This is a genomic window from Tenacibaculum sp. SSH1-16, assembly GCF_040104435.1.
Classification (GTDB): Bacteria; Bacteroidota; Bacteroidia; order Flavobacteriales; family Flavobacteriaceae; genus Polaribacter; species Polaribacter mesophilus.
Map to the genome: position 1 here is coordinate 1 of NZ_JBECOV010000003.1, position 115,343 is coordinate 115,343.

Genomic DNA, 115,343 nt, shown 5'->3' on the forward strand with positions numbered 1-115,343 from the left:
TACTTGTTCGTACTCACTTATCAAAAATTGATACTTCTGTAAATAGCTTCGAACTAGAGTTAAATCATCTGTATTTATACGCATAACAAAATATAAGATTTTGTCAACGAATTAGTTAACCTTTACAGGAATGACAGGAAATATCATAGTAGGGAGGTCATTGAACCTAAACTTAACTCGAAACGAGCTAAAGTACTATTAAACTTGATATGTATAGTGGAAAAGCCTTTTCGTGCATAGTGGAAAAGACATTTAGTGCCTAATAGAAGTGGTATTTAGTGCCTACTAAAAATGTTTTTATTCCTAATTATGACTATTTGAAGAATTCTTTCGAATTTTTTCAATTATGACTATTTGAATAATTCTTTCGAATTCTCCCAATGCACATCCATTTCAGCGAGGGTCATGTCAGAAAGTTGCTTGCCTTCTTTTTTGGCAGCTTCTTCTAAAAACTGAAAGCGATTGATGAATTTTTTATTGGTTTTTTCCAGTGCATTTTCGGGGTTTACCCCAATAAAACGCGCGTAGTTAATCATGGAGAACAACACGTCTCCAAACTCTTTTTCTATTTTCTCTTGATTGTTGTTTTTAATTTCGTCGTTCAATTCAGAAAGCTCTTCTTGAACCTTTTCCCACACTTGATGTGGTTCTTCCCAATCAAAACCAACACCTGCAACTTTATCTTGAATACGATTGGCTTTTACTACTGCAGGTAAACTTTTAGGAACACCTTCTAAAACGGATTTATTCCCTTCTTTTAGTTTGAGTTTTTCCCAGTTTTTCTTAACATCTTCTTCGTTTTCAACAACCACATCACCATAAATATGTGGATGACGGTCGATAAGTTTGTCTGAGATGGCGTTGGCAACATCAGCAATATCGAAAGCTTGTTTTTCGCTACCTATTTTAGCATAAAAGACGATGTGCAAAAGCACATCGCCTAATTCTTTTTTTATTTCTTGTAAATCGTTGTCTAAAATAGCATCTGCTAATTCGTAAGTTTCTTCAATAGTTAAATGACGCAGACTTTGTAAGGTTTGTTTTTTATCCCATGGGCACTTCTCACGAAGATCGTCCATGATGTCTAACAATCGATTAAAGGCTGCTAACTGTTGCTTACGAGTATTCACGATTTAAGCTTCTTCTGTAGTTGTTTCTTCAGCTTCAGTTAACGTACTAAAATCAAATTCAGCTTTCGCTAAAATGTTGTACCACTGAATTACTTTTTTAATGTTTGAAGCGTATACACGTTCTTCATCAAACCCAGGTAAAACTTCTCCGAAGTACTCCGTTAATTTATTAGCACTTTCTTTGTGAGAAATTGCATCTTTACCATCTTCTTTATCAGCAATATTTTTAAATACTTGCGCTAAAGGCACTTCTTCTTCGTACGTATAAATAGCAATGTTTTCTAATAAGCTTACGTTATGAGTTGCAGTAATAGGAAAACGTTTACCGTCAACAATAGATTTTACGATAACTCCTGTTTTAGTTTGTGATAAAATCTCATACAAACCTGGCTTACCTGTTACAGCTATAATTTTGTTAAATTCCATGTCTTAATGTTTTTAGTGTATAACTATTATCTCTTAGCATTAGGAAAACGCATGCGATATCCAGCGTTTACTTTCCCCTTAGAAATATTGTCTAATTTCTTTTTAATTAATCGTTTCTTTAGTGAAGAAAGTTTGTCGGTAAACAAAACTCCTTCAATATGATCGTATTCATGTTGAAAAACACGTGCAGGTAATCCGCTTAACGTTTCTGTGTGTTTTTCAAAATTTTCATCTTGGTATTCAATAGTAACTTTTTCTTGGCGAAAAACATCTTCATTAACAGTAGGTATACTTAAACATCCTTCGTTAAAAGCCCATTCCTCACCTTCTTCTTTAATGATTTTAGCATTGATAAATACGCGATTAAAGTTTTTGAAAACTTCTTTTTCCTCTTCACTTAAATCGTCATCTTCTGCAAAAGGAGAGGCATCAATAACAAACAAACGGATGTCTTTTCCTATTTGAGGAGCTGCTAAACCAAGTCCGTTAGCATTGTACATAGTTTCTCTCATATCGGCAATTAATTTGTCTAACTGCGGATAGTCTTTATCGATTTCTTTTCCTACTTTACGTAAAACGGGATCTCCGTATGCTACAATGGGTAAAATCATTTACTTTTTAATTTTTAGGAACGCAAAAATACAAAGAATGCTTTGGGTAGAAAATTATTTGTTATATAAATACGATTGTAAGATGATTGTCGCACTTATTTCGTCTACCAAAGCTTTGTTTTGACGTTGTTTTTTCTTCAAACCGCTATCAATCATAGTTTGAAAAGCCATTTTAGAGGTAAAACGCTCGTCTATACGTTTTATAGGTATAGAAGGAATAGCTTTTTCAAGTTTTTCGAGAAAAGGAAGAATAAGAACTTCACTTTCACTATCAGAATTATCCATTTGCTTTGGTTTTCCTACTAAAAAAAGTTCAACATTTTCTTTTTGAGTATACTCTTTTAAAAATGTGATAAGTTCAGAGGTGTTTACAGTTGTTAAACCCGAAGCAATAATTTGAAGCTCATCGGTTACCGCAATTCCTGTTCTTTTTTTTCCAAAATCTATGGCTACTATTCTGCCCATTCTATAAGTTTTTGCAAAGGTAGCTAAATTAAACAAGGAAGAAATATCTGTTTAAAAAATGTATCTTCGCAGTATATTATGGAAAGCAATTTTATTTTTGCTGAAAATATTTTAGAAAAATGACAGAATTACAATCAATTATAGAAAAAGCGTGGGATAACCGCGAGTTATTACAAGAAGAAACTACGATTAATGCTATTAGAAAAGTAGTAGATTTATTAGATGCAGGAGATTTACGCGTTGCGGAACCAACGGACAATGGATGGCAGGTAAATGAATGGGTAAAGAAAGCAGTAGTATTATACTTCCCAATTCAAAAAATGGAAACGTTTGAGGCAGGTATTTTTGAGTATCACGATAAAATTCCATTAAAAAGAGGTTATGAAGCAAAAGGAATTCGTGTAGTACCAAATGCTGTAGCTCGTCACGGAGCCTATATTTCAGCAGGAACTATTTTAATGCCTAGTTATGTGAATATAGGAGCGTATGTTGATGAAGGTACGATGGTCGATACTTGGGCGACTGTAGGTTCTTGTGCACAAATTGGTAAAAACGTACACTTATCTGGTGGAGTAGGAATTGGAGGGGTTTTAGAGCCTTTACAAGCAGCACCAGTAATTATTGAAGATGGAGCTTTTATCGGTTCTCGTTGTATTGTTGTTGAGGGGGTTAGAGTAGAGAAGGAGGCTGTTTTAGGTGCGAATGTAGTATTAACAATGAGTACTAAAATTATTGATGTAACAGGTGATGAGCCAGTTGAAATGAAAGGAGTAGTACCTGCACGTTCTGTAGTAATTCCTGGAAGTTACACGAAGAAGTTTGCTGCCGGTGAATATCAAGTTCCTTGTGCTTTAATCATTGGTAAACGTAAAGAGAGTACAAACAAGAAAACTTCGTTAAATGATGCTCTTAGAGAGTATGATGTAGCGGTTTAAGAAAGCATAAATAGTATAAAAAAGGGAAGATTTTAAATCTTCCCTTTTTTATTGTTTTCATATAATTTTCTAAGTTTTGCATATTTCATATAAGAAAAAAAGGCTTGCATCATAGAAAATGTAATTCCGTCTAATCCATGAAAAATACCTTTCTTAAGAATATAACAGCGTAAAAAAGACCACAGTCCATGCCCTATAGGGGTAAAGAAGTTTACTTTTTTGTTTTGTTCAAAATATTCTTCCGATTGCCAAGTAGTATATAAGTTATATTTTCCTATAATTTGATGAAAATCCTTCCAACCATAGTGTAATAAATGAAGTTTGGTTGTTTTTAAATTGGTGGCTTGTATGCTTTGATGAACTTTGGTGGTTGCAGGTTTAGCGGTTTGCTTGTTAAAAAACCTACAAGTATACGATGGGTACCATCCTGCAAAATCAATAGGTTGATCTTTTAAAAAGTTTTTACGTCTAAAATTATAAGCATCGTAAGGTTCATTTAAATACTTTCCGCTCTTAATAAATTCAAAGCTATCTTCATCAAGGCGTTCATCAGCATCTAAGTTTAGAATCCAATCATTCTTACAAAATTGAAGCCCATGTACTCTTTGAGGGCCATCTCCTAAGAATTTTTGTAAATGAACTTTTGCTCCCATAGATTCTGCTATTTCAACAGTCTTATCAGAACTAAAAGAATCAATTATAATTACTTCGTCACATACGCTATTTAAAGATATAATACAATCTTTAATGTTTGCTTCTTCATTAAAAGTAATTACGAGACCACTTATATTCATGTGTAAATATTATTGTAGATTTGTGCGGTCAAAAATACAATTATTAAATGATTTCAAAAATTATACATTTCTGTTGGTATGGAAAAGGGGAGTACAATGAAACAATAAAAAAATGTATTGCTTCTTGGGAGGAAAAACTACCTGATTATAGCATAAAGAAGTGGGATGAAACCAATACACCTTTTGATAAGTTACCTTTTTTAAAACTATTGTATAAACAAAAAAAGTGGTCGTTTATTACAGATTATGTTCGGTTGTATTCTATATATAAAGAAGGGGGGATTTATGTAGATACAGATATAGAAATGGTTGCTACTTTTGACCATTTATTAAATGAAAAGGCGTTTGTTGGTTTTCAAGGAACATTAGAGTCTGAAAAGTATCCATTAAATTCTGCCGTTATTGGAGGAGAAAAAGGCAATGGTTTCATTTTAGATTGTATTAAAGCAACAGAAGAAAAACAACGCTTATATTTTAATGCAATGGGCGGTCCACCAATAGTATCGAAAGTATTGGTGAGTTACGGATTGAAAGAGTATAAAAAGCAGCATTTAAATGATGTTTTATTGTTGCCAACAGAATACTTTTTTCCTTTTGCGTGGAATGAAAAGTTTACACAAGAATGTATTAAACCAGAAACAGTATGTATTCACTGGTGGGAAGATTCTTGGGGAAATAAACAAAAAGGCTTTTCATATTTAGTTGATAGCCTTAAAAGAAAAGCAGTTAAATTACCCTTATTAATTAAGAATAGAATTAAATTCTTAATCAATAAGAATAATTTTTATCATATTAATTCTTTGTAAAATCAGTACAACGATCAATTAGGTGCTGAGTGTATTGTAGATGATTTGTAGGGTTAGGAATTGGATTTTCCCAATTTATTTCATCAAGTTTAATTAAGTTTAAGTTTTTTAACGAACTTAAATCAAGCTCAGAGTCTAGATTAACCATGTTAAAGTGCTGTACAATTCCATCCAATCTTGACAAGTCAGAAGAATTATTTAACCCTCCCATGATAAAAATAACAGGAGTTCCCATTGCTAAACAAGGCAGCGCACAGTGAATTCTAGAGGTTATTACCAGCTTTGCTGAGGCAAATGTTTTTAACAAGCGCTCCGCTTCTTTAAACCTATCTTCAGAAGTAGTTCCTTTTTCTTTATAAAATGCAGTTTCAAACTTAGCATTGTTAACTATTTCTTCAGGAAATATAGATTTTAAATACTCTTTATGATCTTGAAGCTTAGGTAATTTAAACTTAATTAAATCACGGTAATAGTGTCTAGGAATTCTCTCATAATAAGATTTTTTATCTAAGTTAAAAAGGACATCGAAAAATACAATATCATCTGTTTTAGGAGCCTCAATCTTAGGAAGAGTCGTAGTTAAACAAGAAGAATAATACGAGTCAACACCATATTTTTTTAAAATATTTACAGTATAAAAGTCTCTACATCCAATAGGTTCATACTGTTTTAAATAAGTGATGTTTTCTTGTCTACTTAATAAAGTATCTGCTATATGTGCATTTAAATGAAAAGAAACAAATAAGGGATCAATATTAGGAGATATAGGCCAATTTTTGGTTTTATACATAAACCAGCCATTCATAATTAATTTACAAGGTTCAATATTTTTATCGTTCAAATATTCTCTATTCAGAAGTAAGTCAATATTCGAAAAGTATTGCTTGGCAGCGATACTTTGAACATAATCTCCAATATTAAAATAACCTCCTGTGGCTTTATAATCTAAAAGTGCATTTTTACTCATAAAGCAAAAATATCTTTTTTTATTGATGTAGTGTAATAGTTTAAAGTATAAATTTGTACGATGATTATAGAAATAAAGAACCACTTACTTAATGGAAAAACGATTCTTTATCCAACTGATACAGTTTGGGGATTGGGTTGTGATGCAACTAACCAAGAAGCTGTTAAGAAAATCTATCAATTAAAAAATAGAGAAGAATCGAAGAGTCTAATTATTTTGGTAGACTCTATTGAAATGTTGCAAAACCATGTAGGTAATATTCCTGAAAAAGCTTTGGAAATTTTAAAGACATCAGTAAAACCTACTACTATTATTTACAATAACCCAAAAGGATTAGCAGCTAACACCATTGCTGTAGACAATACAATTGCGATTCGTATTCCAAAGGATGAGTTTTGTATTCAGCTAATTAAAGAGTTTGGAAAACCTATTGTTTCTACTTCTGCAAACGTAAGTGGAGAGCCCACTCCAAAATCATTTTCAGAAATAAGCGAAGCAATTTTAAAGAATGTAGATTATGTGGTAGATTTGCATCAAGAGAAAGTAGCAGAGAAGTCTTCAACTATTTTAAAAATTGAAGGTGACGATGTTATTGTGATTAGAGAATAGTTTGTATGCAAAAACAATATTTTAAGGAAGCAATTTCTGCAGAAATATTTCAATATATATCCCAAGCCGCTAAAGAATTACAACTAGAGAGTTATGTAATCGGTGGCTTTGTACGTGACTTTATCTTACAACGTGGTACAGCCAAAGATGTTGATGTGGTTGCAGTTGGAAGTGGAATAGATTTAGCACAAAAAGTAGCTGAATTACTACCCAATAAGCCAAAAGTCCAGGTATTTAAGACTTACGGAACAGCTATGTTGCGTTTTCAAGATATTGAAATAGAATTTGTTGGGGCTAGAAAAGAATCATATTCGGAAGAAAGTAGAAACCCTAAAGTTTCTGAAGGAACCTTAGAAGACGATCAAAATAGGAGAGATTTTACAATTAATGCTTTAGCATTAAGTTTAAATGAAGATGATTTCGGATTGTTACTTGATCCTTTCGGAGGAATGGCTGATCTGGAAGCTAAAATAATTAGAACTCCCTTAGATCCAGATATTACCTATTCTGACGATCCGCTACGAATGATGCGTGCCATTCGTTTTGCTACCCAATTAAATTTTGAAATAGAAGAACAATCATTAAATGCAATAACAAAAAATGCTTCGAGAATTGAAATTATTACTCGTGAGCGCATTGTGGTTGAACTGAATAAAATTTTGGAAGCTCCGGTGCCATCAACTGGATTCTTATTACTTGAAAAAACAGGCTTATTAGATCGAATTATTCCTGAATTAACTGCTTTAAAAGGGGTAGAAGAGGTAGAGGGACAAAAGCACAAAGATAATTTTTACCACACCTTAGAAGTAGTTGATAATATTGCTGAGAATACGGAGGATGTTTGGCTTCGTTGGGCAGCATTGTTGCACGACATAGGTAAAGCGCCAACGAAACGTTATCACAAAAAAATAGGTTGGACGTTCCACTCTCATGAATTTGTGGGATCGAAGATGGTATACAAGTTATTTAAACGTTTAAAAATGCCATTGAATAATAAGATGAAATTTGTTCAAAAGATGGTGATGTTGAGCTCTCGTCCGATTGTTTTAGCGAGTGAAGTGACAGACTCTGCTGTACGTCGTTTAATTTTCGATGCAGGAGATGATGTAGAGTCTTTAATGACCTTATGCGAAGCAGATATTACAACGAAAAACCCAAAGAAATTTAAACGTTATCACAAGAATTTTGAGATTGTTCGTCAAAAAATTAAAGAAGTTGAAGAACGTGATAGAGTGCGTAACTTTCAACCTCCAATTACTGGAGAAGAAATAATGGAAGCTTTCAATTTGCAGCCTTGTAGAGAAATAGGTAAGATAAAAGAAGCGATTAAAGAAGCCATTTTAGATGGCAAAATACCTAATGAACACGAGGCTTCTTACCAGTTTATGTTGGAAAAAGGAGCACAGTTAGGATTAAAAACAAATCAATAATAAAAAAGAGAAGCAATTTTGCTTCTCTTTTTTTTATTATCCTAACGATTGCATGGATACGAGTTTGAAATATTCTCCATTTCTATCGAGTAATTCTTCGTGTTTTCCTTGCTCTACTATTTTTCCTTTTCTAAGAACAACGATATTGTCAGCCTTTTGAATGGTTGATAGTCTATGAGCAATAACTAAAGAGGTACGGTGTTCCATCATTTTATCCAAGGCTTGTTGAACTAACTGTTCGCTTTCAGTATCTAAAGCAGAGGTGGCTTCATCTAAAATCATAATTGGAGGGTTTTTTAATACAGCTCTAGCAATACTTAAACGTTGTTTTTGTCCACCAGAAAGCATGTTTCCTCCATCACCAATATTAGTATCATACTTGCTCGGTAAATTTTTTATAAACTCATGAGCATTCGCTACGTTTGAAGCTTTAATCACTTCCTCTTCAGTAGTGTTTTCTTTGCCTAAAAGAATATTATTTTTAACGGAGTCATTAAAAAGGATTGAGTCTTGTGTTACCATTCCCATTAAATCACGTAGAGATTCTTTTTTTATATTTTTTATGTTAATTCCGTCAATAAGAATTTCTCCAGAATCAACGTCGTAAAAGCGAGTGATTAAATTAGCTAATGTCGATTTTCCACTTCCTGATTGGCCAACAAGTGCAACGGTTTTTCCCTTAGGAATTTTCAAGGAGAAGTTTTGTAAAACGTAATCATCTTGATATTTAAAAGAAATATTTTTAAACTCTATTTCAGTATCAAAAGATGTTTTATCAATAGCATTAACTGTATCCTCAATAGGGTTTTTGGTTTCTAAAATCTCAAAAATTCTATCAGCAGAAGCACTTCCTTGCTGAATTCCATACATAGCTGTTGAAATAGCTTTAGCAGGGTTTAGAATTAAATAAAATAAACCTATATAACCAAAAAATTCTTGAGGCTGTAAAGTGCTATTGTTTGCAAGAACAAGTTTTCCTCCAAACCAAAGAATAGCAACAATAGTTACTGTACCTAGAAATTCACTTAAAGGTGAAGCTATCATTTGTCGGTGTTTCAGGCTTGTCATTAAGCCAAAAAGATTATTAATAGATTTTCCTACTTTAGAATTAATAGCTCTTTCAGCAGTAAAACTTTTTATTATTTTTAATCCTCCTAAGGCTTCGTCAACAATGGATAAAAAATACCCGTTTTCCTTCTGAAAATTAGAAGATGATGCTTTTAGTTTTTTACTAGCTGTAGAAATAATAAAACCAGAAATTGGTAATAGTAGAAATACAAAAAGTGTAAGCTTAACACTAATAGCAAACATGGAAATTAAAGTAAAAACAATAGTTAATGGCTCTCTAACAATAGTTTCAAAAGAAGAAAGATAGGTAAATTGTATTGTGTGAACATCTGATGTAATTCTTGCTATAGCATCTCCTTTTCTTTTTTCTGAAAAAAATGAAATTGGTAGTGAAATATACTTAGCAAACATAGAAGATTGAATATCTTTTATCGTATTTGTTTGTAAAAAAACCAACGTATAAGAAGCAAGATATCTAAAAAGGTTTTTAAAGAAAAACAAGAATAAAGTTGTTAAACTAACAAAAAGCAATGCCTTTTCTGAACCGCCACTCTCAATCATTTGAGATATTTTATAATTAAGGCTACCTTGCACATAATCATATATAGAGGTTATTCCACTATAACTAGGTTGGCTTGTTACGATTTCTTCTTTACCAAATAAAATTCCTAAAACAGGAATAAAAGCTAATACTGATAGGACATTAAATACAGCATATAGCACATTAAAAAATATGTTTAAAAAAGCATATTTTTTATACGGTTTGGCAAAGTTTACTATTTTTTTAAAACTACTCACTAGAAATTTAGTTGTTTAATAATTCGTTGTATTTTGGTGTTTAGCTCTTCTTCTACTGCCTTAGCATTGGAAATATCATTTAATTTACTGTTAACGCTAAAGTAGAATTTAATCTTTGGTTCAGTACCACTTGGGCGAGCGGCAATTTTTGTTCCGTCTTGGGTTTGATAGATTAATACATTTGATTTAGGAATATCAATTACAGTTTCTTCACCAGTTAGTAAGTTTTTTCTTATTGAAGATTGATAATCATACAAATATTCAACTTTAGTACCATCTATTTCAATTAATGGATTGTTGCGTAAATCAATCATCATTTGTTTGATTTGTTGCGCACCATCCATTCCCTTTTTTACTAAAGAAATCAAATGTTCTTTGTATAAATGATGACGTGTGTATAAGTTTAATAATTCTTTATAAAAAGAACTATTATTAGCTTTTGCATTAGCTGCAATTTCACAAGCAAGTAGGGCAGAGGTAACTGCATCTTTATCACGAACAAAATCACCTACCATATAGCCAAAACTCTCTTCGCCACCACCAATAAAATTAAGCTCTGGGTAATCTTTGATCATTTTAGCAATCCATTTGAAACCTGTTAAACCAACTTTAGTTTCAACTCCATAAGAATCGGCAATTTCATTGACCAAATTAGTAGAAACTATCGTAGAACCTACGAATTGCTTTCCGTTTAGTTTTCCTTGTTTTTTCCAATCGTTGATTAAGAAATCGGTCATCATACTCATGGTTTGATTTCCGTTTAACAAGGTCATGTTTCCATCTATATCTCTTACTGCTATTCCAATTCTATCTGAATCTGGATCAGTTCCTAAAACAATATCGGCGTCAATTTTATTAGCCAAATCTACGGCCATTTTAAGAGCTGCTGGTTCTTCAGGATTTGGAGATTCAACCGTAGAAAAATCACCATCAGGAATGGCTTGTTCTTCAACAATATGAACCTGTGTATATCCCGCACGTTTTAAAACTTCAGGAATTAATTTGATTGAAGTTCCGTGTAACGAAGTAAATACAATTTTTAAATCTTCACGTCCTTTTATATCAAAAGTACCATTGGCCAAGGAAGCTTTCCAAAAAGCTTCATCTATTTCACTTCCTATAGAAGTAATTAATTCTTCTTTCGTATTGAAATTGATTTCAGAAAAAGCTAACGAATTTACTTCATTAATGATTTCTGTATCTTGTGGAGGTACTATTTGTCCGCCATCATTCCAATATACTTTATATCCGTTATATTCTGGTGGGTTATGAGAAGCTGTTAAAACAATTCCAGCATCACATCCTAAGTAATTTACAGCGAAAGACAATTCTGGGGTGGGACGCATATCTTCAAATAAAAATACTTGAATGTTATTTGCTGATAACACATTAGCAACCACCTTTGCTAACCATTCACTATCATGACGGCAATCATAACCGATAGCTACTTTTAACGCTTTATTAGGGTATGTTTTATGTAAGTAATTACTTAACCCTTGGGTAGCCTTTCCTAAAGTATATTTATTAATTCGGTTAGTACCTGCGCCTACAACTCCACGCATTCCACCCGTTCCGAATTCTAGGTTTTTATAAAAACGATCAGCTAAATCCTCAGCACTAGAGCTGATTAATTGCTTAATTTCTTGTTGTGTTTCTGAATCGAAAGTGTCAGAAAGCCATTGTTTAGCGTTGTTTAAAATCTCTTTCATGTGTAAAATTTAAAAACATACAAAGATACGGGTTTAAAAGTTCAGTTTTTCTTTGATTGTATAATGTTTTTGTTGCGGATTACTCTTAATAATCAGCTCGCCTAAAAAGCCTGCTAAAAATAAAAGTGTACCTAAAACCATAGAGGTTAAGGCAATGTAAAACCAAGGGTTACTGGTAACAAGTATTGTTTTGGTACCTGTAGAGAGATGGTAAATTTTCATCGCTCCAATATAAAAGGCTGAAAGGAAACCAAAGATGAACATTAACGTTCCCCACAAGCCAAAAAAGTGCATAGGACGTTTTCCAAATTTAGATAAAAATGAAATGGTAATTAAGTCTAAAAATCCATTTACAAAGCGATCCATACCAAATTTTGTCTCTCCATATTTTCTAGCTTGATGCTGTACTATCTTTTCATCAATACGGTTGAATCCTTCATTTTTAGCTAGCACAGGAATGTATCTGTGCATTTCACCACTTACTTTTACAGCTTTCACTACTTCATTTTTATAAGCTTTTAGTCCGCAGTTAAAATCATGTAATTTTAACCCTGATGTTTTACGTGCTGCCCAATTGAATAGCTTAGATGGAATATTTTTAGTGACTACATTGTCATAGCGTTTTCTCTTCCATCCAGAAATTAAATCAAAATTATCTTCAGTGATTAAACGGTATAGTTCAGGAATTTCATCCGGACTGTCTTGTAAATCGGCATCCATGGTAATTACAACGTGCCCTTGTACTAAGCCAAAACCAGCGTCTAAGGCTTGGGATTTTCCATAATTTTTCTGGAATCGTAAGCCTTTTACTTCTTGGTGTTGTTGCGATAACTCATGTATTATTTTCCAAGAATTATCAGTACTACCATCGTCAATAAAGATAAGTTCATATAAAAATTGATTGGATTGCATAACTTTTGCAATCCAATCATATAATTCTGGTAAAGATTCTTCTTCGTTAAGAAGTGGTATTACTACCGATATATCCATATATTTTATTCATGTTAAAAAAGGTAAAGTTACGAAGTATTACTTTTATGTAAAACTTTTACTACTTTAAACTATTTTTAATATTGATTTTCTTCTGTTTTTTTCATGATAGCTCCTCCTATGGCAGAAATAATAAATCCAAAAAAAGCTGAAATAACTAAAGCTAAAGGTGCTGTGATTACAGGGCTATTAAACTTTTCAGCCATGGCTTCAGAAGCTTCTACTTGTTCGTCTGTCATACCAGCATCTATCCAACCTTGTTTTTGGATTTCCATCATTTGTGCTTGAAAGTCAGGTTCTATAATATTGGTGAATATTAATGTATAGATAGTTGAAATTACAGCACTAATTACTGCTATACCAACACCAACTTTTAAAGCTTGACCAAAAGTTAAAAAACCATTGTTATCAGTTTTAAACTTTTTGATGCCTAAAATGATAAGAGCAATCATTGCTAAAAAACTGATTATTCCATTTAACCATCCAAATTTAATTAAGGTTCCAGTAGCATAAAATGCTAAATGAATAAAAACTCCGATAATTCCTAAATATAAACCATAGTTTAAAATGATGTTTTTGCTGTTTGTTTGATTTTCCATTGTGTGAATTTAGTTAGTGATACAAATATATTCTTTTTTAATATTACGTTTATTTAATACTGGTAAAAGCAAAAAATAAAAACAACAAACTATTAGTATTCAAAAACTTAGAAATGTTACAGTTTTTTTATTGAAATTTTGTTGTTTTTTACGAAAAAATGGTTGTAAATTTGCATCGGCAAGTCCTACACAACCAGCTCCCTTTGAATCCCCCAGGGCGGGAACGCAGCAAGGGTATTAGGTCGTAGCGGTGTGATGTAGGTAGCTTGCCTTTTTTTGTATCCAATAGTTTCGTTTATTCCTCCTCTTCTTCGTTTTTCATTTTCTTATCACTTCTAGGGTGATGATCTTCTACTACTTTTTTGAGAAAACTAGTGTCTAAATGCACATAAATCTCTGTAGTTGTAATGCTTTCATGTCCTAATAATTGTTGAATAACACGTAAATCAGCTCCATTCTTAAGTAAATAGGTGGCAAAAGAATGCCTTAATGTATGCGGACCAATACTTTTTTGAAGATTGATTTTTTGGGCTAACTCTTTTAGAATTATAAAAATCATTTGTCTAGTTAAACGTTTTCCTCTTCTATTTAAGAAAACAGTGTCTTCATCTTCTTTTTTTGGAGTAATTTGAGATCTGATTTCATTAATATAAAAGCTAAGTCTATGAATTGTTGTAATGTGTATTGGAACAAAACGATATTTACTTCCTTTTCCTAGTATGCGTATATATCCTTCGTCGAAGAATAAATCGGATAATTGTAAATTAATCAATTCACTCACACGAAGACCACAACTATAAATAGTTTCAATAATAGTCTTGTTGCGTTCTCCTTGTGGATGACTTAAATCGATGGCAGCTATTAATTTATCTATATCTTCTTTTTCTAAAGTATCTGGTAATTTTTTAATAATGTTAGGGCTTTCTACTAAATCAGTTGGGTTGTCTTCTCGATAATCTTCAAATACCAAAAAATCAAAAAAGCTACGTAAACCTGAAATTAATCTAGCTTGACTACGAGCATTGATACTTTTACTAGTTTCATAGATGAATTGCTGAATAGTTCCTGCAGTTATATGAATTGGAGAAGGGGAGTTTTCTAGATTATCAACAAATAAAAAAAGCTTATTTACATCTCTTTTGTAACTATCTATAGAGTTTTTTGAAAGTCCTCTTTCAATTTTTAAAAAGTTAGTATAATCAGATATAGCTTGTTCCCAGTTCATTATAAAAAGAGGTGTTTTTTTTAGAAAAAGACATTGTTAAAAATAAAAATAAAATTATTTTTGCAGCACAAACTTAAAATTATAAATTTAAAAATTATGAAAAAATTATTAGTAGTAATTGCTATGGTAGCTGCTAGTTTTACAGCTAATGCACAAGAAGCTAATGGACAAACAGCAAAAGGGAAATGGTTAGTAGAAGGTAACACAGGGTTTGGAGCTGCTCATGAAGCTGCTACAGGATTCCAATTATCTAATAGAGATACACCATCTGGATCAACTACAACTTGGGGTATTGGAGCAGAAGCAGGTTATTTTATTATGAATGATTTAGCAATTAAATTAGGATTAGGGTACAACGATAGAGGTAATGACGATGCTTTTTCTTACAAGATTGGAGCAAAATATTATATTTCTAGTATGATTCCAGTACAAATTGATTACTCAGGAGCTTCTTATGATGCTTATGATGCGTCATATTTAGGATTTCAAGCAGGTTATGCTATTTTCTTAGGAGATATGGTAAGTATAGAGCCAGGTTTAAGATATAACTTAGGTTTAGGTGATACAGAAGATATTAACACATTCCAATTTAATGTAGGGTTTGCTTTACATTTCTAAATAAAACTTATAGAATATATTAATGAAAAGGGGGTAATTGTACTCCCTTTTTTTATGCTAAAAGAATATTTTTTTTAGTTAACTTTTTTGTTTTTAGTGCTTTAAGTAAGAGGGGCTATTTTAACCTCTTTTTTATTAAAAAAAGAGCAATTAGATTCTTAATTAAATGTATATTTGCCGGCTCAAAACAAAACTTATAAAACAAAAATTATGAAAAAATTTTTAGTAGTTGCTATGATGGCTTTCGGTTTAGCTGTTAATGCACAAGAAACAGAATTAAACGTTGGTGGAACTATTGGTTTACCTGTTGGAGATGCTGATAAAGCTAATGTAACTGGAGCAATTGAAGCTAACTATTTATTCAAGCTTAATGATAAGTTTAAGGTTGGACCATCTGTATCTTATTTGCATTTTCAACAAGAAATAGCTGATGTAGCTTTTATTCCAGTAGCTGTAGCAGGTCGTTATAGTTTTGCTGATAAATTTTCAGTAGGTACTGATTTAGGGTATGGTATTGGTGTAAGACCTTCAGCAAATAAAGAAAGTGGTTTTTACTACCGTGCTTTAGTTGGTTACCAAGTAACTGAAAAAATTAATTTACATGTAGATTATACAGGTGTTTCAGGTGATGACCTTTTAGGTAACCCAGCTACAATTGGAATTGGAGGAACTTATTCTTTCTCTTTATAGTAACAGACTTTACAATAAGAAAAAAGGAAGCAAATTTGCTTCCTTTTTTTATGCTTAAAAGTTAAAAAGAGTATTTTTACCTTAGAAAATATTAAGAATGAAAAAAGTAATCATAATTAATGGGCCTAATTTGAATTTATTAGGGAAGCGTGAACCAACTATTTATGGAGCAAGCACTTTTGAGGACTATTTGAAAGAATTAAAAAATAAATATGTAGATATTCAGTTAGAATATTTTCAGTCAAATATTGAAGGAGAAATAATAGATAAACTGCATGAAGTTGGTTTTGATTATAATGGTATTATTCTAAATGCAGCAGCGTATACCCATACTTCTGTTGGTATTGGTGACGCTGTAAAAGGTATAGAAACTCCTGTGGTTGAAGTGCATATATCTAATATACATGCTCGTGAAGAGTTTCGTCATGTAAGTTATATAGCTCCAAATGCAAAAGGAGTTATTTTTGGTTTTGGCTTGAAAGGGTATGAATTAGCGCTTCAAAGTTTTTTGTAAATACCAATAACGTATTCCTAAAAATACAAATAAAGGAATCATAGGGTAGGTATATAACTGTACTTTAGTTAACCATACAAATGGTATAATTATTAAAAAAAATAATAGAACTAGACAGTATTTATAAACCCAAATAGGAGGTTCTTTTTTTAACAAGAAAAAAGCTATGATAAGATTTGGAGCAAACGCCCATAAAAAGTTAAAGTTATTTGGAGCTGTGGAGTGATTGGTAAAGAACCATAAGAACACAATTAACAATCCTAAAGTTCCTGTGGTGAAAAATAAAACAAAATCAAGCCATTTACTTCTTTTAGAGTTTTTAATGTCTTTATAAGTAATAAATAATCCCAGTAGAGAGAATAATAAAATAATTAAAAACGGACTAAAAGCATCACTTTTTGATTCTTTCTCTTTAAAATCGAGCAAGATATTAGTTTTTTGTACTAAGGCTTCTTCTTTTTCACCTTTAATTATTTTAGATGTTTTTAAAGCTTCAAAAACATAATCGGGCAGATATAAATATTCTAAAGGTGTTGCAGTTTTATCTAATTTACTTCCCAGTGCAATATTAATTCCTAAACTACCCCAAGTATTTGGATTGATTTCTTTGTTCATTAATTGTCTTAGAGATTGTTTTTTAGTAACAAAATCATCCTTAAAAACTAAATTATCACTTGTGATTTTTTGAATTATATCACGAGGTCTAGTAGCGCAGTTATCAAAAAAAGGGTCGTAAAAATAGCTTGCATTTTCAGGTAGAGAATTTGTTTCTAAAAACTGAAAGAACTCATTTCTTTGTTGCTGTGTTAAATTTAAAACTTGCTCTTTAACCCAACGTTTGTCTTGTTGAGCACTTTTTAAAGATAAATGAAACGGATAACGAGCTAATTTATATTTCATATATCCTTTAGTAAAGTTTACATAAAAGTTAGGGTCGTCAAAATCAAAAATACCATAGTTGTAGAGTAAATCTAACTGTAAAACAGGATCTTTCACACGGATAGCTGTGTGTCCAAATTTCTCATATAAAGCTTCTCCAGGACCAGAAGTAATGATACTGATTTGAGAAAACTTAGATAAACCTAAAGTATTAACTCTTTGAGAAAAACCTAGGTTAATAACTGCTAAAAAAAGTAAAAGAAATACATGTTTTTTTATCATCATAAGGATATGAGAAGGTTATTGTTGGTGTTTATACAAATATCATAAATCTGATTAATATAACTGAGGATTTTTTAGGTTATTGTTTAAGGTTTAATTCCAAGAGTTTCATGAATAAATTTTGAAATACGTTGCTCTAGCCACTTGTTTTCTGTATTAGAAAAAGAAGATATAAAACCAACATGACCTCCATAATTTGGTGTGGATAAATAAAAGTTTTTCATGTTTTTAGCTTCTTTTATTGGGTAACACTCTTTTGATAAAAAACTATCATCTAAAGCATTTATGAGTAGGGTAGGTACTTTTATTTCAGGAATGAAAGGTTTTGCACTTGCTTTTTCCCAATAATCCTCTGAACTTTTAAATCCAAAAACAGGAACTGTATATTGTTTTTCTAAATGTCTGAATTTATTTGCTTTGAATAAAAGTTCTTTATCAAGCTGAAAATCAGGAAACTTTTCGGCTTTTTGTAACAGTTTCAACTTCATGGTACGTAAAAACTCATTTAGGTAAATTTTGTTTTTTAGTTTGTTTAATTCGGCTTGAGATGATGTTAAATCCACAGGGACAGATACAGCTATTCCTCCTTTTATTTCGGAAGGAATATTGTTATACTCTCCTAAAAACTTCAGTGTTAGGTTACCTCCTAAGCTAAAACCAATAATTATAATATTTTCGTAATTATAATTGCTGTTTAAATGTTTAATAATAAACTCAACATCATCAGTTTTTCCACTATGGTAAGTTTCTAAAAGTAAATTATCTTCTCCGCTACAACCTCTTAAGTTCATGCAAACTGTATCGAAACCAATATTGTTTAAATGATTAGATGTTCTGATCATATAGTTTGATTGAGAACTTCCTTCTAGTCCGTGAATTAATAGCACAAGTGATTTAGATTCTACTATGGAAAAATCTAAATCAATAAAATCAGCATCCCACGTTGTGACTCTTTTTCGGTTATATTCAATAGTGTCTTTCATGAATAAAGGTCGGTAAACAGTGTTGAAATGAGCACTTTTAAAAGGTAAACTAGGAGAAAATGTATCTGAAATGATTGGCATAATACTATTTTATAGCTTTTTAAACAAAGATGACAAAAAATAGCTAAAATGTAAAAACCATTGAATGATTTCTTATTTTAGCTGTAAATTATGAATACTATGAATATTAAAAAATATATCCCTAATTTATTAACTTTAGGAAACCTGTTATGTGGTACTATTGCTACTATTTTTGCTATAAAAGGTGATTTTTTTGCTACAGCAATTTTGGTAATGCTAGGGATACTTTTTGATTTTTTTGATGGATTTGCCGCTCGTATGTTAAAGGTACAGGGTGAATTAGGAAAACAGTTAGATAGTTTAGCAGATATGGTAACGAGTGGGGTAGTACCGGGAATTGTAATGATGCAAATGTTGGTGAATGCTTTAGACATAGATGCTGTTGGATATTTTGGAGTTGATGAATACGGAGCAACAGGTAGTAACTTACCATATTTAGGATTATTGTTAACACTGGGAGCTGGATATCGTTTAGCGAAGTTTAATATTGATGAGCGTCAATCTGATAGTTTTATAGGTGTGCCGACACCAGCAATGAGTTTATTTGTGATTTCATTGCCATTAATAGCTCAATTTGATAAAGAATCGTTTTTAATAGGTTTTATTGAAAATCAATATTTTTTGATATTAATCACAATATTATTTACGTATCTAATGAATGCTGAAATTCCTTTATTTTCTCTGAAATTTAAGAACTTTTATTTTAAAGATAATGTGATTAAGTATGTGTTTTTAGCTTTGTCGGTTATATTAATTGTAACGCTAAAAATAGTAGCAATTCCAATGATTATTCTTTCTTATGTAATACTATCTATAGTAAATAATTCAGACAAAAAGCTTTCTTTAAAATAGAATTAGTTACCCTTTTAAATAAAACAAAAAAGCACGTTATAAATCAACGTGCTTTTTTGTTTTTGAAAGTTGTTTTAGGTGTCTTTTTAAGTTTTAAAAATATTACTTATAAAATGGTAATTGTCTAAAGATATTTTATCTTCAACAAAGACTTTACTTATAAGTTTGTTTTTTGAAAATTCTCCTTTTTTATACACATCCCAGCTTTCGTTATTTCTATTGGTTAATATAATTTTATCAGCGTTTATTTCAAAGTTGCACCAATCATTATAATTAGCTATTTTTTTATAGCCATGATCAGAAACTTTAATGTTTCCTTTCACCTCTAAGCCTTTTATATCAATAGAAAGATTACAGAAATCAACAAAGCTCATGTTATCGGCAAGTACTACAAGAAATGAATTAACATTTCCTTTTTTTTTATATAGTTTAAAACCTTCTTTTAAATTATGAGTGCGGTATGCTTCTGAGAAAGAAGAGAAGATATCTTCTTCTTTTGCGTTTTTAATTATAAAATGATTTTGTGTTACAGCTTGATTATCAAACTTCTTCTTTTTAAGCTCAAAATCCTTTCCAAGATATACTCTACGAACAGTTTCGTCTTCAGCCAGTTCTTCAGGAGTTCCTTCTTTTAAAATACCTCCATTATACATTAAGTAAGTTCTATCTGTGATTGCCAATGTTGCTTGTACATCATGATCGGTAATTAAAATACCAATATTTTTATTTTTCAGCTGTGCTACAATTCCTTGAATATCTTCCACCGCAATAGGATCTACACCAGCAAAAGGCTCATCTAATAAAATGAATTTAGGGTCAGAAGCTAAACAACGTGCTATTTCTGTTCTACGACGCTCGCCACCAGATAACAAATCACCACGGTTTTTACGTACATGTCCTAAACTAAATTCATCAATTAGTTCTTCTAAGCGTTGTTTTCTTTCAGCTTTAGTTCTGTCAGTAAATTCAAGAACAGACATAATATTATCTTCCACTGAAAGTTTTCTAAAAACAGAAGCTTCTTGTGCTAAATAACCAATTCCTTTTTGAGAACGTTTGTACATAGCATCGGTAGTAATTTCTTCATCATCTAAAAAAATATGACCATCATTAGGTTTAATCATTCCTACTATCATATAAAAAGAGGTTGTTTTACCAGCTCCGTTAGGACCTAATAACCCAATAATTTCACCTTGCTCAACCTCTAAAGAAATTCCTTTAACTACTTTTCTACTACCGTATACCTTTTGTATGTTGTCTGCTCTTAACTTCATTTATTTTTGTTGAAAATAGAATTGATTAAAGAATAAAAGTAACAAAACTGTTTCTTAAAAACTTCTTAAATCAATTTATACATAAATTAAGCTTCGTTTTCTAAAGCTTCCCAAAACTCTACAGCTCTTCTTAAATGAGGAATAACAATAGTACCGCCTACTAATGTAGCAATGCTCATGGTTTCCATCATTTCCTCTCTTGTTACACCATTTTTATATGCTGTTTCTAAATGGTAAGCAATACAGTCATCACAACGTAATACAGCAGAAGCTACTAAGCCTAAAAGTTCTTTTGTTTTTACGGGAAGATGTCCTTCTGTGTATGCGTTAGTATCTAAATTAAAAATACGTTTGATTACTTTATTGTCTGAAGCTAAAATCTTTTCGTTCATTTTAGCACGATAGTCGTTAAACTCTTGGATTTTTTGTGACATTTTTTTGTTGTTTTTTTATGACAAATTTTGATACATATATACTCATCTCATATAAGATCATAATAGGAACTGATACTATTATTTGGCTAGCCACATCTGGAGGTGTAATAATTGCAGATAATACCAACACCACTACTAAGGCGTGCTTACGATATTTTCTTAAAAAATCTGGTGTAATCAATCCTATCTTAGAAAGAAAGAAAATAACTACAGGAAGTTCAAAAAATATAGCTACGCCTAATAATGTGTTAGTAATAAGACCAATATAGGCTTCTAATTTAAAATTATTTTGTATGGCGTCTGATATTTCAAAATTATAAAAGAAGTATACAGACATAGGTAAAATAACATAATAGCTAAACAAAATACCTAGAAAGAATAGAAAAGAAGAAGTAAAAATAAATCCTTTTGATTTTTTCTTTTCACTTTCGTGTAAACCAGGAGCTATAAATCGCCAAAATTCCCATAAAATATAAGGAAAAGCAACTACAAAACCTAAAATTAGAGAAGACCAAATCCCTGTCATTAATTGTTGAGTAGGATTTAAAGCTTGTAGTGTTTGTTTGAATTTTATTGTACAAAAGCTACTGTCAATTCCAATAGAAGAAAATACTTTACAAAAGAATTGATAGGTTGCAAAATCGGGTTTTAGATGAGCTAAAAGTATCTCGTTAAAAACAAAATTAATGTTTGCAAAAATTACAATTGCAACAATAAAAATAGCTACAAAACTTCTTACTAAATGCCATCTTAGCTCTTCAAGATGGTCTAAAAAAGACATTTCTTTTTCTGCCATCTTAAAATATTCCTTCTTTAATTAAATCGTGTAAGTGAACTACACCTACATAATTGTTATTAATGTCAGTAACTAAAATTTGAGTGATATTATTGTTTTCTAACGTGTCTAGAGCTTCAACAGCCATAGCATCTGCATCAATTGTTTTTGGTGATGTACTCATAATATCAGCAGCAGTAAGCTCATCTATTTTAGTTGTTTTACTTAGCATTCTACGAATATCCCCATCGGTAATAATTCCCGTAATTATACCATTATCATCAACAACAGCAGTTACACCTAAGCGTTTTTCAGAAATTTCTACAATTACTTGGGTAACTTTGTCGATACTTTTCACCTTAGGTAATTCGTTATTTTTAATAAGGTCAGAAACTCTTAAGTATAACCGCTTGCCTAAAGCACCTCCAGGATGATATTTTGCAAAATCACTACTTGAAAAACCTCTTAATTCTAATAAGCATACAGCTAAAGCATCTCCTAAAACTAACTGAGCTGTTGTGCTAGTTGTTGGAGCTAAGTTATTAGGACAAGCTTCTTTTTCAACAAAAGAATTTAAAAGGAAGTCAGCATTTTTTCCTAAGAAAGAGTCAGGATTCCCTGTTATAGCGATAATTTTGTTGTTATAGTTTTTAATTAAAGGTACTAAGACTTTTATCTCAGGAGTATTTCCACTTTTAGAAATACAAATAACTACATCGTTATCCTGTACGTTACCTAAATCACCATGTATAGCATCAGCAGCGTGCATAAAAACAGCAGGTGTACCTGTTGAGTTAAAAGTAGCGACCATTTTAGTTGCAATATTGGCACTTTTTCCAATACCAGTTACAATAACACGACCTTTTGAATTAAATATAAAATTAACAGCGTCCGTAAACGAGCTATTTAATAAATTTGCTAAATTAGCAATAGCATTACTTTCTAAAAGGATAGTTTCTTTTGCGGTTGAGAGAATAGCGTTTGCGTCTTTCAAGTTAAAAAAGTTTTAAATATATTTTAAAGTGTAAAAATAGGAATAATTTGAGAAGAAAATCTTTTTTAATAAAAAGAAAGTTTACGTTATGTATTGTTGGGAATTTTTGTAAATTAGTTCTCGTTTTTAATTTTTGATATTAGAAGATGAATAAAGAGCAGACGGATTTATATGGATCATTAAAAAAAATCTTCGGATTTAACCAGTTTAAAGGGCTACAAGAAGATGTAGTTAACAGTGTGTTAGAGAATAAAAACACATTTGTCATTATGCCAACTGGGGGTGGTAAGTCGCTATGTTATCAATTACCTGCCTTAATGAAGGAAGGTACAGCAATTGTGGTATCGCCATTAATTGCTTTAATGAAAAACCAAGTAGATGCCATTAGGGGTATTTCTGAAAATCATGGAATAGCCCATGTGTTAAATTCTTCGTTGAACAAATCGGAGATTGCACAAGTAAAATCAGATATTGAATCGGGAATTACCAAGTTATTGTACGTAGCTCCTGAATCTTTAATTAAAGAAGAGTACGCTGAGTTTTTAAGAAGACAAAAAATATCATTTGTAGCTATTGATGAAGCACACTGTATATCTGAATGGGGACATGACTTTAGACCTGAGTATAGAAATCTGAGAAATATTATTAAACAGATTGATAATGTACCAATTATTGGTTTAACTGCAACTGCAACAGAGAAAGTACAAGAAGACATTCTTAAAACTCTTGGAATGTCAGATGCAAATGTGTTTAAAGCATCTTTCAACAGATCAAATTTATTCTACGAAGTTAGACCAAAGACTAAAGATGTAGAAAAGGACATTATTCGCTTTATAAAACAACGACTAGGAAAATCAGGAATTATTTACTGTTTGAGTCGTAAAAAAGTGGAAGAAATAGCGCAAATTTTACAAGTTAACGGAATTAATGCTGTTCCTTACCATGCAGGTTTAGACGCAAAAACACGTGTAAAGCATCAAGACATGTTCTTAATGGAAGATTGTGATGTTGTAGTAGCTACGATTGCTTTTGGTATGGGAATTGATAAGCCAGATGTTCGTTTTGTAATACACCACGACATTCCTAAAAGTTTAGAGAGTTATTATCAAGAAACTGGTAGAGCAGGACGTGATGGAGGAGAAGGTTATTGTTTAACTTTTTATTCGTACAAGGATATCGAAAAGCTTGAGAAGTTTATGGCGAACAAGCCTGTTGCCGAACAAGAAGTTGGACATGCTCTATTACAAGAAGTTGTAGGGTACGCTGAAACATCAATGAACAGACGTAAGTATTTACTACATTATTTTGGAGAAGAATTTGATGAAGTAAATGGAGAAGGCGCTGATATGGATGATAATATGCGAAATCCTAAGAAGAAGCACGAAGCTAAAGATGAAGTAGTAACTTTATTATCTGTTATTAGAGATACTAGTGAAATGTATAAACCAAAAGAAATTGTAAACACAATTATTGGTAAAGAAAATGCATTGTTAAAATCTCATAAAACAAACGATCAATCTTTTTTTGGTATTGGTAAAGCTAAAGATAATCATTACTGGATGGCTTTAATTCGTCAAGTTCTAGTTGCAGATTTAATCAAGAAAGAAATAGAACAGTATGGAGTTCTAAAATTAACAAAAGAAGGTAAAGAGTTTATAAAAAATCCATCATCATTTATGATGACAGAAAATCACGTTTATAAAACAGCAGATGATGGGACTATTATAACCAATGAAAAATCAGCAGGAGGAGTAGATGATAAATTGGTAGTAATGCTAAAAGATTTAAGAAAGAAAGTAGGAAAACGTTTAGGAGTTCCTCCTTTTGCGGTTTTTCAAGACCCATCTTTAGATGATATGGCATTAAAATACCCTGTAACATTAGATGAACTTGCAAAGGTTCATGGTGTTGGTGAGGGGAAAGCTAAAAAATATGGTAAAGATTTCGTTGCGCTTATTTCAAAATATGTGGAAGACAACGATATTATGCGTCCTGATGATTTAATAGTTAAAAGTACTGGAGTTAATTCTGGATTAAAGTTATACATCATTCAAAATACAGATAGAAAATTGCCTTTAGAAGATATTGCTAAGTCTAAAGGTTTAGAAATGTCTGAATTAATAAAGGAGATGGAAGCTATTGTGTTTTCGGGAACTAAACTTAATATTGATTATGCAGTAGATGACTTACTTGATGAGGATCAGCAGGAAGAAATTCATGATTATTTTATGGAAGCTGAGACAGATAAAATTCAAGAAGCCTTGGATGAGTTTGATGGAGATTATGATGATGATGAATTACGATTAATGCGTATTAAATTTACCAGTGAAATAGCTAACTAAAAAACTTAACAATATGCAAGCAAGTACTTACTTACATTTTAACGGAAACTGCAAAGAAGCAATGACTTTTTATGCGGATGTTTTAGGTGGTGAAATGACAATGTTGATGCAATTTAAAGATGCTCCAGAAGAAGTTTGTAAAAACATTCCTGAAGAAGTAATGGAATTAACAATGCATTGTACTGTAGAAGCAGGAGGTTTCTCTATTATGGGGTCTGATTTTTTAAATGAAAAAGAAGCGTTTACAAAAGGAAATAACTTTGCAGTAAGTATAAATACTGAAGACGAAGATGAAGCAGTTGCTATTTTTAATGGACTTTCTTCTGACGGGGCTTTTGTTATGATGCCTTTTGAAGAAGCTTTTTGGGGAGGTAAGTTTGGAATGTTAAAAGATAAGTATGGTGTAAATTGGATGGTGTCTTTAGAAGAACAAATAGCGTAATGAACCCTAAAGTAACACAATATATATTAGATAAAAATAATTGGACGCAAGAGTTAAATCTCTTGCGTTCTGTTTTTATGGATCTTCCTGTTCAAGAAACTATTAAATGGGGAGCACCTGTTTATGTGCATAAAGGAAAAAATATAGTAGGATTATCTGCTTTTAAAAACTATTGTGGATTATGGTTTTTTCAGGGGAGTTTTTTAGTTGATAAAGAAAAAGTATTGGTAAATGTTCAAGAAGGAAAAACACAAGCAATGCGTCAATGGCGATTTAATGAATTGGGTGAGATTGATACCATACTTATTAAACAATATGTATTAGAAGCTATTAAAAACTCTGAAGAAGGAAGAGAATTAAAAGCTAAAAAGAATACTAAACCCATAATTATCCCTAAAGAATTACAGTTAGAATTGGATAAAAACGATAGGTTAAAGGAAACTTTTAACGAGTTTACTTTGAGTAAGCAAAGAGAGTTTACCAATTATATTTCTGAAGCAAAAAGAGTAGCGACCAAAGAAAAACGACTTGAAAAAATAATTCCGATGATACTAAACGGTATAGGACTGTATGATAAGTATAAAAATTGTTAGTTAATTGTAATCTTATCAATTGTAGCAGTTGAGTCACAACGTATAACATATAAGTCAATGTGACTTAAGCTATCTTTTCCAGTTATAAAGTACTCTGCACAAGGTTTTAAACGAGGTTTGCTTTTTCCAAAATCTACATCTCCATTATTTAAAATAGTAGAAATGGTAGTAGTATCAATCTTTGAAGTAGCTAATATTTGCTGAGCGTTATCAGAAAACAAACGCTTTTTTATTCTAATAGTCTTTAAAGTACGAGCATCCATTCCATAATCGAAAGAAACATCTTTACCTTTCCAAATAAAAAGAACGACTAAACTACCTAAGGCAATCCCTATTAAATAATAACCAACACGTTTTAACCACTGCATAATTTAAAAATTGAAGTGCAAAAGTAAGTAAAATTGAACTATAAAATCAATAAATTAATATCTCTATAAGGAAGGTCAAACCAGTCAGCTACAGTTTTATTAGTTAAGATTCCATGGTAAAAATACATGCCATTACGTAAACTTTTATCAAACCGAGCAGCATTTTCAAAACCTCCTTCTTCAGCTATTTCTAGGAGGTAAGGAGTGAAAATATTACTAATAGATACAGAAGCTGTTCTAGAATATCTAGAAGGAATATTAGGCACACAATAATGTATTACCCCATGGTTAGAAAAAGTAGGTTTACTATGTGTGGTAACCTGAGAAGTCTCAAAACAGCCACCTCTATCAATACTTACATCAACAATAACAGCACCATCTTTCATTTGTTCAATCATTTCTTCAGTAACAACCACAGGAGAGCGGTCTTTTCCTCTAATAGCTCCTATAGCTACATCACAGCGCATTAAAGCTTTTTGTAGGGTTTTAGGCTGAATTGTTGACGTATAAATAGGTGCTTGTACACATGATTGTAAATTGCGAAGTTTTGTTATTGAGTTGTCAAAAACTTTAACTCTTGCACCCAGTCCAATTGCTGTTTTGGCTGCAAATTCTCCAACAGTTCCTGCACCTAAAATAACTACATCAGTTGGAGGAACTCCTCCTATATTTCCTAGTAATAAACCATTTCCTCCATTAGAAGCAGTCATAAGCTCAGCTGCAATGTGCATAGAGGCAATTCCGGCAATTTCACTTAGTGATTTTACTATAGGAAATACACCGTGTTCATCTTTAATATAGTCAAAAGCAATTGCTGTTACTCTTTTTTTAGCAAGAGCTTCAAAGTATTTTTTGTTTTGTGTTTTTAATTGTAGAGCAGAAATTAAAACCGTTTGAGGGTTTAACATCTGAATTTCTTCTAAAGACGGTGGTTCTACTTTTAGTACAATATTACAAGCAAAAGCTTCTTTGATATCGTAGGATATTTTTGCACCAGCATCAGAATATTCTTGGTCACTATAATTAGCTCCTTCACCAGCACCAGTTTCAATTACAATTCTATGTCCGTGAGCTACTAATGCAGCAACAGCATCAGGAGATAAACTAATTCTTTTTTCTTCAAAATGAGTTTCTTTTGGTAACCCTATAAATAAATCTCCTTTCTGCTTTTTAATTTCAAGCATTTCGGTTTGTGGCATTAACTGCTCTTTGGTAAAAGGTGAAATAGAACCCATCTAAATTTAGTTAGTTTTTAATTGAATGTTTCGTTGCCCGTTTTCTAGCAAGCTAATTGATATTGAAACAGTATCTAAAGGTAGTAAATTTTTAACATTTTCAGGCCATTCAACTAAACACCAGTTATTGCTGTATAAATAGTCTTCAACCCCCATATCATAAGCTTCTTCTTCGTATTCAATACGGTAAAAATCAAAATGATATACTGTTTCGTTTGAGTTTGTTTTATACTCGTTGACCAAAGAAAAAGTAGGAGAATGGGCAATGTCTTCTACATCCAAAACTTTACATATTTCTTTAATTAATGTCGTTTTACCAACTCCCATTTCTCCATAAAAAAGTAATATTTTATGTTGGGAAGTAGCAATGATTTCTTTAGCTACAGCTGTCAACTCGCTAAGTGAATAATTTCTGTTCATAAGTAGCAAAAATAATGAAGTAATGTTTGTTAATAAAATTTACTTTTTCACTATTTTGGATTATAAACAGCACAAGGAATAATCATTTCTTCGAGTGAAACTCCTCCATGTTGATAAGTATTTTTATAATACTTTACAAAGTGATTATAATTGTTTGGATAAGCAAAAAACAGATCTTCTTTTGTAAATATAAAAGGGCTATTAATAGCTATTGAGGGTAAGAAAATATCTTTTGGGTTTTTAACCGCATATACATCTTTATCTTCATAGCTCAAACTTCTACCAGTTTTATATCGTAAGTTGGAACTAATGTTTTTATCACCAATAACTTTAGTAGGGTGCTTACAGTTTATGGTACCGTGATCGGTTGTAATTATTAGTTTTTGCCCTAATTTTTGTGCTTTTTGAATAATCTCGTAAAGAGGTGAGTTTTTAAACCAACTTACTGTTAAAGAACGATAGGCTTTATCGTCACCAGCAAGTTCTTTAATAACTTCCATTTCAGTTTTGGCATGCGAAAGCATATCAACAAAGTTATAAACTACAGTAGTAAGATCATTTTGTCGTGTTCCATTGTAGCTGTCAGCTAAGTCTTTCCCACTTTTTAAAGAAACTATTTTGTAATATTCATGTGTAATATTTAGACCTAAACGTTTTATTTGTTCATCTAAAAAATTAGCCTCAAATAAATTTTTTCCCCCATCATCAGTATCATTTTTCCAATAGTTTGGATGTCTTTTTTCCATTTCAGAAGGCATTAACCCAGAAAATATAGCATTACGTGCATATTGAGTCGCTGTGGGTAATATACTATAATAAGAGTATTCTTCTTCTTTCTTGAAATAATTATTAATAAAAGGTTCTAAAACTCTGTATTGGTCATAACGGAGGTTATCAATCACTACCCATAAAACTCCCTGGCTTTTGGATAAATTAGGAACTATATAATCTTTAAATAAAGTGTGCGAAAATGTGGGTTTATCATCTCCTGTTAACCAATGTTGGTAATGCTTTTTAATGAACTTGAAAAATTGAGAATTAGCCTCTGATTTTTGAGACTCCAAAATTTCTAACATTCCCGTGTCGTTGATGTTTTCCAACTCAAGTTCCCAGTGAACTAATTTTTTATAAAGTTCAGCCCATTCCTCATAAGAATTGACCATAGCTAAATCCATCGAAATTTTTCTAAACTCTTGTTGGTAACTTGATGTTGTTTTTTCAGAAACTAAGCGAGAGTGGTCTAAATTCTTTTTTAAACTCAATAGTATTTGGTTAGGATTTACTGGCTTGATTAAGTAGTCAGCAATTTTTGAACCAATGGCTTCCTCCATAAGGTACTCTTCTTCACTTTTAGTGATCATAACAATAGGAAGGTTTGTATTCTTCTGTTTGATTTCTGAAAGTGCTTCTAATCCAGTAATACCTGGCATGTTTTCATCTAAAAAAACAATATCAAAATTATTTTCACTAACCAAGTCAATAGCGTCTGTACCATTGGTGCAGGTTGTAACTTTATAATCTTTTTTTTCTAAAAAAAGTATATGTGGTTTTAATAAATCTATTTCATCATCTACCCAAAGAATATGTATGTTTCTCATCATAATTTTCAATTTATTTACTACCTAAATAACGCCTAAAAGCTGTTTTGTTGTGTTTTTAAAAGCTAAAAATACGTTAATTAAACGCTGGTTAATTTGGTTTTGTAGATAAATTATGATTTTTTTGTTTAAAATTCAAGGATTTATATATTTTGAAGAAATCAAAAACCAACAAATTAAAGATAATTAACGATCCTATTTATGGATTTATCTCCATACCAAATTCTCTAATATTTGATATTATCGAGCACAAATATTTTCAAAGGCTACGTAGAGTTACACAAATGGGCTTGTCAAACTTGGTTTATCCTGGAGCTAACCACACACGTTTTCATCACGCAATAGGCTGCATGCATTTAATGCAAAAAGCGGTACATGTATTGCGAATGAAGAACGTTGAAATTTCAGAAGAAGAAGCAAATGCTTTATATATAGCTATTTTGTTACATGATATAGGTCATGGAGCATACTCACATGCCTTAGAGCATAGTATTGTGAATGGAATAACTCACGAAGAAATTTCATTAAAATTTATGAAAGTCTTGAATGATGAGTTTGATGGGAAATTAAGTTTAGCTATTCAAGTATTTGAAGGGAAACACCAACGTAAGTTTTTATACCAATTAATATCAAGTCAATTAGATATTGACAGATTGGATTATTTAAAAAGAGATAGTTTTTTTACCGGAGTAGCAGAAGGAAACATTTCATCAGATCGTTTAATAGCAATGATGAATGTGGTAGATAACGAATTGGTTATTGAGCAAAAAGGAATTTATTCGGTAGAAAAATTTGTTATTGCGCGACGCCTAATGTATTGGCAAGTTTATTTACATAAAACAGGTTTAGTAGCTGAAAACCTTTTGGTAAGCATATTAAAGAGAGCAAAGGAGTTAGCAACAAAAGGAGTAGAGTTACCTTCTAGTAGAGCACTCAAGTACTTCTTGTATAATCCGATAAATAAAGAAAATTTCTCAAATGCAACATTAGAAATATTTTCAGAGTTAGACGATTATGATGTTTTATCAGCAATAAAAGAATGGAAGAATCATGAAGACTTTATATTATCTACATTAGCAACAAAAATTATAGACAGAAGTTTGTTAAAGATTGAAATTCAGGAAAAACCATTTACTGAGGAGTATATTGAAAAGAGGCGTAGAAAGCTCAGAAAATTTGTAGACTTAAGTGAACAAGAGCTCGAATATTTTGTTTTTTCAAATGAAATAAAACATCAAGCATATAATACAAAGAAACCAATTAAAATTTATACAAAAAAAGGGAAGTTAAAAGACATAGCAAAGGCTTCTGATCAGCTAAACCTTAAAGCATTAACAAAACCTGTTGTAAAATATTACCTGTGCTATCCTAAGAAAATAAAGTAGGTGAATACTTAGAAACAAACTCTAATCAAGAAGTATTTGAACAAAAATAATTACTTTTGCAGATAATGAAATTTACAGCAAAACAAATAGCCGATATTTTAGAAGGAGAGATTGATGGAAATCCAGGAGCTGAAGTATCCACACTTTCTAAGATAGAAGAAGGCAAGCAAGGTTCTTTAACCTTTTTATCAAACCCAAAATATAACTCATACATATATACAACCAAAGCATCGGTAGCTATTGTAAATAAAAGTTTTATTCCTGAAAAGGAAATAGAAACTACTTTGATTAAAGTAGAAGATGCGTATAAAGCATTTTCAAAACTTTTGGAGTTTTACAATGAGGTAAAGAATAATAAGCAAGGAAGAGAAAATCCTCATTTTATTGCTGAATCAGCTACTATTGGAGATAACGAGTACATTGGAGCTTATGCTTATGTTGGAGAAAATGTGGTTTTAGGTAATAATGTTAAAATTTATCCTAATTCTTATATAGGCGATAATGTTACTATTGGCGATAATACAGTTGTTTTTGCAGGAGTAAAAATTTACTCTGAAACCGTTGTAGGTGATAATTGTAAGATACATTCAGGAACAGTTATTGGAGCAGATGGTTTTGGATTTGTACCAGATGAAAATGGAGAATATAAAGCAATTCCACAAATAGGAAACGTTATTATAGAAGATAATGTAGATGTGGGGTCTAATTCAACTATTGATAGAGCTACTCTTGGATCTACAATAATTAGAAAAGGAGTAAAATTAGATAACCAAATTCAGATAGCTCATAATGTAGAGATTGGTAAAAATACCGTGATAGCTTCTCAAACAGGGATTGCAGGATCAACTAAAATAGGAGAAAACTGTATGATTGGAGGTCAAGTAGGTATTGTTGGTCATATCACTATTGGAAACAATGTGAAGATCCAAGCCCAATCAGGGATAGGAAAAAGTTTAAAAGATGAAGAAGTAGTACAAGGTTCTCCAGCATTTGGATATTCAGACTACAGTAAGTCATATGTACACTTTAAAAACTTACCAAAATTAGCAACTACAATACATAAAATAGAAAAAGAGTTGAATGCTCAAAAAATAAAAAATGAGTAAGAAACAAAAAACAATACAAAACGAAGTTACATTATCAGGTGTTGGATTGCACACTGGTAATGAAGTTACAATGGTTTTTAAACCAGCTCCAGAAAATCATGGATTTGCTTTTAAGCGAGTAGATTTAGAAGGGGAACCCGTGATAGAAGCAAAAGCTGATTATGTAACAAATACACAAAGAGGAACAAACCTTGAAAAAAATGGCGTTCAAATACAAACATCTGAACACGTTTTAGCTGCAGCAGTTGGATTAGATATTGATAATTTATTGATAGAGATTAATGCTTCTGAACCTCCAATTATGGATGGATCTTCTAAGTTCTTTATTGAAGCTCTAGAAAAAGCAGGAATTGTTGAACAAGAAGCTGAAATAGAGGAGTATGTAGTAAAAGAAATTATTTCATACAAAGATGAAGTAACTGGAAGTGAAATTATTTTAATGCCATCAGATGAGTACCAAGTAACTACTATGGTAGATTTTGGGACTAAAATATTAGGTACTCAAAATGCCACATTAAATACAATTTCAGACTTTAAAGAAGAAATATCAGCAGCAAGAACATTTAGTTTCTTACACGAAATTGAAATGTTGTTAGAAAATGATTTAATTAAAGGTGGAGACTTGAATAACGCTATTGTCTATGTCGACAAAGAGTTGTCTGACAGTACAATGGAAAAGTTAAAAAAAGCCTTTAATAAAGACAACATAACAGTAAAGCCTAACGGAGTTTTAGACAACTTAACATTACATTGGGCTAATGAAGCTGCACGTCATAAGCTGTTAGATGTTATTGGTGATTTAGCTTTAGCAGGTGTTAGAATTAAAGGAAAAGTAATAGCCAACAAGCCAGGGCATTCTGTAAACACTGCTTTTGCTAAGAAATTAGCTAAAATCATAAAAAAGGAAAAAAGAAACAATGTTCCTTCCTATGATTTAAACCAACCACCATTAATGGATATCCATAAAATAATGGATATTTTACCTCACAGACCACCATTTTTATTGATTGATAGAATTATTGAATTATCAGACAAGCATGTGGTAGGTATGAAAAATGTAACAATGAATGAAAATTTTTTTGTTGGACATTTCCCTGGAGCACCAGTTATGCCAGGAGTTCTTCAAGTGGAGGCTATGGCACAATGTGGAGGAGTTTTAGTATTAAATACAGTTCCTGACCCAGAAAACTATTTAACATACTTCATGAAAATGGATAATGTTAAATTCAAGCAAAAAGTATTACCAGGAGATACATTAATATTTAAAAGTGAATTAATAACTCCAATAAGAAGAGGTATTGCTCATATGCAAGCTTATGCATACGCTAATGGAAAATTAGTATGTGAAGCAGAGCTTATGGCACAAATTTCAAAAGTAAAATAATATGAATCAACCACTTGCGTACGTTCACCCTCAAGCAAAAATAGCTAGGAATGTAGTTATTGAACCTTTTACAACTATTCATGCAAATGTAGAAATTGGATCAGGAACATGGATAGGTTCTAATGTAACTATCATGGAAGGTGCACGCATCGGTAAAAATTGTCGAATTTTTCCAGGAGCTGTAATTTCAGCAATCCCTCAAGATTTAAAGTATAATGATGAGGATACGACTGTAGAAATAGGAGATAATGTAACCATAAGAGAGTGTGTAACCATTAATAGAGGAACACTTGATAGAATGAGAACAGTTATTGGTGATAACTGTTTAATAATGGCTTACTGTCATATTGCGCACGATTGTAAAGTGGGAGATAATTGTATCTTTTCAAATAATTCAACATTAGCAGGACACGTAACTGTTGGTGATAATGTAGTGTTAGCAGGTATGGTGGCAGTACATCAATTTGCTTCTGTAGGTAATCATGCCTTTGTAACAGGTGGATCCTTGGTACGTAAAGATGTTCCTCCTTATGTAAAAGCAGCAAGAGAACCTTTATCATACGTGGGGATCAATTCTGTAGGATTAAGAAGAAGAGGATTTAGCACTGAAAAAATAAGAGAAATTCAAGACGTTTATCGTATATTGTTTCAAAAAAATTATAATAATACTCAAGCTATAGATATTATAGAGGCTGAAATGGAAGCAACTTCAGAAAGAGATGAGATTATTCAGTTTATCAAAGATTCGCATCGTGGAATCATGAAAGGATATTTTAAAGCAAATTAATTATTAAAATTGCACTTAAAGAGCAATACTATAAAGATCAAAATAAATGGCATCAACATCAGATATTAAAAAAGGTTTATGTATAAAGTATAATCACGACATATTCAAAATTATTGAGTTTTTACATGTAAAGCCAGGAAAAGGACCTGCTTTTGTTCGTACGAAACTTAAAAGCGTTACCTCCGGAAAAGTAATTGATAATACCTTTTCTGCAGGACATAAAATTGATGACGTTCGTGTAGAAACACATAAGTTTCAGTATTTATACCCTGAAGGAGATCTATATCACTTCATGAATACGGAAGATTATAACCAAATTACACTTCAAAAATCAGTATTAGATGCTCCAGATTTAATGAAAGAAGGAGAAGTTGTTACTGTTTTGATTAATACTGAAGATGGAATGCCGTTATCAGTAGAAATGCCTTCTCATGTTATTTTAGAGGTAACTCATACTGAACCAGGTGTAAAAGGTAATACTGCAACAAATGCTACAAAACCAGCAACTGTTGAAACAGGAGCAAGAATTAATGTTCCTTTATTTATAAATGAAGGAGACAAAATAAAAATAGATACAGAAAAAGGAGCTTACACAGAGCGTATCAAAGAATAAATATACTATTATTATTCCCGCTTTGGCGGGAATTTCTTTTTAAAGATGAAATTTAAACAGCCTCAAACCTTAGAGCAGATTGCTACTTTACTAAATGTAAAGTTTGTAGGAAAAAATAGTTTTCCTATAACAGGAATTAATGAAATTCATGTAGTAGAAAAAGGAGATATAGTCTTCGTAGATCATCCAAAATACTACGATAAAGCATTAAATTCAGCTGCTACAACAATACTAATAAATAAAAAAGTAGATTGCCCTGAAGGTAAATCATTATTAATCTCTGAAGATCCTTTTAGAGATTTTAATAAAATAACAAAATATTTCAACCCTTTTATAGCTTCAAAAAGTAGTATTGCTGAATCTGCTATTATAGGAGAAAAAACTGTTATACAACCAAACGTTTTCATAGGAGAAAACGTAAAAATTGGAAAAAATTGTTTAATACATGCAAATGTGTCAATTAACAATAACTGTATAATAGGAGATAATGTAACAATCCATGCCAATACAGTTTTAGGAGCAGATGCATTCTATTATAAAAACAGACCAGAAGGTTTTGATAAACTAATTTCTGGAGGTAGAGTAGTACTTGAAGATAATGTAGATTTAGGAGCTTCTTGTACAATTGATAGAGGTGTAACCGGAGATACTTTAATAGGTGCTGGATCAAAAATAGATAATCAAGTTCATATAGGTCATGATACAGTAATAGGTAAAAAGTGTTTAATAGCAGCTCAAACAGGTATTGCAGGATGTACTGTTATTGAAGATGAAGTAACTATTTGGGGACAAGTAGGAATTGTTAGTGGCTTAACTATAGAAAAAGGAACCGTTTTAATGGCACAAACAGGTGTGATGAAATCTTTAAAAAAGGGAGTCTATTTTGGTACACCTCAAAAAGAATACCGTCAAAAAATGCGTGAAGTAATTTATTTAAAAAACGAAACTAATAAACAAAAAAAGTAACGTAAAATTAATTGTGAAAACACAATTAAAAAGTTATTTTTGTCTGTCTTAAAAAAATAATAAAAAGCAAACCAATGAGTGTTTTAGTAAATAAAGATTCAAAAATTATAGTTCAAGGTTTTACAGGTAGCGAAGGAACTTTCCACGCTGGCCAAATGATCGATTACGGAACAAACGTAGTTGGAGGTGTAACACCAGGTAAAGGAGGTCAAGAGCATTTAGGAAAGCCAGTTTTTAATACAGTTGATGAGGCTGTACAAAAAGCAGGAGCTGATACCTCTATTATTTTTGTACCACCAGCATTTGCTGCTGATGCTATTATGGAAGCTGCTGAAGCAGGAATTAAAGTAATTATTTGTATTACCGAAGGAATTCCTACTGCAGACATGGTAAAAGTAAAAGCTTACATTGATAAGTTAGATTGTACTTTAGTAGGACCTAACTGTCCAGGAGTAATTACTCCGGAAGAAGCTAAAGTAGGAATTATGCCAGGATTTATCTTCAAAAAAGGTAAAGTAGGTATTGTTTCTAAATCAGGAACTTTAACGTATGAAGCTGCTGATCAAGTTGTAAAACAGGGTTACGGAATTACTACAGCTATTGGTATTGGTGGAGATCCAATTATTGGAACTACTACTAAAGAAGCTGTTGAGTTATTAATGAATGATGATGAAACTGAAGCAATTGTAATGATTGGTGAAATTGGAGGTAATTTAGAAGCGGAAGCTGCTCGATGGATTAAGGCTGATGGAAATCGTAAACCAGTTGTTGGTTTTATTGCAGGTCAAACTGCTCCAGCTGGTAGAACAATGGGACATGCAGGTGCTATTGTTGGTGGTGCAGATGATACAGCACAAGCTAAAATGAAGATTTTAGCTGAAAATGGAGTACACGTTGTAGAGTCTCCTGCTAAAATTGGAGAAATGGTAGCTAAGGTTTTAGCTTAATAAACATATACATATTAGAATAGATTCCCGTTTATAACGGGAATTTATTTTTATATTTGACCCTATTAAAACAACTAATAAATGAAACTTTTAGAAAATAAAACAGCAATTATTACAGGAGCTACTAGAGGAATTGGTAGAGGAATTGCATTAGAGTTTGCAAACCAAGGGTGTAATGTTGCATTTACTTATAGTTCTTCTGTGGAAGCAGCAACTGCTTTAGAAAATGAATTAAAAGAATTAGGGGTAAACGCTAAAGGATATCAATCTAATGCGGCAGAGTTTGATGCAGCTCAAGAGTTGGCAAAAAATGTTTTAGCAGAATTCGGAACTATTGATGTATTAGTAAACAACGCAGGTATTACAAAAGATAATTTATTAATGCGTATTTCTGAAGAAGATTTTGATAAAGTAATCGAAGTAAATTTAAAATCAGTTTTCAATTTAACCAAAGCAGTGATTCGTCCGATGATGAAGCAACGTGCAGGCTCAATTATCAATATGAGTTCTGTAGTTGGATTAAAAGGAAATGCAGGTCAAGCAAATTATGCAGCTTCAAAAGCAGGAATTTTAGGATTTTCAAAATCAGTAGCTTTAGAGTTAGGTTCTCGTAATATTCGTAGTAACGTTGTAGCTCCCGGTTTTATTGAAACTGAAATGACTGCAAAATTAGATGAAAAAGTAGTTGAAGGTTGGAGAAATGAAATTCCTTTAAAAAGAGGTGGTACTCCAGAAGATATTGCAAACGCTTGTGTATTCTTAGCATCTGATATGAGTTCATATATTACTGGTCAAACATTATCAGTTGACGGAGGAATGTTAACATAAGATTTGACTTAAATATAAAAAGTAAAAAAGCCTGTATTATTTTTATAATACAGGCTTTTTCTATTTTAATGGGTTGATTTGCTTGTAAGCGGGCAAGCACGAGGGATTTGCCTTGGGGGACAATTTCTATAAACTCAACTTAAAGAGGATATAAGTTTTAGGGGGAGTTTATTTTTTAATGACTCATAAAATTCAAACGATTTGTTGGGGGATACAAATACTGAGGGGTTATTTGAATTTTACAATTCATTAAATTCTTTTGGGATTATAAGGGAATCATTTATGCGATCATTTTTTTTTGTAATCTTCAAAGGTTCCATCATCGTATAGAACTAAAATATTTTTAATTTCTCTAAAAGCGGCTGATTCTTTTGGTTTCATAGTACTCTCTGAGAATTTCGTATTTGATTTTTTTTCGGGTTCTTGGTCAAATACTACATTTTCAGTAAACAGAGAAGGAGCTTCATTTTTCTCTATATTTATCTCTTTCTCTTGATTTTTTACATTTGGAGGAAAACTGCCTTTACCATACACTAACCAATTTAGATCAACTTCATCAAAAGCCGTTTCAACTTTTATAATAAAATCTAAGCTCGGTTTATTTCTTCCTGATAATAGGTGAGAAATGCTAGATCTTGGAACATCAATTTTATCAGCAAAGCTTGACGCTGATAAATTGTAATAGTCTAATATCTGTTTTAATCTTTCAATCATTTGTTTACTTATGTAAACATTAGGAATTGTTTACGATTGTAAATATATATTGTTTTATAAATGTAGACAAGAAAAATTTAATATTTCTTCAAAATAATTCAAAACAAGGCGATTAAATACTTTAACAAATAACATTTAAATTACTGTAAAACAATGTTTTAAGGGTTAGGTATAGAGAAAATTTATTCTTTTGTTAAATATCTTTATTTACATTTGTAATTAAACTAATTATTTGTTTTGTTAAGTTTATAAATGTAAAAATCTCTTTTTTTTAATAAATATAATGTGTTTAAATAACCATTTACCCTTATTTAACTGACTTAAACATCAAATAAGCAACTTTAAGGTTAATAATAATGACTCTTCAGAAGTAATAGTTTAAATAAATATAAATAAGGCTATAACCTTTATAATACTTCAATAAGTACTTTAAATTACTTATGAGTTTAATTATATCCTTTCAAAGTGCTTATATAAATTTATTATGTACTTAGAAATAGAAGTTAAATAAGAAGAATATTACAAATGTTACCATAATTAGATAGTTAACAAGTGTAAACTATATGTTTTGTTGTTTACTTTTGTAAAAAAAGAAAGCACCCTGTTTACAGAGTGCTTTTTGTAGTTGAGAATGTAGTATTGTATTCTACTTATTTTTTATTTTCTATCCATTTTCTTGCATTAACAAAAGCTTCTAACCAAGGTGAAACTTCATCTTTTCTGTCTTGTGGATAGTTAGCCCAGTTCCATTGGAAAGTAGAACGTTCAATATGTGGCATAGTTACTAAATGACGACCAGTCTTATCACATAGCATTGCTGTGTTATAATCTGAACCGTTTGGATTGTTAGGATATCCTTCATATGCATACTTAACAACAATATTATAATTATCTTCAGTTTCAGGTAAATTGAACTTTCCTTCTCCGTGAGAAATCCAAACTCCTAATTCTGTTCCAGCCAAACTAGATAACATTACTGAATTATTTTCCTGAACTTTTACAGATGTAAATGAACTTTCGTGCTTTTTAGAATCGTTGTGTAACATCTTACCGTGTTCGTTATGTTCTGGATTGATTAATTCTAACTCCATAAACAATTGACACCCGTTACAAATACCAACAGAAAGTGTATCTTCTCTGTTAAAGAAGTTTTTCAAAGCAGTGTTCGCTTTTTCATTATATAAAAATGCTCCAGCCCATCCTTTAGCAGAACCCAAAACATCTGAATTAGAAAAACCTCCAACAGCTCCAATAAATTGAATATCTTCTAAAGTTTCACGACCAGAAATTAAATCAGTCATGTGAACATCCTTCACATCAAAACCAGCTAAATACATAGCATTTGCCATTTCACGTTCAGAGTTTGAACCCTTTTCACGAATGATAGCTGCTTTAGGTCTGTTAGTTATAGTACCCACAGTATCAGCAAGCTTTCCTGTAAAATGCGTTGGGAATGTATATTGTAAAGGTTGATTTTTATAATTATCAAAACGATTTTTAGCTAAACCATTAGCCGTTTGTTTTTGATCTAATAAATAAGAAGTCTTATACCAAGTATCTCTTAATTCAGCAATTGATAAAGCAAAAATATCAGAACCATTTTTAATATTTAATCGATCAGATTCAATTACCGAACCAATTTTAAAGAACTCGATGTTATTATCAGCTAAAGTTTGTTCTATAGAAGCGTCAGTTGCTTGGAAAACAATTCCTGAGTTTTCAGCAAATAACAACTTGATACTGTCAGCTTCATTTAAAGTTGATAAATCTAAGTTCGCACCTATGTTTACATCTGCAAAACACAATTCTAATAAAGTAGTAATCAATCCCCCAGATGCAACATCGTGACCTGCAACAATTTTTCCTTCCTTAATTAAATTCTGTAAAACATTAAATGTTGATTTAAAGAACTCATTATTAGTAATCGTAGGAGCAGAGTTTCCTAATTTGTTTAGTATCTGCGCAAATGAACTTCCTCCTAATTTAAAATCATCTTGCGATAAATTGATGTAATAGATATCTCCTTTGTTTGGTTGTAAAACAGGTTCTACTACTTTAGTAATATCATTACAGTTAGCCGCAGCTGAAATAACAACAGTTCCTGGAGAAATTACTTCTTCATTAGGATATTTTTGTTTCATTGATAAAGAATCTTTTCCTGTTGGAACATTGATTCCTAAATCGATTGAAAAATCCGAAATAGCCTTCACAGCTTTGTATAAGCGAGCATCTTCACCTTCATTTTTACAAGGCCACATCCAGTTTGCTGATAATGAAACCGATTGTAAACCATCTTTTAAAGGTGCCCAAACAATATTCGTTAATGCTTCAGCAATTGAGTTTTTACTTCCAGCTACAGGATCAATCAATCCAGAAATAGGAGAGTGCCCAATCGTAGTAGCAATACCTTCTTTACCTTTATAATCTAGCGCCATTACACCGACATTGTTCAATGGAATTTGTAAAGAACCAACACATTGTTGCTTCGCTACTTTTCCTCCAACACAACGGTCAACCTTATTCGTCAACCAATCTTTACAGGCAACAGCTTCTAATTGTAAAACTTGTTCTAAGTAGTTAGTGAAGTTTTCTTTAGAATAGTCAACATCAGCATAATTACGATCAACTGTATTATCAGTCATAATCGTTTTAGGAGAACTACCAAACATATCTTCTAAAGCTAAATCCATTGGTTTGTTTCCATTGGTTTTAGATTCAAAAGTAAAACGGTGGTCACCAGTAACATCACCAACAGTGTACATTGGTGAACGCTCACGTTCAGCAATCTTATTAAGGGTGTCGATATGCTTCTCAGCAATTACTAATCCCATACGTTCTTGAGATTCGTTACCGATAATCTCTTTATCAGATAGGGTAGGATCCCCAACAGGTAGTTTATCTAAGTCGATTTTTCCACCAGTATCTTCTACTAATTCTGATAAACAGTTTAAGTGTCCACCAGCTCCGTGATCGTGAATAGAAACGATAAAGTTTTCATCACTTTCTACCATACCACGAACCGCATTGGCAGCACGTTTTTGCATTTCAGGATTTGAACGCTGAATTGCGTTTAACTCAATTCCTGTTGAAAACTCTCCAGTATCAGCAGAAGAAACCGCAGCTCCTCCCATACCAATACGGTAATTTTCACCACCTAAAATTACTATTTTATCTCCTTTTTGTGGAGTATCTTTTAAAGCTTGCTCTTTTTTACCATATCCGATACCACCTGCTTGCATAATTACTTTATCGAAACCAAGTTTGCGAGCATCTTCTTCATGTTCAAAAGTAAGAACAGAACCACAGATTAATGGCTGACCTAATTTATTACCGAAATCAGAAGCTCCGTTAGAAGCTTTGATTAAAATATCCATAGGAGTTTGGTATAACCACTTACGTTCGTCCATTCCTTTTTCCCAAGGACGATTTTCTTCTAAACGAGAGTAAGAAGTCATATAAACAGCTGTTCCTGCTAATGGCAACGATCCTTTTCCTCCAGCTAATCTATCACGAATTTCACCTCCTGAACCTGTTGCAGCACCATTGAAAGGCTCAACAGTAGTAGGGAAGTTGTGTGTTTCAGCTTTTAATGAAATAACAGATTCAAATTCTTTTGTTTCGTAAAAATCTGGTTTATCTGCGCTTTTAGGAGCAAATTGCTCTACTTTTGGACCTTTAACAAAAGCAACATTGTCTTTATAAGCAGATACAATATCGTTAGGGTTTTGCTTAGAGGTTTCTTTAATTAACTTGAATAAAGAAGTTGGCATTTCTTCACCATCAATAACAAAAGTACCGTTGAAAATTTTATGACGGCAGTGTTCTGAATTTACTTGAGAAAATCCAAATACTTCAGAATCTGTTAACCTTCTTCCAATTTTAGTTGCTACTTCTTCTAAATAAGAAATTTCTTCACGACTTAAAGCCAACCCTTCTTGCTCATTGTAAGCAGCAATATCATCAATTTCTAAAATTGGTTCAGGTTGAATATCAATGGTAAAAGTTTCTTGGTTTAATCCATCAAATTTTTGAGAAATCATTGGGTCGAAGTCAGAAAAATCATTAGCTACTGCATCAAATTCTTCAATTCTGATAATTCCAGAAATTCCCATATTTTGAGTAATTTCAACGGCGTTAGTACTCCAAGGAGTAATCATAGCTGCTCTAGGGCCAACAAAAAAGGCGTCAAGAGACGCCGCGTTTATTTTCGGTTGGTTGCCAAATAACCAAGTTAACTTCGAAATTGTTTCAGATGTTAATTCTTCTGTTGTTTGAACAGCAAAAACCTTGCTGTTTACGTTTCCAAAGAAATGAATCATTGTTAGTTGTGTTTGTGTATGTTTTTGAAAGGTGTAAATTTAATTCTTTTGGATGAAATAAAAGCATAAAAAAAGCAGCAAAATTTTGCTGCTTCTTATAAGGTTATTTTACTTGTTAAAGTAATGACTATCAATATACATTTCTTGTTCAAACTTGTTTGTTGACACACTTATGTCAATATGTTCAAAACTTTTTACTTCGTATGTAGATTTTGAAGATACCCCTCTTATATCATCTAGTGCTGTTTTAAGCACAATTTCATTTTCATCACCAAAAGGTAAGATGTTATCCCAATGTTTCCATTCTTCGATTAAAATATTAGGCTCAAATCCATCACCATAATCATTTTGACCAAGCTTATTGTAGATTTGAAAAACAATTGGCTGCATAGCCATTTTATGTGAAGTATTGACTCCTTTACCATCATGAAAAGTATAATCAGTAGTAGGAGAGTCGTATAAGGTGATAGACCCCTCATTTTTACCAACTGTTTTAGTTCCTATTATTTTAACATCAATAAAGGGACGCAGTCCATTTATAATCATTTCACTAGCAGATGCAGTACTACCAGATGCTAAAACATATAATTTATTAATACCTGATAATCTATTGATTGTTTCTTCACTAGTCTTTTTTCCATCTGTTCCATAAACATTTAACGTATTGCCAAAATAATAAGGTGAATCTTGTTGAGGATGTTTGTCGTTAAATTTTAACTCGGCAAACTTATCAGTACCGGCTTCAGCATGTATCATACTTGCTAAATATGCAGATGTTTGTACAGAACCACCACCATTAATTCTTAAATCTAATACTAATTCTTGAATTCCAGCAGATTTTAACTCACCAAAAGCTGCGTTTAATTCATCATTATAAGACGATCTAAACCCATTGTATAGTAAGTAGCCGACTTTTTTACCATTTATATTATCAAAAATCTTAGTTAGATGGACGGGGTTATCAGACACTACAGCCTGTGTTATAGTTTTCTTCTCTTTAAGGGTTTTACCGTCTTTTTCAGTAAAAGAAAATTCAGAGGTCTCTTGGTAATATCCATCAAGTACAGTTTCATAATTACTTACGGTCATTACAGTTCCATTTATAGCATTAATTATGTCTCCTCTTTTAAATCCTGCTAAATCTGCAGGAGAACCTTTTGAAACATGTTGAACAAATATTACAACATAGTCAGTAGTACCAACTCTAACGAGACTAGGTCTAAAACCAAAAGTTTTTGAAGTTCCTTGAAATTGTTGTTGCTGAGCGACATAATCTTCTATGAACCAAGAAAAGTCATCGTCAGCATGTTTAAGGCTTTCAAATAATGAATTAGGTGTATTATATGAGTTTAGAAAGGTATAGTAATCATTTATATTATCATCTTTACTATCTGCTAAATTAGGAACATCTTCTTGCCAATTGTACCACGAGTTCATGGCTTTCCATACAAAATTATTTATTTTATTGTTTAGTTTAACTTCATCTACTGATTCAGCTAGTTTATCATCTTTACTACAACTTAAAAGAATTGTAAACATAAAGGATAGTAATATGATTTTTTTCATTATTTAAAGTAATTATATATTAATTTATAAACAATATAACATATAAAATATCACTTACCCTATTTTTTTTACAAAAAAATTAATTTTTATCAGGTATTCTGTTTCTTTCTATTTTACCTTTTTTTACTGTTTTATAGTTTTCGTAACAATTTAAAACAGCTTCAATTAATTGTAGGTCACTGGCTTTTTTTATAAAGTATTCAGAATAGTTACAGTCAGATAATAGCTTATTTAACTCAGCCCTATCCATTTCAAGATATTCCATCATAACTTCACGATCAAATTTACCAGCTAACATTTTACGCAAATCGTCTTCTTTTTTAAGCTTCTTTAATTTTTTAAGCTGTTTAGGTTTGCTTCCGAATAGGTTATATACCAAATCAACCGGATTCAAGAGTTTAGCAATAGGAGAGGAAATTTTTTGAGGCCTTCCAACTTCATACGTTTGTGGCAATCCATTGATATGTATTCTAGTAAAACGATCTTTTGGAACTTGTTTTATATCTACCTCTAAAACACCAATTAGTTCAGTTGACTTAATTACAACTTCTTTTACCTCTTCAGGCTTTTCCTCTAAAGATATAACAACTTCATTTCCTTTTAAAAGATCATTAGTAACTTTTAGCTTAATAGAAGCATAGCCTAAATAAGAAACCAACACAGTATCATTTGCTTGAGCAACAAGATCAAAGAGTCCATTTTCATTAGTAATGGTACCTACTACGCTATTAAGGTTTAAAATATGAGCTGCACTTAAAGGTTTTTTAGATTCTGAATCTATTATTTGCCCTTTTAATTTGTCTTGTGCCTGAATAGATGATATACTAAATACTATTGCTATTAGGAAGAATAATTGTTTTTGCATAAGGCGAAAATAAGAATAATAGGCTTTACACTCGTTAATAATATGTGAAATTAATTATTACTTAAATACAGGGGGGTTGTTTGTTAAATATATAAGTATATGATGTTGTTTGGTAGTTAAAACTAAAAAAAATAGATAAAAAAGTAGGGAAAACATATTTAAAGATGTTTAATAACTCCTCGAGGTCTTAATTAGTACAATGTTAAATTTAAAAAATAAATAAATGAAAAATCTAAAAATACTTGGATTAACCCTTTTTTCAATTATTTCATGTCAAAAAGAAGATTTATTACATAACTCAGAAATAAACTCTAGCACAGAGCAAATAGCTCAATTTATAACGTCAGATATTCCTGATGGTATTCATAATTTAAATATTAAAGAACTACATGATAATAAGTCATCCAAAGCCGAAAGAGTGGCTATGGAAGAAAACTGTGTTGATAAAGAAATATCGTTTACTCAAACAGATTCAGACTTCTTTATTTTAGATGCTAATAGTTCTTTATTATGGCCAGGTAATTTAGTAGCAGCAAGATCTATACAAGAAGGAGCTCCAGTATCTATACCTATTTCAGGAGAAGACAGGAATCCAGTAGAGGTAAGAGTTAACGTGTTATCGGGAACATCTGCTTCTACTTCAAGAATAATTGAAGCACCAACACCAGGAAAAGTACAAGACAATTTGAATTCTATTTTAAATGCATACTATAAAAGTGAAGCTAATTTTCCTGCTAGCTTTGATATTAGTATTCAAAGAATTCATGATGAAAAACAATTTCAACTTTCTTTAAATGCAGGGTACTCTGGACCAAGCGTAAAAGTATCTGGTAGTTTTGGGCTTGACTTTTCTAGCCAAAAAACAAGATATGCAGTTACTTTAAAGCAACGTTTTTTTACGGCTTCAGTGTCTCCTAAAGAAGGAATTATTGGAAAGAATGGTTGGTTTAACAGTAATGTTTCTCCAGATAGGTTAAAACCTTATGTTACTGATTATTTAGAGGTAAGTGAAGATCAACAAAATCCGTCTTCGTATATAGAGTCAGTAACTTATGGTAAACTATATACGTTAATTTATGAATCTAGTAGTAGTGCTAAGGAAGTAGAAGCAGCATTGAACTTTGCATATAAAGCAGTAGGAACAAAAGTGAATGCAGAAATAGAAGCAAGATATAAATCTATTTTCAGTGAATCGACTGTTAAAGTAAAGCAGTTAGGAGGAAATGCAACTTCAGGAATAGCATCATCTTTAGCTGCTATGGCTAATAATTTAGATAGAGTTGTTGATTTTCTAAAAGAAGGAGCAGAGGTGTCAGTTGATAATCCAGGATATCCTATCTCATATAAAGTGAATTATACATATGATAATAGACCTTTCAAAGTAAGTTCAAATTTAGAGTATACTATCAAAGAATGTGATTTAGTGTATTATGATAAAATAAGAGTAGATCCAACTAATGTAGCATTATATGGAAGTGATCATGGAACTAGTGGAGCTGAGCTTTTTGGTAGGTTTTATGTAGAAAAATATGATCAAGAATTAGGATCTTGGTATTTAGCAGGAAAGAAAATTTACTGGGGATACGGAATTGAAGAACATGTAGGTTTAGACTATTATAAATTTGGACAAAAAAGAAGTGTAGCCGATGGAAAAGTAATTGACTTTATGGTAAAAGCTAAAGCAGGTGAGCGCTTTAGAATAGTTTCTGTAGTAGGTGAATGTGACTCTGGATGTTATGTTTATAGAGATGGAGTAAAGGCTTATAATGAGTATGAATATAATCTTAGTTCAAAGAAATGGGAGGATTATACAAGACACAATCCGTATGTAGATAATTATACAGTAGGAGATGGTTTTCATAATCAAACATGGAACGGTGTAAGAACCATAGTTCAAGATGATACTTGTTATTTAGACTATAACACATATATATTAAATTAAATAATTTATCTATGATTTAAGTGCAAGGAGGCTGATTAGTCTCCTTGTTTTAATTTGTATTCGGTTTTTATGATGTTTTAAATTCTACAGAAAAAATAAAAAAAGCACTATACAAAATGTATAGTGCTTTTTTTATTGTGCACGTAACAGGAGTCGAACCTGCACTTCCGTTGGAAACAAGCCCCTCAAGCCTGCGCGTCTACCAATTCCGCCATACGTGCATAAACTAAAAAAGTTAAGCATGTGCTTAACTTTTTGTGACCGGGCTGGGGCTCGAACCCAGGACCCTCTCCTTAAAAGGGAGATGCTCTACCAACTGAGCTACCCGGTCATTGCTTCTTTGTGAAAGCGGTTGCAAATATACAACTGTTCTTTAAACCAAAAAAGCTTTTTTGTAATATTTTTTACTCATATTTGTAACTGCTTAATTACTAGTTTATGAAAATTGTATTATTAGGGTATATGGCTAGCGGAAAATCGACAATTGGACGAATTTTAGCCGAAAAAATGCAAACTCCATTTATCGATTTAGATGAATATATAGAAGAAAAGGAAAGAAAAACAGTTTCTGAAATTTTTGAACAGAAAGGAGAAATCTATTTTAGAAAGCAAGAACATGTGTATTTAAAAGATCTTTTAGAAAAAGAGGGTGATTTCGTTTTATCTTTAGGAGGGGGTACTCCATGCTATGCTAGAAATATGGAGGTATTATTAAGTTTTAACAATGCGAAGTCTGTATATTTAAAAACAAATATCACTACCATTGTAGATAGGCTAACGAACGAAAAAAGTAAACGCCCACTGGTAGCTCGCCTAAACAAAGACGAGTTGTCAGAGTTTGTTGCTAAGCACTTGTTTGAAAGAAGCTACTTTTATAATAAAGCAACATATAAATTAATAGTTGATAATAAAAGCATACATGAAACAGTAGAGGAGTTAGAAAAATTACTAAGTTAAGTAAGCAATTGTTTCATTAACCTTAAACTCTACAACTACATGTTCTTTAATAGAAGTTGATAAAGAAATTCCTTTAAAATCAGCTTTTACAGGATACTTTTTATGATTTCTATTAACTAATACAGCTGTTTTAAATCTTTTTAAAGGAACTTCTAAAAAATGCTTTACACCATATATTAAAGTTGTTCCTGAATTTAAAACATCATCTACTAAAACTAATGCTTTATTTTGATATTCTTCACTCTTAATAGAAGTAGTAATTGGACTGATAGGATTTTTTTTATCGATAGAAACTTTGCATAAAGTTATTGATAAAGGAGAGATGTCACTTAAAATAGTCGAAATTTTTTCTGCTAAAAAATATCCATTATCAGCAATACCAGCTATAATAATTTCTTTTTCGTCGCTATTGCTTTCGTAAATTTGAAAAGCAATTCGACGAATTTTTTGTTCAACTTGAGTATTATTTAAAATGATATTATTTAAGGCTGTCATAGTTAGTTAACTTTAACTTAGTTTTGGTTTACAAATTAACATCATTTTTATTAGAATCTTCATAATAATCATCAATATCACGACGATCTTTTTTGGTAGGGCGCCCTGTTCCTTTTTTACGATAATAATCTTTAGCGTATTTTAATAACTCAGTTTTTTCAAACTCTTCTTTAGGGGTTATGTCTTTTCTATATAAATCAACCAATTTAGCTCCAACTCGATTGGGTGGAATATCTAACACCTTTATTTTGTAATTAATTTGATTTTTTCGAATAGTTATTTCTTCGTTACCAAATATTTCTTTTGATGGCTTTAGGTTAGTGCCTTCTATTTTAACATGCCCTTTTTTACAAGCATCTGTGGCAATACTACGGGTTTTAAACAAGCGAATACACCACAAATATTTGTCAATTCTCATATAAAAAGTTAATTTTTATCGTTTCATTTTTTACAAAGGTATAAAAATGGTAAATTGCGCGTTAAAATTTCAGAATTAAATGATAAAATTTAAACATGTATTTTATACAGCCATTATAGGTACTCTTTTGTATGCTTGTGGAAGTGATAGCAACTCTTTAGTTGACAATTTTGACCATGAAGCTCAAGCTTTGAAAGATAAAGATTCGATAGCAAAATTTTTAAAGAATTATTATTTTGATGATACAATAGATTCTATAAAACCTATAATTGCTGGTAAAACACCATTATCAGAAGATAGTAGGTTAATAAAAAAGACACATACAGAAAACGATATTGAATATGATTTATATCATTTAGTCATAGAAGAAGGACAATCTCCGAAAGGTAACCCTACAGAGTTAGACTCTGTTCTAACTAACTATCAAGTATGGTATACAACTAAAGTAGATCAACTAGAGTTAAGTCAAACAGGAACTACTCCAATTTGGTGGAATTTGACATTATCAGGAAGTCAGTTCGATGCTCCTACGCCTATTAGAGGGTGGACTTTAGGAATTCCAAACTTTAAAGCAGGCATTAACACATCTAGCCAAGGAGAGCCTATTTCTTATGATAAATTTGGAAAAGGAATTTTGATTGTTCCTTCAGGCTTAGCTTATAGAAATTCGGTAAATGGAGGAATACCTGCCAATTCTCAGTTAATCTTTTATATTGATTTATTCGACTTTGTAGAAGATACAGATCATGATAGAGATGGAGTACCTTCTATATTAGAAGATTTAGATGGAGATGGAAACCCTAGAAATGATGATACTGATGGAGATAATATTCCTAATTATTTAGATACAGATGATGATGGAGATGGAGTTTTATCAAAAGACGAGGATAAAAATGGAGATGGAAACCCAGCTAACGATTTTAGTGATCCAAATAAGCCTACGATACCAGATTATCTAAACAGGGATATTTTTTAAGGTCAAAAAGTAAACATAAAAAAAACCGAAGTCTAAGACTTCGGTTTTTTTTATGTTTAAAATTTAAAAGTTAGAACCTATATGATAAACCTATAATAATTTGGTTTATACGAGTATCAAAATTTACGTTTTCACTAATATTGTTATCTACAAATTTAGACTCAGTATCAGACAAAGCTCTTTCCCAACGTACATCTAATCCCAATTTACCAAGTTCAACACCAGCTCCTAACTGTAAACCAACTGAAAAACCGTCAGAATTTACTTGTTTAAGATCTTTAAAGTTAAAATCAGAGTCTAAAATATATTGAAAAGATGGTCCAGCAAAAACATGTCCTACTTTTAAAAAGTTTAAACCTAATAAAACAGGAATATCTATTTTTTGAATTTCATAAGAGACATTCTGGTTATTTGTTGAGTTGTTTGATTTTCCTTCTGGATAATAAACAACATTATTATTCAATTGTGTATATACCAATTCAGGTCTAATATATAAACCAGTAGCTGGTAATTTTATACGTAACCAAGCACCAGCATGAAAACCTGTTTTACTTTTGGCCCCATCAAAGACATCATTTTTTACATCAGAAAAAGAGTCAGAATTGTAGTTAATACCTCCTTTAATACCTCCTTGTATTTGGCTTTGTGCTAACTGTGAGCCTCCAATTAGAAGACATAAGATAAAAATTGCTTTTTTCATTTGTTTTTAATTTACACTATTATAATTGAGTTAAATATTTACTTTTATATAAAAAAATACATCACTTTAAACCTTAAAAGTGATGTATTTATTGTTTAGTTGTTTATGTTTTTTATTTTCTAGAAATAACTTTTTCAACTGCTTTTACTATAGCTTCGTCATTTAAACCATATTTTTTCATTAACTGATCTGGAGTAGCAGATTCACCAAAACTATCGTTTACAGCAACAAACTCTTGTGGAGTAGGGGCGTTGGTAGCTAAACAACGTGCTACACTTTCTCCTAAGCCTCCATATTTGTTATGCTCTTCAGCAGTAACTATACAGCCTGTTTTAGCAACAGATTTTAAGATAGCTTCTTCATCTAATGGCTTAATAGTATGAATGTTTATTACTTCAGCAGAAATACCTTTAACTTCTAATTGTTCAGCAGCTTGTAAAGCTTCCCATACTAAGTGACCTGTAGCAACAATAGTAACATCATTACCTTCAGTAAGTTGAATTGCTTTTCCTATTTCAAAAGGTTGATCGGTCATAAATACTGGTACTTTTGGACGCCCAAAACGTAAATATACAGGACCTTCATGTTCTGCAATAGCTAAAGTAGCAGCTTTGGTTTGGCTGTAATCACAAGTATTTATAACAGTCATTCCAGGTAACATTTTCATTAATCCAATGTCTTCTAAAATTTGGTGTGTAGCTCCGTCTTCACCTAAAGTTAACCCTGCGTGAGAAGCACAAATTTTCACATTCTTATCAGAATAAGCAACTGATTGACGAATTTGATCATAAACTCTACCAGTTGAAAAGTTAGCAAATGTACCAGTAAAAGGAATTTTTCCTCCAATAGTTAATCCAGCAGCAATTCCGATCATATTTGCCTCGGCAATTCCTACTTGATAAAAACGCTCAGGGTGATTTTCAGCAAATTCATTCATTTTTAATGAACCTGTTAAATCAGCACATAAAGCTACAACATTAGGGTTTCTCTGTCCTAATTCTGTTAAACCATCACCAAACCCAGAACGGGTATCTTTTTTTTCAGTATAAGTATATTTTTTCATCAGTTTGTGTTGTGTAAATACGCATCAAAAATAATCTTTTATATAGATGTAAAGCTACAATTTTGATAATTCTTTGTAAAGTTTATGAACAGGAAACCCCATAACATTAAAATAACTTCCTTCAATTTTTGTTATTCCTATTTTACCAATCCATTCTTGAATACCATAGGCTCCCGCTTTATCAAACGGTTGGTACGTTTTTATATAGTAATCAATTTCATCGTCTAAAAGTTCTTTAAAACTGACTATAGTGGTGTCATTCACAGTTTTTTGAAATGATTTGTTAGTAATACATATAGAGGTAATAACTTTATGTGTAGTGTTAGATAGTTTTTTAAGCATTTGGAACGCCTCATTGTAATTTTTGGGTTTTCCTAAGGCTTCATTATTTATCCATACAATGGTGTCTGATGTTATTAATAACTCATTTTCTTTTAAATCTTTTTTAAAAGGAATAGCTTTTAAATCAGCCAAAAAGTCAGTTATTTCTGTTTGCTGCAATTCCTCAGGATAAATTTCTTCTATATCTTTGATTTTAACAGTAAAAGGAATATTTAAGCTTTTAATAAGTTCTTGTCTTCTCGGAGAGCTTGAGGCAAGAATAATAGAATACTGTGATAATTTAGTTGATAACATATTTAATATAATAAGATATAGTAGGAACACTTAAAAGAGCAAGAAAAAAACTTATATAGCTTATTTTTAATAAATTATTATAGTCTTTGCTTTCTGAAGCTAACATTAGTTTATATATAAAATATAGTTCAGGGAGTATTCCTAGCAGCATAATAGTTGAAAAAATAAATTTATTTTTTAAAAAGGCAACAGCAACAGAAAATACAAATAAACAAGCTATAAACGAAAGCATCAAGGCAATATCTTTAGCCCTTTTTCTACCAAGTAAAACAGGTAGGGTATTTTGTTTATTTATATTGTCATGGTTTACGTTAATAATATCAATAATTATTTCTATGACCATATTGCTAAGAAAAGAAATAATTACGTAACCTATGGTTATCAACTGGAGGTTATAAAATAATTCCCATTGTTCTATAGATAAGTTTAATGGGAAATCAAACCACCAAAGCATAAGTAAGGCAAAAGGTTTTAAAAAAGAAGTAACAATGTTACTAAAAAAGGTTTTCTGGATATTGTTTTTTGAATATAGGTGTACAACTATTGGACAAATTATAAAAATAAGACCATACCATATTTTATTTACCTTTAGTGATACAATTAAGCCTACTAAAATTCCAAATATCATTAATAAAATAGATACTTTTTTTATCTTATTTAAAGGGAGTCTGGTTTTTTTTTGTTTGTTTCTAAAAAAAAAGCTAGTTAAGTAACCAGAAGCTAATAAGAAAGCACTTGAAATAGATAGTAAACCAAGATCAAAAAAAGAGAGAGTTGTTTCAAAACCATAACCATATAAAAAAGAATACTTAAATAGAAATAAAATAAAAATAAAATATATAATTTTTTTCCATTGTATGATATTTAAGAAAGTATCATTCATTTAGTTAAAAGCCTTTTTTATTCTGGCTAAATCACGTTTATTATCACGATCTTTAATGTTTTGTCTTTTATCATGGGTTTTCTTTCCTTTAGCTAGAGCAATATCTAATTTAGCCCAACCACTTTCGTTAATGAATAAACGCAAAGGAACAATTGTATTACCTTTAGCTTCAACTTCCTTTTCAAGTTTTTTTAATTCACGTTTATTAAGTAGTAAACGGCGCTCACTTTTGGGATTATGGTTGTAATGATGCCCAAAGGCATACTCTTCGATGTACATATTTACAACAAAAAGCTCTCCTTTATCGTTAAACTCGCAAAAGCTCTCAGTAATTCGAGCTTTGCTTTGTCGTATTGATTTTATTTCAGTACCTGTGAGCTGAATTCCTGCTGTGTATTTATCAAGTATCTCGTATTCAAAACGAGCCTTTTTATTCTGTATGTTAATTTTTTTTTGCATAAAATAAAACACAAATATAACTATAATTTTAAGTTGTTAAATAAAATTATTAAGCTATGATTTAAGTCATGTTTTTAGGGAAGTGTGGAGTGTAATTTTGCTCAAAATTAAAACTTATAATCATGAAAAAAATTATATTAAGTATTGTATTAGGAACATTGTTTTTTAGTAATGTAAATGCTCAAGAAAATGCTAAGACAAATGATTTTAAAAAATGGCAAGCTCGTTTTAGATGGGTAAGTGTTTTACCAAATGAATCTGCAACAATTGGTACTATTGGAGGAGATGTTGAAATAGGTAAAAATTTTATTCCAGAATTAGACTTTACTTACTATTTTACTCAAAATATAGCAGCTGAATTAATTTTAGGAACAACTAATCACGATGTAAAAGCAGTAAACACAGCCTTGGGAAATGTTAATTTAGGTGATGTTTGGTTATTACCTCCAACATTAACGCTACAATACCATTTTAATATAAGTGATTTTAAACCTTATGTTGGGGCAGGTGTTAACTATACTGTTTTTTACGATGCTAATCCAGGAGCTGTGGTTGATGTAGATTATGAAAATAGTTTTGGGTATGCACTTCAGTTAGGTTTTGATTACGATTTAGACGATACTTGGTTTTTAAACGTAGATGCAAAATATATAGGATTAAGTACAGATGTTTCTGTAAATGCAGGTGTAGCGACAGTACCAGCAGAAGTAGACATAAACCCGTTACTTATTGGTTTTGGAGTAGGTATGAGGTTTTAAACCAATAAATTTTAATTCCTTTTATAGAGCTACTTAATTGTAGCTCTTTTTTTATGTTAAACTTAACAAGTAAAATTAATGAATACTTGTAAATTTGTTTATGATTATAATGACTAAAATAAACAACATTTTATGAGATATTTATACATTTTATTATTTTTATCAATAGTTTCTTGTAAACCAAAATTTACTGCCCAAGAAATAATTGATAAGTCAATAGCATACTCTAGGTTGAACGAAATTGGAGATGCTACAATTTCCTTTGATTTCAGAAAAAATAATTATAAAGCAGTTAGAAACAACGGTGCTTTTAAATTAGTTAGAACTATAAAAAATGACTCGGTAAGAATAAAAGATGTGTTGTCAAATGACAATTTTGAGCGTTTTGTAAATGATAGCTTAGTTGAGCTAACGGAAAAAGATGAAAATCGTTATAGAAACTCTGTAAACTCAGTTCACTATTTTTCAGTTTTACCTTTTGGATTGAATGATAAAGCTGTTCAAAAAAAGCTATTAGAATCAGTTAAAGTTAAAGGAAAAGAGTATTATAAAATTAGAATAACATTTACAGAAGAAGGAGGAGGAGATGATTTTGATGATGTATTTATATATTGGTTTGCTAAAGATAATTTTCAACTAGATTATTTAGCATATAAATATCATACAAATGGAGGAGGAGTACGTTTTAGAGATATAAAAGAGGAAAAAATAATAAACGGAATTCGTTTTGTTGATTATAATAACTATAAACCTTTAAAAGATGGTATTGACTTTTATATCATTGATAAACTTTATGAAGAAGGTAAACTAAAAAAAGTTTCTGAAATCGTACTAAATAATATTGTAGTAAATTAAAAAAAGGGAGTTTTTAACTCCCTTTTTTTATTCAAAATTAGTTATTAACTAAATCCGATTGATTTCTAAATACCAGCTCATCATCAAAAGCATCTAGTAAAATAATACTATCAGTAGTTACTTGTCCAGATAAAATTTCTTTAGATAACTGATTTAAAACTTCTTTTTGAATAACACGTTTTACAGGACGCGCGCCAAACTCTGGTTGGTATCCCTTTGTAGCTAAGTAATTGATAGCCTCATCTGTAGCGTCAAAAATAATGTTTTGTTGCGCAATCATCTTTTTAACATTATTCAATTGTAGTTTTACAATTTCTTTAATATTATTCTCTGATAATGGAGTGAACATGATAATATCGTCAATTCTATTCAAAAATTCAGGTCTTACAGATTGTTTTAATAAACCTAAAACTTCTGTTTTAGCTAAATCTATAGTAGTATCAATGTCTCCCTTCATATTATCAAATTTCTCTTGAATAATGTGGCTGCCCATATTGGAGGTCATAATAATTATGGTATTTTTAAAATCAGCAATACGTCCTTTATTATCCGTTAACCTACCTTCATCTAGTACTTGTAATAAAATATTAAAAGTATCAGGATGTGCTTTTTCAATCTCATCTAATAATACAACTGAATACGGTTTTCTTCTAACAGCTTCAGTTAGTTGTCCGCCTTCATCATATCCAACATACCCAGGAGGTGCACCAACCAATCTGCTTACTGAATGTCGTTCTTGATATTCACTCATATCAATACGTGTCATGGCATTTTCATCATCAAATAAATATTCAGCAAGAGCTTTGGCTAACTCAGTTTTACCGACTCCAGTTGTTCCCAGGAACAAGAAAGAACCAATAGGTTTGTCAGGGTTCTGTAATCCTGACCTAGAACGGCGTACAGCATCAGAAACTGCTTCAATAGCTTCTTCTTGACCAACAACACGTTTATGTAGTTCATCTTCTAGTTTTAACAACTTCTCACGCTCAGATTGTAACATTTTAGTAACAGGAACTCCGGTCCATTTAGCTACAACTTCAGCAATATCATCATAGGTTACTTCTTCTTTAATTAAAGAGTTTCCTTGTTGATTTGCTAAAATATCTTGTTGTTTATCTAGCTCTTCTTGTGCTTCTTTAATTTTACCATAACGTAATTCAGCTACTTTACCATAATCACCATTGCGCTCAGCTTTTTCAGCTTCGTGTTTATAGTTTTCTATATCAGTTTTTAAGTTCTGAATAGTATCTACAACACTTTTTTCAGATTGCCACTTGGCATTGATTTCATTACGCTCTTCCTTTAAATTAGCTAAATCGGCATTTAAAGATTTTAACTTAGTTTCATCGTTTTCACGTTTAATGGCTTCAATTTCAATTTCTAACTGCATTATTTTACGATCTAGTACATCTAATTCTTCTGGTTTAGAATTGATTTCCATACGTAATTTAGAAGCAGCTTCATCCATTAAGTCAATCGCTTTATCTGGTAAAAAACGATTGGTAATATAACGTTGGGATAATTCTACGGCTCCAATAATGGCTTCGTCTTTTATTCGAACCTTATGGTGTGTTTCATATTTATCTTTAATACCACGTAAAATAGAAATAGCACTTTCTGTATCTGGTTCATCTACCATTACTTTTTGAAAACGACGTTCTAAAGCTTTGTCTTTTTCAAAGTATTTTTGATATTCATCTAGAGTAGTAGCTCCAATAGCTCTTAATTCTCCACGTGCTAAAGCAGGTTTTAAAATATTAGCAGCATCCATTGCACCTTGACCACCACCAGCACCTACTAAAGTGTGAATTTCATCAATAAATAATACGATGTCTCCTTCAGACTTTGTTACTTCTTTTACTACAGATTTTAAACGTTCTTCAAATTCACCTTTATATTTAGCTCCAGCAATTAGTGCTCCCATGTCTAAAGAAAAAATTTGTTTTTCTTTAAGGTTTTCAGGAACGTCACCACGAATGATTCTGTGTGCTAAACCTTCAGCTATTGCAGTTTTACCTGTACCAGGCTCCCCAACTAGAATTGGGTTGTTTTTAGTTCTACGTGATAAAATTTGTAATAAACGTCTAATTTCTTCATCACGACCAATTACAGGATCTAATTTTCCGTCTTGTGCTAACTGATTTAAGTTTTTAGCATATTTATTTAAAGAATTATAAGTTTCTTCGGCACTTTGTGAGGTCACACGATTTCCTTTACGTAATTCTTCAATTGCTGCTTTTAAACTTTTTTCTGAAACACCTTGATCTTTTAAAACTTGTGCTATTTGACTTTTAGATTTAAAAATAGCTAAAATTAAATGCTCAATAGAAACATATTCATCGTTCATTTTCTTAGCAATAATAGATGCTTCATTTAATGTTTTATTAGCTTCACGAGAAAGCATTAAGTCAGCACCAGTAACTTTAGAAAAACTTTCTAATTGCTTATCTAATATTTGTTGTATAACAGTTACATTTATATTGAGTTTCTTTAAAATGAAAGGAAGTACATTTTCGTCGACTAAAAATAAAGCTTTGAAGATGTGTTCATTTTCTATAAGGTTGTTACCATAACTTTGCGCTAATTGTTGCGCTTGTTGTATGGTTTCTTGTGATTTTATTGTATAATTGTTAAAATTCATATCGTTTTTATTTTTCTCTATAAAAGTCAAATTCAATACCAATTGATTTTTTTTAAAAAACAAGAGACGTTTTGTCTTTAAAAATAAATTTTTTATGACTTTTTGACTGGTAGGATGATAATTAAGAACAATAATGTTATTAAAATAAGAACTTAATGGGAGTATTAAACACTATTTTTGGAAGAAAAGAAAAAAATGAAGAAGGAAAAGAGTCATTTATTAACTGGACTCCATTAACATCGGTAGAGCAAATAAAGGAAATAAAAGAATTATCGAATAAACAACCAATTGCTATTTTTAAACATTCAACAAGGTGTGGAATTAGTAGCATGGTAATTAAACGTTTTGTAAATAGTTTTGATGAGGAATTAAAAGATTTTAAAGTGTATTATCTTGACTTACTCAGTTATAGAGATGTTTCTAATGAAATAGGGTATACATTTCAGGTTTTACATCAATCTCCTCAGTTGTTGGTAGTTAAAAAAGGAGAAGTAATTTCGCATGCTTCTCATTACGATATTGCTCGTATTGATTTGAAAAAAATCTAAAAAAGATGCCATTTTTAATGGGATTTCCTTAAATACCTCGTATTTTTGCGTATTTCAAAATTAATAGAGATTTGAGTAACGAAACAGCAACTTCACAACCAAAGAAAGGAAAAAATCTATACGATTATCAAAAAGAAGCATTGCACAAAATTTTCAAAAGTTTTGAGAATGCCCCCGAAAATTACCATTTACTTTATCAACTACCTACAGGAGGAGGAAAGACCGTTATTTTCTCTGAAATTACACGTCAATACTTAAAACATTATCAAAAGAAAGTATTGATTATGACACACCGAATAGAGCTGTGTAAACAGACAGCAAAAATGCTTAAAGAGTTTGGTGTTGTAAATAAAATTATAGATAGTAAAGCAAGTTTAGACGATCAAAATGAGTTTGATTGCTTTGTAGCTATGGTTGAAACGTTAAACAATCGTTTGAATGACGATATGTTAGATATTTCAGATGTAGGTTTAGTAATTATTGATGAGGCACATTACAATTCTTTTACTAAACTATTTAAGTTCTTTGATAAGTCTTTTATACTGGGTGTAACTGCAACTCCTTTAAGTTCAAATATTAAGCTTCCTATGAAGGATAATTATGATGAGCTTATTGATGGGGAGAGTATTGGGGCTTTAATTCAAAATGAATATTTGGCAAAAGCCAATATTTATTCTTATAATGTAGGTTTAACTTCGTTAGAAGTAGGGGCTAATGGTGATTATACTGTAAAATCATCTGAAGATTTATATACAAATACAGATATGCTTTCAAAGCTTTTACAAGCTTATGAAGAACGGGCTAAAGGAACAAAAACCTTAATTTTTAACAATGGTATTAATACATCGTTGCATGTATATGATACGTTTAAAAGAGCTGGGTACCCAATTGCACATTTAGATAACACTAACACTAAGAAGGAACGTGATTTTATCTTAAAATGGTTTCATAAAACACCTAATGCTATAATTACTTCGGTAAGTATCTTAACAACAGGGTTTGATGAACCTTCTGTACAATCAATTATTCTTAATAGAGCAACGAAATCGTTAACATTATATTACCAAATGATTGGTCGTGGTTCTCGTATTTTACCTGGGAAATCAGAATTTAATGTAATTGATTTAGGAAACAACTTCCATCGTTTTGGACCTTGGGGTGCCGATTTAGATTGGCAAAAAATGTTTAGGGCACCTAATTTCTATCTAGACAATTTATTATCTGATGAAGAAATAGAAAGTGACTTTAAATATGAGTTACCAGCAGATGTTAAAGCAGAGTTTGCTAATTCTGAAGACCTTTATTTTGATGTTAAAAAAGTATACAGAGACACTATTCAAGGAGGAGAGTCTTCAAAAAGAGTACTGGAAAAATCAATAGAACATCATGCAAAAATGTGTGTTGAAAATAGTGAAGATGTTTTTGATGCATTGATATTAGCAAAAATGTTGGGAGGAGATATTGATGACAGAATTTTTAGATACTCAAAATGTATCTCAAAGAGTACTCATAATTTCATTGATTGGTTACAAGATGACTATCGTAAAAAATTAAATAGTTATTTACGAAATAATTTTGATGAAGTATATGAGCAAATTCATGGACATCCACCACCTGAAGATGAATAAAAATAAAAAATCCAGTTCTTTTGAACTGGATTTTTTTATGCTTATATTATTAGTAATGATAAGTATTTACTTAGCTGGTAAAATTTTACCTGAGCATTCACCAAAACCAATACGAATTTTTTCATTTTTACAATAACCACGCATAATAACAGTATCGTTATCATTTATAAATTTACGTTCGCTACCGTCGTTTAATTTAACAGGGTTCTTACCTCTCCAAGTTAATTCTAACATTGAACCAAAGCTATCTTGAGTAGGACCAGAAATAGTACCACTACCCATCATATCACCTGCATTTACAGGACACCCATTTACTGTATGATGTGTTAATTGTTGTACCATCGTCCAATACATGTATTTAAAGTTAGAATTACACACTACAGTTTCTTCTTTACCTTCTGGTTGAATAGCCATTTGTAAATTAATATCGTAACTATCTTTACCTTCTTTCTTTAAATAAGGTAAAGGTTCATATACTTGTTTAGGATTATCTACTCTAAAAGGCTCTAGTGCATCTAAGGTTACAATCCAAGGAGAAATTGTTGAAGCAAAATTCTTTCCTAAGAAAGGTCCTAATGGAACATATTCCCAAGCTTGAATGTCACGAGCAGACCAGTCGTTAAACAATACCAGTCCGAAGATATAATCTTCTGCTTCTTCAATAGGTATTCTATCTCCTAAGTCGTTAGCAACTGTAGTAATAAAAGCCATTTCTAATTCAAAATCTAATAATTTAGAAGGTCCAAAATTAGGTGTAGTTTCTCCTTCATTAGGACGCTGTTGCCCTATAGGACGACGAATTGGAGTACCAGATGGCACGATAGAAGAACTTCTTCCGTGATAGCCAATAGGAATTTGTAACCAGTTTGGAAGTAAGGCATTTTCAGGATCTCTAAATAAGCTCCCTACATTCGTTGCATGTTCTTTACTAGCATAAAAATCGGTATAATCTCCTACAGCGACAGGAAGTTGCATTTCTACTTCATCCATTCTAAAGATTATTTTGTCTTTGTGCTCAGCATTATCTCTTAGCTTACTGTTTTTTACATCAAAAATATCAGCAATCCTATTACGAACTAAACGCCATGTTTTACGTCCGTCTGCAATAAAATCATTTAAGGTGTCTTGTAAGAAGATATCATCTGTTAAAGGAATTCCATCAAAATATCCTAATTGATGTAAAGCACCTAAATCAATCGCATAATCACCAATTCTTGTACCAATTGTTATGATATCATCTTTAGTTAAAAAAACCCCAAAAGGTATATTTTGAATAGGAAAATCTGAGTTTTCAGCTACAGTTAACCAAGATTTTCTATTCGGGTTATTAGCAGTTATTTCCATTTATCGTTTTTGTTATATTTTCATCAAACCTACATATTTTTTTCAATTTACCCCAAAAAGATGAGTAAAAAAAATGTGAAAGTATTTTAGCGTAAACTTCTTTAAAAATCCTTAAAAAAGGATACATAAATTTTAGTACATTTGGCTACTTTACGCAACAAAACAAACAACATGCAAAAAGATCATCAAATATTTGATTTAATTCAAGAGGAAAAAGAACGACAATTAAATGGTTTAGAATTGATTGCTTCTGAAAATTTTGTGAGTGACCAAGTAATGGAAGCTCAAGGATCAGTTTTAACAAATAAATATGCTGAAGGATACCCAGGTAAACGTTATTACGGAGGGTGTGAAGTGGTAGATATCGTTGAGCAAATTGCGATTGATAGAGCTAAAGAATTATTTGGAGCTGAGTATGTAAATGTACAGCCACACTCTGGAAGTCAGGCAAATACTGCGGTCTTTGCAGCTTGTTTACAACCAGGAGATACTATTTTAGGTTTTGACTTATCTCATGGAGGTCATTTAACACACGGTTCACCAGTTAATTTTTCAGGAAAATTATACAATCCTGTGTTCTACGGAGTGGTAAAAGAAACTGGATATATCGATTATGATCATTTAGAACAACAAGCAAAAGAGCACAAACCTAAGTTAATCATTGCTGGAGCTTCAGCGTATTCTCGTGATATTGATTTTAAAAAGTTTAGAGAAGTTGCTGATAGTGTTGGAGCTATTTTAATGGCTGATATTTCACATCCAGCAGGATTAATAGCAAAGGGTATTTTATCTGATCCACTACCACACTGTCATATAGTTACTACAACAACTCATAAAACATTACGTGGACCTCGTGGAGGAATGATTATGATTGGAAAAGATTTTGAAAATCCGTTCGGATTAAAATTAAAATCAGGAAAATTAAAGAAAATGTCTACATTGATTAACTCTGCGGTATTCCCAGGAAACCAAGGTGGACCATTAGAACATGTTATTGCAGCAAAAGCAGTTGCTTTTGGTGAAGCTTTAACAGATGAGTTCTTGGAATATCAAATTCAAGTAAAAGAAAACGCACAAGCAATGGCCAAAGCTTTTGTAGAGAAAGGATATGAAATTATTTCTGGAGGTACAGACAACCATTGTATGTTAATTGATTTACGTAACAAAAAGATTACAGGTAAAGCTGCTGAAGAAGCTTTAGGAAAAGCAGAAATAACTGTAAACAAAAATATGGTTCCTTTTGATACAGAATCACCATTTGTTACTTCTGGTATTCGTGTTGGTACTGCTGCAGTTACTACACGTGGTTTGAAAGAAGAAGATATGCAGGTAATTGTTGATTTAATAGACGAAGCATTAATGAATGCTGAGAACGAAGAAGTACTAGAAACAGTAGGAGAGAAGGTATATGATTTAATGCATAACAGACGCTTGTTTATTATGTAATATAACAATATCCTTATAAAAAGAAGGTTGTCTTGAAAGACAACCTTTTTTTATATACCTAACCCAGGTTTTGTTTTTACTCTTTATAAAGTTTTTTATACTGCTCATAAAGCCATTTCGTTTTTTTATAGGTCGTAAAACTATATTCGATATAGTTAATTTTAAACAATAAAAAAATGAAAAAAATTTACACAGTTTTAGTGTGTGTAAGCTTACTTATTGGGGCTTGTTCAAAAGATGAAGAAAATTTACCTGTAAAAGAAGTTACTCCTTTTGAAAATTTATTAAAAGACAACAATCTAATAGCTTATTACCCTTTCAATGGTTCAGCAAATGATAACAAAAACTCGTATGATGGGATTGTAAAAGACTTTGATGCTATTCAAGACAGAAAAGGAAACAACTCTAGTGCTTATAAAAGCACAACAACTTCAGCAGAAATTAGTTTTCCTGCTTCTATTCCTTTTAAAAATGAATCCTTTTCTATGAGTTTTTGGTTCAAGGTTCCTACAAACTTACATGATGCTACTTTTACTATTTTATCTAAAAGAGAAGCCTGTAGAAAAGGAGACTTTATTCAAGTAGCATATAAAAAAGGTTCGAATGAATTAACTGTTGAAATGAGATCAGACAATGTTATGACAGATTTAAATGGTTCTGCAACAGCTGATTTAGAAAATGTGAGCCCAACTAAATGGACTCATGTAGTTATCGTGAAAGATAATTCTACTAGAAAAACGACTATTTATATAAATGGAAAAGAAAAAGTAAGTACTCCATGGAGTCTTCCTAATGGAATTGTGAGCATAGATAATACTGCTAAGTTTAAAGTAGGACACTCACCATGTGTTATTTCTGGTCTTAACAACTTTATAGGCTCAATAGACGAATTAATCTTATTAAAGAAAGCTCTTACACCTCAGGAAATAAGTGTTTTGAAAAATCAATAAAAACAGTAAAAAATTAAAGGTAAAAAAATAGGTACTCTTACCAGAGTACCTATTTTTATTCGTCATTATCTTGAGCTCGTTCGAGAATTTTTTCAGGAAGTGCTTTTTTAGCTTTCGCTCCCATTTTCTTTAATTTTTCTACACTTGTAATTAAGTTTCCACGACCTTCTACCAACTTATTCATAGCTGCGGCATAATCGGCTTTAGTTCCATCTATTTTTTTACCAATATTAACTAAATCAGTTAATAATCCGTTAAACTTATCGTATAAAGCTCCTGCTTGTCGTGCTATTTCTAAAGCATTGCGTTGTTGCTTTTCATTATTCCACATCGTGTCAATAGTACGTAACGTAGCTAATAAAGTAGTTGGAGTAACAATAACAATATTCCTTTCAAAAGCTTTATTATATAAGGTGTTATCTTCATTTAAAGCTACTGCAAAAGCTGGCTCAATAGGTACAAACAGTAGTACAAAATCAGGAGACTCTATTTTATAAATATCCTCATATTTTTTTTCTGAAAGCTGCTCAACATGTCGCTTTAATGAGTTAACATGTTCTTTTGCAAAACGCTCTTTTACAATATCGTCTTCACTATTTACATACTGTTCATAAGCAGTTAAAGACACTTTAGAATCGACCACCATTTTTTTGTTATCAGGTAAGTGAATTACGACATCGGGCATGATACGTCTACCCTCATCATTGGTAAAAGATTGTTGCACAAAGTATTCTCTGTCTTTTTCTAAACCAGATTTCTCTAAGACACGTTCTAAGACTAATTCTCCCCAATTTCCTTGGGTTTTGCTATCACCCTTTAAAGCTTTAGTTAAGTTTAATGTTTCCTTGCTCATTTGAGCATTTAACTCTTTCAATCCTAATAATTGCTCTTTTAAAGCAGAATGCATTGAAATACTTTCTTTTTGAGTGTCTTCAACCTTTTTTTCAAAAGTTTGGATTTTTTCTTGAAGTGGATTTAAAATATCTTTAATATTTTTCTTGTTCTGTTCAGTAAACTTATTCGATTTTTCATCTAGAATTTTGTTCGCTAAATTTTCAAACTCTTTGGTAAACTTATCCTGTAGCTTTTCTACTTCTTCTTTATTTTCATTTAGCTTTAATTGTAAATTTTTCAATTCCTCATTTTTTCTAGCCAATTCAAGAGCAGTAAACTCCTTTTCACGACGTAATTCACTATTTTCTTTAGTTTTTTCGTCTAATCTATTTAAAAAATCTTCCTTTTGCTGAGAAAATGACTCTTCCTTTTCTTTTTTCTGAATATCAAAATTAGCTTGATGGTTTTGTAGGGTTACAATCTCTTTTTCTAAATCAGAAGTTTGTTGTTTAAATTTCAATTTAGAGAGTAAGTTTCCAATAACAAACCCAATTAGTAAGGTGCTAGCAGCAGTCAAAATAAGTAAGAGAGTGGTATTCATTAGAATAAATAAAAGGTTATTAAGTGAACAAATATAGGACAAGATAGGTTAAAATTATTTGATTTTTGTAGGGAAAACCGTATCATTGAACTTTATACCTAGTAAATGATATCTAAATTTATATTTCACAAAGTTTTAGGCTGGAAGGTAGTTGGAGATTTTCCAAGAAACTTAAAAAAATACGTTGTTATTGGAGCTCCACATACCAGTTGGAAAGACTTTCCAATTGCTATTTTGGCTAGAAACACTATTGGCGTAAAAATTAACTTTATAGGTAAGGCTTCGTTATTTAAACCACCTTTTGGTTTTATTTTTAGAGCATTAGGGGGCGCTCCTGTTGATAGAAGTAAAAGTACGAATAAGGTGGATGCAATTGTGTCTGTATTTAATAAGCATGATGAATTTCGTCTAGCGTTATCTCCTGAAGGAACTCGTGCTAAAGTAGTTTCATGGAAAACTGGATTTTATTACATCGCAAAAGGGGCCAATGTACCTGTGGTTATGTTTGCTTTCGATTTTGAAAACAAGCAAATTATTATAGCGCCTCCTTATTACTTAACAGATGATATGAACGCTGATATGAATCATTTTTATGATTTTTATAGAGATATTAAAGGAGCAAAACCAGAGCTGTTCTCAGTCCCTGATAAAGAGTAAAACAAACGTTAAATACTCTTATTAGCTTGAAAAATTTATAATATTTAAGTATCTTGTAGAAGGTTTAAAAACAGTAAGATATGAAAAGGTTTGTTTTTTTAATTAGTATGATTTTTATACTGCTTAGTTGTGCCTCTTCCAAAAATATAACTCAAGCAGAAATAGATAACATAAACGCTCTTATAGAAAGTAAAACTTTTGAAATAGAAGCAGAATGGGCTGAACCAATGGTTACATATGCAATGGCACAAATAGCTAATGCAGGTTTGTTACCTATAGGAAGTAACGCAGGAAACATTAATTTAGTAGGAAATAGTAATTTTTTCAAAATGAAAAAAGATACTGTTGCAGCCTATTTACCATATTTTGGAGAGCGACAAATGGGAGGTTCTTATGGAAGTACAGATATTGGAATTGAATTTGAAGGAACTCCTGAAGATTTAGTTGTATCAGAAGATAAAGAGAATGGTTACAAAATTAGTTTTAAAATAAAGGATAAAAATACAACAACTGAAAACTATAATGTTATAGTTAGAGTATATCCTAGCTTATCGAGTACCATTTATGTAAATAGTACGCAGAAAAATTCAATTAGATATAGAGGTAAGGTACTTAAAACTTCAGAAGAAAAGTAAAATATTGTATATAATACTGTATTTTTAGTAGCTCATTACATCAATGTATGGAGCTACCAAACTTTAAAAAGTATCTTATTGAAAAAGGAGGATTATCAGAAGATGATTACCTTCAAATACAATCGTTTATTTCTTTAAAAAACGTTTCTAAAAGTGATTTTTTATTAAAAGAAGGAGATGTGTGTTCACATTTCTTTTTTGTAGAAAAAGGTTTGTTACGTTTATATGCCCTAAATGAAGAGGGAAAAGAAAATATTTTACAGTTTGCTACTGAAAATTGGATTGTAAGTGATAGAGGTAGTGTATATTTTCAAGAACCGTCTACTTATTATATTGATGCTGTTGAAGATACACACGTTGTAATGTTAGATGAAGGCTTTATTAATAAAGTATCAGAAATAAATACTGATTTTAGAAGAAAAAATGAGCATTTGTTACAAAAACATATTCGTCAATTATACAAACGTATTAGTCAACTACTTGGAGCTTCAGCAAAAAGACGTTATTTAGATTTTGTAAAGATGTATCCAGATATTATGTTACGAGTTCCGCAATGGATGATTGCTTCTTACTTAGGAATAACTCCAGAAAGCTTGAGTCGTGTTCGTAAATCACTTGCTGAAGAAAACTTCAAACCAAATAATTAAGATACGAGTTATGATTGTTGATTTACGGTTGTTAGATAATCGTAATTCGTTCTTACCATAGATCAATGCATACCTTTTTTTGTTGCCGTAATTTTACAGTGAAATAAAAAGTGGAGATTAACTCACTTAATATTTCAAAAAAGTAAACTCAATTAATTTCGATGTTAAGCATCGAATAATTAATCCCATTTAATGGGTAAAAAAGGATTTATCATGAGACATTTAAAAACATTAGTTGTAACAAAAAATACAACAAAACCCAAAATTTTGAATTGGCAAGTTTCAACTGTTCCTGATGTCGAAACAGCCATTGAAAAATTACACCAACAAACATATAAGGTTTTAGCTATTTCTAAAGACACTAAAGAGATAGAAAAAACCAAACTGCAAAAGATTATTACAGTATTATTTCCTGAAGCAATTATTGTTGAATACAAAGATGAAACAGCGCTTTCAGAAAGCGTTAAACAAGGGTATTGGTCTAAAAATAAACCAGAAATACAACGTAATTATTTTGATAATTCATTTGAAATGGAATTAGCCGCTAGTTTAAATTAATTAAAGAAAGGAAGTTAAAATGAAAACAAGAAGTATAGAAAAGGTAGTAAAACCAGGAACTCCACATTTTGTAGGAGATGGATTTAGAGTTCATAATTTTATACCAGGAAGCTCAACGATGCAACGTATGGATCCATTTATTATGTTAGATTATAATTCAAAATATAATTTTCCTCCAACAGATAAACCAAAAGGAGTGGGAGTACATCCGCACAGAGGTTTTGAAACCGTAACGATTGCCTATAAAGGACGTGTTGAGCATGGTGATAGTGCAGGCGGAGGTGGAATTATAGGTGAAGGAGACGTACAATGGATGACAGCGGCTTCAGGAGTTTTACACAAAGAGTTTCATGAAACCGAATGGAGTAAAACAGGAGGAGAGTTTCAAATGGTACAATTATGGGTAAATTTACCGGCTAAGGATAAAATGAGTTCGCCAAAATATCAAGCAATTGCTAATGCAGAAATGGCTAAAATACCTTTAGCAGATGGAGGAGGAGAAATAGAGGTAATTTCAGGAGAGTATAAAGGAAATAAAGGACCTGCATTTACATTTTCGCCTGTAAATATGTTTAATGTAAAGTTGAAGAAAGGAATAAAAACACAGTTAACCTTTCCTAAAAACTATACTACTGCTATTTTATCAGTTGAAGGTAGTGTTAAAGTGAATGAATCAAACAATATTTTAGAGGATTACTTTGCATTATTCAAAAATGACGGAGATACTTTTACTTTAGAGGCTTTAGAAGATGCTATAATTTTAGTATTAAGCGGAGAGCCTTTAAACGAACCTATTGCGGCACACGGTCCGTTTGTAATGAATACTAAACAAGAGTTAATAGAAGCATTTCAAGACTTCAATACTGGAAAGTTTGGTTATTTAGAAGATTAACAATAACTTTAAAAGGCAACTCTTCGGTTTAGAGTTGCTTTTTTTGATTAAATCCTTAATAGGTATAAAAATGTCTAACACGAAACTAATAATTGAAGAGCGAGCAGCAAATATTGGTAATTTTCTAGTAGGTCGCTTGTTGCCATTTCGGCAAAAACGAATGGTAGGTCCTTTTATTTTTATCGACCATATGGGACCAGTAAAACTTACCGAAAATGATAATTTAGATGTTGATATGCATCCTCACATAGGTATATCAACTCTTACTTTTTTGTTTGAAGGAGCTATAGTACACCGTGATAGTATAGAAACCGAAATAGAAATAACTCCAGGAGCTGTAAATTGGATGACAGCAGGAAAAGGAGTAGTACATACAGAAAGAACTCCTAAAAGATTAAGGAATTCAACTAAGAAGCTTCATGGGTTACAAATATGGGTAGCTTTACCTTTAAGTGAAGAGCAATGTGAACCTTCTTTTACACATGTTTCCGAAAATGAAATTCCTAATTGGGAAGATGAAGGAGTTCAGTTTAAGCTCATCGCAGGAAAAGCGTTTGGAAAGCAATCTCCTGTTCCAGTATATAGTCCACTGTTTTTTATAGAAATTAAATCGAGTGAGAAGAAAACAATTACTATAGGAGAACATTTGTTTGGTGAAAGTGCCTTATATATTTTAGAAGGAAGTATTATTAGTGATGGACATACTTATGAGTCCAAAAAATTATTAGTAGCAAAAGATAGTACGTTGTGTAGTTTTGAAATTTCTGCCAATTCAACCATATATATTTTTGGAGGAGAACCTTTTAATGAAGAACGTTTAATTGAGTGGAATTTTGTAGCTTCTAATAAAGAATTGATAGAACAAGCGAAGGAAGACTGGAAGAATAATAAATTTCCTTCTGTACCAAATGAGACAGAGCGAATTCCTTTACCAGAACAGCGACCTTTTGGAGGATAATAACGAATACTTAAAAGTAAGGTTTAACCATACTAAAATTATGGCTTTTTAACTGTTAAACATTTTTTTTAAAGTTAATTTAGGAACGTGAAATAAATATTTAACCCCCAAAAAAACTTTATAATGAAAAAAGTGATTTTAAACGTAGAAGGATCTCAAGAATTAACAAAAACAACATTAAAAAATATTAAAGGAGGAGGACCTTTTCCTTTTCCTAAAGAATGTGGAGGAGATGGTTCTTTTATTTATCAAGATGGAGTAAAGGTATGTTGTTACAGACCTACCACTATGGACTATATTTGTTAAAAATTGTTTAATATAGGATATAAGAAAAAGGCTTTAGTTTATAAACTAAAGCCTTTTTTGTTAATTGTTTTTGATTTTGGAAAAATAGAGAATAGCATCATCTATAGCCTTATTAATAGGTAGATATTCAATCTTTAAATCTCTTACTGACTTAGTATTAGAAAAAAAGTTGTTTATACATAAAGTACGCATATTCGTTAAACTTAAAGAAGTTTTTATACCCATACTTCGGAGAACATCTCCAAAATAACCTATCATAATAAGTATAAACTTAGGGATTTGAACCATCAAAGGTAATTGATTAGTTACTTTGTTAAGTTTATTAAAAAAATCTTTATAACTAAGGTTCTCGTTTGCTAGTAAATACTTCTCTCCAAAAGAATTTGTAGTTAGTACTTTTATAATGCCATTAGCAACATCTTTTACATGCACAAAGTTTTTTCCTCCTGGAGGATAAAATATTACTTTCTTTTTCCATCCCATGTATATTATTTTCCCCGAACTAGGTTTAGTATCGTAAGCTCCTAACATAAAAGTAGGATTTACGATAGCTGTTTTTATCTTATGGTTATTTTTTAACAAGTACTTCTCAGCTTCAAATTTACTTTTCGCATAATATGATTGTTTAAAAAGTTTACTCATTTTATTATTTTCAGCCCCCGGTTTTTGAAAAGAACCATACCCTAAAGTATTGGCAGTACTAACAAAAATAAAACGTTTAACATTACATATTATAGCGGCATTGTATAGTTGTATAGTAGTATTACAGTTTATTTTCTTATAATCAGAATACCTCAATAAATTTTGACTAGTTGTTGCAGCAACATGTATTACTACGTCAACTTTATTTAATAAAGAAGTAAAGTCTATAAATAAATCACCTTCAATTAATTTTAAGTGTTTATGTTCTTTTCCTTTATAGTTTTGTTTTTTTCTGGTAAGACCAATAACAAAATAACCTTGTTGTAAAAGTTCATGACATAAATTAGTACCTAATAAACCATTAACTCCAGTAATAAAAATTCGTTTCATTTTTAAGCTTCTCTTTTTATTATACTTGTCATCATAGGTATTTTTATCCAATTAGGTAAAAGAATAGAAATAAACCAACTCATTGGGTTTATGACTATAAAAGCTTTTCGTTTAAACATTTTTTTTATTGAATATTTAGCAACCTTTTTTGGATCTAGCAAGGTTAATTTACCTAAAAAGCCTTGTTTTTTTATTCTTGCAGTAATTTCTGGATTTGTTTTCATAGCTCCAGGATTTATAACACTAACAGAAACATTAGTGTTTTTTAGCTCTTCTGAAAGACCTAATGAAAATGAGTGAACAAAAGCTTTTGAAGCAGGATAAACTGTTTTATAACCTAGAGGGGAAAAAGCAGCAATGCTTGATACATTTAAAATGTATGATTTTTTTTGCTCTTTTAAATTAGGAAGTAATTGATGTGTAAGTATTGTTATTGCTTTTATATTGACTTGAATAATATTATTAATATAATTAAGAGAAACGTCTTCTATTTTTTTTGTTCCACCAGTACCAGCATTATTAATTAGAATATTAATGGCGTATTTTTCCTTTAAATAACTAGTTAATGATTTAAGGTTAGCATCTGAAGAAAAATCAGTTTCATAATAGGCTACTTTAACATTGTAGTATGTTTCAATTAGGTTAGCCAGTTTATTTAAATTTTGTTTAGGAAGACTAATTAAAATGAGATTGTGTTTTCTTTTGGCCAATTCTAATGCAAAAGCTTTTCCTAACCCTTGACTTGCTCCTGTAATAACTGCAAACGTATTATCTGTATATTCTTTCATTTGTCTTTTTTAAAATATGTAAACAAAATTAGAACAAGAGATGATTTAAAATGTCCTTGTTTATAAATGAGGACAGGAATTCAAACTATTGGCAATTAATGATTTAAATACTCTTATTGTTCTGTGTTATAAACTAGAACTTTGTTTTTTAAATTCCGAAGGTGTTTGATTTGTAAGCTTTTTAAATGTAGTATTAAAAGCAGTTTTAGAACTAAAACCAGACTCAAATGCAATACCTAATATAGATAATTTTTCAGAAGATTTATCCATTAATAATTTTTTAGCTTTTTCTATACGATAACTATTGATAAACTGATAGAAATTTTGATTAAATCCATTATTAATAACATATGATAATTGGTGCGATGTTATTTGCATTTCTTCCGCTAAAGAAGCCAAATTAATGTTGTTATCTAAATACAAATGTTTAGTTTTCATCAAAGCATTTAATTTAGCTTTTAATATAACAAGCTCTTTGTCTTTAATAATTTTTCGTTTATTAGTATCAATTTCATCATCATCATCATTCTCAATAGCAATAATATCTTCACGGTGTTTTTGGTTGGTCGGAAAAATTTCTTTTTGTTTTAAGGAGTTGTAAGTCATAAACAAGACAACACCTAACGTAATAATGTTTAGGTATAGGTTTAAGGGTAGTCCAATATAAACAAGGTTAAAAACACTTATAATTAAAACTAGAACCATAATTACAAGAATAATATTTTCTAACCATTTCAAATTAATTTCATCAGTATTAGATGAAAACAAAGTTATTTTTCGCTGATGAATACGAAGTCTTAAAAACGATTTTGTAGTAAATATAATCGCATTAACAAGTATTAATGTTACTAATAAAAACTGATAATTAATAATCGAGATGTAATCATAAATAATTGCAATTAAATAAACTATTGGTATAATAAATACAGTGCTGTCTTTAAACGTAAAACTATAATTAGGATTAGAAAAAAACAAAACACTGATATATAGTAGTATAGGGGTGAAAAATTGTATAAATGAAATTACTAAGTTAAAAAAATGACCAAAAGGTTCTGCCTTTGTTAGCAAAACAATTTCTTCTAACCAAAAACTAGACCATAAAAATAAAGTTATCCCAAACCAAATATTAGCTTTTTTATTTACTCTCAATGGGTTTGAAAGCATGATAAAAGAAAGTAGTATTAATGAAGAAAAAACAAGTATTTGAATAAAATAGATAAGCAATTAATTTTGTTTTTCACAAATATAAGTTCTTATCTTTAATTTAATAGGGTCTAACACTTAAGTTTTTTTATTAATTAACCGTAGTATTACTTAGACTTTTTTAGTTGGTAATAATTCCTCAGGAAAAGGGAATAAAATTGTTAAGTTTTTCTCTGCGGCAATATATGTATTTACCAAATCTAAATTTAATACAGACCCTATTACCGATTGGTACTGCCATTTGCCAAATGGCTATCCTTCTGATAATTAAAAAACTAAATAATATATTCGGATTAAAAGTTCGCTTTTTTGTACTAAAGAATAAAGCTACAGTTGTGTCTGCTTTTTAATAGCGTATCTGTTTAGAGAGTTTTCTAGTTTCTGAATCATTCTTTTTCTAAGTTTTTCAGGTTTTAACACTTCTATACTATCACCAAAGCCCAAAATTAAACGTTCCAATTCATAATTAGGAATAACTAAAATATTAAAGATAGCACCGTCATCTGTATATTTTATCAATCGTTGAGATTTATGAAAAGGTTTCGTGAGTACATAAGGAGTATTTGCTTTATCTACCCAAAAAGCAATACGTTGTGGTCTCGTATTTGAAACTGTGACACCAACAACATCTTTATAATAAACATCACCATTAATTGCTTTATCTATATATGTTGTGTTTTCAACTTCCATTACAGAATTTATACGATCCAAAGCTAAGGTTGTTTCTTTACCCTTTACGAGTGCTAATAAAAACCATCTATTATTAAACTCCTTTAATAATTGTGGGTGCAAGGTTATTGTACTGGCTTTTTCTGCTTTAAACGACTGATAATTTACTTTTAATACTTTTTTTTGCTGTATGGCATTGTATAAAGGATCTATAAATGACAAGCCTTTTAGTTGTTCGTTTTTATCTAAATGAATAATAGCTCTATTGTGTTTTTGAGAAGAATATACCGAATCTTCTAAACGTTGTAGCACTCCATCCATTTCTTTGAATAAAGAAAAGTCTTTAAACTGACGTAATACTTGAATGGCATCATTCATCACCTTTACATCGTTTTCAGTCACAGGAATATTCATAATGGAATACCCTTCTTCAGCATAACGGTAATATTTTCGTTGATAGACTTCAATTGGAGCATTATACCCTAATTTATCACTACGCATCATTTGAATATCTAACTGAATCGTTCTTTTACTTACATAAATATCTTTTCCTTCGTATTCATACAAAGCATCCGAACAAGCATCAATTAAATCATTCAAAGTCCAAGTACGCATGGTGTTTCGGAGGCATTGATCAATTGTTTTATATCGAATTAGTGCATTTTTGTTAGAAGCCATTTTATAATTTTTTAGTAAAAATGATAAATTCTTTTTTAGTACGCAAAAAGATTGCGTAATAAAGCTAAATATTTGTAGTGTGATTAAGAAAAAGAGGTCGTTTAAGTGGGGAAGTTGCCATGAACATAAAAAATATTTAAAATACAGAAAATGAAAAAACTAAAAAATGAATATAGAAATCAAGATGAAGCTTTAACAAAAGCTATTATTTGTGATTTAGACGGAACTTTATCTTTGATACATAACAGAAGTCCTTTTGATGGTAGTAGGTGTGAACAAGATTTACCTAATATGCCTATCGTTAATTTAGTAAAGAATTACCAACAATTAGGATATAAAATACTTCTTTTATCAGGTAGAGAAGCTAAATATCAATCAGAAACAGTATCTTGGTTAAAAAAGCATGAAATAGCTTATGACGCACTATGGATGCGTAAATCAAAAGATAATAGGAAAGATGCGATTATTAAAGAAGAGGTATTTAAAAGAAAAATAGAGCATAAGTACTTTATTGAGTTTGTTTTAGATGATAGGAATCAGGTGGTTGATTTATGGAGAAAAGAATTAAAACTCCCTTGTTTACAAGTATTTTATGGTGATTTTTAAGAATCAACAACAATTGATTAAAAATAATGGAAAGAAAAATAACTCAAAAGTTAAAACAAAAGGCATATCAGCTTTTGGTAGATAAAATTGACATAGAAGTTTTTGAAAGCTTTTTATACAAACTGGTAGAAAATAACGAATTCAATAGTAAAGATTTACTATTTGACTTTATAAATATTAATTATAAATCTAATGATTATAGAAGAAGGTTATTAAACCTTATAAAAGATAACAGCTCTGAGAAAGAACTATTAAGTTTAGAAGTGTATTCTTTATGTTTGACACTATCAAGGTCTAATGAAAATGAGGTTGTTTTAAGTGCAATTAATTCATTATCAGGTTTAAATTCACAAACTGAATATCAATACGATATATTATTTGAATTTTATATGTTAAATGACAATATTTTAGGGGATGGTTTCTATTATTATTCATTAACAAATGAGCAGGTAATAGATAGAGCAAAATTATTTTCAGAAAAAGTCATTTCAAAATTTAATTCATTCAAAGAAAATGAAGATTGGTATGGATTTTTAAATTGCGAAATAGAAGTAAAAAGTGATGATAAGGTATTAAAACAAAATAATGTTATAAAAGAAGTAAAACTAGATGAAAACAAAAGTTTAATAAGAAAGAGTATCGATTTATTTAAACAAGCTTTAGGAGTAGGTTAAACTAGTAATACTTAATTTAAAATCAATCTAATAGGTAAAATCAACTAAAAATATCATATTTGCAGCAGTTCATTGAAATGGCTTGGTAATTTTATGAGATATGTAAGGCAATAGTGTTTTACATAATTTATAAAATATGATACTAATGAATTGGAAAATTCAAAAATTAAATAATGGAGAAACCATTATTTCAAAAGAGCCAGGTAACTCTATGTTGCCTATTTTAAAATCTAAACAGCCTGTAAAACTAAAACCAATAAACTGGGAAAATTGTAAGGTTGGCGATATTGTGTATTGCAAAGTTCGTGGAAACTGTTTTACGCACCTTGTAAAAGGAAAAAACAATAAAAGAGGTTTGCAAATAGGAAACAATCATGGAAGAATAAACGGGTGGACTAAGAATGTATATGGAATAGTAGTAGAGATATTACCAATGCCATAGGCATTTTAATAAAGAAAAAAAGAGAATGAAGGTTCTCCATATTTTATAAATTAATTAAACGAAATTTTAACCTATGCTAATGCAATTAATACACATATCGGACGCTCAAAAGCGATTTTTATGGAGTTATCAATAAGGTTATTGTAGTATAAAATCACTAAAAGCGTCCAAATTATATAATTTGGACGCTTTTTTTTTATAAAAAACTTCAAGTCTTTGAAAGTTACATGTAAAATGCTACATAGCTTACAACCAAAAGGTTACTAGTCTGAAGAAATTCGGATAGGATACTTATATCTTTATTTTAGTATAAGTGTTTGATTTTTAGTAAAATAAAATCATTTTAAACTTGTGTAATTCAAAAAAGGCTCACATCTTTGCACCAGTAATTTTTATACAGAGCGCAGTTCAAGTATAAACATACTCAACAACAAAATAATAATTTTTAAAAACGAAGTAAGCATGTTCAAATATCAATTAAACATAAGTACAGTAAAAGAACCAGGTTCTTTTGTACACACGCTTCGCGATTTTCTTCATACATAGAAATAACAACAACTTATATATGAAAAATCCGAAGCCTCAATAACGTTTCGGATTTTTTTATGCTACACATTTCCGCATAGTTTTCAATTTCCGAAGCAAAGAGAAAAATATTGATACAAAGCACTAATTAGAAAATTGGTGCCCAACATTATAATGTCTCAACATGGGAAATAAACTAAAAGGAAAAGATCTAATCAAATTAGGCTTTCCAAAAAACAATAGTATAAATATTGCCTTAGGGCAAATTAACCGATATAGAAAAAAAGAAAAGAAAGAACGCATTTTAGAAGAAGCAAAAAATGTATTGCTTTATCCAGAAAAATATCAAGGAAATGCTATTTGGGGTAAAGTTGCTGAAGGTTTAACCAAGCCTGTTGAAATTAAAATGCATGAATTACGAAATACAAGAGCTCCGTTTTCTATTTATGGAGAAAATGAAATTGATGAGCAAGCTAAGTTTCAGTTGTACGATGCTTTAAAATTACCAATTGCGGTACAAGGAGCTTTAATGCCTGATGCACATTCAGGGTACGGATTACCCATAGGTGGCGTGCTTGCTACTGAAAATGCAGTAATTCCGTATGGGGTAGGAGTAGATATTGGCTGTAGAATGGCATTGAGTATTTTTCCGATGAAAGCTTCTTATTTAAAAGGAAAGCAACATCAATTAGAAAATATCTTGAAGGAACATACCAAGTTTGGAATGTATGAAACACATGATAAAAAACAAGACCATGAAATTTTTGAACGGAATGAGTTCCAAGATATCCCTTTACTAAAACGGTTAAAAGTAAAAGCATATAATCAATTAGGAACTTCTGGAGGTGGAAATCACTTTGTAGAGTTTGGAAAGGTAACCATAACAGATGAATACAATGAATTCAACGTGCCTGTAGGAGAGTATGTGGGATTGTTAACACATAGTGGATCACGTGGATTGGGATCAAACATTGCAAAACACTATACCTATTTAGCGAGTAAACAATGTCCGTTACCTAAAAACGTACAACATTTAGCATGGTTAGATTTAGATACGCATGACGGACAAGAATATTGGCTAGCAATGAATTTAGCAGGTGATTATGCCAAGGCATGTCATGATAATATTCATAAACGAATTGCAAAGTTATTAGGAATAAAACCTTTAGCAATGATTGAGAATCATCACAATTTTGCTTGGAAAGAACAGCTAAATGGAGTTGAATGTATTGTACATAGAAAAGGAGCAACACCTGCCAATAAAGGAGTATTGGGTATAATTCCGGGGTCTATGACCGCACCAGGATACATTGTTAGAGGTTTAGGGAACCAGGAGAGTTTACAATCGGCATCACACGGAGCAGGAAGAAAACATTCAAGAAGGAAGTGTAAAGAGAAATTTACCAAAAGTGATATTAAGCATCAGTTAAAAATGAATGAAGTTACGCTCATTGGAGGTGGAGTAGATGAAGCTCCTATGGCGTATAAAAATATCAAAAAGGTAATGGCTAATCAACAAGAGTTAGTTGAAGTATTAGGCACTTTTACACCGAAAATCGTACGAATGGATAAGTAAAAAGAATCGTCATTCTGAAAGAGATAACAACTGAAGCAATCTGCTTACCGATTAACAGATTGCTTTGTTTCACTCGTAATGACAGGAATAGGAAATTAAAATGAACATAAAAATAATACAATTTACAGCGGGTCGTGGACCTTCGGAATGCTGCTGGGTAGTAGCAAAAGTGCTAAAAGCATTTATAAAAGCTGTAGTAGAACATAAGATAACGTATGACATTCTTCATAAAGAAAATGGAATAGAGAATGGCACCATACAATCAGTAAGTGTTCAATTAAAAGGAAATAACCTGTCTTTATTTTTAAAAGATTGGTTGGGCACTATTCAATGGACAGGAAAATCAACCTTTAGAAAATACCATAAACGCAAAAACTGGTTTATAGGTTGTTTTGAATTGGAATATAATAATGAGTTAACCATACAAGAAAAAGACATCGAGTTTCAGGCAATTAGAAGTTCTGGACCTGGTGGACAACATGTAAATAAAGTAAGTTCTGCTGTACGAGCAAAACATAGCACAACAGGAATTCAAGTATTGGTTTCAGAAAGTCGTTCACAGCATCAGAATAAAAAAATAGCTGTACAACGTTTAAAAACCTTGATAGGAAATCATAATATAAATCAATTACAAAACACCATAAAAAAAGAATGGGAAAACCATTTAGACTTAGAAAGAGGAAATCCAGTAAAAGTATTTGTTGGAACTGATTTTAAAGTTAAAAAGAACAAAAAAAGATTTAAAACAACGCGTAATCAATTAAAAAGTGAGTTGCGTAAACAATTATAATAAGATGAAAACATTAGCAAACAATTACATATTTAAAGCATTAGATGCTTTTCCTTATGAATTAGAAGAAACAATGGAGGCATTAACATACGCTTTGGCGTATGAAGAAAAAAATGTAGTAGCGTTGTGCTTAATGGGACGCATTTATGCAGAGCACCTAGGTGATTTTGAAAAAGCAAAACTGTATTATACAGAGGCTTTAGCAGAAAATATGTATGCTTTTAACGTATATCCACATTACATCAATGTGTTATTATGGAATGAAGACTATGAGGAAGCTGAACGATTCATTGATTTCGCATTAACCGTAAAAGGTTCCGATAAAGCTATTTTATATACTGGTAAAGCCCAATTATATGAACAGAAAGAAGCGTATAAAAAATCATTACAAACTTTAAAACTTGCTAAGAAACACACGTATAATAGTGACTATATGCGAACTGTAAGAGAACATATAGAACGTGTAGAGGATAAACTTCCTAAGAAAAAAATTAAGAAAAATCAAAAATAATTTTTAGTACGCAAAAACATTGCGCAATACAGTGTAATATTTGCAGCGTAATTATGAAAAAGATGTTTGCTGTGAGATAAAAATTGCTATGAAAAGCCTCATTATAACAAAGGGTATAATGAGGTAGTTATAAAAGTTCATTTACATATTATAAATAAAAATATCAAGCAAGTCTTGTTGCGTGTTTCTGTATAGCACCATTGTATACACTCTTACAGTATTTGTATTAGAATTGTATATGCAACTAGTCTTGAAGGTTTTGATTATTCACCAAAAAATAATCGCACTCTATGTACGCAGGTTCGAATCCTGCCATAACGAAAGTTATGTAGCTAAGTCCGGTTAAAGCAATAGAGAAAATTCGTGTGGGTTCGAATCCCACTATCTGAAAGGATATGGCGGAATGGTAGACGCGCTAGATTTCGGTTCTAGTAATTATGGTAAGCCTAACGGCATGTCGGTTCGAGTCCGACTTCACGACTTGAGAAAAGTCATCAGGAAGCTCATCACCTTGTAAAACTGATGAACCAAAAGTGTTGAATGTTTAATGAGTTTTTAAATAAACACTTATAAACGTACTTTGAAATAATAACCATTACATAAACAATGTATTGAAATTTAGTATGTCAGTTATAGTATCAATTAGTATAACCCATGTAGTAAACAACAATACAAAAGCTATGTAATCTTATTATTTCCGTGGGCTTATAAGCATTAACATTCAGTACTTTTTACAAAAACAAACAAATTTCTCTATGGTGAGAAAAACAACGTATAAACAATTAAAAACAAAAAGATTATGAAAAGAATAACAATTAATCAAGGAAAAGTAGGACTAGTATTTAAAAAAGGAGATTACATAAAGGTAATTAAAGCGGGTACACATTGGTTAGGGTTTAATCAAACAATGGCAGTATACGATTTAACAAAAGATTTTTATACATCAGTAGCTTTAGAAGTGTTGTTACAAGACGCAACTTTAGCAGCAATGTTAGAGATTGTTGAAGTACAAGACAATGAGTTAGTTTTCATGTACGAAAATAATAACTTTAAAAGAGTTTTAAATGCTGGAAGACATGTTTTCTGGAAAGGGTTTATTACTAGAACCTTTCAAAGAATAGATATAAGCAAGATTGAGATTACTGAAAAAGTTGATGCCTCTTTATTCAATAATTATGAGGTAAACAAATATGTTAGAACTTTTGAAGTTGCTGCCTACGAAAAAGCGGTGTTGTTAGTGAATGATACCTACCAAAAAACATTGGTAGGAGGGACGTATAGGTTTTGGAAAAATGAAACAACTATTAAAATAGCGAAAGTAGACACCAGACAATTACAATTAGAAATTGCAGGTCAGGAATTGTTAACTAAAGACAAAGCAAATGTTAGAATTAACTTTTATACGCAGTACAAAGTAACTGATATTGAAAAAGCGTTATTGGCTAACAAAGACTATGAAAAGCAATTATATGTAAACATGCAGTTAGCATTGAGAAAATATGTAGGGCACTACACATTAGATGAATTATTAGCTAACAAAGAAGATGTGTCAAAAGCAGTTTTTGAAGAAACAAAAGCGAATGCTGAAAAATTAGGTGTAGTAATTCAAGGTTGCGGAATTAGAGATGTTATTTTACCAGGAGAAATGAAAGAAATCATGAATCAGGTATTGGTAGCACAAAAGAAAGCCCAAGCTAATATTATTACCAGAAGAGAAGAAACAGCCTCAACGAGAAGCTTATTAAATACTGCTAAATTAATGGAAGACAACGAAATGTTGTTTAAGTTAAAAGAAATGGAGTATGTAGAAAAAATTGCTGATAAGATTGGAGAAATTACAGTTACTGGAAACGGAAATGTAATTAAACAGTTAAAAGAAATATTTGTAGCTAATAAATAATTACATTGGCAAAATTAGAATTTTAGAAGTTTAGAAGTTAGGTATAAAAAATATATAATTTGTTTATATCTAAAACCTAACTTCTAAATTCTTTTACTTTTAAATAGTTTTCAGACGGAGATATAAGAATTATATTTAACATAATATTTAAAAATATAATTCAGAAACTTCAACGAATATTAAACACTTATAAAAAAGATTGTTACAGGTTATCTACATGTGGATATGAATAAAATTACAGTGTCGTAAAATGACTGTAACAAATTTGTAGATACCATAAAACATATCTACAATTAAATAAAAAACACTTCGTCATTCTATTTACACAATTCAAAATGAATTATAATTAATATTATGTAAAATAGAAATTAAATTATTTAACCATTAATACCTTGAGAAATTTCTTCTTGCAATAAATTGTTTTAACCAAAATGTGTAAGTCTGATACCAAAATGTATAAGTATTGTAGGATAATACGGCTATAAATTTGCATTGTAATTAATTCTATAGCTGTACAGTTGCTATAAGCAGAATCTAGAGCAAAAAAGTATAACAGATAACACAATATCGACTAAAAAATAAAAACGATGAACAATTTAAAAGCAGGAAAAAATAGTGTGACATTCACGTCATTTGGAGTAGAATTAGCAGGAGATCTTTACCTACCTAAAGGATTTGATTCAAACAAGAAGTACAAAGCCATAGTAAGTGCTAGTCCGTTTCCACAAGTTAAAGGACAGGTTATGGCAACCTATGGACCAGAAATGGCAAAAAGAGGGTTTGTTTTTTTGGGATTTGATTATTTAGGAATGGGAGATTCTCCAGCATTACCAGGAGAATATAAAAAATCTAGATACATGTTTAGATTAATAGAAAATACTTGGGATGCAGTATCTTATCTCGGTACACTTCCTTTTATAGAAGAGATTGAAGGACTAGGTGTTTGTCAGGGTGGTTCTATCATTGCATCAGCAGCAGTTACAGACCATAGAATTAAGAAAATAGCAATGGTTTCTGGTATGATGGCAGCAGATGGTTTTCAATGGTTAGGTAGAGAAGTTACAGATCCTATGATTGCAGCTGCTAATGATTCTATGCAAAAACAGTACGAAACTGGAGAACCTGATTATTATGCTCCATTTGGATTAGATGATGAAATGACTAAAGAAGAGTTTGTTACTACTGCCGCTTACCCAGTAATGGCAGAAGAAACGTATAATTACTATGGAAAAAACGGTGAAAAAGGCCCTGGAACTGTTAAAAATGCTTCAAACATACATATTGCAGACCAAGCCATGCAGTCTTTAATTTCTATTGGAGAGGCTTATGCAGATAAAATTGTACAACCAAGTTTAGTAATATATAGTACCAATGCATCTACTGCCCCCTGCTCTACCCAATTTATAGCAAAACTTACTAATGATAACACAACATTAGCATTTGATGAGTTTACTCATGTAGATTTTTATTATAAGCCTGAAGCTGTAAAAGCATCAACAGATGCTGTAGCAGAATTTTTTAATAAATAATTTAGATAGAATTTTTACAAGTATTAAACTCCTAATCGATTAATAACGTCTTAAGCTTTTCAATATGAAAATACAAGAACTAGAAACACTAGTGAAAGGACAGAAAGTACATCAAATTAAATGTGGTAATCATCGTTTTATTGATATCACTATCGTCGCAATTGAAGGACGTTTTTTTGTACGTCAGTATAAGTTCGGAAAACGAAGCTGGCATCATGCTTTTTTAAAGCATCCTGAAGGTACTATGAAAACTGGTAACACAGTTGTAGATATTGATGGTGTTATTCCTACGGATTTAGAAGAAATAAACCCTAAAGTAAATAAAGCATATCTAAAATTATTAGGATTGATTTATCCAGTAATGCGATTGACTTTTGACACAAAAAAACATGAAGCGTCTACTTTAGAACTTATTCCCAAAAGTCTATGAAAAATAGTATACAAAAAATTATAAAAAAAATGTTGATTACCCTCTTATCACTTATTGGTATTTTGATAGTTGCTTACGTTTTGATTGTCAAATTTTATCCTTCTTTCGGTGGCGACGTCACAAAAAAAGATTACCAATCTTATACTAGTTCTAAACAATACGAAAATGGCAAATTCCGTAATAAGGATGCAAACGTTCCGCAAAATTTAGGGTTTAATGATATGGTAAAATTATCTTGGAAATTCTTTACTACCAAAGTTAAAAACGGAAGACCAAAGCAAGACTTACACGTTCAAAAAATAGATTCGATAAATGTTGCTGATTATAAAGGTGACACACGCTTCATTTGGTATGGGCATTCGGCTTTCTTAATGCAAACACAAGGAAAAAACATTCTAATTGACCCAATGTTTGGTAAAGTAGCTGCACCAATGAACTTTTTAGGTGAAAATCGTTTTAATAAAGAGATACCTTTAGAAATTGAGAAATTACCTAAAATAGATGCTGTAGTCATTTCCCACGACCATTACGATCATTTAGATTATGAAAGTATTGAAAAGCTAAAATCAAAAGTAGAACACTATTTTGTTCCACTAGCCGTTGGAGTGCATTTAAAAGCTTGGGGAATTTCCGAAGAAAAAATTACGGAACTTGATTGGTGGGGAGAAACAACATATAAAGGTTTGCAGTTTATCTGTACACCATCTCAACATTTCTCTGGTAGAAAAATGAATAATCATCAGAGTACTTTATGGAGTTCATGGATAATCAAAACACCAACTGATAACATCTTTTTTAGTGGAGATAGTGGTTATGGTGAACACTTTACAGAAATCGGCAACAAATATGGACCATTCGATTTTGCAATGCTAGAATGCGGACAGTACGATGAGCAATGGCAAGACATACATATGCTTCCAGAGCAAACTGCGCAAGCAGGCGTAGATTTACAAGCAAAAAAAATAATGCCAATTCATTGGGCAGGTTTTAAACTGGCATTACACTCTTGGACAGACCCAATTGAACGTGTTACTAAAAAAGCAAATGAACTAAACATACCTTTGGTAGCACCAAGAATTGGCCAAACATTTACCATAAATAATATCGAAAACAGTGATTCCAGCTGGTGGAATGAATATTAATAATAAATCGTAGATTTACAAAGTACAGAAATCATGAAAATGTCAAGTCTTAACTTCAATTCCATAACAGAATTCCACGACCATTTTAGTTTAAAAATGCCTGAAAATCCTTTATTTAGTATTATCCATACTGAATTAGAAGAAGATGAATATGAGAGTTGTGAAGCTTATGCTTTTGACGAACCTGTAGAAATAAATTGCCAGTTTTATGGTATCAGCCTAAAGAACATTATTTCAGGGGAACTCTCTTATGGACGTACTAAATATGATTGTACTAAAGGAACAATGTTGTTTACAGCGCCAAACCAAACTTTAATATTTAAAGATTTGGTGTTTAGTTCAGAGAGTTATCATATAGCATTTCATAAAAATTATATACAAAGCCTTGATATTTATGAAAAAATCAAGACCTATAATTTCTTTAATTACAATGTAAACGAAGCACTTCATCTATCACCTAAAGAAGAAGAGATAGTAAAAAATATTTTCAAGAGTATTAAAGCCGAATATTATAATAATCATGATGAGTTTAGCAAAGAAATCATTATTTCTCAATTAGAAACTTTATTAAAGTATGCTGATAGGTTTTACAAAAGACAGTTTTTAAATAGAACTGATGATAACAAGATTTTAATTACCAAATTTAAAGATATATTAAACACCTATTTTGAACAAAACTTATTTGCTGAAGAGGGAATCCCTACTTTAGATTGGATGGCTACACAATTAAATGTAAGTCATCGTTATATGAGTGACACTATAAAAGCTGAGACAGGAAAGACAGCTGTAGACCAAATCAATTTATTTTTAGTTGATGAAGCTAAAAGTTTATTGTTGAATCCAAATTTTTCAATATCTGAAACGGCATATAAACTGGGGTTTGAATATCCTCAATATTTCACTAGAGTTTTTAAAAAAAAGGTAGGAATGAGCCCAAAAGAATACATAAAAAAGTATTCTTCTTTGAATTAGATTTTAATTATTGGAAAGGCTTATGCAGATAAAATTGTACAACCAAGTTTAGTAATATATAGTACAAATGCATCTACTACCCCTTGCTCTACCCAATTTATAGCAAAATTTACCAATAATAACATAACATTAGCATTTGATGAATTTAGTCATGTAGATTTTTATTATAAGTCTGAAGTTGTATAAGCATCTTTCGATGTTATGGCTTAGTTTTTTTTATAAACAAGGATAAATATAATTCACCCTTGTTTACTCTTTATTTTTTTATTTAATTATTAATAATATCTATAATATTTTTTTAACAAAAAAAGTAGGGTTATTTTAATTATAACTGTTTCATAAATTGTAAGATGTATATAGTATATGACGCTGTTCTGAATAAAAAGCCCCTTCACTTTATTACATTTTTTTGTTTCACTACATTTTATTCTTGGCAGCGTCTTTTTTATTAGACATATATAGTTTATAGTATTGTTTGTTTAAGGCTGTTAAAAAAGCAGCCTTTTTTTAACTTTTACCCATACTTCTAACTAAAATAAAGGCAGTATTTTTGCCTAATGCAAAAAAATAATCAATCGAAATTAGAATTCATTGCTTTAATGGCTTCTCTAATGTCATTAGTAGCTTTATCAATAGATGCATTACTCCCAGCTTTAGAACAAATAGGTATTAGTATTAGAGTTCAACAAGGATCGCACGATAGTCAATTATTAGTAACAATGATTTTTTTAGGACTAGGCTTTGGGCAATTAATTTCTGGGCCAATTTCTGATAGTTTAGGAAGAAAGCCTGTTATTTATGGTGGTTTTATACTTTTTGTTATTGCAAGCTTTATTTGTGTTAGTGCTACAAACATAGAAATGATGGTTTTAGGAAGAGTCTTACAAGGAATAGGACTCTCTGCTCCTAGAACAATTAGTATTGCCATGGTTAGAGATAGTTTTAGTGGAAACTACATGGCTAAAATTATGTCGTTTATTGTGGTGATTTTTATTTTAGTTCCTGTTGTAGCTCCTGCTATTGGTAAGTTAATGTTGGATGCTTACGGATGGAAATCTATATTTTATAGTCAACTAATATTTGGTGTTTTAGTAATGTTTTGGTTATGGAAGCGCCAACCAGAAACTCTTCAAGAAGAAAACAGAATTAAGTTTGCATTTCGTTTATTTTTAGATGGGTCAAAAGAATTTATAAAATATAAACAAGCTGTAATTTTTACACTTATATCTGGTTTTATTACAGGGTCATTTATGGTATATTTAAGTGCTTCACAACAAATTTTTCAAGAGCAATATTTATTGGTAGACGAATTTCCGTACATCTTTGCCGGTTTAGCCATTTCTGTTGGTTTTGCTACTTTTTTAAATGGTTCATTTGTTATGAAGTTTGGAATGCATAAACTCGTTTCATTCTTTTTAATTATGTTTTCAATTGTTCCCATTATTTATATAACATTATTTTATCAAAAGGAAAATCCAAGTATTGTAGTATTATTAATCTTCTTTGCACTACAGTTTTTCTCTATCGGATTTTTATTTGGAAATCTTCGAGCATTAGCAATGCAGCCTGTTGGACATATTGCTGGAATTGGAGCTGCAATTAACGGATTTGTATCTACCATTATGGCAGTACCAATTGCTACATTTATAGGAAAATATGTTGAAACCACTACTCTCCCACTTTTTATAGGTTTTTTTATATGTGGTGCGTTATCTTTACTCCTTTTAAACTTCACCAAATTAAAACCAGTAAACGAATAGTATAATGAAGCTAGATGTTATTTATGAAGATGAATATGTGTTGTGCGTATCAAAACCTAATAATGTTGTTGTACATCATGCGCATCATTCTAGAAATGTTGCTGATGAAAATTCTTTGTTACAAATAATTCTACAGCAATTCAATCAAAAAATGTATCCAATTCATCGTCTTGATAGAAAAACGTCTGGAATTATATTACTTTCTAAGGAAACAAAGTTTGTAGCTAAGTTTCAAGAACTGTTTACTAATAATGAAATACAAAAAACGTATTATGGAGTTGTTAGAGGTCATGCTCCTGAAACTAAAATTATAGATTCTCCAGTAAAAGGAAGAGATGCCAACGTACATAAAGATGCAGAAACACATTTAAGTACTATAAAAACGGTTACAGTAAATATTCCTGTAAAACCTTATGACACATCTAGGTATAGTTTGGTAAAGTTAGCCCCTAAAACAGGTAGATTACACCAGTTACGAATCCATATGAACAAAATTAGTCATCCTTTAATTGGAGATCCTAAATACGGTGATAAAAATCACAATACAATGTTTATTGATAATTTTGATTGTGAAAACCTTTTTTTACACGCTTATTCTTTAGAGTTCATTCATCCATATTCGAATAAAAAATTATTAATTAAAGCTGATTTCCCTAAAGATTGGTATGTAGTTTATGAAAAGTTTAATTGGAGTTTATAATAATAGTCTCCTTATACTCTACTCTTTTTTATAAATTAAATACTGTTTTTATTTGAATAGAAATAGCTAATTTATTGAAAACAATAAAAAAGGGTAGCATAATTATGCTACCCTTTTAACTTTTTTAAAAATAGTTTTTTAAATATCTTTAAAAATTGCGTGCATTAAACGCTTTTTATCATTGATGCTTTCTTCAAGAGCAATCATTGTTTCTGTTCTATTAACGCCATGAATATCATCTATTCTGTAAATAATGTCTTTTGCATCGTTAGTGTTTTTAGCACGTACTTTACAGAAAATATTATATTTTCCTGCAGTTACGTAGGCTACAGTTACATTAGGAATCAATCTTAAATTGTCTAAAACATGTTGTGTCATAGATGTCTTCTCTAAAAAAATTCCAACGTGAGCAATAAATGAATACCCCATTTTTTCATAATTCAAGGTTAAAGTAGATCCTTGAATAATTCCTTCGTCTTCCATTTTTTTTACGCGTACATGTATAGTACCTGCAGATACTAACAGTTTTTTTGCAATGTCTGTAAATGGTGTACGAGCATTTTCAATTAAAATGTCTAAAATTTGATGATCGATTTCATCTAGTATGAACTTCTTCATTTTTTTGTTTTCTTCAAGTAATATTGCTAAAATATGGTTTTTTTCTAAAAAAAATAAGTTTTATTTAAAGAAAGTAGAATTTTTAACTGTTTTTTATGAATTCTTTGTGAGCTAAACACATAGATAAGTTACCTTCTTTTTCCTTTGTTAAAACGAGTGCAAATTTATCATTTTCTATAGTTTCTACATACTGATATGCAACATCTTTTTCATTATTTTTTGATCGATAAATCACATCGTAGAAGTTCTTGATATTGTTAGGGATAGCTAAATATTTTTTAAACTCTTTAAAATTATTTGTTAAAGAAATATGATAAATCCCCTGTAAAAGCGCATAAAAATTGAATTTTCTAACCTCTTCCCTTTCGTAATCACCTGCAAAATGTCCTGCTTCAATTAGTATTGTATTATGTCCTAACTTTTGAAAATTGTCTCCTGTTGCTGTAGGGTAAAATTCATCCGTATAACGACCAACATGATTGGGTATGATTTCTTGTAACAAATCATTCATAGCAACAATTACATTCATTGTTTCTTTTCTCCCTTCTGTAATTGTTCTTTTTTCTTCTTCTGAAGGGGCCAAAAACGATATTGTTGCTGGGTTTTTAGTTCCTTCAACACCAAAAATAGTTCTTTGATCATGTAAATTGAAGCAAAATTGAGGATTTACTTCTTCTAAAATACTACGTAAAAGTTTACTTTCTTTGGCCTCTAATTCTACAGCATCTCTGTTTAAGTCTACATTGTTAGCATTAACACGTGTATATGCTTGTGCTCCATCTGGATTTAGCATAGGAACAATGGTAATACTACAATTATCTATAATAGATTTTGTTATTTGGTGAGTAGGAAAGCGTTGTAAGAAGTTTAAAAAATCGAATACAGCTTTGGTTCCTGTACTTTCATTTCCATGCATTTGACTCCAAATAAGAATTCTTTTTTTACCTTTTCCCAATTTTAATTTATAAATGGCCCTTCCTTCTTCAGACTCTCCAATAATTTTTGTTTGAATTTCTGAGTTTTGTAAGCCTAAATATAAAGGCTCTATATCTGTTAGTGTTATCCACCTTCCAGATATAGAGTCTTCTTTAATTTTTGAATAATTATCTTCTAAAAAAGAGCTTTTTAAGTGTGTCATATCATAATTATAACGAAAACCAATCAGTTACCAGTTGTTTTTCAATTGGTTCAATGGTTTTATGTACATAATCATTTTTAGCAATGTCGTACTCATAGTCTTTAGACCATTCTTCAATATTTTCGGCTAACGTTTGTAACGATTCACAAATAAATTGTACTTCTTCATTTGTAATTGTTGGATGTACTGATAAACGTACCCAACCTGGTTTTTCTGTATTACAACCTTCTAATATTTGACCTTTTATTTCATTTGATCTTATTTGGTCTACATTTAATAAGAAATGTCCATAAGTTCCTGCACACGAACATCCACCTCTAGTTTGAATTCCAAATCGGTCGTTTAGTAATTTTACAACAAGGTTAAAGTGATATTTTTCAAAGTAGAAAGAAAAAATACTCAAACGATCTTTATGATCTGGAGCTAATATTTTAACTCCTTCCAAATTTTCTAAACAGTTAAAGATAATTGGGTTGATTTCATCTTCACGTTCCTTTATTTTATCAGTACCCATTTGATCTTTTACTTGAATACATAAAGCTATTTTTATAGTTTGTAAAAAAGCTGGTGTCCCTCCATCTTCACGCGTTTCTACATCATCAAAATAATCATGTTGCCCCCAAGGATTTGTATAACTAACCGTTCCTCCTCCAGGATTATCAGGAACCATGTTTTTATACAGTTTTTTATTAAAAATCAACACCCCAGAACTTCCTGGACCTCCTAAAAACTTATGTGGAGAAAAGAAAATAGCATCTAAATATTCATCTTCTTTTTCTGGATGCATATTTATATCTACATAAGGTGCAGAACAGGCAAAATCGACAAAGCATAAACCACCGTAACGATGAATTAAAGAGGCTACTTTATGGTAGTCTGTTTTTATTCCTGTTACATTTGATCCTGCTACTATAGAGGCTATTTTAATAGGTCTATCTAAGTATTTTTTTATAGTTTCTTCAAACTTATCTAAACACACTAAACCTTCATCATTACAAGGAACAACCTCTACATCTGCTATAGTTTCAATCCAAGATGTTTGGTTCGAGTGATGCTCCATATGACTTACAAAGACAATAGGTCTTTTTTCATCTGGAACCTGTGTGTTTTCTTTTAAATTTTCATTTATTTTTAGTCCTAAAATACGTTGAAATTTATTCACTACTCCCGTCATACCAGAACCTTCCGTAATTAAAACATCATTGGAAGAAGCGTTTACGTGGCGTTTAATAATATTTCGTGCTTCGTGATAGGCTAAAGTCATAGCAGCTCCTGATGTAGAAGTTTCTGTATGAGTATTGGCTACAAAAGGTCCAAATTTATTTAAAAGTTGTTCTTCTATAGGTCGATATAATCTTCCACTTGCAGTCCAATCTGTATAAATCATTTTCTTTTCACCGTAAGGTGTTTGAAAAGTCTGATCTATACCTACAATATTTTTTCTAAACTTATCAAAATACTGTTCTAAATCCATAGTTGAAATCTCTAGTTGTTTGTTAGGTAGCGTAAAATTAGCAGTATATTATTTGTTTGCCTAAAATAGTTATAATATTAACGTATTTATAATACTTTGTTATTAAAGTCTAAATTTACCTCCTATTAAAATGGTATTTTCAAAAAAGTAAAAACTTTGTGATGCTGTATCTATAGGGCTTTTAGTTGTTCTAACATCTGGCATATAAATATAACCTCCTTTTAAATCCGCTTGTACAAAAAAGTGTTTTAAGAATGTTATATTTAAACCACCTCCAATAGAAGCTCCGTATCCTGATAAATGAAAATCATCGTGACGCTCCATGCCTAAAAGGGTTGTGTTGGTTCTTGGGTATAAAATACCAAGCCCCACTCCTTCTGTTAAATTAATTTGTAAGTTTTCTAAGTTTAAACCAAACCAGTGACTCACATCATCAAAACGTTTTACTTCTACATTTACATAATTTAAACCGTCAGTGTGTTCAAAACGTAAAAAATCTGCTGCTAAATTGATAGTTTCGTTATTATATGTTCCATCATACTTCGCGTTTCCTATATTAATATTTCCATTAATTTTTACATCTTGATCAGCTATCATTACATATTTCATATGATCTACTCCAATAGAAATAGTATAGTTTTCTTTAAAGAAATATCCTATTCTATAATTTGTTTGAGGGATAGTTACTCTCCCTGGATTAAAATAATCATTAAATGAAAACTTAGTCTGTCTATCTTGAGCTTTTACATTTTGTAATGTAAAATCGTAATTAGCTCCTTTAAAACGAATATCTGAATTAGAATAACTAGCCCAGTTCCATCCCCAATAAACGAAGAATTTTCCTTTGTTAGTTACTTTTTTCTTTTGAATGATTTCTTCGTTTTTCTTCTGCGCTATTATTGATGCTGAAACCATCAGCATTAATAAACTTACTATTTTTAATTTCAAAGAACTATTGTATTATTTGTTGTATTTCAGTTATAAATCTTTTAGCTAAAGCATCTGCATTGTCTTGGCTAGTACTTTCTGTATAAATTCTGATGATTGGCTCAGTATTCGATTTACGTAGATGTACCCACTCGTTAGCAAAATCAATTTTTACACCATCAATAGTGTTTACATCTTCATTTTTGTAATTGTTAGCCATGGCTTCTAAAATCTTATCAACATCAATTTGTGGTGTTAACTGGATTTTATTTTTGCTCATAAAGTAGCTAGGGTATGAATCTCTTAAGGCTTTACAAGATGTCTTTTTATGTGCTAAATGTGACAAAAATAAAGCGACTCCTACTAATGAATCTCTTCCATAATGAGATTCTGGATAGATAATTCCTCCGTTACCTTCTCCTCCAATTACAGTATTGGTATCCTTCATCATTTGTACTACGTTCACCTCTCCTACTGCGCTTGCTGTGTATGTTCCTCCATGTTTTTCAGTAACATCTCGTAAAGCTCTTGAGGATGATAGGTTAGAAACAGTGTTACCACCTCCTAATTGACCTAAAACATAATCGGCACAAGCTACTAAAGTGTATTCTTCTCCAAACATAGAACCATCTTCAGAAATTAGCGCTAAACGGTCTACATCAGGATCTACTACAATACCTAAATCTGCTTTTTCCTTCACTACTAATTCAGAAATATCCGTTAAGTGTTCTTTCAAAGGTTCTGGATTGTGTGGAAAATGTCCGTTGGGTTCACAATATAATTCTACACATTTTACTCCTAATTCTTTTAGTAAAGCAGGAATAGCGATACCTCCAGTAGAGTTTACACCATCAACAACAACTTTAAATTTCGCTTTTTTGATGGCTTTCTTATCTACTAAATCTAGTTTTAAAACTTCTTTGATATGCTTCTTTATGTAGTTCTTCTTTTTTCTATACGCTCCTAAATCGTCAACTTCAGCAAACTCAATTGTGGCATCATTTTCAGCAATCTTTAAAATGTCTGCTCCATCTTCACCATTTAAAAACTCTCCTTTGTCATTCAATAATTTTAAAGCATTCCACTGTTTTGGATTGTGTGAAGCAGTTAAAATAATACCTCCATCCGCTTTTTCTATAGGGACAGCAACTTCAACCGTTGGTGTTGTAGATAAACCTAAATCGATTACATTAATACCTAAACCTACTAAGGTATTTGCGACTAAGTTACTTATCATTTTACCCGAAATACGGGCATCTCTACCTATTACAATGGTAATTTTTTCTTTTTCGGAGTTTTTCTTTTTTATAAACGTACCATAAGCTGCTGCAAATTTTACAGCATCTATAGGTGTTAAATTGTCACCTGTATTTCCGCCTATGGTACCTCTAATACCTGATATCGATTTAATAAGTGTCATATTAATTTTTAATTGGTGAGCAAATATAAAGCTATTTAAGAAAGTATCCTTTAAAAAGGGAGAGCTTTAACTGTAACATTTGTTACATATGACTAGTCCTAAAAAACCATTAATAATACAACAGTTTTTTAGGACGTCATAAAGTAAACTCTTTAAGATTATTATAACCCCAAAACAGATGAAATTATCAAATCATCAGGGCGTATAAAACTATTTGTAATCTCAACTTCACATTCTCCATAAACTAGTCCATCATTACTAGTTAACCCGATAATATTGTAACGTCTATACCCTGATTTTCTAGGATCTAAAGGTTCTTCTAATCTATGATTTGTGTTTGTTACCCAACCAATATCTGCTTTTTTTAAGTAAATATATTGTGGTATTTTTTGCCCCAGCGTGTTATTCCTTATTTCTAGTTTCGTTTCTATTTTCACTAAATCACTACATGTTAAAGAAGGTTCTGGTCCTTCAGGTTCTATTATCTCTCCATCATAAGGAGTGTCTTTATATGGACCGTCTCCTGTTTTACCATATTTAATTGATGTACAACCCTGAGCCTCTAACTCACCTATTAATTGTCCTATTATACAGTCTATAGGATCTTCATTACTCAAAGGAATTGGAAAAGATGAATCTTCTTCTTTTACTTTTTTACATTTAGTTATGTCTATATAACAAGTTTTTTTAGTTGTAACACCTTTCATATTATTTCTGTCTTTATTTAGGTATTCTTTACTCGTAATGTTTTCTGGTAAATAAGCTATTGTTTCTCCATTTACAATACTAACAATCTCTGTATATTTACCATCATTGATTTTAACAAACCTAATTAAAAACCCTATTTTTGATTCAAAACTTTCAAAATTTAATAAAAAGCTTCTAGATTTAGAATCGTGAGTGAGGTTTAAATCTTCTAAAACTTCCACTCCATGTATCAAGTTGTCTTTAACTTTTTCAGAAGAAGAAATAAAAGTAAATGATTCTCCAAAACGACTTCTATTCTTTAAGTTAATTCCTATTTTATCTTCATATGCTTTTTGCAAGTCAGAATTTGATTCTGGACTAGGTATTGTATTTGTATCGCCTTTAAATTCTATAATCTCCTCACTTTTTTGACAAGATTGGACAATAATAAATAATACTATAAAAATTAATTTAAAAGTAATTAGTGGTAATCCTTTTTTTTTCATTTTGTTGATTTTTAACGTTATTGTTTTTTCTAAAAATAATTAAAAAAGAATGTGTGCAATTTTATAAACATTCTTTTTCTTTTTTAGGAGAGAATGAAGTAATTTACTTCATTTATTGCATTTTTTCCTTGTCATGGATAATAATAATAATAATAATAACTTCCAAAATTTTTAACAAAAAAACCGTTAAACTTTACAGCTTAACGGTTTATAAATTTCAAGAAATTGTTCGGATTATTTTCCTTCCATTTTCTTCTTTAATTCAGCTAATCCACCGATATCTCCTAAAGTAGTTTTTTCTACTTCTTGAGCTTTAGCAGCAGCAGCTTTAATGTTCTTTTGTTCTTCTTCTCTAAAGATAGAAGTATGAGAAACAACAATTCTACGGTATTCTTTACTAAACTCAGTTACTTGGAACTTAGTTTCATCACCTTTAGCTAATTTACCTCCGTCTTCTTTTTCTAAGAAACGAGTTGGAGCGAAAGCTTCAACACCATCAGCAAATACTACAGTTGCACCTTTATCATTTTTCTCTTTGATAGTACCTTCGTGGATAGATCCGATTGTATAAGTAGATTCATGAGCATCCCAAGGGTTATCTTGAGTTTGCTTGTGACCTAAGTTTAATTTACGGTTCTCTACGTCTAATTCTAATACTTGAACTTCTAATTGATCACCTACAGTTACGAAATCTGATGGGTGCTTAATTTTCTTAGTCCAAGATAAATCAGAGATATATACTAATCCATCAATACCTTCTTCTAACTCTACGAATACACCAAAGTTAGTGTAGTTACGTACAGTACCAGTGTGTTTAGAACCTACTGGATATTTAGTAGTAATATCTGTCCATGGATCTGGGTGTAATTGCTTCATACCTAAAGACATTTTACGCTCTTCGCGGTCTAATGTTAAGATTTGAGCTTCTACTTCATCACCAACTTTTACGAAATCTTGTGCAGAACGTAAGTGAGTTGACCATGACATTTCAGATACGTGGATTAATCCTTCTACTCCTTCTTCAACCTCTACAAATGCACCATAATCAGCTAAAACAACTACTTTACCTTTTACTTTATCACCAACTTTTAAGTCAGCATTTAAAGCTTCCCATGGGTGAGCAGATAATTGTTTTAATCCTAATTGAATTCTTGACTTGTTATCATCAAAGTCTAAGATTACAACGTTTAATTTTTGATCTAACTCAACAACTTCGTTCGGGTGGTTGATACGAGACCAAGATAAATCAGTAATATGAATTAATCCGTCAACACCTCCTAAGTCAACAAATACACCATAAGAAGTAATGTTTTTAACAACACCTTCTAGTACTTGTCCTTTTTCTAATTGACCGATAATTTCACGTTTTTGATCTTCTAAATCAGCTTCAATTAATGCTTTATGAGATACTACTACGTTTTTAAATTCGTGGTTGATTTTCACAACTTTGAATTCCATAGTTTTTTCTACATATTGATCGTAGTCACGGATAGGCTTCACATCTATTTGAGAACCTGGTAAGAATGCTTCAATACCAAATACATCAACGATCATACCTCCACGAGTTCTACACTTAACAAAACCGTTAACGATTTCACCAGTTTCGTGTGCATTGTTAACACGATCCCAAGCTTTGATTACACGTGCTTTTTTGTGAGATAATACTAATTGACCTGAAGAGTCTTCTCTTTTGTCAACTAATACTTCTACTTTGTCTCCAACAGCTAAATTTGGGTTGTAACGGAATTCGTTTAACGAAATTACACCTTCAGATTTAGAGTTAATGTCGATAATAGCATCACGATCAGTAATACGTACTACTTCACCTTCGATAACATCGCGCTCGTTTACGAACCCTACAGTACCTTCTAAGGCTTTTTCAAATTCTTTTAATTTAGACTCATCAACTTCATCAATACCTTCTTCGTATTTGTGCCAGTTAAAGGTTGCTAAAAATTCTGCTGGATTTACAGCTTCTGCTGTGTTTTTTGTTTCTTCAGACATGTCTGAAATAAATATTTGTATCTTTTTGTTAACCAGATTTTTAACGATACTAACGCCAAGAGAAATTAAACTTAATAAATGTTATTTTCTATCCTTTTTAAATCTGTACTCGTAAAAAGGCCTGCAAATTTACGAATAATTATTGAAGTAACCTAAAATGTTTTGAGCTTAAGTAAGTTAAGATATATTATAGCTTTATTAATTCATCTATAATAAACCTATATGTTAATAGAATAGTTATATTTTGTTTGGTCAGCCCATTCAAGTTTGGAGATAATTCAGCAATATCTTGTAAATATTCAAAGCTAGTTTTGTTTGGAGTATCATAAATAGTTCCCCAGTCTAACCCTAAAAGCACGTCGTGTCTTTTGAATTTAAATTTAGTTCCAATTACAAAGTGTATCTGATTTCCATCTAAAATAGTGTTTCTCAATTTTGTTAATGAAACCTTTTTGTTTTCGTAGGCTAAATTATTTGTTCTAAAACCTCCTGATAATTCTAATTTTGGACTTATTTGATGTGAATACCCTACTCCAAAGTTAATAACTGATTTATTACCATTGACCCAGGAAAAAGCAGAGTTTCCGGATTTTATATTTGCGACTTTATAATCAGATATTCCAGTGTGATAACTGGTACTTAACCATAATTTACTATTTTTATTTACTAGAAAACTATATCCGATAGAAAACTCCCAAGGAGTTCGTATCTCTGGAGATATATCATTATCTACAATTTGCCTGCCTAAACTATGGTCACTATCTATTCTGGTTAATTCTCCTGTATAATATCCATCTTTTAAAATTCTCAAATACTTTGGAGTAGTTATTGTAAAACCAAAGTCGTGTTTATTAGTATCGTATAAAAAACCTATTTTAGTTATAAAACCTGTGTTATCATAACTGCTAGTTTGTTCAGAGTTAAAGTAGCTATTAGAAGTGTTATTAGCTGTATTTAGTTCTTCTAAAAATACTTTATTTCTATATTCAAAGTTAGAAATACTTAGAAACTGACTAATACCTAGGTAAATATTTGATGTTAATTTAAAACTTGTTCCAACTCCAAACCAATCATCTTCGCCTTTATATTCATATTCAAAGTACTGTGTATTTAAAAGGTTACTGTTTATGGTTTCTCTTTTTGCATTAAAAAAATCTGTTAACTCGCTTTTACTTATTTTAATAAATGCTAATTCAATATTTTTTAAATTAAATTTAAAAGATATAAGAGAAGGTTTTAGCCCATAATTAGTATTTATTTCGCTGCTTTCCCTTGCTCCCCAAAAGCTATTAAAACCAAAGCTACGAATTACAGGCTGAAATAGAGATATACTTACTTGAGAAGGAACTTTGTGTATTCCTGCAGGGTTATAAAAAGTCATACTTTCATCATCTGCTCCAGCAGTTATAGCACCTCCTAACATAGATCCTCGTATACCAAACTGTTCAGTATTATACAAAAAGTTTTGAGCTTTTATGCTCTTAATGGGTAAAACCATTAAAAAGAGGATGATAATATTTTTTCTCATTAACTTCATTTTTTTTCAAAGCCTCTATTAGTGTTTAATCTACTAATTTAATCTCCACCTTAAACAGATTATCAAAAACTTCAAAAATACTTTCAGCTTCTTTTTTACGTACTGAAATGGTATACTCGCAGTCTAATTCTAATTTTTGATTAATAATATCTAGGTTTCGTTCTTTGATAATACGTTGTACTTTATTCATCATATCGTACCCGAACTTTAACTTATAATGAATATCTATGGTTTTCTCAATAATTTCAGAGGCTTCTAAAGCTAATTGCGCTGAAGCTCGATAGGCGTTAATTAATCCTCCTACTCCAAGTTTGGTTCCTCCAAAATAACGTACAGAAACAATTAAAATATTGGTTACATCAAAAGATTGTATTTGTCCATAAATTGGTTGCCCTGCTGAATTACTCGGCTCCCCATCATCATTAGCACGAAAACGAATCTTTTCTGTTCCCAATTGCCACGCATAACAATGATGACGTGCAGTATGATGTTGTTTACGGAGTTCTTCTAAACGTTCTTTAATATCTTCCTCAGTAAAAACAGGAAAAGCATACCCAAAAAACTTACTGTTTCGGTCTTTAAATAAGGTTTCCTCAGAGGGGTTGGTAATTGTTTTGTAAGTGTCTTTTATTTCTTCATTCATTATGCCGAAACTACTAATAAAATACTAATTATGGCAAGCCCAATACCAAGCCAATTTTTTTTGACCAATTTTTCTTTAAAAAATGTAAGAGCAAACACGGTGGTTAATATAACTATAGACACATTATTTATGGTAAAAACTGTAGAACTTTCAAGCCCCTTTGTTTGTAATGCTTTTAATAAAAATTCCATAGAATAATAGTTGGGGACTCCTAAAGCAATCCCTCCAAGGAACGTTTTCCATTCAAATACTCCTTTTTTATTTAGTAACTGAGCTGTTAAAATAAAAAAACCAAAAAATAAAGCGCATCCAAAAATAGTTGATAAAAACATTGGTAATGCTTCTTTAGGTACGTAAGTAGTTTCCGTATATTTTAATAATGTATCAATACTCCCTGACCCTAAAAAAAGTAATAAAGGAAATAACAAGTTTTTAAATTTTACTGAAGAAGTATCACTTTTTGCCGAAGATAAATATACTGCTATCAATGCCAAAACTATCCCTATAGCTTTAACTAATCCGATACTCTCATTGTATAAAAAGATTCCAATTATTACAGGGATTACTACCGACATTTTACCTGCAACTGAAGCTACTGAGAGTCCATTTTTCTGTGCCGTAACTCCCATTACATTAAATACAGCTATAAATAAAAAACCTAAAATAAAAGCACCAAAAAACCAGGGTTGATTTGGTATATCCATAATAGGTATGGAAACTTTTGTATGTATAAAACCAAAAGATAGTGCTACAGCATAATTTAAAACAATAGCTTGTAATGTATTTATTTTATAAACATCAAAGAGTTTAAAAATTACAAATAATAAACTAGAGATAAGAATGCTAAAAATTAAGTATATCACGCTATAAATTCTTTTCTTTTTAATAAATCAACCACATCTTCTGTTTTTGGACAATTATTCCACACTTGAATTCCTAATTGTTGTGCAGTGTCAGTGTTCTCTTTGGTATCGTCTATAAAAAAGGTTTCAGAAGCTTGTAGACTATTCTGTTGTAACACAAACTCAAAAATATCAGCATTTGGTTTTCTGAAATTAACTTCGTGTGATAAGTAAAACTGTTCAAAACAACTTTTAAATTCGTTATACAACTCTTCGCCCCAATCTTTTTGAATCCAAGAAATATGTAAATCGTTAGTGTTGCTTAGTAAAAACAATCGATACTGGTTACTAGCTGCTAATTCTTTTAAAAAACTCAATCGATGCTTAGGGAAATCTAATAAAATAGCATTCCATGAGCGGATTAAGTTTTCTTTTGAAATATTGAATTTATCATGAAAAAAGGACACAAATTCATCAGTGGATATCAATCCCATTTCATACTGATAATATTGTTGCATCATTTCTTCAGAAATTTCAGTAACTCCTAATTTTGCTAATTCTTTATATGTTGCTTCTTTGTCTAAATTGATGAATACATCACCAAAATCAAAAATGATATTTTTAATCATTCCTATATATTCTTAAAGTATCGTTATCTATTTTTTCTTCAGAAGATAGCTTAGCGTTAAAAATTGGATGCTTTACTCCTTCTCCAAAAACTACATCTCCAATAAAAACTCTAGCTTCATCCCATAAATTTGCATCGATAAATGTTTGTAATGTTTTAGCACCACCTTCAATTATCACTGACTGTATTTGGTGTTTATACAATACTTCACAAATTTGTTCCGCCACTTGAAAAGAAAAATCGATTTGTTCGTAAATGACATGTTGATTTTCCTCTTTCTTTTCTTCTGTTACAATTATTGTTTTTACATTTCCATCAAAAACAGTTACTTCTGACGGAATTCGTAAGTTTTTATCAATAACAATTCTTATAGGGTTATTTCCTTTCCAATTACGAACTGTCAGTGACGGATTGTCTGCAATTACCGTATTCGTTCCAACTAAAATAGCATGCTCTTCACTACGCCATTTATGGACTAACTGTTGAGAATATTGGTTAGAAATCCATACTGGTTTTTGCTCATCTTTGGTCAAAGGAGCTATGAATCCGTCTTTCGTTTCAGCCCATTTTAAAATAATGTAAGGACGTTTTTTATTTTGAACGGTAAAAAAACGTCTGTGATGCTCTATGCAATCTTTCTGACAAACACCTACAATTACATTTCTACCAGCTTTTTTAAGTCGCTCTATACCTTTACCCGCTACTAAACTATTTGTATCTACACACCCTATAACAATGTCAGGTATTCCTTTCTCTATTATTAAATCTGCACAAGGAGGTGTTTTTCCATGATGAGAACATGGTTCTAACGTAACATAAATGGTGGCTTCTTTGAGTAGCTCTTGATTTTGAACAGCATTTATAGCATTAACTTCTGCATGAGGACCTCCATAAGGAGATGTAAACCCTTCTCCTATTATTTTGTTATTATGAACGATTACAGCTCCAACAGATGGATTTGGTCTTGTAGTTCCTATTCCTTTTTTAGCTAATTCTAGGCAGCGTACTATGTAAAATTCATGATTCATAATGCTAGAATTTAATTTTTACATTTTCTACTCTATCAATAGGATATACATGTGAAAAACCTAAAACCTTATATTTTAAATCTCCTTTAAAATGAATTTTCAAACGCTGATTTATTAAAGAGTTTAAAACACCTCCTAAAATTCCGTTTTTATTATTTTCAAATACTCTTTTTGAAGGAATTACCACTTTTAGTGGAATATGAAATTCTTTACGAGCTGGAACTTTAAACTCTTCAGAAGAAACCTGTGCTACTTCTACTTCATCAATTAATACTTTAATTTCATCAGTAGCTATTTTACCACCTATATCGTTAGGGTTTTCAAAATAAGCATTGGCACCAACTCTAATCGTGTCTGTAGAAACGGATAAAAGTTTTATATCATCAACTTTTAAAAAAATCGGTTTTTGTTTTACTGAACAACTAATAATTAGCAATAAAAAAGGTAAAAAATAAATGAATTTCTTCATGAAAACTCGTGTTTTTTTGGGTACTTTGCTCTTGCAAAAGTACTATATTCCTATGACACCATCTGATTTTATTATTAGAGAAATAAAACCACAAGATAATGCCCAAATGGCTAAAGTTATTCGTGAAGTATTAATCGAGCTTGGAGCTCCAAAAGTAGGAACCGCTTATGAAGATAAGGCTACTGATGAAATGTATGAGACCTACCAAAAAGAAAAGGCTGGATATTTTGTTGTAGAACATAATGGTGTTGTTGTAGGAGGAGCTGGTTTTGCTCAATTAGATAATTTTGAGGGGAGTATTTGTGAGTTTCAAAAAATGTATTTCTTACCAATAGCGAGAGGAAAAGGTATTGGTAGAAAATTAATAGGTTTCTGTTTGAATAAAGCTAAAAAAGCAGGTTTTAAACAGTGTTATTTAGAAACTTTGCCATATATGAAAACTGCAACATTACTATATAGAAAAAATGGCTTTATAGATTTAGAAGAACCACTAGGAAAAACAGGCCATTATTCTTGTAATATTTGGATGCTAAAAGATTTATAAAATGCTACTAAAACAATATAAAACATACTTTTCTGAGCAATTGATTTCAGTTTATCCACAAACGGAGATTGATACTTTTTTCTTTTTTTTAATAGATGAATATTTAAACTTACAACGTATAGATCTCACGTTACGACCTAATTTTGAAATTCCTTCAAACAAGAAAACATTATTAAATGAAGCCCTACTTCGACTAAAAAAAGAAGAACCTATTCAATATATATTAGGTAAAACAGAGTTTTATGGATTTCCTTTTATGGTAAATGAAAACACGTTAATTCCACGTCCTGAAACCGAAGAGTTAGTTGAATGGGTTATTCAAGAAATAAATAAAAAACAAGAACTCTTGTCTATTCTTGATATTGGAACAGGAACAGGCTGTATTCCTATCAGTTTAAAAAAGCACGTATCTAAAACAAGTGTAAGCGCTATTGATATTTCTGAAGAAGCTTTAAAAGTAGCAGAGAAAAATGCAATCTTAAATAAAGTTGAAGTATCATTCATACATCAAGATATTCTAAAAACTAAGAAATTGAGTAATAAGTTTGATATTATTATTTCTAATCCTCCTTATGTACGTGAATTAGAAAAAAATGAAATAAAAAAAAATGTACTAGAAAACGAACCACACTTAGCCTTGTTTGTAGAAAATGACAATCCATTGCTTTTCTATAAAAAAATAGCCGATTTAGCTAAAAATAGTTTAACTAAAACCGGACTACTTTTTTTTGAAATTAATCAATATCTAAGTAAAGAGACTGTTGAAATGTTAAAAGATAAAGGTTTTACTAAAGTTGAACTTAGAAAAGATTTATTCGGTAATAATAGAATGATTAAAGCTAGTTTATAACTTCCCTTATTCATTGAGTTTAACTTACACCAAAAAATCTTTTAAAAAACGAACCTTTTTTTGTATTATCTTTTATAAACATATTTAAATCGTTATAATCAGATATTAAATATTCTACATACGTATCATAATCTGTATTTTTTGCATCCAAAAAACCAGTTAAGAACTTTTCAGAAGCCTCAACATCTTTTAATCCTTCTATTTCTAAAAGCTTTTTGTATAAGGGGGTTATTTCATTTATAGCCTTTTTAGGTGCAGCCTTTCTTATACCTTTATAATGAGTTACTTCTCCTTTTTCATTTTCTTTAACAATAAAGTCTGTCATAACCCAATAATACCTTCCTGATTTAGCTAAATTCTTAACAAAGGCTACCATATTCTTTTTTTCTTTTAGCCTTTGCCACATTAGCTTAAATATAATTTTTGGCATATCTGGGTGTCTAACAATGTTATGTCCCGATCCTGCTAACTCATGAACTTCGTATCCGCATGAATTTACAAAATCTTCATTACAATATTCAATAACACCTCTAGTATCAGTTATACTCAAAAGTATAGCATTATCATTTAATTTAATTTCAGTATCAATAGGTACTGGTTTTGGTAATTTTGGTTTTCTTTTTTGATCCTCCCCTGTTTGAGAATCCCATTTTTTTTGATAATTATTAGTTGTCATATTATTAATTGATTTTTGAGTTTGTAAGGTATAAATCGTTGTTTTTAAGTTTTAATACTATACAGATTGCGGGGGAGCATCAAAAAAATACACAACTATGAAAAGAAGTAATCTTAATAATTTCACAGATAACCTTAACACAGCTTGATACAAACATAAAAAGCATCTTTTTTTATAAATATGATAAATATCATACTTTAAAAAGTGTTATTATTTTATAGTGTTATTATTTTATTATTTTTTTATTAAAAAAAAGCAATTCATCTCTTAACACTTGTTTTTGGTTAACTAATTGTTTTCTACGCTTATAAAATTGTTAAAAAAATCATAAAAAAAATTAAAAAAAAAAAAAACGAAAATAACATGTTATTTTTGTGACCCTTTTAAAATATTAGTGTCTTAGGTATAGTGAAGAGACACGGAAAACAAAAAAATAGTTATAAAAACTTAAATGGGGAAAGCAAACTTACAAACGTTAATAAAAGAATCAGAGGCAGATAAAGGAATTGTTTTTGACTCTGAAGGACACGTGGTTGATTTTTATAATATCTCTAAAGAAAACAATATTGCAGCTATGGCTAATGTTATTCTTACCATGGCTGATGAATTTTTCCAAGACACTCTTAACTCTAAAAGTCTCAATCAATTAGTTTTAACATCAAACGACGGACTTATTATTATCAACAAATATGATAATCATACTATTTGCCTTTTGACTAATGATGTTTCTAAACTAGCTATGATTAAATTGACCTTAAAAAAAATAGCCCTTCAATAAATACTTTTTAATTAATTATTATAACAACCATTTTTACAATGAAAGAAATTTTAAATGATTTTATCGAAAACCTAAAAAGTAATGTTCCTGGGTTTGTTGCTGTATCTGTTACCGATGTTAGTTCTGGTGAAGCTTATGATTCATTTACAAAAGATGAGAGCTTTGACCCAAATTTAGCTTCAGCTTATAATTTAGAAGTAGTAAAAGCTAAATTAAAAGCTATTGAAGCTTTAGGTTTAAATGAAGAAATTCAAGATATTACCATAACCTTATCTAGTCAAATACATATTATTAACATTGCTCCTAGTGGTGCTTATTTTGTTTATTTGGCTGTAGACTCTAAAGACGCTAACTTAGGAATAACTAAAGCTTTATTAAATAAATACAAAGTAGACCTAAATAACGCTTTATAAAAAGTTATGAAAAACGTAAATCATTTACTTATTGATAAGTCTTTAAAAAAACAGCTTAACAAAAAAATAAAAGAATTTAGAAAATATAGGTTTTCTGAAGGAGAGTTAAAATCTGACAAGAAAAAAGGCAGTGACTTTTTTGGATTTTTATTCAAAGAATATGATAGTATGAACGATTTAGTAAAAGATATGTTTTAAAAAGCGCTTAAAGCGCTTTTTTTTTGTTTTTAAACATTAATAATAACAAGATTATCTCTATTATTATAACTTCTAAACTATTTATCTCTGTTAATATACTCACCTCAAGTACCTAGATTTAATAAGTATAGTAAATACTACATCCCCTCTCTTCTAAACTACTCTCTATAAGCATCTCTACAAAAAAACAACTTTTTTATCTTATGAATTAAGATGTAAAAGCACCAAATAACGTAATAAAATATTATAAAATGTATAAATAAGCATTTTACAACTTTAAAAATACCACTACATTGCATCTATGAAAAAATACGATGTTATTATTCTCACTGATAAGAGATATGTAAACCCTAAAAATATTGACAGCTATACACAAAATGTATTAGACGAAGACAATTATGTCAAAATAGCCCTTGAAAATCAAGGTTTAAAAGTAGCTCGTCTCTCATGGGATGACACTACTTTTGATTGGTCTACAACAAAATATGTTTTATTTAGAACCACTTGGGATTACTTTGATAGATTTTCTGAATTTTCAAAATGGTTAAATACTGTAAGTAAACAAACAACATTGTTAAACTCAGAGAAAATTATTCGTTGGAATATTGATAAACATTATTTACAAGACTTACAACAAAACGGAGTTCATATTTGTGAGTCCTATTTCATTGAAAAAGGAACACAATCTACATTAAAAGAACTTTCTCTAAAGTATGATTTAAAAGATTTTGTTTTAAAACCTTGTATTTCTGGTGCTGCGAGACACACTTACAAAATCAATTTAGAAAATATAAACGAATATGAAGAGACTTTTTCTTCGTTAATTATAGAAGAAGCTATGATTATTCAGCCTTTTCAGTATAATATAGTTGAAAAAGGAGAAATTTCATTAATGGTCATGAACGGTAAATTTACACATGCTATTTTAAAAATAGCAAAACCAGGAGATTTCAGGGTACAAGACGATTTCGGAGGTTCAGTTCATAACTACACTCCTACTAAAGAAGAAATTATATTTGCTGAAAATGCTGTTAAAGCTTGTATAGAACCTCCTATTTATGCACGTGTTGATGTTTTTACTGATAATAATGGTAAATTAGCTATTGCTGAATTAGAGCTAATTGAGCCTGAACTTTGGTTTAGAAATAACCCTGCAGCAGCAGATGAATTAGCTAAAGGAATTAAACAATTAACATTAACAAACAGAAATGAAGAAATTATTTAAAACATTGGGTATATTATTGCTAATTGGAGCTATTATACTAGCTGTTTTTTACTTTAAAAACAACGAAAGTCTTCCTACAGGCAAACAAGGAGCTAAAGCAGATGCTTTAGCCACTAAAATGCTTGAAGCATTGAATTATGAAGCTTATAAAGATACTCGTTTTATTGAATGGAGTTTTAGAGGAAAGCATTTTTATAAATGGGACAAACAAAAAAATATTGTCGAAGTATCGTGGGATACCAATAAAGTAATCTTGCATACAAAAAGCCCCGAAAAAAGTGTTGTTTTAGTAAATGAAAAAGAAGTTAAGAACAATGAAATACTTCAAAAAGCAATAGACTACTTTAACAATGATAGTTTTTGGTTAGTAGCTCCTTATAAAGTATTTGAAAACGGAATTGAGCGAAGAATTGTACAATATGAAGGTAAAGACGCTTTATTGATTACTTATACCACGGGAGGATCAACTCCGGGAGATTCTTATCTATGGATTTTAGACGAAAACGGCAGGCCTACCAGTTATAAAATGTGGGTTTCTATAATCCCAACAGGCGGAATGGAAGCCACATGGAGTGATTGGGTCACAACTGAATCTGGAGCAATACTACCAACAAAACATGAAATGCCAGTTGGTACTCTAGATATGGGAGATGTAAAAGCATATAATTAACATTATTGAAACTTACAAACAATAAAAAGAGCAGCAATTTTGCTGCTCTTTTTATTTTATATAATACAGGAATTATTTTCCGAAATAGAAAGTAGCACCAATATTAATCCCAAAAGAAGAATAAGGAACTTTTTGAGATAATTGCTTTTCTCCAGCTGGATTTGCACCAAAAGGTAACTCATCAACATACTCTATATTTTTATTAAATACAGCAGCTAAAGGATTGTATTGAGCATTAGGGTGATTAGCAAAAATAGCTTTTACTTGCTCTATAGATCTTGCTTCTCCATTAACATTTGCTGAAAATTCAGTAATTTCTGAAGTATCTCTAGTAACACTAATTCCCATGTATTCTAATTCTGCAAAAAGAGATACTTTATCACTTAAGTCATACTTATATCCAACAGCACCTATAAAACCTAATGGCAAACGGCCCTTGTAATCTTGAGTATAATCTACATTAAGCATTTCTGTTTGAGACAATGCCATTCTTATTTTCCCATCAGATTCAGTTTTTCCTCCTACCTTAATCAAGGCCCCAAAACGTCCATAGATATTATTAGTAAATTTATAAACTAACGAAGCAGATGCCCCATAAGCTTTACCTCTAGCTTCAATGTTTATATATTGAGCTTGTGTAGGTAAATCAACTAAAAGAGAAGTTTGATCTGCTCCATTTAAGTATCCAACACCAACTTCAACACCAAAAGTGTCGTTAAAAAAATACCCTCCTCTTAATTGAGTATGTAGTCCTTCACCATAACTACCGTAAGTGTTCTCTACTCCAGCTGCAGTAGTTTCAGTACCAAAACGTACACCAGCACTAGAAATTGAATACCCTCCTGCTGCAGAAACATAAAACTGAGCACTTACACTCATTGTTGCTAAAATCATAGCAAGCATTAAAATACTTTTTTTCATAATAAATTATTTGTTAACTTTAAATTGATAATTAAGTAAACAAACCTAATGAAAATATAGGATTAACAAAACTTTATAACTGTTAAATTATTAGTATTATTGTAGTAAAAAGCATTTAAAAAAACACTTCTTTTTTGAATAAAAACATTTTAAATACTGAGGTTCAGGATTATATTAACCATAACCTAACATCCAATATAGAGCAATTAATTTTTAAAGGAAGCCCTTTTGAAAAAATCTCTATTCAAGAATTAGCCAACCAAATCATTGCGAAACAAAAATCTGAAAAAAAACTACCTACTTGGTTTCAAACAAAAAACATCTATTATCCTCCTAAACTAAGTATTGAACAAACTTCTTCTGAAATAACTGCTCATTACAAGTCTAAATTAATTAACGGAGAGTCAATAATAGATATTACTGGAGGCTTTGGTGTTGATTGTTATGCTTTTTCAAAACAATTTAAAAATGTTATACATTGCGAGCTAAATGAAAAACTTTCAAAAATTGTTTCATACAATTATAAGCAAATGAAAGTGTCTAACATTGAAACTATAGCTACAAACGGATTAAAATATCTAGAAAATACTTCTGAAAAATTCGATTGTATTTATATTGATCCTTCTCGAAGAAACGAAAAAAAAGGAAAAGTTTTTTTATTGAGTGATTGTATACCAAATATACCTGAAAATTTAGATTTTTTATTTGAAAAGTCGAACACAATTCTTATTAAAAACTCACCAATTTTAGACATTACATCAACTATAAATGAATTGAAATTTGTAAAAGAAATTCATGTTATAGCAGTTAATAATGAGGTAAAAGAGTTACTTTTTTTATTAAAAAAAGACATTAAAGTACCTGTTGATATAAAAACATGTAATATACTGAAAAACAATTATCAAATTTTTAATTTCAGTTTAAAAAACAAAATAAAACCTGAATATTCTCTACCGTTAAAATATCTTTACGAACCTAATGCCGCTATTTTAAAATCAGGAGGATTTAACGAAGTAGCAAATCAACAAAAAATAGGTAAACTACATCAACATTCTCATCTTTATACTTCAGAAAATTTAGTTGAAGATTTCCCCGGAAGAATCTTTAACATCAACAATGTATTTACTTACAATAAAAAAAGAATAAAGAAACAAATAACAGAATCTAAGGCAAACATTACAACACGTAATTTCCCAAAAACTGTAGCTCAAATTAGAAAAGAAACAAAATTAAAAGACGGTGGAAATACTTATTTATTTTTTACCACAAACCTAAACAATGAACTTATAGTTATTGACTGCACGAAAAATGGTTAGTATCCAATACTATTATTCGTAATTTATCGTTTATTTAATTGATAGAAAGCCCCTATCAAAAGGTATGTTTTATTGTTTAGGGGCGATAAAACATACCAAAAGCCTTGATTCTTAAATGTCAGGGCTTTTCTTTTTACTTACTTTTTTACATACATTTGCTATCATCATGAAACAGACACAAAGCTACCAATCTATTAAACTTTCTATTGATTCTTTAGAAAAATTTGATGACACTCTTGTAATAGAAGCTCCATTACAAATAAACATTAACAAAGAGCCATACACAGTAGTGATGAGAACTCCTGGAAACGATGAAGAATTAGTAAGAGGCTTATTATATGCTGAAGACATCTACAAAAATAAAGATGGAGTTAAAATAAACATAATAAAAACAGAGAAGGACTTTTCTACAGTTATAAACTTGGAAATTTTAAAAAATAAATTAGGAAAAGGATATTTAAATAAACGTACTCTTTTATCAATTTCTTCATGCGGAATTTGTGGAAAAAAGGAATTAAAAGATTTAAAAATTAAAGGAAAGTCTTTAAAAAGAAACTCTGCCAATAATATTAAAGATTTAGTTAAAGAAATCCATTTTATGTTTCTGGAAATAAACAAGAAGCAATTTTTATTCAGATCTACAGGAGGTAGTCATGCTTGTGCTATTTTTAACACCAATAAAAAATTATTAACTATAAAAGAAGATATTGGTCGCCATAATGCCGTAGATAAATGTGTTGGTGATTTAATCAATAAAAACAAGCTAAAAGAAGCTAATTATATGTTAGTTAGCGGAAGAGTTTCTTATGAAATAGTTTCTAAAGCTTTTTTAGCTAAAATACCAATAATAATAGCAGTTTCCGCTTGTTCTTCTTTAGCTGTAGATTTTGCAAAAGAATTTGGAATTTTCCTTATTGGTTTTAGTAGAAATAATAAAATGACTGTTTATTCTACCCCTCACGAGTTATAGAAGTTATCAATTAGAAGCTCTATTATACTCTTTAAAACTTATGAATGAAAAAAGATTTGTATTTTAGTGCTTTTAATAATTATTAATCAACCCATATTATGCCTTTTATAGAAGAAGAAAAGTTTAAGTTAATACAAGAAGACTTAGATAATGCTAAATTAAAAAGAGAAGAAGCAGAAAGTGAATTAAGCAGTACACAAGAAGAATTGGCTGCTTTAAAAAAGAGTTCTAAAACTCTGCCTATTTTTTTAGGTTTGCTTTTAGGTCTTGCTTTAGGGGCAGCATATTATTTTTATGTAAATGGTGGTGATAGCGCTATTAACAACTTAGACGTTGAGTCTATAAAAAAGAAAGAAGCTTACAGAGTTTTAGACAGCATAAATAGAGCGCAAGCTAGAGCTGCTAGAAATAATGAAGAGTCTTCAGATAACATTAATGACATATCATCAAATATAAACACTGAAACTATTACAAACGAAGTGACAGAAAACATAAATGGAAAAACTATTTATTCTGTACAAATAGGAGTACTTTCTGAAAACAAATACCCTTTATTGTCTTCAGAAGTTATTCCTTCAACAGTTACAACTAATGATGGCTATTTTAAGTACTCTTTAGGTTTATATACTACCCTAGATGAAGCTAAAGATTTACAAAAAGAATTAATTAAAATAGGATTTAATGATGCTTTTGTAGCTTCATACATAAACGGTGAACGTCAAAAAATACATAATTAAATAAAATTTAATGCTTAACATTATTTTTAAAAGAGCACTCGTAGTAAGTTTACTAATGAGTGTTCATTTTTTTTACGCGCAAACAAATACCATTCCTGAAAGAAAAACACAGTTTGGTTTTGGTCAAATTGATTTCTTATCAATTAAAATGCCTGAAGGAGAACAAAATATGGACTATACAGGGCTTCACTACAATCTAAAACTAAATGATTGGAGTTATGCTGGAGTTGGTTTATATGGTGCTATTGGAGGTATTAGAGGAGGCTTTTTTACTTTAGGTGTAAATGCTGGAATCCAACAAAAAATAACCGATAACTTTTTTATTGATGCTGGAATTCACTTTGGTGGTGGTGGTGGTGCATCTGCCCCTGATGGTGGAGGAGCTTTTATACTTCCTCATCTTAATTTAGGATATGATTTTAAACACTTTTCTGCAACTGCAGGATACAGTTATGTTGACTTTTTTGATGGTGGAACCATAAATAATAGCCAGTTTAATGTAGCAATACAAGTACCTCTTTCTTTTGAAACAACAAGTTTTAAAAATAGAGAAAGTAATTTTTCTATAGAAAATTTAAGACAAAGTTCTTGGAATATCTTTAGTAATCGAATTTCATTATTAGTTCACCTAAATAACGCTAAGGTAACCAAAGGTTCTTATGAAGGAAATACAATACGTTTAGCAGGATTTGAATTAAACTCTTATTTTACAGATAATTTTTTCTTTTTTGTTAAAGCTGATGGCGCATATCATGGAATAAAAGCTGGGTATATGGATGTATTTTTGGGTGGCGGATATCATTTATCAATGAATAGAAACCGTACAAATATTTTAGCTAAATTCGGATTAGGAGCCGGTGGTGGTGGTGGAGTAGATACTAAAGGCGGTTTTTTAATTTATCCAGATATCTCTTTAGAACAAAAACTATTCGATAATGTATATGCCTCAATCAATAAAGGATATATGATGAGTCCCGACTCTCATTTTGTTTCTTCTACTTTTGGTCTAGGATTAAAATACTATGTAGATAGAGATGGAATTTTATCAGACGAAAGAGAATTTTCAAGAGGAAAATTTAAAGGTTTTGATGCTATTATTAAACAAGACTTATATGTTAATGCAGCAAGAGATGAAGGACATAATGAAAACATGCATCAAATATCATTACAGTTAAATTTTTTCTTAAATAAATATTTATATGCTGCTGGTCAAACTTCTTTTGCTAATTTTGGTAATGCTGGCGCTTATGCAGAAGGTATAGTAGGATTAGGACTGCAAACTAATAGCTTTTTTAAAGAAAGAACAACATTTTTTGCACAGATTCTAGGAGGTGCAGCTGGTGGTGGTGGTATAAGCACAGGACAAGGGTTAATTATTAAACCTAGTATTGGAGTTAATCAAAAACTTACCAATAAGTTAAATTTAAGATTAGGAGCAGGTTATGTAAAAGCTAAAGGTGGAAGTTTAAGTAGTACCCAACTAAATTTAGGTATTTCATATAATTTCTCCTTCTTAAGTGTTAAAAAGTTTTAAAATTTAACTTTTCGTTAAAGTTTGATGAATTATCTTCGCTTTCTGAAACAAAAAAATTAATAACCTTACTTTTTACTAAAAAAGTAAGTAACAATCTATATACATAAACATGATAAAAAAAAGAATTATATCTCCACTCCAAAATTTCATGAAAACTGAAAGTGCAAGTGGTATTTTACTCTTAGGAGCTACTTTACTTGCTCTTATTTTAGCAAATTCTCCTTTTAAAGATAGTTACAATGCTTTATGGGAATACAAAATTGGTTTTAAATCAGAACATTTTGAATTGTATAAACCTTTAATTCTTTGGATTAATGACGGATTAATGGCTGTATTTTTCTTTTTAATAGGGTTAGAAATTAAACGAGAGTTTTTAATTGGAGAGTTAAATTCTACCAAAAAATTAGCTTTTCCTCTCTTCGGTGCTCTTGGTGGAATGTTGTTTCCTATTTTATTTTTTGTTTTCTTAAATAAAAGTGCTGATACAGCACATGGTTGGGGGGTACCTATGGCAACAGACATAGCTTTTTCTTTAGCGGTATTAAATACTCTAGGTAAAAGAGTACCTCTTAGTTTAAAAGTATTCCTAACAGCTTTTGCCATTGTAGATGATATAGGAGCTGTTTTAGTTATTGCCTTATTTTATAGTGCTAGTATAAATATAACTTTAATATCTATAGCGTTAGCTTTGTTAGCCTTTTTATATTTTATAGCTTACAGAGGTTTTTACTCAAAATATATAACTTTCTTGTTTGGTACTGTAATTTGGGTTTTATTCCTTAAGGCAGGTATACACCCAACAGTTGCAGGTATATTAATGGCTTTTGCTGTGCCTATTAGACAAAAAGTACATACTCCTGAGTTTATAGCACACTTATCACAAATAATGGATAATATCAAAGGGGCTAAAGTTTCTTCTAAACCTATATTATCGAAAGAACAAGTTGCAGAAATAGATAGTTTAGATCATTGGATAGAAGATTATCAGTCACCTTTACAATTGTTAGAGCATAAACTACATGATATAGTTGCATATGCAATTATCCCTATTTTTGCTTTAGCTAATGCAGGAGTTTTAATAGATGGTGATGCTAACTTAGACACCTCCTTAATAATAAACATCGCTCTATGTTTAGTTCTTGGAAATAGTATTGGAATTACTACAATAATTACTACCGTTAAAAAACTTAAAATAATTGAGGTTCCTAAAGATATAAATAATAGACATATTATAGGTGTATCGTTTTTAGCAGGAATTGGGTTCACTATGGCTATATTTATTGCTAGTTTGGCTTTTGCTAAAAGTCCAGAGTTCCTAGGGTCTGCTAAAATTGGTGTATTACTAGGTTCTCTTGTATCTGCTATAATAGGATACCTAATATTAAGATACAATAAAAGTGAAAGTGATGTTGATAAAAACGATCAAAACAAAAAAGAAGAATTAAGTACTAGTTAATAGTGCTTAATTCTAACTTATATTACTCCAAATTCCACTTGTTTTTCTAAGCTTTTCATAAGCTTTCAGCAAGCTGGAATTTTTTATTTCTGATAAATTAGGATCTTCATGAAGTAAATTTATGGCAGCTTTACGTGCTACATGTAATATTGGACTATCTTTAACAACATCTGCTATTTTAAGGTTTAACACTCCACTTTGCTGTGTTCCCATAATATTTCCCGGACCACGAAGTTTTAAATCTACTTCAGCAATTTTAAATCCATCTGTAGTTTCTACCATAGTTTGTAATCGAGTTTTTCCGTCAGAAGATAATTTGTAACTCGATAATAAAATACAGTAACTCTGTTCAGCTCCACGTCCTACTCTACCTCGCAATTGATGTAACTGACTTAATCCAAAACGTTCAGCACTCTCTATAACCATTACTGAAGCATTTGGTACGTTCACTCCTACTTCAATAACCGTAGTTGCTACCATAATTTGCGTATCTCCTTTTGCGAAACGTTCCATTTCATAGTCTTTATCAGCAGGTTTCATTTGACCATGAACAATACTAATTTGATATTTAGGAGAAGGAAATTCTCTAGAAATACTTTCATATCCATCCATTAAGTCTTTGTAATCCATCGCTTCAGATTCTTGGATTAAAGGATATACCACATAAGCTTGTCTCCCTTTAGCAATTTCATCTTTCAAAAACTTAAAAACACCTAAACGATTACTATCATAGCGATGTACAGTTTTAATTTCTTTACGACCAGGAGGCAATTCATCAATCACAGAAATATCCAAATCACCATAAACCGACATTGCTAATGTTCTTGGTATAGGTGTCGCAGTCATCACCAAAATATGAGGAGGAATAGCTCTTCCATCAGATGAACTTTTTTCCCACAACTTTCTTCTCTGTGCTACTCCAAAACGATGTTGCTCATCAATAATAGCAATCCCTAGATTTGTAAACTGTACTTTTTCTTCTAAAATAGCGTGAGTGCCAATCA

114 protein-coding genes, 3 tRNA genes, 1 other RNA gene and 1 pseudogene (1 of these 119 running past the window's edge) are annotated in these 115,343 nt (G+C 30.8%); 62 read left to right on the forward strand and 57 right to left on the reverse strand.

Annotation, left to right across the window (positions count from 1 at the left end):
- Positions 1-350: 350 nt before the first annotated feature.
- From mazG to ruvX, 4 genes are read right to left on the reverse strand one after another with little or no spacing between them, the layout of a single operon-like run.
- Complete coding sequence (mazG, locus tag ABMY20_RS04875) at positions 351-1,130, reverse strand: nucleoside triphosphate pyrophosphohydrolase (protein ID WP_047788729.1); 780 nt, start codon at positions 1,128-1,130, stop codon at positions 351-353.
- 3 nt (positions 1,131-1,133) lie between these two features.
- Positions 1,134-1,556, reverse strand: coding sequence for a DUF5606 domain-containing protein (locus ABMY20_RS04880; RefSeq protein WP_047788730.1), 423 nt, complete (start codon positions 1,554-1,556; stop codon positions 1,134-1,136).
- A gap of 26 nt (positions 1,557-1,582) precedes the next feature.
- A complete protein-coding gene (gene def, locus ABMY20_RS04885; RefSeq protein ID WP_073183938.1) occupies positions 1,583-2,167 on the reverse strand; it encodes a peptide deformylase in 585 nt (194 codons plus the stop codon).
- Positions 2,168-2,221: 54 nt separating this feature from the next.
- A complete protein-coding gene (ruvX, locus tag ABMY20_RS04890) occupies positions 2,222-2,632 on the reverse strand; it encodes a Holliday junction resolvase RuvX (protein ID WP_349264768.1) in 411 nt (136 codons plus the stop codon).
- A gap of 119 nt (positions 2,633-2,751) precedes the next feature.
- On the opposite strand from ruvX, the gene ABMY20_RS04895 reads away from it, so the two are divergent.
- Positions 2,752-3,567: a 2,3,4,5-tetrahydropyridine-2,6-dicarboxylate N-succinyltransferase gene (locus tag ABMY20_RS04895; RefSeq protein WP_349264769.1), complete on the forward strand. Its 816-nt coding sequence runs from the start codon at positions 2,752-2,754 to the stop codon at positions 3,565-3,567.
- Between the two features lie 32 nt (positions 3,568-3,599).
- Here the strand turns inward: ABMY20_RS04895 and ABMY20_RS04900 are convergent, their stop codons facing one another.
- Positions 3,600-4,361: a glycosyltransferase family 2 protein gene (locus ABMY20_RS04900; RefSeq protein ID WP_349264770.1), complete on the reverse strand. Its 762-nt coding sequence runs from the start codon at positions 4,359-4,361 to the stop codon at positions 3,600-3,602.
- 47 nt (positions 4,362-4,408) lie between these two features.
- On the opposite strand from ABMY20_RS04900, the gene ABMY20_RS04905 reads away from it, so the two are divergent.
- A complete protein-coding gene (locus tag ABMY20_RS04905; RefSeq protein WP_349264771.1) occupies positions 4,409-5,167 on the forward strand; it encodes a glycosyltransferase in 759 nt (252 codons plus the stop codon).
- Here ABMY20_RS04905 and ABMY20_RS04910 read toward each other — a convergent pair.
- A complete protein-coding gene (locus ABMY20_RS04910; RefSeq protein ID WP_159614996.1) occupies positions 5,154-6,134 on the reverse strand; it encodes a polysaccharide pyruvyl transferase family protein in 981 nt (326 codons plus the stop codon). The genes ABMY20_RS04905 and ABMY20_RS04910 overlap by 14 nt on opposite strands.
- A gap of 60 nt (positions 6,135-6,194) precedes the next feature.
- Between ABMY20_RS04910 and ABMY20_RS04915 the strand changes: the two genes are divergently transcribed.
- Complete coding sequence (locus tag ABMY20_RS04915) at positions 6,195-6,743, forward strand: L-threonylcarbamoyladenylate synthase (protein ID WP_159614999.1); 549 nt, start codon at positions 6,195-6,197, stop codon at positions 6,741-6,743.
- A gap of 5 nt (positions 6,744-6,748) precedes the next feature.
- Entirely contained in the window at positions 6,749-8,173 is a 1,425-nt protein-coding gene (locus ABMY20_RS04920) for an HD domain-containing protein (RefSeq protein WP_159614995.1), read from the forward strand.
- Positions 8,174-8,209: 36 nt separating this feature from the next.
- Here the strand turns inward: ABMY20_RS04920 and ABMY20_RS04925 are convergent, their stop codons facing one another.
- The 4 genes from ABMY20_RS04925 to ABMY20_RS04940 form a co-directional block, all read right to left on the reverse strand.
- On the reverse strand, positions 8,210-10,039 hold the full coding sequence (locus tag ABMY20_RS04925) for an ABC transporter ATP-binding protein (protein ID WP_159614994.1): 1,830 nt from the start codon (positions 10,037-10,039) through the stop codon (positions 8,210-8,212).
- Positions 10,039-11,748, reverse strand: coding sequence for a phospho-sugar mutase (locus tag ABMY20_RS04930; protein ID WP_349264772.1), 1,710 nt, complete (start codon positions 11,746-11,748; stop codon positions 10,039-10,041). The genes ABMY20_RS04925 and ABMY20_RS04930 overlap by 1 nt, the downstream gene beginning before the upstream one ends.
- 33 nt (positions 11,749-11,781) lie before the next feature.
- Positions 11,782-12,738, reverse strand: coding sequence for a glycosyltransferase family 2 protein (locus tag ABMY20_RS04935; RefSeq protein ID WP_349264773.1), 957 nt, complete (start codon positions 12,736-12,738; stop codon positions 11,782-11,784).
- A gap of 77 nt (positions 12,739-12,815) precedes the next feature.
- Positions 12,816-13,337 carry a DUF4199 domain-containing protein gene (locus ABMY20_RS04940; RefSeq protein ID WP_349264774.1) on the reverse strand — a complete coding sequence of 174 codons (522 nt, stop codon included), beginning with the start codon at positions 13,335-13,337 and terminating at the stop codon, positions 12,816-12,818.
- Between the two features lie 176 nt (positions 13,338-13,513).
- On the opposite strand from ABMY20_RS04940, the gene ffs reads away from it, so the two are divergent.
- Positions 13,514-13,612, forward strand: an RNA gene (gene ffs / locus ABMY20_RS04945) — signal recognition particle sRNA small type.
- A gap of 20 nt (positions 13,613-13,632) precedes the next feature.
- Here ffs and ABMY20_RS04950 read toward each other — a convergent pair.
- Positions 13,633-14,562, reverse strand: a complete 930-nt coding sequence (locus ABMY20_RS04950) for a site-specific tyrosine recombinase (RefSeq protein WP_349264775.1) — start codon at positions 14,560-14,562, stop codon at positions 13,633-13,635.
- A 96-nt stretch (positions 14,563-14,658) separates the two neighbouring features.
- Here ABMY20_RS04950 and ABMY20_RS04955 point away from each other — a divergent pair, with 96 nt between their 5' ends.
- From ABMY20_RS04955 to aroQ, 3 genes are all read left to right on the forward strand, one after another.
- The gene (locus ABMY20_RS04955; protein WP_173360278.1) at positions 14,659-15,180 is read left to right on the forward strand and encodes a hypothetical protein; all 522 of its coding nucleotides are present in this window, start codon (positions 14,659-14,661) and stop codon (positions 15,178-15,180) included.
- Positions 15,181-15,390: 210 nt separating this feature from the next.
- Positions 15,391-15,870, forward strand: coding sequence for an outer membrane beta-barrel protein (locus ABMY20_RS04960; protein WP_047788743.1), 480 nt, complete (start codon positions 15,391-15,393; stop codon positions 15,868-15,870).
- Positions 15,871-15,967: 97 nt separating this feature from the next.
- Positions 15,968-16,384 carry a type II 3-dehydroquinate dehydratase gene (gene aroQ, locus ABMY20_RS04965; protein ID WP_349264776.1) on the forward strand — a complete coding sequence of 139 codons (417 nt, stop codon included), beginning with the start codon at positions 15,968-15,970 and terminating at the stop codon, positions 16,382-16,384.
- Here aroQ and ABMY20_RS04970 read toward each other — a convergent pair.
- Positions 16,361-17,548 carry a DUF4105 domain-containing protein gene (locus ABMY20_RS04970; RefSeq protein ID WP_349264777.1) on the reverse strand — a complete coding sequence of 396 codons (1,188 nt, stop codon included), beginning with the start codon at positions 17,546-17,548 and terminating at the stop codon, positions 16,361-16,363. The two genes, aroQ and ABMY20_RS04970, sit on opposite strands and share 24 nt — an antisense overlap.
- Positions 17,549-17,631: 83 nt before the next feature.
- Positions 17,632-18,609, reverse strand: coding sequence for an alpha/beta fold hydrolase (locus ABMY20_RS04975; protein ID WP_047788745.1), 978 nt, complete (start codon positions 18,607-18,609; stop codon positions 17,632-17,634).
- Between the two features lie 99 nt (positions 18,610-18,708).
- On the opposite strand from ABMY20_RS04975, the gene ABMY20_RS04980 reads away from it, so the two are divergent.
- Positions 18,709-19,461 (forward strand): CDP-alcohol phosphatidyltransferase family protein, encoded by a 753-nt coding sequence (locus ABMY20_RS04980; RefSeq protein WP_281979249.1) that lies wholly within the window; start codon positions 18,709-18,711, stop codon positions 19,459-19,461.
- 545 nt (positions 19,462-20,006) lie between these two features.
- On the opposite strand, the pseudogene lptB reads toward ABMY20_RS04980, so the two are convergent.
- The 4 genes and pseudogenes from lptB to ABMY20_RS05000 form a co-directional block, all read right to left on the reverse strand.
- Positions 20,007-20,735 (reverse strand): annotated as a pseudogene (gene lptB / locus ABMY20_RS04985) (LPS export ABC transporter ATP-binding protein); the annotation flags it as partial.
- An 86-nt stretch (positions 20,736-20,821) separates the two neighbouring features.
- Positions 20,822-21,169 (reverse strand): carboxymuconolactone decarboxylase family protein, encoded by a 348-nt coding sequence (locus tag ABMY20_RS04990; protein ID WP_047788746.1) that lies wholly within the window; start codon positions 21,167-21,169, stop codon positions 20,822-20,824.
- On the reverse strand, positions 21,144-21,965 hold the full coding sequence (gene tatC, locus ABMY20_RS04995; RefSeq protein ID WP_047788747.1) for a twin-arginine translocase subunit TatC: 822 nt from the start codon (positions 21,963-21,965) through the stop codon (positions 21,144-21,146). The genes ABMY20_RS04990 and tatC overlap by 26 nt, the downstream gene beginning before the upstream one ends.
- A gap of 1 nt (position 21,966) precedes the next feature.
- Positions 21,967-22,938 (reverse strand): KpsF/GutQ family sugar-phosphate isomerase, encoded by a 972-nt coding sequence (locus ABMY20_RS05000; RefSeq protein WP_349264778.1) that lies wholly within the window; start codon positions 22,936-22,938, stop codon positions 21,967-21,969.
- Positions 22,939-23,084: 146 nt separating this feature from the next.
- Here ABMY20_RS05000 and ABMY20_RS05005 point away from each other — a divergent pair, with 146 nt between their 5' ends.
- Genes ABMY20_RS05005 through ABMY20_RS05015 form a run of 3 tightly spaced genes read left to right on the forward strand, consistent with a single transcriptional unit; the run spans position 23,085 to position 26,315 of the window.
- Positions 23,085-25,280: an ATP-dependent DNA helicase RecQ gene (locus ABMY20_RS05005; RefSeq protein ID WP_159491039.1), complete on the forward strand. Its 2,196-nt coding sequence runs from the start codon at positions 23,085-23,087 to the stop codon at positions 25,278-25,280.
- Positions 25,281-25,293: 13 nt separating this feature from the next.
- Positions 25,294-25,722 (forward strand): VOC family protein, encoded by a 429-nt coding sequence (locus tag ABMY20_RS05010; RefSeq protein WP_349264779.1) that lies wholly within the window; start codon positions 25,294-25,296, stop codon positions 25,720-25,722.
- A complete protein-coding gene (locus tag ABMY20_RS05015) occupies positions 25,722-26,315 on the forward strand; it encodes a DUF1801 domain-containing protein (RefSeq protein ID WP_349264780.1) in 594 nt (197 codons plus the stop codon). Before ABMY20_RS05010 ends, ABMY20_RS05015 begins: the two co-directional genes overlap by 1 nt.
- On the opposite strand, the gene ABMY20_RS05020 is transcribed toward ABMY20_RS05015, so the two are convergent.
- Genes ABMY20_RS05020 through ABMY20_RS05035 form a run of 4 tightly spaced genes read right to left on the reverse strand, consistent with a single transcriptional unit; the run spans position 26,312 to position 29,936 of the window.
- The gene (locus ABMY20_RS05020; RefSeq protein ID WP_047788752.1) at positions 26,312-26,683 is read right to left on the reverse strand and encodes a DUF4258 domain-containing protein; all 372 of its coding nucleotides are present in this window, start codon (positions 26,681-26,683) and stop codon (positions 26,312-26,314) included. The two genes, ABMY20_RS05015 and ABMY20_RS05020, sit on opposite strands and share 4 nt — an antisense overlap.
- A gap of 38 nt (positions 26,684-26,721) precedes the next feature.
- Positions 26,722-27,918: an alanine dehydrogenase gene (locus ABMY20_RS05025; RefSeq protein ID WP_047788753.1), complete on the reverse strand. Its 1,197-nt coding sequence runs from the start codon at positions 27,916-27,918 to the stop codon at positions 26,722-26,724.
- Positions 27,919-27,924: 6 nt separating this feature from the next.
- Positions 27,925-28,338 carry a tRNA (adenosine(37)-N6)-threonylcarbamoyltransferase complex ATPase subunit type 1 TsaE gene (tsaE, locus tag ABMY20_RS05030; RefSeq protein ID WP_349264781.1) on the reverse strand — a complete coding sequence of 138 codons (414 nt, stop codon included), beginning with the start codon at positions 28,336-28,338 and terminating at the stop codon, positions 27,925-27,927.
- A 50-nt stretch (positions 28,339-28,388) separates the two neighbouring features.
- Complete coding sequence (locus tag ABMY20_RS05035) at positions 28,389-29,936, reverse strand: bifunctional response regulator/alkaline phosphatase family protein (RefSeq protein ID WP_159491107.1); 1,548 nt, start codon at positions 29,934-29,936, stop codon at positions 28,389-28,391.
- Positions 29,937-30,088: 152 nt separating this feature from the next.
- Between ABMY20_RS05035 and ABMY20_RS05040 the strand changes: the two genes are divergently transcribed.
- The 8 genes from ABMY20_RS05040 (at position 30,089) to fabG (ending at position 37,952) form a co-directional block, all read left to right on the forward strand.
- Positions 30,089-31,321 (forward strand): HD domain-containing protein, encoded by a 1,233-nt coding sequence (locus ABMY20_RS05040; protein ID WP_349264782.1) that lies wholly within the window; start codon positions 30,089-30,091, stop codon positions 31,319-31,321.
- A gap of 65 nt (positions 31,322-31,386) precedes the next feature.
- The gene (lpxD, locus tag ABMY20_RS05045; protein WP_047788756.1) at positions 31,387-32,427 is read left to right on the forward strand and encodes a UDP-3-O-(3-hydroxymyristoyl)glucosamine N-acyltransferase; all 1,041 of its coding nucleotides are present in this window, start codon (positions 31,387-31,389) and stop codon (positions 32,425-32,427) included.
- Positions 32,420-33,811: a bifunctional UDP-3-O-[3-hydroxymyristoyl] N-acetylglucosamine deacetylase/3-hydroxyacyl-ACP dehydratase gene (locus ABMY20_RS05050; protein ID WP_047788757.1), complete on the forward strand. Its 1,392-nt coding sequence runs from the start codon at positions 32,420-32,422 to the stop codon at positions 33,809-33,811. The genes lpxD and ABMY20_RS05050 overlap by 8 nt, the downstream gene beginning before the upstream one ends.
- A gap of 1 nt (position 33,812) precedes the next feature.
- A complete protein-coding gene (gene lpxA / locus ABMY20_RS05055) occupies positions 33,813-34,598 on the forward strand; it encodes an acyl-ACP--UDP-N-acetylglucosamine O-acyltransferase (protein WP_047788758.1) in 786 nt (261 codons plus the stop codon).
- 46 nt (positions 34,599-34,644) lie between these two features.
- Positions 34,645-35,211: an elongation factor P gene (efp, locus tag ABMY20_RS05060; protein WP_047788759.1), complete on the forward strand. Its 567-nt coding sequence runs from the start codon at positions 34,645-34,647 to the stop codon at positions 35,209-35,211.
- Positions 35,212-35,256: 45 nt separating this feature from the next.
- A complete protein-coding gene (locus tag ABMY20_RS05065) occupies positions 35,257-36,177 on the forward strand; it encodes a UDP-3-O-(3-hydroxymyristoyl)glucosamine N-acyltransferase (protein WP_073183978.1) in 921 nt (306 codons plus the stop codon).
- A 74-nt stretch (positions 36,178-36,251) separates the two neighbouring features.
- Positions 36,252-37,124: a succinate--CoA ligase subunit alpha gene (gene sucD, locus ABMY20_RS05070; protein ID WP_047788761.1), complete on the forward strand. Its 873-nt coding sequence runs from the start codon at positions 36,252-36,254 to the stop codon at positions 37,122-37,124.
- Positions 37,125-37,205: 81 nt separating this feature from the next.
- Positions 37,206-37,952 carry a 3-oxoacyl-[acyl-carrier-protein] reductase gene (fabG, locus tag ABMY20_RS05075; protein WP_073183981.1) on the forward strand — a complete coding sequence of 249 codons (747 nt, stop codon included), beginning with the start codon at positions 37,206-37,208 and terminating at the stop codon, positions 37,950-37,952.
- A 288-nt stretch (positions 37,953-38,240) separates the two neighbouring features.
- On the opposite strand, the gene ABMY20_RS05080 is transcribed toward fabG, so the two are convergent.
- The 4 genes from ABMY20_RS05080 to ABMY20_RS05095 all read right to left on the reverse strand — a co-directional run bounded on the left by ABMY20_RS05080 (position 38,241) and on the right by ABMY20_RS05095 (position 45,416).
- Entirely contained in the window at positions 38,241-38,666 is a 426-nt protein-coding gene (locus ABMY20_RS05080; RefSeq protein WP_073183984.1) for a helix-turn-helix transcriptional regulator, read from the reverse strand.
- Positions 38,667-39,316: 650 nt separating this feature from the next.
- Positions 39,317-42,985: a phosphoribosylformylglycinamidine synthase gene (gene purL, locus ABMY20_RS05085; protein ID WP_349264783.1), complete on the reverse strand. Its 3,669-nt coding sequence runs from the start codon at positions 42,983-42,985 to the stop codon at positions 39,317-39,319.
- Between the two features lie 108 nt (positions 42,986-43,093).
- A complete protein-coding gene (locus tag ABMY20_RS05090) occupies positions 43,094-44,551 on the reverse strand; it encodes a S41 family peptidase (protein WP_349264784.1) in 1,458 nt (485 codons plus the stop codon).
- 79 nt (positions 44,552-44,630) lie between these two features.
- A complete protein-coding gene (locus ABMY20_RS05095) occupies positions 44,631-45,416 on the reverse strand; it encodes a carboxypeptidase-like regulatory domain-containing protein (protein ID WP_159614974.1) in 786 nt (261 codons plus the stop codon).
- Between the two features lie 223 nt (positions 45,417-45,639).
- Here ABMY20_RS05095 and ABMY20_RS05100 point away from each other — a divergent pair, with 223 nt between their 5' ends.
- Complete coding sequence (locus ABMY20_RS05100; RefSeq protein ID WP_159614973.1) at positions 45,640-47,358, forward strand: thiol-activated cytolysin family protein; 1,719 nt, start codon at positions 45,640-45,642, stop codon at positions 47,356-47,358.
- A gap of 138 nt (positions 47,359-47,496) precedes the next feature.
- Here ABMY20_RS05100 and ABMY20_RS05105 read toward each other — a convergent pair.
- Positions 47,497-47,579 (reverse strand) — tRNA-Leu (locus ABMY20_RS05105).
- Between the two features lie 37 nt (positions 47,580-47,616).
- Positions 47,617-47,689 (reverse strand) — tRNA-Lys (locus ABMY20_RS05110).
- A 107-nt stretch (positions 47,690-47,796) separates the two neighbouring features.
- On the opposite strand from ABMY20_RS05110, the gene ABMY20_RS05115 reads away from it, so the two are divergent.
- Positions 47,797-48,315 (forward strand): shikimate kinase, encoded by a 519-nt coding sequence (locus tag ABMY20_RS05115; protein WP_349264785.1) that lies wholly within the window; start codon positions 47,797-47,799, stop codon positions 48,313-48,315.
- On the opposite strand, the gene ABMY20_RS05120 is transcribed toward ABMY20_RS05115, so the two are convergent.
- Complete coding sequence (locus ABMY20_RS05120; RefSeq protein WP_073184038.1) at positions 48,307-48,810, reverse strand: phosphoribosyltransferase family protein; 504 nt, start codon at positions 48,808-48,810, stop codon at positions 48,307-48,309. The two genes, ABMY20_RS05115 and ABMY20_RS05120, sit on opposite strands and share 9 nt — an antisense overlap.
- A gap of 28 nt (positions 48,811-48,838) precedes the next feature.
- Positions 48,839-49,228, reverse strand: coding sequence for an RNA-binding S4 domain-containing protein (locus tag ABMY20_RS05125; protein WP_047788815.1), 390 nt, complete (start codon positions 49,226-49,228; stop codon positions 48,839-48,841).
- 79 nt (positions 49,229-49,307) lie between these two features.
- Here ABMY20_RS05125 and ABMY20_RS05130 point away from each other — a divergent pair, with 79 nt between their 5' ends.
- Complete coding sequence (locus ABMY20_RS05130; RefSeq protein WP_047788814.1) at positions 49,308-50,204, forward strand: hypothetical protein; 897 nt, start codon at positions 49,308-49,310, stop codon at positions 50,202-50,204.
- A gap of 70 nt (positions 50,205-50,274) precedes the next feature.
- Here ABMY20_RS05130 and ABMY20_RS05135 read toward each other — a convergent pair whose 3' ends face one another.
- The 5 genes from ABMY20_RS05135 to smpB all read right to left on the reverse strand — a co-directional run bounded on the left by ABMY20_RS05135 (position 50,275) and on the right by smpB (position 53,945).
- The gene (locus ABMY20_RS05135; protein WP_159614970.1) at positions 50,275-50,904 is read right to left on the reverse strand and encodes a porin family protein; all 630 of its coding nucleotides are present in this window, start codon (positions 50,902-50,904) and stop codon (positions 50,275-50,277) included.
- Between the two features lie 112 nt (positions 50,905-51,016).
- Positions 51,017-51,967, reverse strand: a complete 951-nt coding sequence (locus ABMY20_RS05140; RefSeq protein ID WP_047788812.1) for a transketolase family protein — start codon at positions 51,965-51,967, stop codon at positions 51,017-51,019.
- Positions 51,968-52,021: 54 nt separating this feature from the next.
- On the reverse strand, positions 52,022-52,603 hold the full coding sequence (locus ABMY20_RS05145; RefSeq protein ID WP_159614969.1) for a Maf-like protein: 582 nt from the start codon (positions 52,601-52,603) through the stop codon (positions 52,022-52,024).
- Positions 52,590-53,486 carry a UbiA family prenyltransferase gene (locus ABMY20_RS05150; protein ID WP_073184031.1) on the reverse strand — a complete coding sequence of 299 codons (897 nt, stop codon included), beginning with the start codon at positions 53,484-53,486 and terminating at the stop codon, positions 52,590-52,592. The genes ABMY20_RS05145 and ABMY20_RS05150 overlap by 14 nt, the downstream gene beginning before the upstream one ends.
- The gene (smpB, locus tag ABMY20_RS05155) at positions 53,487-53,945 is read right to left on the reverse strand and encodes an SsrA-binding protein SmpB (RefSeq protein WP_047788809.1); all 459 of its coding nucleotides are present in this window, start codon (positions 53,943-53,945) and stop codon (positions 53,487-53,489) included.
- 122 nt (positions 53,946-54,067) lie between these two features.
- Here smpB and ABMY20_RS05160 point away from each other — a divergent pair, with 122 nt between their 5' ends.
- Positions 54,068-54,703, forward strand: coding sequence for an OmpW family outer membrane protein (locus tag ABMY20_RS05160; protein WP_159614968.1), 636 nt, complete (start codon positions 54,068-54,070; stop codon positions 54,701-54,703).
- A gap of 132 nt (positions 54,704-54,835) precedes the next feature.
- On the forward strand, positions 54,836-55,558 hold the full coding sequence (locus ABMY20_RS05165) for a DUF6503 family protein (RefSeq protein WP_349264786.1): 723 nt from the start codon (positions 54,836-54,838) through the stop codon (positions 55,556-55,558).
- A 37-nt stretch (positions 55,559-55,595) separates the two neighbouring features.
- On the opposite strand, the gene clpB is transcribed toward ABMY20_RS05165, so the two are convergent.
- Positions 55,596-58,199, reverse strand: a complete 2,604-nt coding sequence (gene clpB, locus ABMY20_RS05170) for an ATP-dependent chaperone ClpB (RefSeq protein WP_047788925.1) — start codon at positions 58,197-58,199, stop codon at positions 55,596-55,598.
- A 155-nt stretch (positions 58,200-58,354) separates the two neighbouring features.
- Between clpB and ytxJ the strand changes: the two genes are divergently transcribed.
- Together ytxJ and ABMY20_RS05180 are read left to right on the forward strand one after the other, a co-directional pair.
- On the forward strand, positions 58,355-58,747 hold the full coding sequence (ytxJ, locus tag ABMY20_RS05175; protein ID WP_173360235.1) for a bacillithiol system redox-active protein YtxJ: 393 nt from the start codon (positions 58,355-58,357) through the stop codon (positions 58,745-58,747).
- Between the two features lie 71 nt (positions 58,748-58,818).
- On the forward strand, positions 58,819-60,375 hold the full coding sequence (locus ABMY20_RS05180; RefSeq protein WP_047788805.1) for a DEAD/DEAH box helicase: 1,557 nt from the start codon (positions 58,819-58,821) through the stop codon (positions 60,373-60,375).
- Between the two features lie 66 nt (positions 60,376-60,441).
- On the opposite strand, the gene fahA is transcribed toward ABMY20_RS05180, so the two are convergent.
- The gene (fahA, locus tag ABMY20_RS05185; RefSeq protein WP_047788804.1) at positions 60,442-61,719 is read right to left on the reverse strand and encodes a fumarylacetoacetase; all 1,278 of its coding nucleotides are present in this window, start codon (positions 61,717-61,719) and stop codon (positions 60,442-60,444) included.
- Positions 61,720-61,890: 171 nt separating this feature from the next.
- On the opposite strand from fahA, the gene glyA reads away from it, so the two are divergent.
- Together glyA and ABMY20_RS05195 are read left to right on the forward strand one after the other, a co-directional pair.
- Entirely contained in the window at positions 61,891-63,165 is a 1,275-nt protein-coding gene (gene glyA, locus ABMY20_RS05190) for a serine hydroxymethyltransferase (RefSeq protein ID WP_047788803.1), read from the forward strand.
- A gap of 176 nt (positions 63,166-63,341) precedes the next feature.
- The gene (locus ABMY20_RS05195) at positions 63,342-64,115 is read left to right on the forward strand and encodes a LamG domain-containing protein (RefSeq protein WP_349264787.1); all 774 of its coding nucleotides are present in this window, start codon (positions 63,342-63,344) and stop codon (positions 64,113-64,115) included.
- 55 nt (positions 64,116-64,170) lie between these two features.
- Here the strand turns inward: ABMY20_RS05195 and rmuC are convergent, their stop codons facing one another.
- Positions 64,171-65,550 carry a DNA recombination protein RmuC gene (gene rmuC / locus ABMY20_RS05200; protein ID WP_349264788.1) on the reverse strand — a complete coding sequence of 460 codons (1,380 nt, stop codon included), beginning with the start codon at positions 65,548-65,550 and terminating at the stop codon, positions 64,171-64,173.
- Between the two features lie 105 nt (positions 65,551-65,655).
- Here rmuC and ABMY20_RS05205 point away from each other — a divergent pair, with 105 nt between their 5' ends.
- The 7 genes from ABMY20_RS05205 to ABMY20_RS05235 all read left to right on the forward strand — a co-directional run bounded on the left by ABMY20_RS05205 (position 65,656) and on the right by ABMY20_RS05235 (position 70,203).
- Positions 65,656-66,207, forward strand: coding sequence for a 1-acyl-sn-glycerol-3-phosphate acyltransferase (locus tag ABMY20_RS05205; protein WP_047788800.1), 552 nt, complete (start codon positions 65,656-65,658; stop codon positions 66,205-66,207).
- An 80-nt stretch (positions 66,208-66,287) separates the two neighbouring features.
- Entirely contained in the window at positions 66,288-66,842 is a 555-nt protein-coding gene (locus tag ABMY20_RS05210; RefSeq protein WP_349264789.1) for a DUF4251 domain-containing protein, read from the forward strand.
- A gap of 47 nt (positions 66,843-66,889) precedes the next feature.
- A complete protein-coding gene (locus tag ABMY20_RS05215; RefSeq protein WP_159491083.1) occupies positions 66,890-67,489 on the forward strand; it encodes a Crp/Fnr family transcriptional regulator in 600 nt (199 codons plus the stop codon).
- A 213-nt stretch (positions 67,490-67,702) separates the two neighbouring features.
- Positions 67,703-68,047: a hypothetical protein gene (locus ABMY20_RS05220; protein WP_239179694.1), complete on the forward strand. Its 345-nt coding sequence runs from the start codon at positions 67,703-67,705 to the stop codon at positions 68,045-68,047.
- Between the two features lie 19 nt (positions 68,048-68,066).
- Entirely contained in the window at positions 68,067-68,939 is an 873-nt protein-coding gene (locus ABMY20_RS05225) for a pirin family protein (protein ID WP_349264790.1), read from the forward strand.
- Positions 68,940-69,009: 70 nt separating this feature from the next.
- A complete protein-coding gene (locus ABMY20_RS05230; RefSeq protein WP_349264791.1) occupies positions 69,010-69,897 on the forward strand; it encodes a pirin family protein in 888 nt (295 codons plus the stop codon).
- Positions 69,898-70,020: 123 nt separating this feature from the next.
- On the forward strand, positions 70,021-70,203 hold the full coding sequence (locus ABMY20_RS05235; RefSeq protein ID WP_159491077.1) for a hypothetical protein: 183 nt from the start codon (positions 70,021-70,023) through the stop codon (positions 70,201-70,203).
- Between the two features lie 60 nt (positions 70,204-70,263).
- Here the strand turns inward: ABMY20_RS05235 and ABMY20_RS05240 are convergent, their stop codons facing one another.
- The 4 genes from ABMY20_RS05240 to ABMY20_RS05255 form a co-directional block, all read right to left on the reverse strand.
- The gene (locus ABMY20_RS05240) at positions 70,264-71,235 is read right to left on the reverse strand and encodes an NAD-dependent epimerase/dehydratase family protein (protein WP_159491075.1); all 972 of its coding nucleotides are present in this window, start codon (positions 71,233-71,235) and stop codon (positions 70,264-70,266) included.
- Positions 71,236-71,237: 2 nt separating this feature from the next.
- Positions 71,238-72,023, reverse strand: a complete 786-nt coding sequence (locus ABMY20_RS05245) for an SDR family NAD(P)-dependent oxidoreductase (protein WP_047788792.1) — start codon at positions 72,021-72,023, stop codon at positions 71,238-71,240.
- Positions 72,024-72,149: 126 nt separating this feature from the next.
- Positions 72,150-73,172: a helix-turn-helix domain-containing protein gene (locus ABMY20_RS05250; RefSeq protein ID WP_349264792.1), complete on the reverse strand. Its 1,023-nt coding sequence runs from the start codon at positions 73,170-73,172 to the stop codon at positions 72,150-72,152.
- A gap of 381 nt (positions 73,173-73,553) precedes the next feature.
- Complete coding sequence (locus ABMY20_RS05255) at positions 73,554-74,573, reverse strand: WYL domain-containing protein (protein ID WP_159616988.1); 1,020 nt, start codon at positions 74,571-74,573, stop codon at positions 73,554-73,556.
- Positions 74,574-74,723: 150 nt separating this feature from the next.
- On the opposite strand from ABMY20_RS05255, the gene ABMY20_RS05260 reads away from it, so the two are divergent.
- The 14 genes from ABMY20_RS05260 (at position 74,724) to ABMY20_RS05325 (ending at position 88,130) form a co-directional block, all read left to right on the forward strand.
- The gene (locus ABMY20_RS05260; protein ID WP_281979261.1) at positions 74,724-75,179 is read left to right on the forward strand and encodes an HAD family acid phosphatase; all 456 of its coding nucleotides are present in this window, start codon (positions 74,724-74,726) and stop codon (positions 75,177-75,179) included.
- A gap of 26 nt (positions 75,180-75,205) precedes the next feature.
- Positions 75,206-75,853 (forward strand): hypothetical protein, encoded by a 648-nt coding sequence (locus ABMY20_RS05265; RefSeq protein WP_167713818.1) that lies wholly within the window; start codon positions 75,206-75,208, stop codon positions 75,851-75,853.
- A gap of 145 nt (positions 75,854-75,998) precedes the next feature.
- Entirely contained in the window at positions 75,999-76,295 is a 297-nt protein-coding gene (locus tag ABMY20_RS05270; protein ID WP_231128412.1) for a S26 family signal peptidase, read from the forward strand.
- Positions 76,296-77,004: 709 nt separating this feature from the next.
- Positions 77,005-78,396 carry an RtcB family protein gene (locus ABMY20_RS05275; protein ID WP_349264793.1) on the forward strand — a complete coding sequence of 464 codons (1,392 nt, stop codon included), beginning with the start codon at positions 77,005-77,007 and terminating at the stop codon, positions 78,394-78,396.
- 100 nt (positions 78,397-78,496) lie between these two features.
- Positions 78,497-79,186, forward strand: a complete 690-nt coding sequence (gene prfH, locus ABMY20_RS05280; protein WP_349264794.1) for a peptide chain release factor H — start codon at positions 78,497-78,499, stop codon at positions 79,184-79,186.
- A 4-nt stretch (positions 79,187-79,190) separates the two neighbouring features.
- Positions 79,191-79,697, forward strand: a complete 507-nt coding sequence (locus tag ABMY20_RS05285) for a hypothetical protein (RefSeq protein WP_349264795.1) — start codon at positions 79,191-79,193, stop codon at positions 79,695-79,697.
- 320 nt (positions 79,698-80,017) lie between these two features.
- Positions 80,018-80,084: transfer RNA gene (locus ABMY20_RS05290), tRNA-OTHER, on the forward strand.
- A 412-nt stretch (positions 80,085-80,496) separates the two neighbouring features.
- The gene (locus ABMY20_RS05295) at positions 80,497-81,597 is read left to right on the forward strand and encodes a slipin family protein (protein WP_349264796.1); all 1,101 of its coding nucleotides are present in this window, start codon (positions 80,497-80,499) and stop codon (positions 81,595-81,597) included.
- A gap of 587 nt (positions 81,598-82,184) precedes the next feature.
- The gene (locus tag ABMY20_RS05300) at positions 82,185-83,126 is read left to right on the forward strand and encodes a hypothetical protein (RefSeq protein WP_349264797.1); all 942 of its coding nucleotides are present in this window, start codon (positions 82,185-82,187) and stop codon (positions 83,124-83,126) included.
- 64 nt (positions 83,127-83,190) lie between these two features.
- Complete coding sequence (locus tag ABMY20_RS05305) at positions 83,191-83,556, forward strand: hypothetical protein (protein WP_073183993.1); 366 nt, start codon at positions 83,191-83,193, stop codon at positions 83,554-83,556.
- Positions 83,557-83,585: 29 nt separating this feature from the next.
- Positions 83,586-84,698, forward strand: a complete 1,113-nt coding sequence (locus ABMY20_RS05310) for an MBL fold metallo-hydrolase (RefSeq protein ID WP_073184181.1) — start codon at positions 83,586-83,588, stop codon at positions 84,696-84,698.
- Positions 84,699-84,737: 39 nt separating this feature from the next.
- Positions 84,738-85,670 carry a helix-turn-helix domain-containing protein gene (locus tag ABMY20_RS05315; RefSeq protein ID WP_239179672.1) on the forward strand — a complete coding sequence of 311 codons (933 nt, stop codon included), beginning with the start codon at positions 84,738-84,740 and terminating at the stop codon, positions 85,668-85,670.
- 557 nt (positions 85,671-86,227) lie between these two features.
- Positions 86,228-87,430 (forward strand): multidrug effflux MFS transporter, encoded by a 1,203-nt coding sequence (locus tag ABMY20_RS05320; protein WP_167713837.1) that lies wholly within the window; start codon positions 86,228-86,230, stop codon positions 87,428-87,430.
- Between the two features lie 4 nt (positions 87,431-87,434).
- Entirely contained in the window at positions 87,435-88,130 is a 696-nt protein-coding gene (locus ABMY20_RS05325) for a pseudouridine synthase (protein WP_349264798.1), read from the forward strand.
- A gap of 138 nt (positions 88,131-88,268) precedes the next feature.
- Here the strand turns inward: ABMY20_RS05325 and ABMY20_RS05330 are convergent, their stop codons facing one another.
- The 13 genes from ABMY20_RS05330 to ABMY20_RS05390 form a co-directional block, all read right to left on the reverse strand.
- Complete coding sequence (locus ABMY20_RS05330; protein ID WP_047788824.1) at positions 88,269-88,748, reverse strand: winged helix-turn-helix transcriptional regulator; 480 nt, start codon at positions 88,746-88,748, stop codon at positions 88,269-88,271.
- 82 nt (positions 88,749-88,830) lie between these two features.
- The gene (locus ABMY20_RS05335) at positions 88,831-89,886 is read right to left on the reverse strand and encodes a M14 family zinc carboxypeptidase (RefSeq protein ID WP_159615530.1); all 1,056 of its coding nucleotides are present in this window, start codon (positions 89,884-89,886) and stop codon (positions 88,831-88,833) included.
- Between the two features lie 7 nt (positions 89,887-89,893).
- On the reverse strand, positions 89,894-91,360 hold the full coding sequence (locus tag ABMY20_RS05340) for an aminotransferase class V-fold PLP-dependent enzyme (protein WP_167713839.1): 1,467 nt from the start codon (positions 91,358-91,360) through the stop codon (positions 89,894-89,896).
- 102 nt (positions 91,361-91,462) lie between these two features.
- Complete coding sequence (locus ABMY20_RS05345) at positions 91,463-92,275, reverse strand: hypothetical protein (RefSeq protein ID WP_047788827.1); 813 nt, start codon at positions 92,273-92,275, stop codon at positions 91,463-91,465.
- 37 nt (positions 92,276-92,312) lie between these two features.
- Positions 92,313-93,707, reverse strand: coding sequence for a phosphoglucosamine mutase (glmM, locus tag ABMY20_RS05350; RefSeq protein WP_349264799.1), 1,395 nt, complete (start codon positions 93,705-93,707; stop codon positions 92,313-92,315).
- A 161-nt stretch (positions 93,708-93,868) separates the two neighbouring features.
- Positions 93,869-94,900, reverse strand: a complete 1,032-nt coding sequence (locus ABMY20_RS05355) for a hypothetical protein (RefSeq protein WP_349264800.1) — start codon at positions 94,898-94,900, stop codon at positions 93,869-93,871.
- A 234-nt stretch (positions 94,901-95,134) separates the two neighbouring features.
- Positions 95,135-96,904: a 30S ribosomal protein S1 gene (gene rpsA / locus ABMY20_RS05360; protein WP_047788829.1), complete on the reverse strand. Its 1,770-nt coding sequence runs from the start codon at positions 96,902-96,904 to the stop codon at positions 95,135-95,137.
- A 187-nt stretch (positions 96,905-97,091) separates the two neighbouring features.
- Positions 97,092-98,432 (reverse strand): hypothetical protein, encoded by a 1,341-nt coding sequence (locus tag ABMY20_RS05365; protein WP_167713841.1) that lies wholly within the window; start codon positions 98,430-98,432, stop codon positions 97,092-97,094.
- A 34-nt stretch (positions 98,433-98,466) separates the two neighbouring features.
- On the reverse strand, positions 98,467-99,084 hold the full coding sequence (locus ABMY20_RS05370; RefSeq protein ID WP_349264801.1) for a YigZ family protein: 618 nt from the start codon (positions 99,082-99,084) through the stop codon (positions 98,467-98,469).
- Positions 99,084-99,947 (reverse strand): EamA family transporter, encoded by an 864-nt coding sequence (locus ABMY20_RS05375; protein ID WP_073184053.1) that lies wholly within the window; start codon positions 99,945-99,947, stop codon positions 99,084-99,086. Before ABMY20_RS05375 ends, ABMY20_RS05370 begins: the two co-directional genes overlap by 1 nt.
- Positions 99,944-100,555 (reverse strand): HAD-IA family hydrolase, encoded by a 612-nt coding sequence (locus tag ABMY20_RS05380; RefSeq protein WP_159491122.1) that lies wholly within the window; start codon positions 100,553-100,555, stop codon positions 99,944-99,946. Before ABMY20_RS05380 ends, ABMY20_RS05375 begins: the two co-directional genes overlap by 4 nt.
- A complete protein-coding gene (gene ribD, locus ABMY20_RS05385; RefSeq protein WP_167714288.1) occupies positions 100,548-101,585 on the reverse strand; it encodes a bifunctional diaminohydroxyphosphoribosylaminopyrimidine deaminase/5-amino-6-(5-phosphoribosylamino)uracil reductase RibD in 1,038 nt (345 codons plus the stop codon). Before ribD ends, ABMY20_RS05380 begins: the two co-directional genes overlap by 8 nt.
- Before the next feature lies 1 nt (position 101,586).
- The gene (locus ABMY20_RS05390) at positions 101,587-102,051 is read right to left on the reverse strand and encodes an LEA type 2 family protein (protein WP_349264802.1); all 465 of its coding nucleotides are present in this window, start codon (positions 102,049-102,051) and stop codon (positions 101,587-101,589) included.
- A 52-nt stretch (positions 102,052-102,103) separates the two neighbouring features.
- Here ABMY20_RS05390 and ABMY20_RS05395 point away from each other — a divergent pair, with 52 nt between their 5' ends.
- Both ABMY20_RS05395 and prmC read left to right on the forward strand, forming a co-directional pair.
- Positions 102,104-102,595 carry a GNAT family N-acetyltransferase gene (locus ABMY20_RS05395; RefSeq protein WP_349264926.1) on the forward strand — a complete coding sequence of 164 codons (492 nt, stop codon included), beginning with the start codon at positions 102,104-102,106 and terminating at the stop codon, positions 102,593-102,595.
- 1 nt (position 102,596) lies between these two features.
- On the forward strand, positions 102,597-103,445 hold the full coding sequence (gene prmC, locus ABMY20_RS05400) for a peptide chain release factor N(5)-glutamine methyltransferase (protein ID WP_047788835.1): 849 nt from the start codon (positions 102,597-102,599) through the stop codon (positions 103,443-103,445).
- A 19-nt stretch (positions 103,446-103,464) separates the two neighbouring features.
- Here prmC and ABMY20_RS05405 read toward each other — a convergent pair whose 3' ends face one another.
- Entirely contained in the window at positions 103,465-104,121 is a 657-nt protein-coding gene (locus ABMY20_RS05405) for a PAS domain-containing protein (RefSeq protein ID WP_159491124.1), read from the reverse strand.
- A gap of 451 nt (positions 104,122-104,572) precedes the next feature.
- Between ABMY20_RS05405 and ABMY20_RS05410 the strand changes: the two genes are divergently transcribed.
- The 5 genes from ABMY20_RS05410 to ABMY20_RS05430 all read left to right on the forward strand — a co-directional run bounded on the left by ABMY20_RS05410 (position 104,573) and on the right by ABMY20_RS05430 (position 107,405).
- Positions 104,573-104,899, forward strand: coding sequence for a roadblock/LC7 domain-containing protein (locus ABMY20_RS05410; protein WP_047788836.1), 327 nt, complete (start codon positions 104,573-104,575; stop codon positions 104,897-104,899).
- A gap of 38 nt (positions 104,900-104,937) precedes the next feature.
- On the forward strand, positions 104,938-105,312 hold the full coding sequence (locus ABMY20_RS05415) for a hypothetical protein (RefSeq protein ID WP_047788837.1): 375 nt from the start codon (positions 104,938-104,940) through the stop codon (positions 105,310-105,312).
- Positions 105,313-105,318: 6 nt separating this feature from the next.
- Positions 105,319-105,510 (forward strand): hypothetical protein, encoded by a 192-nt coding sequence (locus ABMY20_RS05420; RefSeq protein ID WP_047788838.1) that lies wholly within the window; start codon positions 105,319-105,321, stop codon positions 105,508-105,510.
- Positions 105,511-105,811: 301 nt separating this feature from the next.
- Positions 105,812-106,735 (forward strand): hypothetical protein, encoded by a 924-nt coding sequence (locus ABMY20_RS05425; protein ID WP_047788839.1) that lies wholly within the window; start codon positions 105,812-105,814, stop codon positions 106,733-106,735.
- The gene (locus ABMY20_RS05430) at positions 106,719-107,405 is read left to right on the forward strand and encodes a hypothetical protein (protein ID WP_047788840.1); all 687 of its coding nucleotides are present in this window, start codon (positions 106,719-106,721) and stop codon (positions 107,403-107,405) included. The genes ABMY20_RS05425 and ABMY20_RS05430 overlap by 17 nt, the downstream gene beginning before the upstream one ends.
- A gap of 72 nt (positions 107,406-107,477) precedes the next feature.
- Here ABMY20_RS05430 and ABMY20_RS05435 read toward each other — a convergent pair whose 3' ends face one another.
- A complete protein-coding gene (locus ABMY20_RS05435) occupies positions 107,478-108,326 on the reverse strand; it encodes an outer membrane beta-barrel protein (RefSeq protein WP_047788841.1) in 849 nt (282 codons plus the stop codon).
- Positions 108,327-108,460: 134 nt separating this feature from the next.
- Here ABMY20_RS05435 and ABMY20_RS05440 point away from each other — a divergent pair, with 134 nt between their 5' ends.
- From ABMY20_RS05440 to nhaA, 5 genes are all read left to right on the forward strand, one after another.
- Positions 108,461-109,642 (forward strand): RsmD family RNA methyltransferase, encoded by a 1,182-nt coding sequence (locus ABMY20_RS05440; RefSeq protein ID WP_159491127.1) that lies wholly within the window; start codon positions 108,461-108,463, stop codon positions 109,640-109,642.
- 166 nt (positions 109,643-109,808) lie between these two features.
- Positions 109,809-110,612 (forward strand): formate dehydrogenase accessory sulfurtransferase FdhD, encoded by an 804-nt coding sequence (fdhD, locus tag ABMY20_RS05445; protein ID WP_159491128.1) that lies wholly within the window; start codon positions 109,809-109,811, stop codon positions 110,610-110,612.
- A gap of 98 nt (positions 110,613-110,710) precedes the next feature.
- Complete coding sequence (locus tag ABMY20_RS05450) at positions 110,711-111,349, forward strand: SPOR domain-containing protein (protein ID WP_073184078.1); 639 nt, start codon at positions 110,711-110,713, stop codon at positions 111,347-111,349.
- A 10-nt stretch (positions 111,350-111,359) separates the two neighbouring features.
- The gene (locus ABMY20_RS05455) at positions 111,360-112,883 is read left to right on the forward strand and encodes a hypothetical protein (protein WP_349264803.1); all 1,524 of its coding nucleotides are present in this window, start codon (positions 111,360-111,362) and stop codon (positions 112,881-112,883) included.
- A 148-nt stretch (positions 112,884-113,031) separates the two neighbouring features.
- On the forward strand, positions 113,032-114,339 hold the full coding sequence (nhaA, locus tag ABMY20_RS05460) for a Na+/H+ antiporter NhaA (RefSeq protein ID WP_231128414.1): 1,308 nt from the start codon (positions 113,032-113,034) through the stop codon (positions 114,337-114,339).
- A gap of 12 nt (positions 114,340-114,351) precedes the next feature.
- Here the strand turns inward: nhaA and recG are convergent, their stop codons facing one another.
- Positions 114,352-115,343, reverse strand: the 3' portion of a protein-coding gene (gene recG, locus ABMY20_RS05465; protein ID WP_349264804.1) for an ATP-dependent DNA helicase RecG. Its footprint extends 1,120 nt past the window's final position; the window shows 992 of its 2,112 coding nt (coding positions 1,121-2,112); its start codon lies off the right edge, out of view; it ends in the stop codon at positions 114,352-114,354.

Excerpts from the sequence above, each read along its gene's own strand:
- ABMY20_RS04880 (WP_047788730.1), bottom strand. The coding sequence starts at position 1,556 with ATGGAATTTAACAAAATTATAGCTGTAACAGGTAAGCCAGGTTTGTAT.
- def (WP_073183938.1), bottom strand. The coding sequence starts at position 2,167 with ATGATTTTACCCATTGTAGCATACGGAGATCCCGTTTTACGTAAAGTA.
- ruvX (WP_349264768.1), bottom strand. The coding sequence starts at position 2,632 with ATGGGCAGAATAGTAGCCATAGATTTTGGAAAAAAAAGAACAGGAATT.
- ABMY20_RS04895 (WP_349264769.1), top strand. The coding sequence starts at position 2,752 with ATGACAGAATTACAATCAATTATAGAAAAAGCGTGGGATAACCGCGAG.
- ABMY20_RS04900 (WP_349264770.1), bottom strand. The coding sequence starts at position 4,361 with ATGAATATAAGTGGTCTCGTAATTACTTTTAATGAAGAAGCAAACATT.
- ABMY20_RS04905 (WP_349264771.1), top strand. The coding sequence starts at position 4,409 with ATGATTTCAAAAATTATACATTTCTGTTGGTATGGAAAAGGGGAGTAC.
- ABMY20_RS04910 (WP_159614996.1), bottom strand. The coding sequence starts at position 6,134 with ATGAGTAAAAATGCACTTTTAGATTATAAAGCCACAGGAGGTTATTTT.
- ABMY20_RS04915 (WP_159614999.1), top strand. The coding sequence starts at position 6,195 with ATGATTATAGAAATAAAGAACCACTTACTTAATGGAAAAACGATTCTT.
- ABMY20_RS04920 (WP_159614995.1), top strand. The coding sequence starts at position 6,749 with ATGCAAAAACAATATTTTAAGGAAGCAATTTCTGCAGAAATATTTCAA.
- ABMY20_RS04930 (WP_349264772.1), bottom strand. The coding sequence starts at position 11,748 with ATGAAAGAGATTTTAAACAACGCTAAACAATGGCTTTCTGACACTTTC.
- ABMY20_RS04935 (WP_349264773.1), bottom strand. The coding sequence starts at position 12,738 with ATGGATATATCGGTAGTAATACCACTTCTTAACGAAGAAGAATCTTTA.
- ABMY20_RS04940 (WP_349264774.1), bottom strand. The coding sequence starts at position 13,337 with ATGGAAAATCAAACAAACAGCAAAAACATCATTTTAAACTATGGTTTA.
- ABMY20_RS04950 (WP_349264775.1), bottom strand. The coding sequence starts at position 14,562 with ATGAACTGGGAACAAGCTATATCTGATTATACTAACTTTTTAAAAATT.
- ABMY20_RS04955 (WP_173360278.1), top strand. The coding sequence starts at position 14,659 with ATGAAAAAATTATTAGTAGTAATTGCTATGGTAGCTGCTAGTTTTACA.
- ABMY20_RS04960 (WP_047788743.1), top strand. The coding sequence starts at position 15,391 with ATGAAAAAATTTTTAGTAGTTGCTATGATGGCTTTCGGTTTAGCTGTT.
- aroQ (WP_349264776.1), top strand. The coding sequence starts at position 15,968 with ATGAAAAAAGTAATCATAATTAATGGGCCTAATTTGAATTTATTAGGG.
- ABMY20_RS04970 (WP_349264777.1), bottom strand. The coding sequence starts at position 17,548 with ATGATGATAAAAAAACATGTATTTCTTTTACTTTTTTTAGCAGTTATT.
- ABMY20_RS04975 (WP_047788745.1), bottom strand. The coding sequence starts at position 18,609 with ATGCCAATCATTTCAGATACATTTTCTCCTAGTTTACCTTTTAAAAGT.
- ABMY20_RS04980 (WP_281979249.1), top strand. The coding sequence starts at position 18,709 with ATGAATATTAAAAAATATATCCCTAATTTATTAACTTTAGGAAACCTG.
- ABMY20_RS04990 (WP_047788746.1), bottom strand. The coding sequence starts at position 21,169 with ATGTCACAAAAAATCCAAGAGTTTAACGACTATCGTGCTAAAATGAAC.
- tatC (WP_047788747.1), bottom strand. The coding sequence starts at position 21,965 with ATGGCAGAAAAAGAAATGTCTTTTTTAGACCATCTTGAAGAGCTAAGA.
- ABMY20_RS05005 (WP_159491039.1), top strand. The coding sequence starts at position 23,085 with ATGAATAAAGAGCAGACGGATTTATATGGATCATTAAAAAAAATCTTC.
- ABMY20_RS05010 (WP_349264779.1), top strand. The coding sequence starts at position 25,294 with ATGCAAGCAAGTACTTACTTACATTTTAACGGAAACTGCAAAGAAGCA.
- ABMY20_RS05015 (WP_349264780.1), top strand. The coding sequence starts at position 25,722 with ATGAACCCTAAAGTAACACAATATATATTAGATAAAAATAATTGGACG.
- ABMY20_RS05020 (WP_047788752.1), bottom strand. The coding sequence starts at position 26,683 with ATGCAGTGGTTAAAACGTGTTGGTTATTATTTAATAGGGATTGCCTTA.
- ABMY20_RS05025 (WP_047788753.1), bottom strand. The coding sequence starts at position 27,918 with ATGGGTTCTATTTCACCTTTTACCAAAGAGCAGTTAATGCCACAAACC.
- tsaE (WP_349264781.1), bottom strand. The coding sequence starts at position 28,338 with ATGAACAGAAATTATTCACTTAGCGAGTTGACAGCTGTAGCTAAAGAA.
- ABMY20_RS05035 (WP_159491107.1), bottom strand. The coding sequence starts at position 29,936 with ATGAGAAACATACATATTCTTTGGGTAGATGATGAAATAGATTTATTA.
- lpxD (WP_047788756.1), top strand. The coding sequence starts at position 31,387 with ATGAAATTTACAGCAAAACAAATAGCCGATATTTTAGAAGGAGAGATT.
- ABMY20_RS05050 (WP_047788757.1), top strand. The coding sequence starts at position 32,420 with ATGAGTAAGAAACAAAAAACAATACAAAACGAAGTTACATTATCAGGT.
- lpxA (WP_047788758.1), top strand. The coding sequence starts at position 33,813 with ATGAATCAACCACTTGCGTACGTTCACCCTCAAGCAAAAATAGCTAGG.
- efp (WP_047788759.1), top strand. The coding sequence starts at position 34,645 with ATGGCATCAACATCAGATATTAAAAAAGGTTTATGTATAAAGTATAAT.
- ABMY20_RS05065 (WP_073183978.1), top strand. The coding sequence starts at position 35,257 with ATGAAATTTAAACAGCCTCAAACCTTAGAGCAGATTGCTACTTTACTA.
- sucD (WP_047788761.1), top strand. The coding sequence starts at position 36,252 with ATGAGTGTTTTAGTAAATAAAGATTCAAAAATTATAGTTCAAGGTTTT.
- fabG (WP_073183981.1), top strand. The coding sequence starts at position 37,206 with ATGAAACTTTTAGAAAATAAAACAGCAATTATTACAGGAGCTACTAGA.
- ABMY20_RS05080 (WP_073183984.1), bottom strand. The coding sequence starts at position 38,666 with ATGATTGAAAGATTAAAACAGATATTAGACTATTACAATTTATCAGCG.
- purL (WP_349264783.1), bottom strand. The coding sequence starts at position 42,985 with ATGATTCATTTCTTTGGAAACGTAAACAGCAAGGTTTTTGCTGTTCAA.
- ABMY20_RS05090 (WP_349264784.1), bottom strand. The coding sequence starts at position 44,551 with ATGAAAAAAATCATATTACTATCCTTTATGTTTACAATTCTTTTAAGT.
- ABMY20_RS05095 (WP_159614974.1), bottom strand. The coding sequence starts at position 45,416 with ATGCAAAAACAATTATTCTTCCTAATAGCAATAGTATTTAGTATATCA.
- ABMY20_RS05100 (WP_159614973.1), top strand. The coding sequence starts at position 45,640 with ATGAAAAATCTAAAAATACTTGGATTAACCCTTTTTTCAATTATTTCA.
- ABMY20_RS05115 (WP_349264785.1), top strand. The coding sequence starts at position 47,797 with ATGAAAATTGTATTATTAGGGTATATGGCTAGCGGAAAATCGACAATT.
- ABMY20_RS05120 (WP_073184038.1), bottom strand. The coding sequence starts at position 48,810 with ATGACAGCCTTAAATAATATCATTTTAAATAATACTCAAGTTGAACAA.
- ABMY20_RS05125 (WP_047788815.1), bottom strand. The coding sequence starts at position 49,228 with ATGAGAATTGACAAATATTTGTGGTGTATTCGCTTGTTTAAAACCCGT.
- ABMY20_RS05130 (WP_047788814.1), top strand. The coding sequence starts at position 49,308 with ATGATAAAATTTAAACATGTATTTTATACAGCCATTATAGGTACTCTT.
- ABMY20_RS05135 (WP_159614970.1), bottom strand. The coding sequence starts at position 50,904 with ATGAAAAAAGCAATTTTTATCTTATGTCTTCTAATTGGAGGCTCACAG.
- ABMY20_RS05140 (WP_047788812.1), bottom strand. The coding sequence starts at position 51,967 with ATGAAAAAATATACTTATACTGAAAAAAAAGATACCCGTTCTGGGTTT.
- ABMY20_RS05145 (WP_159614969.1), bottom strand. The coding sequence starts at position 52,603 with ATGTTATCAACTAAATTATCACAGTATTCTATTATTCTTGCCTCAAGC.
- ABMY20_RS05150 (WP_073184031.1), bottom strand. The coding sequence starts at position 53,486 with ATGAATGATACTTTCTTAAATATCATACAATGGAAAAAAATTATATAT.
- smpB (WP_047788809.1), bottom strand. The coding sequence starts at position 53,945 with ATGCAAAAAAAAATTAACATACAGAATAAAAAGGCTCGTTTTGAATAC.
- ABMY20_RS05160 (WP_159614968.1), top strand. The coding sequence starts at position 54,068 with ATGAAAAAAATTATATTAAGTATTGTATTAGGAACATTGTTTTTTAGT.
- ABMY20_RS05165 (WP_349264786.1), top strand. The coding sequence starts at position 54,836 with ATGAGATATTTATACATTTTATTATTTTTATCAATAGTTTCTTGTAAA.
- clpB (WP_047788925.1), bottom strand. The coding sequence starts at position 58,199 with ATGAATTTTAACAATTATACAATAAAATCACAAGAAACCATACAACAA.
- ytxJ (WP_173360235.1), top strand. The coding sequence starts at position 58,355 with ATGGGAGTATTAAACACTATTTTTGGAAGAAAAGAAAAAAATGAAGAA.
- fahA (WP_047788804.1), bottom strand. The coding sequence starts at position 61,719 with ATGGAAATAACTGCTAATAACCCGAATAGAAAATCTTGGTTAACTGTA.
- glyA (WP_047788803.1), top strand. The coding sequence starts at position 61,891 with ATGCAAAAAGATCATCAAATATTTGATTTAATTCAAGAGGAAAAAGAA.
- ABMY20_RS05195 (WP_349264787.1), top strand. The coding sequence starts at position 63,342 with ATGAAAAAAATTTACACAGTTTTAGTGTGTGTAAGCTTACTTATTGGG.
- rmuC (WP_349264788.1), bottom strand. The coding sequence starts at position 65,550 with ATGAATACCACTCTCTTACTTATTTTGACTGCTGCTAGCACCTTACTA.
- ABMY20_RS05205 (WP_047788800.1), top strand. The coding sequence starts at position 65,656 with ATGATATCTAAATTTATATTTCACAAAGTTTTAGGCTGGAAGGTAGTT.
- ABMY20_RS05210 (WP_349264789.1), top strand. The coding sequence starts at position 66,288 with ATGAAAAGGTTTGTTTTTTTAATTAGTATGATTTTTATACTGCTTAGT.
- ABMY20_RS05215 (WP_159491083.1), top strand. The coding sequence starts at position 66,890 with ATGGAGCTACCAAACTTTAAAAAGTATCTTATTGAAAAAGGAGGATTA.
- ABMY20_RS05220 (WP_239179694.1), top strand. The coding sequence starts at position 67,703 with ATGAGACATTTAAAAACATTAGTTGTAACAAAAAATACAACAAAACCC.
- ABMY20_RS05225 (WP_349264790.1), top strand. The coding sequence starts at position 68,067 with ATGAAAACAAGAAGTATAGAAAAGGTAGTAAAACCAGGAACTCCACAT.
- ABMY20_RS05230 (WP_349264791.1), top strand. The coding sequence starts at position 69,010 with ATGTCTAACACGAAACTAATAATTGAAGAGCGAGCAGCAAATATTGGT.
- ABMY20_RS05235 (WP_159491077.1), top strand. The coding sequence starts at position 70,021 with ATGAAAAAAGTGATTTTAAACGTAGAAGGATCTCAAGAATTAACAAAA.
- ABMY20_RS05240 (WP_159491075.1), bottom strand. The coding sequence starts at position 71,235 with ATGAAACGAATTTTTATTACTGGAGTTAATGGTTTATTAGGTACTAAT.
- ABMY20_RS05245 (WP_047788792.1), bottom strand. The coding sequence starts at position 72,023 with ATGAAAGAATATACAGATAATACGTTTGCAGTTATTACAGGAGCAAGT.
- ABMY20_RS05255 (WP_159616988.1), bottom strand. The coding sequence starts at position 74,573 with ATGGCTTCTAACAAAAATGCACTAATTCGATATAAAACAATTGATCAA.
- ABMY20_RS05260 (WP_281979261.1), top strand. The coding sequence starts at position 74,724 with ATGAAAAAACTAAAAAATGAATATAGAAATCAAGATGAAGCTTTAACA.
- ABMY20_RS05265 (WP_167713818.1), top strand. The coding sequence starts at position 75,206 with ATGGAAAGAAAAATAACTCAAAAGTTAAAACAAAAGGCATATCAGCTT.
- ABMY20_RS05270 (WP_231128412.1), top strand. The coding sequence starts at position 75,999 with ATGAATTGGAAAATTCAAAAATTAAATAATGGAGAAACCATTATTTCA.
- ABMY20_RS05275 (WP_349264793.1), top strand. The coding sequence starts at position 77,005 with ATGGGAAATAAACTAAAAGGAAAAGATCTAATCAAATTAGGCTTTCCA.
- prfH (WP_349264794.1), top strand. The coding sequence starts at position 78,497 with ATGAACATAAAAATAATACAATTTACAGCGGGTCGTGGACCTTCGGAA.
- ABMY20_RS05285 (WP_349264795.1), top strand. The coding sequence starts at position 79,191 with ATGAAAACATTAGCAAACAATTACATATTTAAAGCATTAGATGCTTTT.
- ABMY20_RS05295 (WP_349264796.1), top strand. The coding sequence starts at position 80,497 with ATGAAAAGAATAACAATTAATCAAGGAAAAGTAGGACTAGTATTTAAA.
- ABMY20_RS05300 (WP_349264797.1), top strand. The coding sequence starts at position 82,185 with ATGAACAATTTAAAAGCAGGAAAAAATAGTGTGACATTCACGTCATTT.
- ABMY20_RS05305 (WP_073183993.1), top strand. The coding sequence starts at position 83,191 with ATGAAAATACAAGAACTAGAAACACTAGTGAAAGGACAGAAAGTACAT.
- ABMY20_RS05310 (WP_073184181.1), top strand. The coding sequence starts at position 83,586 with ATGTTGATTACCCTCTTATCACTTATTGGTATTTTGATAGTTGCTTAC.
- ABMY20_RS05315 (WP_239179672.1), top strand. The coding sequence starts at position 84,738 with ATGTCAAGTCTTAACTTCAATTCCATAACAGAATTCCACGACCATTTT.
- ABMY20_RS05320 (WP_167713837.1), top strand. The coding sequence starts at position 86,228 with ATGCAAAAAAATAATCAATCGAAATTAGAATTCATTGCTTTAATGGCT.
- ABMY20_RS05325 (WP_349264798.1), top strand. The coding sequence starts at position 87,435 with ATGAAGCTAGATGTTATTTATGAAGATGAATATGTGTTGTGCGTATCA.
- ABMY20_RS05330 (WP_047788824.1), bottom strand. The coding sequence starts at position 88,748 with ATGAAGAAGTTCATACTAGATGAAATCGATCATCAAATTTTAGACATT.
- ABMY20_RS05335 (WP_159615530.1), bottom strand. The coding sequence starts at position 89,886 with ATGACACACTTAAAAAGCTCTTTTTTAGAAGATAATTATTCAAAAATT.
- ABMY20_RS05340 (WP_167713839.1), bottom strand. The coding sequence starts at position 91,360 with ATGGATTTAGAACAGTATTTTGATAAGTTTAGAAAAAATATTGTAGGT.
- ABMY20_RS05345 (WP_047788827.1), bottom strand. The coding sequence starts at position 92,275 with ATGGTTTCAGCATCAATAATAGCGCAGAAGAAAAACGAAGAAATCATT.
- glmM (WP_349264799.1), bottom strand. The coding sequence starts at position 93,707 with ATGACACTTATTAAATCGATATCAGGTATTAGAGGTACCATAGGCGGA.
- ABMY20_RS05355 (WP_349264800.1), bottom strand. The coding sequence starts at position 94,900 with ATGAAAAAAAAAGGATTACCACTAATTACTTTTAAATTAATTTTTATA.
- rpsA (WP_047788829.1), bottom strand. The coding sequence starts at position 96,904 with ATGTCTGAAGAAACAAAAAACACAGCAGAAGCTGTAAATCCAGCAGAA.
- ABMY20_RS05365 (WP_167713841.1), bottom strand. The coding sequence starts at position 98,432 with ATGAGAAAAAATATTATCATCCTCTTTTTAATGGTTTTACCCATTAAG.
- ABMY20_RS05370 (WP_349264801.1), bottom strand. The coding sequence starts at position 99,084 with ATGAATGAAGAAATAAAAGACACTTACAAAACAATTACCAACCCCTCT.
- ABMY20_RS05380 (WP_159491122.1), bottom strand. The coding sequence starts at position 100,555 with ATGATTAAAAATATCATTTTTGATTTTGGTGATGTATTCATCAATTTA.
- ABMY20_RS05390 (WP_349264802.1), bottom strand. The coding sequence starts at position 102,051 with ATGAAGAAATTCATTTATTTTTTACCTTTTTTATTGCTAATTATTAGT.
- ABMY20_RS05395 (WP_349264926.1), top strand. The coding sequence starts at position 102,104 with ATGACACCATCTGATTTTATTATTAGAGAAATAAAACCACAAGATAAT.
- prmC (WP_047788835.1), top strand. The coding sequence starts at position 102,597 with ATGCTACTAAAACAATATAAAACATACTTTTCTGAGCAATTGATTTCA.
- ABMY20_RS05405 (WP_159491124.1), bottom strand. The coding sequence starts at position 104,121 with ATGACAACTAATAATTATCAAAAAAAATGGGATTCTCAAACAGGGGAG.
- ABMY20_RS05410 (WP_047788836.1), top strand. The coding sequence starts at position 104,573 with ATGGGGAAAGCAAACTTACAAACGTTAATAAAAGAATCAGAGGCAGAT.
- ABMY20_RS05415 (WP_047788837.1), top strand. The coding sequence starts at position 104,938 with ATGAAAGAAATTTTAAATGATTTTATCGAAAACCTAAAAAGTAATGTT.
- ABMY20_RS05420 (WP_047788838.1), top strand. The coding sequence starts at position 105,319 with ATGAAAAACGTAAATCATTTACTTATTGATAAGTCTTTAAAAAAACAG.
- ABMY20_RS05425 (WP_047788839.1), top strand. The coding sequence starts at position 105,812 with ATGAAAAAATACGATGTTATTATTCTCACTGATAAGAGATATGTAAAC.
- ABMY20_RS05430 (WP_047788840.1), top strand. The coding sequence starts at position 106,719 with ATGAAGAAATTATTTAAAACATTGGGTATATTATTGCTAATTGGAGCT.
- ABMY20_RS05435 (WP_047788841.1), bottom strand. The coding sequence starts at position 108,326 with ATGAAAAAAAGTATTTTAATGCTTGCTATGATTTTAGCAACAATGAGT.
- fdhD (WP_159491128.1), top strand. The coding sequence starts at position 109,809 with ATGAAACAGACACAAAGCTACCAATCTATTAAACTTTCTATTGATTCT.
- ABMY20_RS05450 (WP_073184078.1), top strand. The coding sequence starts at position 110,711 with ATGCCTTTTATAGAAGAAGAAAAGTTTAAGTTAATACAAGAAGACTTA.
- ABMY20_RS05455 (WP_349264803.1), top strand. The coding sequence starts at position 111,360 with ATGCTTAACATTATTTTTAAAAGAGCACTCGTAGTAAGTTTACTAATG.
- nhaA (WP_231128414.1), top strand. The coding sequence starts at position 113,032 with ATGAAAACTGAAAGTGCAAGTGGTATTTTACTCTTAGGAGCTACTTTA.